Origin of the sequence: Pseudarthrobacter siccitolerans (assembly GCF_001046895.1) — a bacterium.
In the GTDB taxonomy this organism is placed as follows: domain Bacteria; phylum Actinomycetota; class Actinomycetes; order Actinomycetales; family Micrococcaceae; genus Arthrobacter; species Arthrobacter siccitolerans.
The window spans coordinates 1-91,214 of the sequence record NZ_CAQI01000030.1 but is presented as its reverse complement, the minus strand read 5'-3'; the positions used below and the strand labels follow the sequence as shown (position 1 = coordinate 91,214).

Annotated in this window: 102 protein-coding genes and 1 pseudogene; 52 read left to right on the top strand and 51 right to left on the bottom strand. The window is 65.9% G+C overall.

The window, feature by feature from the left end; genetic code table 11:
* Positions 1–335 (top strand): sugar phosphate nucleotidyltransferase (locus ARTSIC4J27_RS04560; protein ID WP_268794375.1); only part of this gene is annotated, 335 nt, incomplete at its 5' end.
* Positions 336–412: 77 nt separating this feature from the next.
* Here the strand turns inward: ARTSIC4J27_RS04560 and galU are convergent.
* From galU to paaA, 8 genes are all read right to left on the bottom strand, one after another.
* The gene (gene galU, locus ARTSIC4J27_RS04555) at positions 413–1,303 is read right to left on the bottom strand and encodes a UTP--glucose-1-phosphate uridylyltransferase GalU (RefSeq protein WP_050054033.1); all 891 of its coding nucleotides are present in this window, start codon (positions 1,301–1,303) and stop codon (positions 413–415) included.
* 96 nt (positions 1,304–1,399) lie between these two features.
* Positions 1,400–1,555, bottom strand: coding sequence for a hypothetical protein (locus tag ARTSIC4J27_RS22725; RefSeq protein WP_161799536.1), 156 nt, complete (start codon positions 1,553–1,555; stop codon positions 1,400–1,402).
* A gap of 260 nt (positions 1,556–1,815) precedes the next feature.
* Positions 1,816–2,595: an enoyl-CoA hydratase/isomerase family protein gene (locus ARTSIC4J27_RS04550; RefSeq protein WP_050054032.1), complete on the bottom strand. Its 780-nt coding sequence runs from the start codon at positions 2,593–2,595 to the stop codon at positions 1,816–1,818.
* A gap of 25 nt (positions 2,596–2,620) precedes the next feature.
* Positions 2,621–3,862, bottom strand: coding sequence for a 1,2-phenylacetyl-CoA epoxidase subunit PaaE (paaE, locus tag ARTSIC4J27_RS04545; RefSeq protein ID WP_050054031.1), 1,242 nt, complete (start codon positions 3,860–3,862; stop codon positions 2,621–2,623).
* A gap of 9 nt (positions 3,863–3,871) precedes the next feature.
* A complete protein-coding gene (gene paaD / locus ARTSIC4J27_RS04540) occupies positions 3,872–4,396 on the bottom strand; it encodes a 1,2-phenylacetyl-CoA epoxidase subunit PaaD (RefSeq protein WP_200900750.1) in 525 nt (174 codons plus the stop codon).
* Between the two features lie 8 nt (positions 4,397–4,404).
* Entirely contained in the window at positions 4,405–5,313 is a 909-nt protein-coding gene (gene paaC, locus ARTSIC4J27_RS04535; RefSeq protein WP_050054029.1) for a 1,2-phenylacetyl-CoA epoxidase subunit PaaC, read from the bottom strand.
* On the bottom strand, positions 5,310–5,777 hold the full coding sequence (gene paaB / locus ARTSIC4J27_RS04530; RefSeq protein ID WP_050054028.1) for a 1,2-phenylacetyl-CoA epoxidase subunit PaaB: 468 nt from the start codon (positions 5,775–5,777) through the stop codon (positions 5,310–5,312). Before paaB ends, paaC begins: the two co-directional genes overlap by 4 nt.
* On the bottom strand, positions 5,774–6,778 hold the full coding sequence (gene paaA, locus ARTSIC4J27_RS04525) for a 1,2-phenylacetyl-CoA epoxidase subunit PaaA (RefSeq protein WP_050054027.1): 1,005 nt from the start codon (positions 6,776–6,778) through the stop codon (positions 5,774–5,776). The genes paaB and paaA overlap by 4 nt, the downstream gene beginning before the upstream one ends.
* Positions 6,779–7,198: 420 nt before the next feature.
* Here paaA and ARTSIC4J27_RS04520 point away from each other — a divergent pair, with 420 nt between their 5' ends.
* The 6 genes from ARTSIC4J27_RS04520 (at position 7,199) to ARTSIC4J27_RS04495 (ending at position 10,994) form a co-directional block, all read left to right on the top strand.
* Positions 7,199–8,173, top strand: coding sequence for a type IV toxin-antitoxin system AbiEi family antitoxin domain-containing protein (locus tag ARTSIC4J27_RS04520; RefSeq protein WP_050054026.1), 975 nt, complete (start codon positions 7,199–7,201; stop codon positions 8,171–8,173).
* Positions 8,174–8,360: 187 nt separating this feature from the next.
* Positions 8,361–8,558: a DUF2795 domain-containing protein gene (locus ARTSIC4J27_RS04515; RefSeq protein ID WP_050054025.1), complete on the top strand. Its 198-nt coding sequence runs from the start codon at positions 8,361–8,363 to the stop codon at positions 8,556–8,558.
* Between the two features lie 166 nt (positions 8,559–8,724).
* Complete coding sequence (locus ARTSIC4J27_RS04510) at positions 8,725–9,072, top strand: PadR family transcriptional regulator (protein ID WP_050054024.1); 348 nt, start codon at positions 8,725–8,727, stop codon at positions 9,070–9,072.
* A 2-nt stretch (positions 9,073–9,074) separates the two neighbouring features.
* On the top strand, positions 9,075–9,461 hold the full coding sequence (locus ARTSIC4J27_RS04505) for a DUF1048 domain-containing protein (RefSeq protein ID WP_050054023.1): 387 nt from the start codon (positions 9,075–9,077) through the stop codon (positions 9,459–9,461).
* Positions 9,451–10,233, top strand: a complete 783-nt coding sequence (locus ARTSIC4J27_RS04500) for an ABC transporter ATP-binding protein (protein WP_050054022.1) — start codon at positions 9,451–9,453, stop codon at positions 10,231–10,233. Before ARTSIC4J27_RS04505 ends, ARTSIC4J27_RS04500 begins: the two co-directional genes overlap by 11 nt.
* The gene (locus ARTSIC4J27_RS04495) at positions 10,230–10,994 is read left to right on the top strand and encodes an ABC transporter permease (protein WP_050054021.1); all 765 of its coding nucleotides are present in this window, start codon (positions 10,230–10,232) and stop codon (positions 10,992–10,994) included. Before ARTSIC4J27_RS04500 ends, ARTSIC4J27_RS04495 begins: the two co-directional genes overlap by 4 nt.
* Here ARTSIC4J27_RS04495 and ARTSIC4J27_RS04490 read toward each other — a convergent pair.
* Positions 10,991–11,737, bottom strand: coding sequence for a response regulator transcription factor (locus ARTSIC4J27_RS04490; protein WP_050054020.1), 747 nt, complete (start codon positions 11,735–11,737; stop codon positions 10,991–10,993). The two genes, ARTSIC4J27_RS04495 and ARTSIC4J27_RS04490, sit on opposite strands and share 4 nt — an antisense overlap.
* 156 nt (positions 11,738–11,893) lie before the next feature.
* Between ARTSIC4J27_RS04490 and ARTSIC4J27_RS04485 the strand changes: the two genes are divergently transcribed.
* Positions 11,894–12,526, top strand: coding sequence for a cation transporter (locus ARTSIC4J27_RS04485; protein ID WP_050054019.1), 633 nt, complete (start codon positions 11,894–11,896; stop codon positions 12,524–12,526).
* Between the two features lie 15 nt (positions 12,527–12,541).
* Here ARTSIC4J27_RS04485 and ARTSIC4J27_RS04480 read toward each other — a convergent pair whose 3' ends face one another.
* Both ARTSIC4J27_RS04480 and ARTSIC4J27_RS04475 read right to left on the bottom strand, forming a co-directional pair.
* Positions 12,542–13,084, bottom strand: a complete 543-nt coding sequence (locus tag ARTSIC4J27_RS04480; protein ID WP_050054018.1) for a TOPRIM nucleotidyl transferase/hydrolase domain-containing protein — start codon at positions 13,082–13,084, stop codon at positions 12,542–12,544.
* An 84-nt stretch (positions 13,085–13,168) separates the two neighbouring features.
* The gene (locus ARTSIC4J27_RS04475) at positions 13,169–13,807 is read right to left on the bottom strand and encodes a cysteine hydrolase family protein (RefSeq protein WP_050054017.1); all 639 of its coding nucleotides are present in this window, start codon (positions 13,805–13,807) and stop codon (positions 13,169–13,171) included.
* 122 nt (positions 13,808–13,929) lie between these two features.
* On the opposite strand from ARTSIC4J27_RS04475, the gene ARTSIC4J27_RS04470 reads away from it, so the two are divergent.
* Together ARTSIC4J27_RS04470 and ARTSIC4J27_RS04465 are read left to right on the top strand one after the other, a co-directional pair.
* Positions 13,930–14,895, top strand: a complete 966-nt coding sequence (locus ARTSIC4J27_RS04470; RefSeq protein ID WP_050054016.1) for a GlxA family transcriptional regulator — start codon at positions 13,930–13,932, stop codon at positions 14,893–14,895.
* 176 nt (positions 14,896–15,071) lie between these two features.
* Positions 15,072–15,692: a hypothetical protein gene (locus ARTSIC4J27_RS04465; RefSeq protein ID WP_152683774.1), complete on the top strand. Its 621-nt coding sequence runs from the start codon at positions 15,072–15,074 to the stop codon at positions 15,690–15,692.
* A gap of 23 nt (positions 15,693–15,715) precedes the next feature.
* Here the strand turns inward: ARTSIC4J27_RS04465 and ARTSIC4J27_RS04460 are convergent, their stop codons facing one another.
* The 6 genes from ARTSIC4J27_RS04460 to ARTSIC4J27_RS04435 form a co-directional block, all read right to left on the bottom strand.
* On the bottom strand, positions 15,716–16,192 hold the full coding sequence (locus tag ARTSIC4J27_RS04460) for a universal stress protein (protein ID WP_050054014.1): 477 nt from the start codon (positions 16,190–16,192) through the stop codon (positions 15,716–15,718).
* Between the two features lie 44 nt (positions 16,193–16,236).
* Positions 16,237–16,656 carry an arsenate-mycothiol transferase ArsC gene (locus tag ARTSIC4J27_RS04455; protein WP_050054013.1) on the bottom strand — a complete coding sequence of 140 codons (420 nt, stop codon included), beginning with the start codon at positions 16,654–16,656 and terminating at the stop codon, positions 16,237–16,239.
* Positions 16,657–16,691: 35 nt separating this feature from the next.
* A complete protein-coding gene (locus tag ARTSIC4J27_RS04450; RefSeq protein ID WP_050054044.1) occupies positions 16,692–18,074 on the bottom strand; it encodes an NAD(P)-binding domain-containing protein in 1,383 nt (460 codons plus the stop codon).
* A 179-nt stretch (positions 18,075–18,253) separates the two neighbouring features.
* The gene (gene trxB, locus ARTSIC4J27_RS04445) at positions 18,254–19,231 is read right to left on the bottom strand and encodes a thioredoxin-disulfide reductase (protein WP_050054012.1); all 978 of its coding nucleotides are present in this window, start codon (positions 19,229–19,231) and stop codon (positions 18,254–18,256) included.
* Positions 19,232–19,253: 22 nt separating this feature from the next.
* Positions 19,254–19,676: an arsenate reductase ArsC gene (locus ARTSIC4J27_RS04440; RefSeq protein WP_050054011.1), complete on the bottom strand. Its 423-nt coding sequence runs from the start codon at positions 19,674–19,676 to the stop codon at positions 19,254–19,256.
* Between the two features lie 172 nt (positions 19,677–19,848).
* Entirely contained in the window at positions 19,849–20,520 is a 672-nt protein-coding gene (locus tag ARTSIC4J27_RS04435) for an arsenate reductase/protein-tyrosine-phosphatase family protein (protein WP_050054010.1), read from the bottom strand.
* Between the two features lie 46 nt (positions 20,521–20,566).
* Here ARTSIC4J27_RS04435 and ARTSIC4J27_RS04430 point away from each other — a divergent pair, with 46 nt between their 5' ends.
* From ARTSIC4J27_RS04430 to ARTSIC4J27_RS04415, 4 genes are all read left to right on the top strand, one after another.
* On the top strand, positions 20,567–21,307 hold the full coding sequence (locus ARTSIC4J27_RS04430; RefSeq protein ID WP_050054009.1) for an aquaporin: 741 nt from the start codon (positions 20,567–20,569) through the stop codon (positions 21,305–21,307).
* 61 nt (positions 21,308–21,368) lie between these two features.
* A complete protein-coding gene (locus ARTSIC4J27_RS04425) occupies positions 21,369–21,716 on the top strand; it encodes an ArsR/SmtB family transcription factor (RefSeq protein ID WP_050054008.1) in 348 nt (115 codons plus the stop codon).
* Positions 21,717–21,739: 23 nt separating this feature from the next.
* A complete protein-coding gene (locus ARTSIC4J27_RS04420; RefSeq protein ID WP_050054043.1) occupies positions 21,740–22,252 on the top strand; it encodes a GNAT family N-acetyltransferase in 513 nt (170 codons plus the stop codon).
* Between the two features lie 8 nt (positions 22,253–22,260).
* On the top strand, positions 22,261–22,599 hold the full coding sequence (locus ARTSIC4J27_RS04415; protein WP_050054007.1) for a YnfA family protein: 339 nt from the start codon (positions 22,261–22,263) through the stop codon (positions 22,597–22,599).
* 98 nt (positions 22,600–22,697) lie between these two features.
* On the opposite strand, the gene ARTSIC4J27_RS04410 is transcribed toward ARTSIC4J27_RS04415, so the two are convergent.
* The 3 genes and pseudogenes from ARTSIC4J27_RS04410 to ARTSIC4J27_RS04400 all read right to left on the bottom strand — a co-directional run bounded on the left by ARTSIC4J27_RS04410 (position 22,698) and on the right by ARTSIC4J27_RS04400 (position 24,224).
* A complete protein-coding gene (locus tag ARTSIC4J27_RS04410; protein ID WP_050054006.1) occupies positions 22,698–23,501 on the bottom strand; it encodes a GAF domain-containing protein in 804 nt (267 codons plus the stop codon).
* 268 nt (positions 23,502–23,769) lie between these two features.
* Positions 23,770–23,928 (bottom strand): annotated as a pseudogene (locus ARTSIC4J27_RS04405) (DUF302 domain-containing protein); the annotation flags it as partial.
* A gap of 41 nt (positions 23,929–23,969) precedes the next feature.
* Positions 23,970–24,224, bottom strand: coding sequence for a metal-sensitive transcriptional regulator (locus ARTSIC4J27_RS04400; protein ID WP_050054005.1), 255 nt, complete (start codon positions 24,222–24,224; stop codon positions 23,970–23,972).
* A gap of 123 nt (positions 24,225–24,347) precedes the next feature.
* On the opposite strand from ARTSIC4J27_RS04400, the gene ARTSIC4J27_RS04395 reads away from it, so the two are divergent.
* The 4 genes from ARTSIC4J27_RS04395 (at position 24,348) to ARTSIC4J27_RS04380 (ending at position 27,866) form a co-directional block, all read left to right on the top strand.
* Positions 24,348–24,962 (top strand): rhodanese-like domain-containing protein, encoded by a 615-nt coding sequence (locus tag ARTSIC4J27_RS04395; protein WP_050054004.1) that lies wholly within the window; start codon positions 24,348–24,350, stop codon positions 24,960–24,962.
* A complete protein-coding gene (locus ARTSIC4J27_RS04390; RefSeq protein ID WP_050054003.1) occupies positions 24,959–25,717 on the top strand; it encodes a sulfite exporter TauE/SafE family protein in 759 nt (252 codons plus the stop codon). Before ARTSIC4J27_RS04395 ends, ARTSIC4J27_RS04390 begins: the two co-directional genes overlap by 4 nt.
* A gap of 105 nt (positions 25,718–25,822) precedes the next feature.
* Positions 25,823–27,235 (top strand): MBL fold metallo-hydrolase, encoded by a 1,413-nt coding sequence (locus tag ARTSIC4J27_RS04385; RefSeq protein WP_050054002.1) that lies wholly within the window; start codon positions 25,823–25,825, stop codon positions 27,233–27,235.
* A gap of 352 nt (positions 27,236–27,587) precedes the next feature.
* The gene (locus ARTSIC4J27_RS04380) at positions 27,588–27,866 is read left to right on the top strand and encodes a hypothetical protein (RefSeq protein WP_050054001.1); all 279 of its coding nucleotides are present in this window, start codon (positions 27,588–27,590) and stop codon (positions 27,864–27,866) included.
* A 210-nt stretch (positions 27,867–28,076) separates the two neighbouring features.
* On the opposite strand, the gene ARTSIC4J27_RS04375 is transcribed toward ARTSIC4J27_RS04380, so the two are convergent.
* Complete coding sequence (locus ARTSIC4J27_RS04375; RefSeq protein ID WP_050054000.1) at positions 28,077–28,874, bottom strand: hypothetical protein; 798 nt, start codon at positions 28,872–28,874, stop codon at positions 28,077–28,079.
* 231 nt (positions 28,875–29,105) lie between these two features.
* Between ARTSIC4J27_RS04375 and ARTSIC4J27_RS22720 the strand changes: the two genes are divergently transcribed.
* Positions 29,106–29,336: a cation transporter dimerization domain-containing protein gene (locus tag ARTSIC4J27_RS22720; protein WP_050053999.1), complete on the top strand. Its 231-nt coding sequence runs from the start codon at positions 29,106–29,108 to the stop codon at positions 29,334–29,336.
* 192 nt (positions 29,337–29,528) lie between these two features.
* Here ARTSIC4J27_RS22720 and ARTSIC4J27_RS04365 read toward each other — a convergent pair whose 3' ends face one another.
* The 14 genes from ARTSIC4J27_RS04365 to ARTSIC4J27_RS04300 all read right to left on the bottom strand — a co-directional run bounded on the left by ARTSIC4J27_RS04365 (position 29,529) and on the right by ARTSIC4J27_RS04300 (position 41,368).
* Positions 29,529–29,984, bottom strand: coding sequence for a hypothetical protein (locus tag ARTSIC4J27_RS04365; protein WP_152683772.1), 456 nt, complete (start codon positions 29,982–29,984; stop codon positions 29,529–29,531).
* A 61-nt stretch (positions 29,985–30,045) separates the two neighbouring features.
* Entirely contained in the window at positions 30,046–30,369 is a 324-nt protein-coding gene (locus ARTSIC4J27_RS04360) for a hypothetical protein (protein ID WP_050053997.1), read from the bottom strand.
* Positions 30,353–31,780: a hypothetical protein gene (locus tag ARTSIC4J27_RS04355; protein WP_050053996.1), complete on the bottom strand. Its 1,428-nt coding sequence runs from the start codon at positions 31,778–31,780 to the stop codon at positions 30,353–30,355. Before ARTSIC4J27_RS04355 ends, ARTSIC4J27_RS04360 begins: the two co-directional genes overlap by 17 nt.
* Positions 31,777–32,496, bottom strand: a complete 720-nt coding sequence (locus tag ARTSIC4J27_RS04350; protein WP_050053995.1) for an ATP-binding cassette domain-containing protein — start codon at positions 32,494–32,496, stop codon at positions 31,777–31,779. The genes ARTSIC4J27_RS04355 and ARTSIC4J27_RS04350 overlap by 4 nt, the downstream gene beginning before the upstream one ends.
* 84 nt (positions 32,497–32,580) lie before the next feature.
* The gene (locus ARTSIC4J27_RS04345) at positions 32,581–32,820 is read right to left on the bottom strand and encodes a hypothetical protein (protein ID WP_050053994.1); all 240 of its coding nucleotides are present in this window, start codon (positions 32,818–32,820) and stop codon (positions 32,581–32,583) included.
* Between the two features lie 388 nt (positions 32,821–33,208).
* Positions 33,209–34,828 (bottom strand): ABC transporter permease, encoded by a 1,620-nt coding sequence (locus tag ARTSIC4J27_RS04340; RefSeq protein ID WP_050053993.1) that lies wholly within the window; start codon positions 34,826–34,828, stop codon positions 33,209–33,211.
* Positions 34,828–35,778: an ABC transporter ATP-binding protein gene (locus ARTSIC4J27_RS04335; RefSeq protein ID WP_050053992.1), complete on the bottom strand. Its 951-nt coding sequence runs from the start codon at positions 35,776–35,778 to the stop codon at positions 34,828–34,830. The genes ARTSIC4J27_RS04340 and ARTSIC4J27_RS04335 overlap by 1 nt, the downstream gene beginning before the upstream one ends.
* A 153-nt stretch (positions 35,779–35,931) precedes the next feature.
* The gene (locus tag ARTSIC4J27_RS04330) at positions 35,932–36,384 is read right to left on the bottom strand and encodes an SgcJ/EcaC family oxidoreductase (RefSeq protein ID WP_050053991.1); all 453 of its coding nucleotides are present in this window, start codon (positions 36,382–36,384) and stop codon (positions 35,932–35,934) included.
* Positions 36,377–37,390, bottom strand: coding sequence for an alpha/beta fold hydrolase (locus ARTSIC4J27_RS04325; protein ID WP_050053990.1), 1,014 nt, complete (start codon positions 37,388–37,390; stop codon positions 36,377–36,379). The genes ARTSIC4J27_RS04330 and ARTSIC4J27_RS04325 overlap by 8 nt, the downstream gene beginning before the upstream one ends.
* Before the next feature lie 62 nt (positions 37,391–37,452).
* Positions 37,453–37,824: a cupin domain-containing protein gene (locus tag ARTSIC4J27_RS04320; RefSeq protein WP_200900748.1), complete on the bottom strand. Its 372-nt coding sequence runs from the start codon at positions 37,822–37,824 to the stop codon at positions 37,453–37,455.
* 34 nt (positions 37,825–37,858) lie between these two features.
* Positions 37,859–38,233 (bottom strand): cupin domain-containing protein, encoded by a 375-nt coding sequence (locus tag ARTSIC4J27_RS04315; RefSeq protein ID WP_050053989.1) that lies wholly within the window; start codon positions 38,231–38,233, stop codon positions 37,859–37,861.
* A gap of 170 nt (positions 38,234–38,403) precedes the next feature.
* Positions 38,404–39,228, bottom strand: coding sequence for an ABC transporter ATP-binding protein (locus tag ARTSIC4J27_RS04310; protein ID WP_050053988.1), 825 nt, complete (start codon positions 39,226–39,228; stop codon positions 38,404–38,406).
* Complete coding sequence (locus ARTSIC4J27_RS04305; RefSeq protein WP_050053987.1) at positions 39,225–40,316, bottom strand: FecCD family ABC transporter permease; 1,092 nt, start codon at positions 40,314–40,316, stop codon at positions 39,225–39,227. The genes ARTSIC4J27_RS04310 and ARTSIC4J27_RS04305 overlap by 4 nt, the downstream gene beginning before the upstream one ends.
* Complete coding sequence (locus ARTSIC4J27_RS04300; RefSeq protein ID WP_083435309.1) at positions 40,313–41,368, bottom strand: FecCD family ABC transporter permease; 1,056 nt, start codon at positions 41,366–41,368, stop codon at positions 40,313–40,315. The genes ARTSIC4J27_RS04305 and ARTSIC4J27_RS04300 overlap by 4 nt, the downstream gene beginning before the upstream one ends.
* A gap of 136 nt (positions 41,369–41,504) precedes the next feature.
* Here ARTSIC4J27_RS04300 and ARTSIC4J27_RS04295 point away from each other — a divergent pair, with 136 nt between their 5' ends.
* From ARTSIC4J27_RS04295 to ARTSIC4J27_RS04285, 3 genes are all read left to right on the top strand, one after another.
* The gene (locus ARTSIC4J27_RS04295; RefSeq protein ID WP_235436532.1) at positions 41,505–42,506 is read left to right on the top strand and encodes an ABC transporter substrate-binding protein; all 1,002 of its coding nucleotides are present in this window, start codon (positions 41,505–41,507) and stop codon (positions 42,504–42,506) included.
* Positions 42,507–42,608: 102 nt separating this feature from the next.
* Entirely contained in the window at positions 42,609–43,577 is a 969-nt protein-coding gene (locus ARTSIC4J27_RS04290) for a siderophore-interacting protein (RefSeq protein WP_050053984.1), read from the top strand.
* Between the two features lie 141 nt (positions 43,578–43,718).
* Complete coding sequence (locus ARTSIC4J27_RS04285) at positions 43,719–44,003, top strand: DUF1540 domain-containing protein (RefSeq protein ID WP_050053983.1); 285 nt, start codon at positions 43,719–43,721, stop codon at positions 44,001–44,003.
* Between the two features lie 118 nt (positions 44,004–44,121).
* Here the strand turns inward: ARTSIC4J27_RS04285 and ARTSIC4J27_RS04280 are convergent, their stop codons facing one another.
* The 5 genes from ARTSIC4J27_RS04280 to ARTSIC4J27_RS04260 form a co-directional block, all read right to left on the bottom strand.
* Positions 44,122–45,294: a carboxylate-amine ligase gene (locus ARTSIC4J27_RS04280; RefSeq protein WP_083435304.1), complete on the bottom strand. Its 1,173-nt coding sequence runs from the start codon at positions 45,292–45,294 to the stop codon at positions 44,122–44,124.
* A 16-nt stretch (positions 45,295–45,310) separates the two neighbouring features.
* On the bottom strand, positions 45,311–46,855 hold the full coding sequence (locus ARTSIC4J27_RS04275; protein WP_050053982.1) for a M20/M25/M40 family metallo-hydrolase: 1,545 nt from the start codon (positions 46,853–46,855) through the stop codon (positions 45,311–45,313).
* Between the two features lie 3 nt (positions 46,856–46,858).
* Complete coding sequence (locus tag ARTSIC4J27_RS04270; RefSeq protein WP_050053981.1) at positions 46,859–47,212, bottom strand: hypothetical protein; 354 nt, start codon at positions 47,210–47,212, stop codon at positions 46,859–46,861.
* 65 nt (positions 47,213–47,277) lie between these two features.
* The gene (locus tag ARTSIC4J27_RS04265) at positions 47,278–47,685 is read right to left on the bottom strand and encodes a four-helix bundle copper-binding protein (RefSeq protein ID WP_050053980.1); all 408 of its coding nucleotides are present in this window, start codon (positions 47,683–47,685) and stop codon (positions 47,278–47,280) included.
* 235 nt (positions 47,686–47,920) lie between these two features.
* Positions 47,921–48,199, bottom strand: coding sequence for a hypothetical protein (locus tag ARTSIC4J27_RS04260; protein ID WP_050053979.1), 279 nt, complete (start codon positions 48,197–48,199; stop codon positions 47,921–47,923).
* 555 nt (positions 48,200–48,754) lie between these two features.
* Here ARTSIC4J27_RS04260 and ARTSIC4J27_RS04255 point away from each other — a divergent pair.
* From ARTSIC4J27_RS04255 to ARTSIC4J27_RS04235, 5 genes are all read left to right on the top strand, one after another.
* Positions 48,755–49,012 (top strand): hypothetical protein, encoded by a 258-nt coding sequence (locus ARTSIC4J27_RS04255; RefSeq protein ID WP_050054040.1) that lies wholly within the window; start codon positions 48,755–48,757, stop codon positions 49,010–49,012.
* A gap of 31 nt (positions 49,013–49,043) precedes the next feature.
* A complete protein-coding gene (locus ARTSIC4J27_RS04250) occupies positions 49,044–49,289 on the top strand; it encodes a hypothetical protein (RefSeq protein WP_235436531.1) in 246 nt (81 codons plus the stop codon).
* Between the two features lie 159 nt (positions 49,290–49,448).
* Entirely contained in the window at positions 49,449–50,330 is an 882-nt protein-coding gene (ctaC, locus tag ARTSIC4J27_RS04245; protein WP_407681115.1) for an aa3-type cytochrome oxidase subunit II, read from the top strand.
* Entirely contained in the window at positions 50,331–52,085 is a 1,755-nt protein-coding gene (ctaD, locus tag ARTSIC4J27_RS04240) for an aa3-type cytochrome oxidase subunit I (RefSeq protein WP_050053977.1), read from the top strand.
* Positions 52,086–52,233: 148 nt separating this feature from the next.
* Entirely contained in the window at positions 52,234–52,992 is a 759-nt protein-coding gene (locus ARTSIC4J27_RS04235; RefSeq protein ID WP_050053976.1) for an SDR family NAD(P)-dependent oxidoreductase, read from the top strand.
* Between the two features lie 124 nt (positions 52,993–53,116).
* Here the strand turns inward: ARTSIC4J27_RS04235 and ARTSIC4J27_RS04230 are convergent, their stop codons facing one another.
* Together ARTSIC4J27_RS04230 and ARTSIC4J27_RS04225 are read right to left on the bottom strand one after the other, a co-directional pair.
* Positions 53,117–54,067, bottom strand: coding sequence for a manganese catalase family protein (locus tag ARTSIC4J27_RS04230; protein ID WP_050053975.1), 951 nt, complete (start codon positions 54,065–54,067; stop codon positions 53,117–53,119).
* 96 nt (positions 54,068–54,163) lie between these two features.
* The gene (locus tag ARTSIC4J27_RS04225; protein ID WP_235436530.1) at positions 54,164–54,658 is read right to left on the bottom strand and encodes a DUF2243 domain-containing protein; all 495 of its coding nucleotides are present in this window, start codon (positions 54,656–54,658) and stop codon (positions 54,164–54,166) included.
* 274 nt (positions 54,659–54,932) lie between these two features.
* Between ARTSIC4J27_RS04225 and ARTSIC4J27_RS04220 the strand changes: the two genes are divergently transcribed.
* The 6 genes from ARTSIC4J27_RS04220 (at position 54,933) to ARTSIC4J27_RS04195 (ending at position 59,171) form a co-directional block, all read left to right on the top strand.
* Complete coding sequence (locus ARTSIC4J27_RS04220) at positions 54,933–56,081, top strand: zinc-dependent alcohol dehydrogenase (protein ID WP_050054038.1); 1,149 nt, start codon at positions 54,933–54,935, stop codon at positions 56,079–56,081.
* 13 nt (positions 56,082–56,094) lie between these two features.
* Positions 56,095–56,706 carry a hypothetical protein gene (locus ARTSIC4J27_RS04215; RefSeq protein WP_050053974.1) on the top strand — a complete coding sequence of 204 codons (612 nt, stop codon included), beginning with the start codon at positions 56,095–56,097 and terminating at the stop codon, positions 56,704–56,706.
* The gene (locus tag ARTSIC4J27_RS04210) at positions 56,703–57,473 is read left to right on the top strand and encodes an MBL fold metallo-hydrolase (RefSeq protein ID WP_050053973.1); all 771 of its coding nucleotides are present in this window, start codon (positions 56,703–56,705) and stop codon (positions 57,471–57,473) included. The genes ARTSIC4J27_RS04215 and ARTSIC4J27_RS04210 overlap by 4 nt, the downstream gene beginning before the upstream one ends.
* Before the next feature lie 261 nt (positions 57,474–57,734).
* Positions 57,735–57,959: a hypothetical protein gene (locus ARTSIC4J27_RS04205; protein WP_050053972.1), complete on the top strand. Its 225-nt coding sequence runs from the start codon at positions 57,735–57,737 to the stop codon at positions 57,957–57,959.
* Between the two features lie 71 nt (positions 57,960–58,030).
* Positions 58,031–58,777, top strand: coding sequence for a GAF and ANTAR domain-containing protein (locus tag ARTSIC4J27_RS04200; protein ID WP_235436528.1), 747 nt, complete (start codon positions 58,031–58,033; stop codon positions 58,775–58,777).
* 133 nt (positions 58,778–58,910) lie between these two features.
* Positions 58,911–59,171 carry a GlsB/YeaQ/YmgE family stress response membrane protein gene (locus ARTSIC4J27_RS04195; RefSeq protein WP_050053971.1) on the top strand — a complete coding sequence of 87 codons (261 nt, stop codon included), beginning with the start codon at positions 58,911–58,913 and terminating at the stop codon, positions 59,169–59,171.
* Positions 59,172–59,250: 79 nt separating this feature from the next.
* Here ARTSIC4J27_RS04195 and nhaA read toward each other — a convergent pair whose 3' ends face one another.
* Both nhaA and ARTSIC4J27_RS04185 read right to left on the bottom strand, forming a co-directional pair.
* Positions 59,251–60,591: a Na+/H+ antiporter NhaA gene (gene nhaA / locus ARTSIC4J27_RS04190; protein WP_050053970.1), complete on the bottom strand. Its 1,341-nt coding sequence runs from the start codon at positions 60,589–60,591 to the stop codon at positions 59,251–59,253.
* A gap of 81 nt (positions 60,592–60,672) precedes the next feature.
* The gene (locus ARTSIC4J27_RS04185) at positions 60,673–61,347 is read right to left on the bottom strand and encodes a PAS and ANTAR domain-containing protein (protein ID WP_235436527.1); all 675 of its coding nucleotides are present in this window, start codon (positions 61,345–61,347) and stop codon (positions 60,673–60,675) included.
* A gap of 525 nt (positions 61,348–61,872) precedes the next feature.
* Between ARTSIC4J27_RS04185 and ARTSIC4J27_RS04180 the strand changes: the two genes are divergently transcribed.
* Both ARTSIC4J27_RS04180 and ARTSIC4J27_RS04175 read left to right on the top strand, forming a co-directional pair.
* Positions 61,873–64,023: a heavy metal translocating P-type ATPase gene (locus tag ARTSIC4J27_RS04180; RefSeq protein ID WP_050053968.1), complete on the top strand. Its 2,151-nt coding sequence runs from the start codon at positions 61,873–61,875 to the stop codon at positions 64,021–64,023.
* A 117-nt stretch (positions 64,024–64,140) separates the two neighbouring features.
* Positions 64,141–64,752 (top strand): DUF305 domain-containing protein, encoded by a 612-nt coding sequence (locus tag ARTSIC4J27_RS04175; RefSeq protein ID WP_050053967.1) that lies wholly within the window; start codon positions 64,141–64,143, stop codon positions 64,750–64,752.
* Positions 64,753–64,889: 137 nt separating this feature from the next.
* On the opposite strand, the gene ARTSIC4J27_RS04170 is transcribed toward ARTSIC4J27_RS04175, so the two are convergent.
* Positions 64,890–66,107 (bottom strand): FAD-dependent oxidoreductase, encoded by a 1,218-nt coding sequence (locus tag ARTSIC4J27_RS04170; protein WP_050053966.1) that lies wholly within the window; start codon positions 66,105–66,107, stop codon positions 64,890–64,892.
* Positions 66,108–66,288: 181 nt separating this feature from the next.
* Here ARTSIC4J27_RS04170 and ARTSIC4J27_RS04165 point away from each other — a divergent pair, with 181 nt between their 5' ends.
* The 6 genes from ARTSIC4J27_RS04165 to ARTSIC4J27_RS04140 all read left to right on the top strand — a co-directional run bounded on the left by ARTSIC4J27_RS04165 (position 66,289) and on the right by ARTSIC4J27_RS04140 (position 73,202).
* The gene (locus ARTSIC4J27_RS04165) at positions 66,289–66,945 is read left to right on the top strand and encodes an arsenate reductase/protein-tyrosine-phosphatase family protein (protein ID WP_050053965.1); all 657 of its coding nucleotides are present in this window, start codon (positions 66,289–66,291) and stop codon (positions 66,943–66,945) included.
* Positions 66,946–67,131: 186 nt separating this feature from the next.
* Positions 67,132–68,262 (top strand): LCP family protein, encoded by a 1,131-nt coding sequence (locus tag ARTSIC4J27_RS04160; protein ID WP_050053964.1) that lies wholly within the window; start codon positions 67,132–67,134, stop codon positions 68,260–68,262.
* Between the two features lie 31 nt (positions 68,263–68,293).
* Positions 68,294–69,403 carry an LCP family protein gene (locus ARTSIC4J27_RS04155; RefSeq protein WP_050053963.1) on the top strand — a complete coding sequence of 370 codons (1,110 nt, stop codon included), beginning with the start codon at positions 68,294–68,296 and terminating at the stop codon, positions 69,401–69,403.
* 253 nt (positions 69,404–69,656) lie between these two features.
* The gene (locus tag ARTSIC4J27_RS04150; protein ID WP_050053962.1) at positions 69,657–71,357 is read left to right on the top strand and encodes an alkaline phosphatase D family protein; all 1,701 of its coding nucleotides are present in this window, start codon (positions 69,657–69,659) and stop codon (positions 71,355–71,357) included.
* A 116-nt stretch (positions 71,358–71,473) separates the two neighbouring features.
* On the top strand, positions 71,474–72,250 hold the full coding sequence (locus ARTSIC4J27_RS04145; protein ID WP_050053961.1) for a histidine phosphatase family protein: 777 nt from the start codon (positions 71,474–71,476) through the stop codon (positions 72,248–72,250).
* Positions 72,234–73,202, top strand: a complete 969-nt coding sequence (locus tag ARTSIC4J27_RS04140; RefSeq protein ID WP_235436525.1) for an NAD(P)H-hydrate dehydratase — start codon at positions 72,234–72,236, stop codon at positions 73,200–73,202. The genes ARTSIC4J27_RS04145 and ARTSIC4J27_RS04140 overlap by 17 nt, the downstream gene beginning before the upstream one ends.
* Before the next feature lie 178 nt (positions 73,203–73,380).
* Here ARTSIC4J27_RS04140 and ARTSIC4J27_RS04135 read toward each other — a convergent pair whose 3' ends face one another.
* Together ARTSIC4J27_RS04135 and ARTSIC4J27_RS04130 are read right to left on the bottom strand one after the other, a co-directional pair.
* Positions 73,381–73,803, bottom strand: coding sequence for an Hsp20/alpha crystallin family protein (locus ARTSIC4J27_RS04135; RefSeq protein WP_050053960.1), 423 nt, complete (start codon positions 73,801–73,803; stop codon positions 73,381–73,383).
* Between the two features lie 208 nt (positions 73,804–74,011).
* A complete protein-coding gene (locus ARTSIC4J27_RS04130) occupies positions 74,012–74,203 on the bottom strand; it encodes a hypothetical protein (protein ID WP_050053959.1) in 192 nt (63 codons plus the stop codon).
* A 448-nt stretch (positions 74,204–74,651) separates the two neighbouring features.
* Here ARTSIC4J27_RS04130 and ARTSIC4J27_RS04125 point away from each other — a divergent pair, with 448 nt between their 5' ends.
* On the top strand, positions 74,652–76,889 hold the full coding sequence (locus tag ARTSIC4J27_RS04125; protein WP_050053958.1) for a S9 family peptidase: 2,238 nt from the start codon (positions 74,652–74,654) through the stop codon (positions 76,887–76,889).
* Between the two features lie 70 nt (positions 76,890–76,959).
* Here the strand turns inward: ARTSIC4J27_RS04125 and ARTSIC4J27_RS04120 are convergent, their stop codons facing one another.
* The gene (locus ARTSIC4J27_RS04120; RefSeq protein WP_050053957.1) at positions 76,960–77,412 is read right to left on the bottom strand and encodes an SRPBCC family protein; all 453 of its coding nucleotides are present in this window, start codon (positions 77,410–77,412) and stop codon (positions 76,960–76,962) included.
* A 304-nt stretch (positions 77,413–77,716) separates the two neighbouring features.
* On the opposite strand from ARTSIC4J27_RS04120, the gene ARTSIC4J27_RS04115 reads away from it, so the two are divergent.
* From ARTSIC4J27_RS04115 to ARTSIC4J27_RS04100, 4 genes are read left to right on the top strand one after another with little or no spacing between them, the layout of a single operon-like run.
* Positions 77,717–78,484: a hypothetical protein gene (locus tag ARTSIC4J27_RS04115; RefSeq protein WP_050053956.1), complete on the top strand. Its 768-nt coding sequence runs from the start codon at positions 77,717–77,719 to the stop codon at positions 78,482–78,484.
* A 6-nt stretch (positions 78,485–78,490) separates the two neighbouring features.
* A complete protein-coding gene (locus ARTSIC4J27_RS04110) occupies positions 78,491–80,905 on the top strand; it encodes a zinc metalloprotease (RefSeq protein WP_050053955.1) in 2,415 nt (804 codons plus the stop codon).
* An 8-nt stretch (positions 80,906–80,913) separates the two neighbouring features.
* Entirely contained in the window at positions 80,914–81,120 is a 207-nt protein-coding gene (locus ARTSIC4J27_RS04105) for a hypervirulence associated TUDOR domain-containing protein (RefSeq protein ID WP_050053954.1), read from the top strand.
* A 4-nt stretch (positions 81,121–81,124) separates the two neighbouring features.
* On the top strand, positions 81,125–82,321 hold the full coding sequence (locus ARTSIC4J27_RS04100) for an NAD(P)/FAD-dependent oxidoreductase (RefSeq protein ID WP_050053953.1): 1,197 nt from the start codon (positions 81,125–81,127) through the stop codon (positions 82,319–82,321).
* Between the two features lie 79 nt (positions 82,322–82,400).
* Here the strand turns inward: ARTSIC4J27_RS04100 and ARTSIC4J27_RS04095 are convergent, their stop codons facing one another.
* Positions 82,401–82,976, bottom strand: coding sequence for a GNAT family N-acetyltransferase (locus ARTSIC4J27_RS04095; protein WP_050053952.1), 576 nt, complete (start codon positions 82,974–82,976; stop codon positions 82,401–82,403).
* A gap of 3 nt (positions 82,977–82,979) precedes the next feature.
* On the bottom strand, positions 82,980–84,146 hold the full coding sequence (locus ARTSIC4J27_RS04090) for an acetate kinase (protein ID WP_050053951.1): 1,167 nt from the start codon (positions 84,144–84,146) through the stop codon (positions 82,980–82,982).
* Between the two features lie 133 nt (positions 84,147–84,279).
* Between ARTSIC4J27_RS04090 and ARTSIC4J27_RS04085 the strand changes: the two genes are divergently transcribed.
* The gene (locus ARTSIC4J27_RS04085) at positions 84,280–84,561 is read left to right on the top strand and encodes a hypothetical protein (RefSeq protein WP_050053950.1); all 282 of its coding nucleotides are present in this window, start codon (positions 84,280–84,282) and stop codon (positions 84,559–84,561) included.
* A 58-nt stretch (positions 84,562–84,619) separates the two neighbouring features.
* Here ARTSIC4J27_RS04085 and pta read toward each other — a convergent pair whose 3' ends face one another.
* Positions 84,620–86,698 (bottom strand): phosphate acetyltransferase, encoded by a 2,079-nt coding sequence (pta, locus tag ARTSIC4J27_RS04080; RefSeq protein WP_050054035.1) that lies wholly within the window; start codon positions 86,696–86,698, stop codon positions 84,620–84,622.
* A gap of 304 nt (positions 86,699–87,002) precedes the next feature.
* Between pta and ARTSIC4J27_RS04075 the strand changes: the two genes are divergently transcribed.
* The 5 genes from ARTSIC4J27_RS04075 (at position 87,003) to ARTSIC4J27_RS04055 (ending at position 91,081) form a co-directional block, all read left to right on the top strand.
* The gene (locus tag ARTSIC4J27_RS04075; RefSeq protein WP_050053949.1) at positions 87,003–87,470 is read left to right on the top strand and encodes a hotdog fold thioesterase; all 468 of its coding nucleotides are present in this window, start codon (positions 87,003–87,005) and stop codon (positions 87,468–87,470) included.
* 7 nt (positions 87,471–87,477) lie between these two features.
* Complete coding sequence (paaK, locus tag ARTSIC4J27_RS04070; protein WP_050053948.1) at positions 87,478–88,845, top strand: phenylacetate--CoA ligase PaaK; 1,368 nt, start codon at positions 87,478–87,480, stop codon at positions 88,843–88,845.
* Between the two features lie 60 nt (positions 88,846–88,905).
* Positions 88,906–89,523, top strand: a complete 618-nt coding sequence (locus ARTSIC4J27_RS04065; RefSeq protein ID WP_050053947.1) for a TetR/AcrR family transcriptional regulator — start codon at positions 88,906–88,908, stop codon at positions 89,521–89,523.
* A gap of 106 nt (positions 89,524–89,629) precedes the next feature.
* Positions 89,630–90,763: a S1C family serine protease gene (locus ARTSIC4J27_RS04060; RefSeq protein WP_050053946.1), complete on the top strand. Its 1,134-nt coding sequence runs from the start codon at positions 89,630–89,632 to the stop codon at positions 90,761–90,763.
* A gap of 24 nt (positions 90,764–90,787) precedes the next feature.
* Positions 90,788–91,081 carry a hypothetical protein gene (locus ARTSIC4J27_RS04055; RefSeq protein WP_050053945.1) on the top strand — a complete coding sequence of 98 codons (294 nt, stop codon included), beginning with the start codon at positions 90,788–90,790 and terminating at the stop codon, positions 91,079–91,081.
* Positions 91,082–91,214: the final 133 nt, after the last annotated feature.

Below are 91,214 nucleotides of genomic sequence, written 5' to 3'. Positions count from 1 at the left end.
GGGGCGAGTTGGAAATAACAGATGTAAATCGCGTTTATCTGGAACGCGGCAAACTGCAGGTGGAAATTCTGCCGCGGGGCACCGCATGGCTGGACACCGGAACTTTCAACGACCTCAACGACGCGTCCGAGTTTGTCCGTACCGTGCAGCATCGTCAAGGCTTGTCTATCGGTTGCCCGGAAGAAATTGCCTGGCGGCAGGGTTTCCTGACGGATACTGAACTGCGCGACCGGGCAGAGCCCTTGGCGAAGAGTGGCTACGGCAAGTACCTTCTCGAACTGTTGGCCGAGAACGCGGATGCCGCCGCAAAGCGCCTCGAGCTGGTTGCCCCGTAGATTCAGAAAGAACCGTTTAAATGGCTAAGGCACTACGCCCGAATAGGAGTAGTGCCTTAGCTGTGTAGAACCAGGATCTAGTTCACAAAAGCCTTCATCCAAGTCTTCAGGTCCTCGCCGAACTCCACGCGTTCAGAGGCAAGTGTAATGACGGCTTTGAGGTAGCTCAGCTTGTCGCCGGTATCGAAGCGGCGGCCCTTGAAGACCACACCGTACACGCCGGAGCCTTCGCCCTCGTCGGCTGCCAGCGTCTGCAGCGCATCAGTCAGCTGGATCTCGTTGCCGCGGCCCGGCTCAGTGTTCTCCAAAACAGCGAAGACGGACGGGTGCAACACATACCGGCCGATAACGGCAAGGTTGGACGGTGCGTCGGCAACGGACGGCTTCTCCACCAGGCTGTTGACCCGGACGTAGTCCTCACCCTCAACAGCTGTGATGTCTGCACAGCCGTAGGCACTGATCTGGGAGGGATCAACCTCGATGAGTGCAATGACAGAGCCACCGGTCTTCTGCTGCACCTCGATCATGGTGCTCAGCAGGGACTCGGCCTCATCAATGAGGTCATCACCCAACAGGACTGCGAACGGCTCATTGCCGACGTGCTGCTTCGCGCACAGCACCGCATGGCCCAGGCCCTTGGCCTCGCCCTGGCGGACATAGTGAATGGGACCCAGCTCTGAGGCGTACTGCACAGAGTCTAGGCGGTCCTTGTCGCCTTTCAACTCCAGCGCACGCTCCAGGCCGGGCTCGCGGTCAAAGTGGTCCTCAAGGGAACGCTTGTTGCGCCCCGTGATCATCAGCAAGTCGGTGAGACCGGACTTCACGGCTTCCTCCACCACATACTGGATGGCCGGACGATCAACCACCGGCAACATTTCCTTCGGCATTGCCTTGGTGGCGGGCAGGAAGCGAGTTCCCAATCCGGCAGCAGGAATGACGGCTTTGGTAACAGCTTTCCCCGTAGTCATAGCTGAACCTTACAAATCAGCCATGGCGGATGGCAATTTATCGCCGGTGTGTAGCCGGTTTCTCTCGTCCAGGGACCGCCTATACGTGCCTAGGCTTCACTCCGGCGAGAAGGTAGTTCCGCCTTCGTCCGTGACCATCTGGTCCGATTCCCGCAGGCCTGCCGACGAGGAACAGTCGTCACACCGGCCAACAAACTGGTGGGGGCAGGTGGCAAGGTTGTAGTCGTCCCCCGTGGATAATCTGATGCGCATGGGATCCCGCCGTTCCTGGGTGCTCCCGGTCCGCCGGGAGACTCATTGTTTCAGCCGCCGCGATGATGGTGCCGGCGAATGATGCGGTGGGTGCCCTCGTCTTCGAAAGCTCTCTCCTCGCCGGCACTTCCCAGTGAACATCCAAACGGCACGGAAAACACGAGTAAGTGATACCCGTTTCCTGCAGGCAAACCGTACCTACCTAAGGCCGCGCCAGCCGAGTTTACCTAAGCCCCCAGCCGGTTGCATCACCCAGCAACTCAACCGCGGAACCGCGGTTCGCGCTTCTCCTGGAAAGCCCTGAAACCCTCGGCGTAATCGTCCGTTTTGCAGAGCCGGGCCTGCTCGGCGTTCTCCTCCGCCATGGCCTCCCACAGGCCCAGGCGCTGGTCCCGGATGTGGGCCACCAGCTCCTTGCTCGCGGTGAAGGCACCGGTGGCGCCCCTTGCCACCTTCGCGACGATCGCCCGGGTGTTCTCCAGCAGCTCGTCCGCCGGCATGGCCCGGCTGAACAGCCCCTGCGCCACGGCCTCGGTGCCGCTCATCAGCTCGGCCGTGTAGATCAGGTCCAGCGTCCGGTGCATGCCCAGCCGCTCCGTGAAGTACCAGTGCCCGCCCGAATCCAGCGTGGCGCCCAGCTTGGCGAACGGCGACCCGAACTTCGCGTTCTCCGCCACGTACACCACGTCCGTGGCCAGCAGCAGCCCCAGCCCCACGCCCAGGCAGGCCCCGTGGGCGGCCGCAAACGTGGGAGCCGGGAACTGACTCATCTTCTTCAGCAGCGGCTCCACCAGCCCGCCCAGGTACGCGGCGGCGTCGTCGCTCTCCGGTGTGACGTTCTGGATGTCCCGGCCCGCGCAGAAGGCTCGGCCCTCTCCCCTGAGCAGCAGCGCCCGCACCTCACCGCGCGAGGCGGCGGCAGCAGCGTCGTCGTACGCCTGGGACAGCTCCCCCAGCGCCTGCTCATCCAGCGAGTTCAGCTTGTGCGGTGCGTCCAGGACAACCTCGGCGACGTTGTTGCTGATGGAGAGGGAAATCATGGGGCTCCTTTGTTCGTTGGAAAAGTTACACGTCGAAGTCGACGGTGACTTCCTTGCTGGTGGGGTGGCTCTGGCAGGTGAGCACATAGCCCTTGTCCAGCTCATCCTGCTCCAGCGCGTAGTTTTCGTCCATGGTGACGCTGCCGGTGACCACCTTGGCCCGGCACGTGCCGCACACTCCCCCGGCGCACGCGAATGGCACATCCGGGCGGACCCGCAGCGCGGCGTTGAGGATGGACTCGCGGGCGTGGGTGGGGCTGGCCACCTCGCCCTGCAGGCCGTCCAGCTTGAACGTGATCTTGTACGTCTCCTTGGACTCGTCCACCACCACGGGCCGGCCCGCATGGCCCTCAGGCTTATCCGGCTTGCCGCTCGTAAACAGCTCGAACCGGATGTTCTCCGGCTTCACCCCGCGCTCGGCCAGGGTGTCCCGGCACAGCTGCACCAGCTCGAACGGCCCGCACAGGAACCACTCGTCCACATCGTCCGCGTGGATGGCCGTGCCCAGCAGCTGCTGGAGCTTCCCGGCGTCGATCCTTCCACTGAGCAGCGGCGCGATCCGCTGCTCGCGGGACAGCACGTGGTGGATGGCCAGCCGCTGCGGGTACTTGTCCTTCAGGTCCGCCAGCTCCTCCAAGAACATCACGTCCATGGCGGCCTTGTTGGCGTAGATGAGGTCGAACCGGCACTGCGGGTTGGCGGCCAGCAGCGTCCGGGCGATCGCGATCACCGGGGTGATCCCGCTGCCGGCGGCGATGGCCACAAAGCTCGCTTCCCCCTGCCCGGCGACGTCCCCGGCCAGCTCCTCCGGGTTGTTCATGGAGTTCATCCGGTTCTGCTCCACGGCCTTGCCGTCCCGGCCGTGCTTGGACACAAACGCGCCCATGGGGCTCATCACGTCCAGGGTGTCCCCGGCCTTCAGCTCGGCGTTGGCCCAGGTGGAGAACAGCCCGCCCAGGTCTTTCTTCACCGCCACCCGGATCTCGCTGCTGCCGTCCTCGAAGCTGCGCGGCTCTGCGCAGATGGAGTAGCTGCGGCGCACCTCTTTTGGAACCCCGGTCTCGTCCGGGAGCTTGGTGCGCAGGGCCACGTACTGGCCGGGCAGGTAGTCGAACTGGCCGGCGAGCTCCTGGGGCACGTGGAACGCCACCTCGATGGCGTCCTCGGTGAGCCGGCGCACCTCCTTCACGGCGAGAGTGTGGAAGGACGGACGACGGCGGCCGGTGGCCTGCGCCGATTCGGCGGCGGTCTGGCGGACAACAGGCATGGGGCTTCCTTACAGCACTTTGAAGTAGTCGAACGGTTCCTTGCAGTCCTGGCACACATACAGCGCCTTGCAGGAGGTGGAGCCGAAGCGGGTGAGCTCTTTGGTGTTCAGGCTGGCGCACTGCGGGCACTTGACGGCCATCTTCAGGCGGATGGGGCCGGCGTGCCGTGCTGCATCTGACATGCCCGACGGCGGGGCGATGCCGTACTCCTGCAGCTTCGCCTTGCCTGCCTCGGTCATCCAGTCCGTGGTCCAGGCCGGGGCGAGGACCAGGTCCACCTGGACGTCCTCGTAGCCCTCTTTTTTGAACGCGGCTTGGAGGTCGTCACGGATGGCGTCCATGGCCGGGCAGCCCGAGTACGTGGGGGTGATGGTGACTGTTACTTTTCCTGTTCCTGCCACCTCCACGTTCCGAAGGATGCCCAGGTCCTCGATAGTGAGCACGGGGATCTCGGGATCGCACACGGTGGCGGCGATGTCCCACACGTCTTGCTGCGGGGTGCGGGTGCGGGACTCGAAGTCGGAGATGTACATGGCCGCCGTCACCAGCTGGCTCCCGGATGCTCGCGGGCCAGCACCTGCATCTCGGCGAGGAGGTAGCCCAGGTGCTCCGAGTGCTTGCCCCTTCTGCCACCACCCGGCGCTGCGGGGACGTCCGGCACCTCGAGTCCGGCTTCGGTGAGGACTTCGCCGGTGAGCCGGTCAAAGTCCTCGCGCAGGCTGGAAGGCGCGACGGCGGCACCCGCCTCGGCGAGCCGCTGCGTCAGGTCGTCGTCCTGGAACAGTTCGTTGACGTACGGCCACATCAGGCGCAGGCCGTGGATCATCCTGGTGCGCGACTCCTCGGTGCCGCCGGCCAGGCGGAGGATCCACTGGGCGCTGTGGTCCCGGTGGTAGTCCACTTCCTTCACAGCTTTCGCGGCGATGGCGGCCAAGGTTTCATCGCTTGATTCCGTCAGCCGACGGTACAGCTCGAACTGGTAGTAGCTCACGATGAACTGGCGGGCGATGGTCACCGCGAAGTCGCCGTTGGGCTGCTCGAACAGCTGGACTGAGCGGAACTCGTGCTCGCGGCGGAAGTAGGCGAGGTCATCTTCGGACTTGTCCCAAGCGCCGCCGGCATAGCTGAGGAAGCTCCGGGCGTGGCCCAGCTGGTCCAGGGCGATGTTGCCCAGGGCCACGTCCTCCTCCAGCTCCGGTGCGCGGGAGATCCAGTGGCCCAGGCGCTGCGCGAGGATCAGGGCGTCGTCGCCGAGTCTCAGAGCGTATTCGGCCACGTCCTCGCTGGGTTTGGCGAGGCCGGTGCGGACCTCGAGTGCGATGTCCTCCGGGCGCAGGGCGTTGCCGGGGGTGATGCGGGTGGCGGAGGCGTTGGAGTCGCCACCAGCGACGCCGGTGGAGATATCGCCGTGGCCTGTTGTCTCGGTTGCTTCGGGGGCCTGGGGGCTCACAGGTGCTTTACCCCTTCGCTCTTGGTGTAGTACGTGGCATGCCGGTAGTCCTTGCCCTGGGGCGATTCGAAGAACGAGCCCTTGGCGTCCGGATCGCTGGCGGCGATGGCGTCGGCCGGGACAACCCAGATGGAGACGCCCTCGTTCCGGCGGGTGTAGAGATCGCGGGCGTTGCGCAGGGCCATGGCGGCATCCGGTGCGTGCAAGCTGCCGGCGTGGACGTGGCTCAAACCGCGGCTCGACCGGACAAAGACCTCCCACAGCCCCCAAGCGCCGCGGTCTGCGTGGTTGACGGCGGGCTGGATCGAGGGAACCTGGTTCTCCGAGGCCGGGGTTGTTGCGGCGGCCTTGGTCTCGGTGGCGGCTGCCTCCGGGGTGGGGGCGCCGGCCGGAACCTGCTCCGCGCTGCGGATCACTTCACTGGCCGAACTTGCGGGGACTTCCGGGTTGCCGTGCGGACTCATGCTGCGTATTCCTTCGTCTTCATTGACTGTTTTGCTGCGTAGGCGGCGGCTGCCTCGCGGACCCAGGCACCGTCGTCGTGCGCTTCCCTCCGGCGCTCCAGGCGCTGGGCGTTGCAGGGGCCGCGGCCGGCGAGCACTTCCTGGAACTCGTGCCAGTCCAGCGGGCCGTGCTCCCACTTCTTGGTGTCCTCGTTGTAGCGGACCTGGTCATCGGGGAGCGTGAGGCCCAGGACCCGGACCTGCTCCACCATCATGCCCACGAAGCGGCTGCGGAGTTCGTCGTTGCTGAAGCGCTTGATGTTCCAGGCCATGGACTGCTTGGAGTTGGGCGAATCGTCGTCCGGCGGGCCGAACATCATCAGGGCCGGGGCGTACCAGCGGTTCACGGCGTCCTGGGCCATCTGCTTCTGCTCGGGGGTGCCGTTGGAAAGTTCAAGGAGGATCTCGAAGCCCTGGCGCTGGTGGAACGACTCTTCCTTGCAGATGCGCACCATGGCACGACCGTAGGGGCCGTAGGAGGCACGGCACAGCGGGACCTGGTTGCAGATGGCGGCACCGTCCACCAGCCAGCCGATCGCACCCATGTCCGCCCAGGTCAGCGCCGGGTAGTTGAAGATGGACGAGTAGCGGGCCTTGCCGGCGATGAGGTCGTCCATCATCTTGTCCCGGGTCTGGCCCAGGGTCTCGGCGGCGCTGTAGAGGTAGAGCCCGTGGCCGGCCTCGTCCTGGACCTTGGCCATAAGGATGGCCTTGCGCTTCAGACTGGGGGCGCGGGAGATCCAGTTGGCCTCGGGCTGCATGCCGATGATCTCGGAGTGCGCGTGCTGGGAGATCTGGCGCAGCAGGGTCTTGCGGTAGGCCGCCGGCATCCAGTCCTTGGGCTCGATGCGCGAGTCCTCGGCCATAACGCGGTCGAAGTTGGCCTGGCCTGCGGCATCTGCTGTTTCGCTGGTTCCAGCCGTTCGCTCAGCCGGCACTGACTGCAAGTTCTGCGCTGCCATGGTTGCTCCTCTGCAAAGACCTTTTGGGACGTGCCGAATTATTTACCGACCGTTCGTTCAGGATATGCGGAAGCGCTCCGGACCGTCAAGCGCCCACCCCCTGCCCTCCCCCTTGCGACGCTCTCTCACTTGATGTCGGGTTTTCCCGGACGCTCTCTCACTCGATGTCGGGTTTTCCCGGATGCTCTCTCACTTGATGTCGGGTTTTCCCGGACGCCCCATCACCTTCCGACTGCCGCCTCCCCTCCCACCTGGCGACGCGCAAATCCGGTTTCGAGGCGGACATTCCTCTGCGCAGCCCAAATATCCGGTGCGCCATGGAACCTGCGCCTCGAGATGGAAGATGCGCGTCGCCAACAGTTCTCCACATAGCGGCACACACCCCTCCCGAAGCCACCCTGCACCGGGCACCGTGTCTTTATGACAGACCTTCCCCCGCTCTTGTTGTCCCGCGACCGCCTGATGCACGGGCTCTCCCCCAACGACCTCGCCAAAAGCGTCAAGGCCGGCCGGCTGGTGCGCGTCCGCCACGGCGTCTATACGGACGGACCGGCGTGGCGGGAGCTGAAGCCTTGGGAGCAATACCGGCTCCGCATCCAGGCCGCCGCGGAAATGTTCGAGAAGCCTACGGTTTTCGCCCGGCATTCTGCCGCCAGCGCTTGGGGAATTCCCACCATCGGGCTGCACCACCCGGTCCAGGCACTCACATTGAAGAACGACGGCGGCCGGTCCCGCGCCGGGGTCAGCCGCCACTTCACTGTCCGCGAGGGTCTGCAGGTGGTGCGGCGGGAGGGGCTCCTGGTCACCGACCGCATCCGGACCGTCCTGGATCTGGCGGCGTTCGTTCCGTTCGCCGAAGCGGTTGTACCCGTGGACCATGTGCTTCGCCCGGACAACGTCCAGCACCTGCCCGCCCTGACCAAGGCTGAACTGGAGGCGGGCATCGGACCGATGTATTCGGCTGCTGCCGGGCGGAGAATCCGGGCTGCCATCAAATTCGCGGATCCGGCTTCCGGTTCGGCCGGGGAGTCGTGGAGCCGCGGATTGCTGCACGTGGCGGGATTTGAGGTGCCGGTCCTTCAACAGAAGTTTTCGGACGCTGGCGGCGTGGTGGGCTACACCGACTTCTACTGGAAGGAGTCCAGGGCGGTGGGCGAATTTGATGGCGTGGAGAAGTACGTCAAGCCCGAACTCCTCAAGGGCCGGACGGCGTCCCAGGCCGTTGTGGCGGAGAAGACCCGTGAGAACCGGATCCGCGCCATGGGGATCAACGTCGTGCGGTGGGACTGGGCCGACCTTATGGAGCCGGGCAAGCTGGAACGCATGCTTACAGCGGGAGGGGTGGCCCGCCGTCGTACGCGTTCTGCAGTTTTCGACGCGCACAAGCGAAAGTGACACGCACATTCCCTGACGCGCCCGCTATTTCGGGGGCGCCCCGGAATATGCGCAGCGTAAACGCGACGCCGCCAGCACCCTTTCCCCGCCGAAACGTCCGTGCCTACGATGAACACCTGCGGCGGCTCGGCATGCAAAGAGATAAGCCGCGGACATCAGAGCTGACACCAGAAGGGAAACCGACATCATGGCTGAAACTCCGAACCCCATCCAGATCCAGAAGTTCCTCGGCGGCGTGGACTATCCCGCCAGCCGCGAAGCACTGCTGTCCAAGGCGAAGGACTCGGGCGCCGACAGCAACGTGATCCAGGCCCTCGAGGCCATCCCCGACAAGGAATACGACAGCCCCACGGCCGTGAGCTCTGCGGTTTCCGACAACTCTTAGGGTTTCCGCTCCTAAAAGATCTCCTACAACTCCTCGATAGTTCCCGCCGGGGACGGTACACGGGCCATCCGTGCACCGTCCCCGTTTGCGTTCCCTTGACCAACCGCTATTCAGCGTTACTATGTAGTGGTAGTCATCATCACTAAGTAGCAGGAGCGAAAGTCCCATGGGCAAGCAAATGACCGAGATGCTCAAGGGGACGCTGGAGGGCATCGTCCTGGCCATCCTCGCGGGCCAGCCGGCCTACGGCTACGAGATCACGGCCAGGCTGCGCGACCAGGGCTTTACCGACATCGCCGAGGGCACCATCTACGCCTTGTTGGTCAGGATCGAGCAGCGCGGCCTCGTCGACGTCGAAAAGGTCCCGTCAGAGAAGGGTCCGCCGCGCAAGGTCTACTCGCTGAACCCACAGGGCAGCGGATACCTCGACGAGTTCTGGAAGACGTGGAGCTTCCTCGCCGAACGCATCGAACAGCTCCACACCGGGCACCCGAAGGAACAAGGAGAGAAGTAACCATGGCCGCAAAATGGATCGAAGCAATCACCGGCTCCCTCGAGCAGAAGAAGCAGTTCAAGCAGTACAAGGCCCGGGTCGAGGCGCTCCCCGAGCCGCACCGAACCGCCGCCAAAGCCTTCGAGCGGTACTTCATGTACTACGGCGGAGTGACCGACGGCGACACCATGGTCCGGATGTTCGGCGACTTTGCCGACCTGTGGGAACGCGCCGCCGTCGACGGCACCCCGGTGGCCGACATCGTGGGCGACGACCCGGTGGAATTCGCCGAGACGTTCACCCAGGCCTACGGCGGCACGCGCTGGATCGACAAGGAACGCGCCCGCCTCACAAAAGCCATCGACGCCGCAACGGGCCGCAGTGCAAAGGAGACGGAGCATGGCCATTGACCAGGCCCTCGAACCCGCCATCCAGGTAAGGGGCATTGAGAAGTCGTTCAAGGACCTACACGTGCTGCGGGGCGTCGACTTCGAGGTGACAGCGGGCAGCATCTTCGCGCTGCTTGGCTCGAACGGCGCGGGCAAAACCACCTTGGTGCGGATCCTGTCCACGCTGCTGAAAGCCGACTCGGGCACCGCCACTGTCAGCGGCTTCGATGTTGCCGAAAGGCCCGACGACGTCCGCGAGTCGATCAGCCTGACCGGCCAGTTCGCCGCTGTGGATGAAGTACTCACCGGCCGGGAAAACCTCATCCTGATCGCCCGGCTGCGCCACCTGAAGAACCCGGCTGCCATCGCCGACGACCTCCTCGCGCGCTTCTCCCTCACCGAGGCGGGGAGCCGCAAGGCCGCCACCTACTCCGGCGGCATGCGACGCCGGCTGGACATCGCGATGAGCCTCATCGGCAACCCGCCGGTCATCTTCCTCGACGAACCCACCACCGGCCTCGATCCCCAGGGGCGCCTCGAGGTATGGCAGACGGTGAAGCAACTCGCCAGCGGCGGCACCACGGTGCTGCTCACCACGCAATACCTCGACGAGGCGGAGCATCTGGCCGACCGGATCGCGATCCTGCACGAGGGCACCATCATCCAGAACGGTACCCTCGCCGAACTCAAGCGGCTGCTCCCGCCCGCCAAAGTGGAGTACGTGGAGAAGCAGCCCTCCCTGGAGGACGTCTTCCTCGCCCTCACCGTCCCTGCAGGAAAGGAACTCCGATGACCGCGCACGCCCTCGGCGACACCCGGGTCCTCACCAGCCGCTCCCTGCGCCACATCCTGCGCAGCCCGGACACCATCATTACGACGGCGGTCACCCCCATCGCGCTGATGCTGCTGTTCGTTTACGTGTTCGGCGGCGCCATCAACACCGGATCCGATGAGTCGTACGTCAACTACATGCTTCCCGGCATCCTGCTCATCACCATCGCGTCCGGCGTCGCCTACACCGCCTACCGCCTGTTCCTGGACCTGCAGGGCGGCATCTTCGAACGCTTCCAGTCCATGCCCATCGCGAGGTCCAGCGTGCTCTGGGCGCATGTGCTCACGTCCCTGGCAGCGAATGTGGTGTCGGTGGCGGTGGTGATCGGCGTCGCCCTGCTGATGGGGTTCCGCACCGGCGCCTCCCCGGCCGCCTGGCTCGGGGTGGCCGGCCTCCTGGTCCTGTTTATCCTGGCGCTGACCTGGATCGCGGTGATCGCGGGGCTTTCCGCGAAGAGCGTCGACGGCGCCAGCGGCTTCAGCTATCCCCTGATCTTCCTGCCCTTCATCAGCTCCGCGTTTGTACCCACCGGCTCGATGCCCGGTCCCGTGGCCTGGTTCGCCGAGAACCAGCCCGTCACGTCCATCGTGAACACCATCCGGGCCCTGTTTGCCCAGGAGCCCGTGGGCAGCGACATCTGGGGCACCCTGGCCTGGCTCGCGGGGATCCTCGTCATCGCCTACGCCTTTGCGGCATCCATCTACCGCCGCAAAATCAGCTAGGGCGTCATCCGGTATCCAAGGCCGTGAACGGTTTCCAGCCAGCGGGGATTCCGCCAGCTGTCCCCAAGCCGTTTGCGGAGGTTGCTCACGTGCACCTCCACCGCCCGCAGTTCCCGGATAGTGACGGACGAGCCGGTGTTGTAGGGCTCGCTGCGCAGCCAGCGGACCAGGTCAGCCTTGGTTTGGATGGTCCGGCCGTTCTTCATCAGGCACAGGAGAACGTCGAACTGGGTCTGGGTGAGTTCCACCGCCGAGCCGTCCACCGCAACACGGCGCAGGCCCGCATGGAGCGTCAACCCCTTGTGATCGAAGTCAGGATGGGGAATGGGTTGCGCAGCTTCCTCCTCGGGAACCTCCCCCGCGGGCTGCAGCATAAGGGGCCGGCGGAGCAGGGCGGCGATCCGGGCCCGCAGCTCCCCGGGACGGAAGGGCTTGGGGATGTAGTCGTCGGCGCCGGCCGTCAGGCCCATTACGGCGTCGGCCTCGTCAGCGCCGGCGGCCAGGATGATGAGGTAGGCGTCGCTGAAGAGGCGGATCCGCCGGGAGGCTTCAACGCCGTCGAAATCGGCGAGCGCGAGGTCCACGATGACAAGGCGCGGCTGGTGTTCGCGGACCGCCTCAACGCCGTCCAGGCCTGAGGACCTGGCGTGCACGGCGAAGCCCGATTGATGCAGCAGTGCGGTCAGGCTGGTCCTGGTGTCGTCGTCGTCCTCAATTACTACGGCAACACCGCGCTCCCCCATCTGCCACTCAACCTTTCCGTGCCCTCAACGGCCCGCCAGATTGGCAGGCACAACCAGATGGCATTCGGAGGAGCGGGGCAGTTGGATGGGTTCAATCAGAGATGATGGATCCTAGTCTTCAAGGACCGAGCACCGACTTCCGCAGAAAGAGCCGCGATGAATACTGACCCGGGTGCCCATGGGCAGCTAAGCCGGCGGCTCAAGCGGGTGGTTCTGCTCGTGGCAGGGCTCAACCTGGTTTATTTCTTTGTCGAGTTCACGGTGGCCTTGGCCATTGGATCGGTATCCCTGTTCGCCGACAGCGTGGACTTCCTCGAAGACACGGCGATCAATCTGTTGATCTTCCTGGCGCTGGGCTGGTCGCTGCACCGCCAAGCGCTTGCCGGGAAGGCCATGGCCGTCTTCATCCTGGTTCCGGCATTGGCGGCGGCGTGGCAGGCCATCAGCAAATTCAGCAATCCGGAGCCTCCGGATCCCCTGTCGCTGGTGGTAACAGCCGGTGGTGCGGTGGCGGTGAACCTGGCCTGCTCGCTCGTCTTGGCCAGGTTCCGCCACCACGGCAGTTCCATGGCCAGGGCGGCATTCCTCTCGGCCCGCAATGACGTGCTGGTCAATCTCGCCATCATTGCCATGGGTGTCCTGACGCTCTGGACGGCCTCCGGATGGCCCGATCTAGTGCTTGGCACGATCATCGTTGTCCTCAATCTCCGCGCGGCAAAAGAGGTCTGGGAGGTAGCCGGGGAAGAATGGCTGGCCGCGAAGGCGTTGGCTGGGGAAGAAATCGACTGAAGGAGCGCAGGACTTTCAGAAGGAGGCGACAAGCCGGGCCAGCGGTAGGGGTGCCTGTCCCGGCGGCAAGGCGTCGACGAGCAGCCGGGCGTAGCGGATCTTGTTGCCGCTGCGTCCCGCGAAGAACCGCCGGAGCTGTGCTGAAACGGGCTGCTCCCGCTGGGATGGCTGCTGTTGAAGGACCCGGAACGACGCAAGCTCGCCTTGGCCGGCGATGACGTTGAGGACCGCATCGATGCCGAGGCAGCGAATGAGCTCGTCCTCCAGATCGGCCTCGCAAACGTGAAACCCCAGCTCATCCAGCGGACCCGATCCGATGCCTGCCCTCGCGAGCGCCCGGGCGATACCCGGCGATTCCCCCACATCGCACAGGCCGAGCAGCCGGTGGCGCTCGCCGTCGGGGCCGTAGCGGTGAAGGAAGTGGACAATGCTGGTTGCGCCGCCCATGGGCACCACGCTGACCCGCTTGGACGCGAGGTCATGGCCAGCGCGAAACGCCAGCGCCTCGACAGCAATCCTGTCGCTCTCGCCCTCCACCAGCACCGTCGTCGCCTGCATAGGACCAGTATGACGAACGCGGACGACGGCGGCACTGGGCCGGGTGCCACGGCTCGCCCCTTTCCGGGGAGCCGGGACAGTCCGCTAGACCCGTACCTGCTGCGCCGCTCCGGCTATTGCTGAGCTGCCAAGATCGCTCTTGGCGAGCGCCTCCCCGGCCTCAGCGGCTGCTGCCCATGTATCGGTGGTGCTGACGGCGGCCCAGTTAGAGTTCAGCAATGCCAGCAGGGTGCTGTGCACTATTTTCGCATCGGCGGACCCGGCATCGTTGGCGAGGTTGATGGCGCCAGTGGCGTCCGAGAGGACTTCGGTGTTGAAGCCGAGGAACTCCGCTTCAACCGCCGAGGCCAGGATGCAGTTGTTGGTCATGTACCCGGCCAGGGTCACGGTATCGATCTCGCGCTCGCGCAGCCACCCGGCCAGGTCCGTGCCCGCGTAGACGGAGCCATAGCTCTTCACGAGGCTCTTCCACTCATCGGTCCGGCGGCGTTCGATCTCCGGGTGCAGTTCGAATTCCGGCGTACCGGGGGCAAAGACCGGCGCGCCTTCGCCGGCGCTGTGCTGGACGGCCACAACGGGGAAGCCTGCAGCAGTGGCAGCGTCAATGGCCTTCGCGATCACCGGCAGGGACTCCTGGTGCGGCGGGTACTGGATCTCCAGGGGTCCGCCGAAGTACTGCTGCTGGACGTCAACGAGGATAAGGGCGCGGCGAGGGGTGCTCATGGGTGTTCTCCCGGATAGCGGTTGGTGGGTACCTTTCCATCCTTCGTGCTCTTGGCGGCCGCCACCAGTGGCACGTATGCCCATATACGATGGATTCAGGCCAGAATGAAAAGGAGGGCCTCATGCGGATCGCCGTGTACGCCTTCGACGACGTCACGATGTTCCACCTCGCGGTCCCCCAGATGGTCTTCGACGAAGTGGCCCGGCAGGGACTCGGTGACTGGAAAACCGTCCTGTTCTCTGACCAGGCCGGCCAGGTCCGGACCACAGAGGGGTACCAGCTGGGCGGCATCCAGGGCCCGGACGCTGCGGACCAGGCGGACGTCGTCGTTGTTCCTTCATGGTTCGACGACGGCCGCGCACCTACCGAGGCACTGCGCCGGGTGCTCCAGCGGGCGCACCAGCGGGAGGTGACCATCATGGGCCTTTGCCTGGGCGCGATCCCGGTGGCGGATGCCGGCCTGCTGTCCGGGCGCACGGCAGTCACGCACTGGCAGGCGTTCGATTCCCTCGCCGTCCGGCATCCCGATGTTGTCCTCGACCAGACAGTGCTCTACATCGACCACGGCGACGTGTTGACGTCGGCCGGCACGGCATCAGGGCTCGACGCCTGCCTCCATCTGGTCCGGACGCGCCTGGGAGCGGATGCCGCAAACCAGGTGGCCCGGAGCCTGGTCATTGCCCCGCACCGGGAAGGAGGCCAGGCCCAGTACATCGAGCATCCCCTGCCGCCGCGCTCCTCCGAGGACCCGATCGCGCGCTTGCTCGAATGGGCCCTGGGCCGCCTGGGCGAGCCCCTCGATGTTGACCGCCTGGCCGCTCAGGCGCACATGAGCCGCCGGACCTTCGTCCGGTCTTTCCGGGCGACTACCGGGACCACGCCGTCGGCCTGGATCCGGAGCCGACGGCTGGACGCCGCGCGCCGGCTGCTGGAGACCACCGACCTGTCCGTCGACCAGGTTGCCGCAGACTGCGGCTTCGGCAGCGCCGTGACCCTGCGGCAGAACTTCGCGGCGGCTTTTTCCACCACTCCGACGGACTACCGGCGCCACTTCGACGCACGGCTCACGCCGGACTCCTCCCGCTGATCCCCGAACCCGCCCTGTGCCTCTGGAAGGTGAGCGCCGCCGTCGTACTGACCGGCTTTCCACATAGGCAGGAAAATTAGCAGCCCGCTTACAGGTTAGGCAGGTATTCTCAGCAGCATCATGGGCGGGCGGCTGAGGCCCTCCGCCTGTACCGGGTGGCAGGCGAAGGAGGCCGTTTGCGTCAGAGACTCTTCCCGCTGGCCGGGGCGCTGGCGTTGATCCTGGCGGCTGGCGCTTGTTCGGCCCCGCCCTCTCCGCCGCCGTCAGAGACGGAAACTGCCAGCGCGACAACCAGCGGGCCTGGTACCAAGGTGTACCTGACGGCCTACACCTGGTTCGACAACACCCCTGCCGGATCGCCTGTCATCAGCCACCCCGTGATCCACCAGTCGGCCGGCGGAAGGGGAACCTACGACGATCCGGTGACCATCGCCGTCGGGCATTCACTGGCGACCGGCCAGCAGATCCTCGATTACCCGCCAGGCACCCGCATCTACGTGCCGGATCTGCGCCGCTACGTCATCGTGGAGGACACCTGCGGGGACGGCCCCACGCCCGAGGAGGGTCCGTGCCACACCGGCGCCGAAGAATTCGGGGATGCCTCCATCTGGCTGGACGTGTGGATTGGCGGCGAGGACCAAAGCGCGGAGTTTGCCCGCCGCTGCACGAGGCAAGTCACGGGCGTGCGGACGGTGGTGTTTGATCCCCCCGACAACTACGTGGTGGCTGACGGGAACGGCGTGATCCACGACGGCAAGTGCGATTCGGGCTACGGGGACGAACTGGTCACCAAGTGATGTTGTGGGGGTGCCGGGCGGTCCTACCGGCCTTCAGGGACGACGAGGACGGGCCGCTGTTGGCGGTGAGCAAGCGCCTCAGCCACCGGGCCTTCGAGGGTTCTGTCCAGCCAAGCCAGGGTTCCTTTCCGGCCTGCGCCAACAACGAGCAAAGCTGCATGGGTGTTTTCGGCCAAGCGGTTGAGGGCCTTGGGGACGTCACCGTTGAGGACACGGAAGGACCACCTGTCTCCCGGCTTCCCAAGAATGGCTTCAAGCTTTGCCTGCAGCTCCCCCGACGGAAATTCGGCTTCTTCGTTGATGCTTGGGTCCAGGGATAGAGCTACGCGTTGGTTCACGGGTTCCCATTCGATGAGGTAGCTGGCAGGGTCGACGAACGCGCAGACGAGATGGACCTTCAGGGCGGCCGCCAAGGCCTCAGCAGTCCTGATCAGGTGCTCCGAGAAGTTCCAGTCGACGCCGAGAATGATGGGACCGTCCGGCCATTCCTCACTGGGCATTGGCACCCCTCAATGGGGAGGCGCCGGCGCCGGGGCGGACATGATCAGTCCCCGCTGAGCTCCGTGTAGAGTGCCCGGACCCGTGCCTTGATGTCGTCCCGGACCAGGCGCATCCGCTCCATGCCTTCGATGCCGCGCTCCGAGGGTTCGTCCGTTTCCCAGATTTCGAACCGCTTGCGCTCGACCGGTTCAAGCTTGGCCTCGGTGCCCAGGACGATGACGGCGTCCACGCTGTCCAGGACCTCGCCGGTGACCGGTTTGGGGTATTCGCCGGCGACGTCGATGCCGAGTTCAATCAGCGACTCCACCGCCTGCGGGTTCAGGTCCTTGGCCGGTTTCGTGCCGGCCGAATAGACAGCAATTTTGTCTCCGGCGAGGTCACGCATGAGGCCGGCAGCGAGCTGGGATTTGCCGCCGTTCTTGCTGCAGACGAACAGCACGGACGGAGTCTTTTCCTGTGTCATAAGTAGTTTCTTTCCTTTGCAACTGGGACGGCGGGTTAGTTGTTGGTGCCGGAGCGGCCGTGGGCCAGTCCTGTCGGGAAGCCCACCAGCACCGGTTCGGGTGCCGCGCAGCATCCGGACTCCGTGTCCGCCGCCCGCGAAGCAGGTGCCGGAACGTCGCAGCTGGTCCCGGCGTCGGTGGAGCAGACGCCGGTTTCGGGGAGTTCGAGGTGGACGGTGTCCGCTGATTCCTGGTCCCCGGCGAGGGCGGCGGCGACGGAGCGGACCTGTTCGTAACCGGTGGCGAGCAGGAAGGTGGGGGCCCGGCCGTAGGACTTCATGCCCACGATGTAGAAGTCCTTGTCCGGGTGGGCCAGCAGCTTGGCGCCGTGCGGCGGGACGGTGCCGCAGGAGTGGAATTCGGGGTCGATCAGCGGGCCCAGCTCCGTGGGCGCTTCGACGGCGGGGTCCAGGTTGAGGCGCAGCTCGCGCAGGATGTCCAGGTCCGGGCGGAATCCGGTGCAGGGAACCACGACGTCGGCCTCGATGGTGCGGCCGTCCACCGCGCCGACGGTGACGGAGGAGTCCAGGGACTTGATCGAGCTGATCCCGAAGCCGGTGTGCAGTTCGATCTTTCCGGCCTCCACCAGCCGGCGGACCCGGCCGCCGAGCTGGCCGCGGGCAGGCAGCCCGTCAAGGTCGCCGCCCCCGTATACTTTCGCGGCTGAGTCACCCCGGACAGCCCACAGGATCCGCGTGTCCGGCTCTTCCCTGGCGAGGTCGGCGAGGTTGATCAGGGTGTTGGCCGCAGAGTGGCCGGCACCGACCACCAGGACGCGGCGGCCGGCAAAGGCGGCACGGTCACGGCCGGTGACGTCGGGCAGCGGCGCCGAGATCCGGTCCTGTGCTGCTTCTTCGCCGATGGCCCGCAGGCCCGAGGTGCCCAGGGGGTTGCGGGTGGACCAGGTGCCGGAGGCGTCAATGACTGCTGCCACGGTGTGGTCCCGGGTTTCACCGTCGGCATGTTCCACCCGGACGGTGAAGGGTGTGGTGTCGCGGTTCCTGATGTGCGTCTTGTCCATACCCTGCCGGGTGACGGCGGTGACGCGCGCACCGGTCTGCAGGCGGGACTGGATCTGTGGCAGCGCGGCCAGGGGTGCCAGGTAGTTGTCGATCAGCTCACCGCCGTAGGGAAGCGCGGTGGGCCGGGGCGCTTCCCAGCCGGCGGCTTCGAGGAGGCGGACGGCCGCGGGGTCGGTGTTGAACCGCCACGGTGAGAAGAGACGGATGTGGCGCCAGTGCTCGATGGCCGCGCCCGCCGTCGTGCCGGCTTCAAAGATCAGCGGCTCCAGGCCCCGTTCGAGCAGATGGGCCGCGGCGGCCAGGCCCACGGGGCCGGCGCCGATCACGGCGACCGGGAGGTTCTTCGCTGCATCCATGGTGTCCTCTTTCATCCGTAGTGGTGGTGCGGTTTGTTGTCCGGGGGGCGCCTGCAGGCTGGGGTGGGGCCGGCAGGCGCCCGGGGATAAGGGGTTAGCAGCAGTCCTCGTCGTCGCAGCAACCTGAGTCGCCGCAGCATCCGTTGGTCATGAGATTCACCCCCTTCCCTGTTCCCGGTTTAGGCGTGGCTGGGTTCTTCGACTAACGCGGTGGCGATGCTGTCCGCGTCGTCCAGGGCGGCGAGGTAGCGTTCGGCGTCCAGGGCCGCGGCGCACCCTGTGCCGGCCGCGGTGATCGCCTGCCGGTAGCGGTGGTCCACGGCATCACCGCAGGCGAAAACGCCGGAGATGTTGGTGACCGTGGTGGGTGAATCCACCTTGATGTAGCCGTCCTCGTCCAAATCCACCTGCCCGGTCAGCAGCTCGGTGCGCGGAACATGGCCGATGGCGACAAAAATGCCGGTGGCAGCCTGCTCACGGGTTGCCCCGGTGCGGGTGTCGGTGAGGGTTATGCCGGTGACCTTCGCGTCGCCGTGGATCGCGGTGACGGCGGAGTTCCAGGCGAAGCTGATCTTCGGATTGTCCTTGGCCCGCTGGGCCATGATCCGGGAGGCGCGGAGCTCCTCGCGGCGGACGACGACGGTGACGGACTTCGCGAAGCGGGTCAGGAACGTAGCTTCCTCCATGGCGGAGTCGCCGCCGCCCACCACGATGATGTCCTGCTCACGGAAGAAGAACCCGTCGCACGTGGCGCACCAGGAGACGCCGTGGCCGCTAAGCTTCTTTTCCTCCGGCAGTCCGAGTTCCTTGTACGCGGAACCGGTGGCCAGGATGACCGCCGGGGCCTGATGGGTTTCGCCGCCGCCGGTGACCACGGTCTTCAGGTGACCCTGGAGATCAACGGAAGTGACGTCGTCGAACACCACCTTGGCGCCGAACTTCTCGGCCTGCTCCTGCAGCCCGTCCATCAGCTCCGGACCTTGGATCCCGCCGGGGAAGCCGGGAAAGTTCTCCACCTCGGTGGTGTTCATCAGCGCGCCCCCGGCGGTGACCGATCCGGCCAGTACCAGGGGTTCCAGGCCGGCGCGGGCGGCGTAGATGGCGGCGGTGTAGCCGGCGGGGCCGGAGCCGATGATGATCAGCTGTTCGTTGCTCATAGCGTGTTCCTCAGGGTCAGGGCTACTTGGCGGCGGGGATCAGGGAGTCGATCAGGCCCTCGATGCGGGTCTTGATCTCGTCACGGATGGGGCGGACGGACTCGACGCCCTTGCCGGCCGGGTCCTCCAGCACCCAGTCCTCGTAGCGCTTGCCCGGGAAGTAGGGGCACTCGTCGCCGCAGCCCATGGTGATCACCACGTCGGACTCCTTCACGGCCTCGGTGGTGAGGACCTTCGGAACCTCCGCAGACATGTCGATCCCCACCTCGGCCATGGCTTCCACGGCGGAGGGGTTGATCTTCTCGGCGGGCTGGGACCCGGCGGAGCGGACCTCGATCTGGCCCTTGCCCAGCGTGGTGAGGAATGCGGCAGCCATCTGGGAACGGCCCGCGTTGTGGACGCAGACGAACAGGACGGAAGGCTTCTTGGCGGTTTCGGTGCTCACGGGGTTCTCCTGGATCAGTTGGGTGGATCGGTCTGGTGAAGCCGTCCCACACATCTGCAGCAATATTGATGTTGATCGATGTATGGAGTATCGGGCTATTCATTGATGGTTGTCAATATATGGCGGCAGTTCTTTCCCGCACGGCTTTACCGCCGAGGGTGCGAGCGGCGCCTCAGGCGGCGTGCAGCCGGGGCGCGAGATCGCTGATGCGGCGGGAAATGTCATTGAAGGCGTACTCGAAGGCCTCCTCCGTGTTGATCCGCAGGGGATCCGGCACCGACCAGTGGGTGGCACGGAGGGCCGGGAGTTCCTCGTGCGCGTTGTCGCAGACAGTGACCACAAAATCGCCGCCGGCAACAGCGCCTAGCCTGCGCGGCGGAACCTCCGGCAGGTCCACGCCGTGGCGGCGGGCGACGTCGATGGCTCCTTGCGCGATGCGCTCCGCCGGGCGCGTCCCGGCTGAGCTGGAAGGAATGTCGCTGACCTGCCCCCAGAGCGCGGCGGCGAGCTGTGAGCGGGCGCTGTTGTGCGTGCAGACGAACAGGACGCGGCTGGCCCCATGCTCGACTCCGGGAGCGAGGCCGTCCAGGGCGCCGGCGGCGAGCCGGATGTAGCTGCGGCGCTTGTCGGCTTCGGAGCGGTGCCGGGTTGCCAGGCCGGCTCCCTCGAGGGCGCGCAGGTGGTGGGACAGGAGGTTGGAGGGCATGCCCAGTTCAGCCTGGAGTTCGGTGGGAGAGAAATCCCCCAGGGTCAGCAGGTCCACGATGCGCAGCCGGGCGGGATCGGCGAGGGCGGCGTGCTTGGCCACCCTCGACTGGAATGCGTCTGCTGGCTCAGTTTTCATTGCCTCAATTTTGACTGAGGTAATTCCTTGCGTCAAGCTTGATGCCATGACTACAAACCAGCCGCCGCTGTGGCGCCGTGCCGTCGCCGAACTCCTGGGGACCAGCCTGCTGGTGATGATCGTCGTCGGGTCCGGGATCATGGCCCAGCAGCTCTCGCCCAACGACGTGGGCCTGCAGCTGCTGCAGAACAGCACGGCCACCGTGCTGGGCCTGACCGCCCTGATCCTCGTGTTCGGACCCGTCAGCGGGGCGCACTTCAACCCCGTGGTCTCGCTGGCGGACTGGATCCTGGGCCGGCGCAGCGGCACCGGCCTTGCCCTGCCCGAGCTGGGAGCCTACGTGGCCGCCCAGATCCTGGGTGCTGTCAGCGGCAGCGTGGTGGCGAACGCGATGTTTGAAGTGGGGACATCCATCTCCGGCAAGGACCGCGCCACCGGCGGGCACCTGCTCGGCGAAGTGGTGGCCACTGCAGGCCTGATCCTGCTGATCTTCGCCCTCGCCGCCACGAAGCGGGGCGTCCTGGCAGCGCCGGCCGTCGGCGCCTACATCGGAGCCGCCTACTGGTTCACGTCCTCCACGTCGTTCGCGAACCCCGCCGTGACCGTGGGCCGGATCTTCAGCGACACGTTCGCCGGCATCGCCCCAGGTTCGGTTCCCGCATTCGTCATCGCCCAGCTGGTGGGCGCGGCAGCAGGCCTGGTCCTCCTGCTCCTCCTCTTCCCCGCCGCAGGCCGTGCAGCGGACGACGTCGTGCTCCCGCACCCTGCTGGCAAGTCCGGTTCCTAGCCTGCCTCCTCTGGGCCCATCCATGCATTGATGATGATCGATATTGGCGCATAATGGGTAGATGACATTGCCTGTTCTGGATCCGGCCACCGACACCTCCTGCTGCCCGCCTGCAGGAGAGCCTGCCCTGGGCGCGAAGGAAGCGAAACAGCAGGCGCTGGTCTTCAAGGCCCTGGCCGACCCCAACCGGCTCCGGCTGCTCTCCATCATCAAGGCCTCCCCCTCCGGATCCACCTGCGTATGTGACCTCACCGATCCCCTGGACCTCAGCCAGCCCACGGTGTCCCACCACCTGAAAGTCCTGGTGGAAGCAGGGCTGCTGCTGCGCGAAAAACGCGGAACCTGGGCCTACTTCTCGGTTGCTCCCGGCGCCCTGGACCGCACCGCCAACCTCCTGGCAAACCTGTGACTTCTACCCTGACCGTCCGGGCGATGGAGCCCGGCGATTGGCCGCAGGTGCAAGGCATCTACCAGGAGGGCATCGACACCGGGTTCGCGACGTTCGAATCCTCCGCCCCGGACTGGGAGTACTTCGACCAGTCCAGGCTCCCCCAGCACCGCCTCATCGCCGCTTCAGCCGACGGCGGCGTGCTGGGCTGGGCGGCCGTTTCGCCGGTCTCCGCCCGGGCCGTCTATGCCGGAGTGGTGGAGCACTCGGTGTATGTTGCCGCGGCCGCCCGCGGTTTGGGTGCCGGCAAAGCCCTTCTCCAGGCGCTCATACGTTCCACCGAAAGCGAGGGCATCTGGACCATCCAGGCCAGCGTCTTCCCAGAGAATGAAGCCAGCCTCAAGCTGCACCTGGCCAACGGCTTCTCGATTGTGGGAAGGCGCCGGCGCATCGCCCGGATGACCCACGGGCCGCTCAGCGGCCAGTGGCGTGACACCCTCCTTATCGAACGCCGCTCCCCCCCATGTCTGAATAACGGCCGGCACGTCCTGCCATGATGGGACCTGTGACTATCGCGAAGACCATCCTGCTGTTCATATTTGCTGCCGCCGCTGAGATCGGCGGCGCATGGCTGGTGTGGCAGTCCGTCAGGGAAGGCAAGGACTGGTGGTGGGCGGGCCTGGGCGTTATTGCCCTGGGCATCTACGGATTCGCTGCCACGCTGCAGCCCGATGCCCACTTCGGCCGGATCCTTGCCGCTTACGGCGGGGTGTTTGTTGCCGGGTCGCTGCTCTGGGGCATCGCCTTTGACGGTTTCCGGCCCGACAGGTGGGATGTTGTGGGTTCAGCGATCTGCCTGCTCGGCGTCGCCGTCATCATGTTCGCGCCCCGCAACGCCGGGTGAATCGAAGCAGCCGGGAGACTCCTTAGGTGACTGGCCAGCGTCCCCTCTCCCTCCATTGTTTTGGCTGCCGGCGAAGCGAGCGGAGCTAAGGACTTCTGCTACCTTCCGGCGTCTATGCGGTTCTGAACGACGGCGGCCATCGCCCGGAGCACCTTTTGCTCGGAGTCGGGAAATGCCCGGGGTTCCTGATCGATGATGCAAAGACTTCCGATGTTCCAGCCGCGCGGTCCATGTAAAGGGTAGCCGGCGTAGAAGCGGATAAATGGCTCCCCGACTACGAGCGGATTAGCCGCGAACCGGTCATCGGCATGCGTGTCATTGATGACCAGCATCGAGTTGGCCTCCACCGTCCGCGCACAAAAAGCGATCTCCCGGGGCGTTTCCTCTCGCAGTGAACCCACCGCGGACTTCAGGAACTGGGCGTCTTCGGCGATAAGCGACATGGACGCCGTACTCACGCCAAAGTATTCCTTGGCGGCGACCACAACCTGGTCATAGACTTCCTCCGCCCCTGAGCCCAGCAGACCGGTCTCGTTTAGCGAGTGCAACCGTTCTGTCTCTGCCCGTTCAGGACTAAGCAGTGACCGGCCGGCGGCTCCCAGCGCCGCCAGACCATCTTCGTTGGCCACCTGCCGCCCGTCGTCGACAGAGTGCCCGACGCTCCCTGCACTCGGTTCCGTTGTAAATAGCGGGCCGCTGCCCTCGTCGATTCCTTCACTGACGGGGCCAACACTGATGTGATAATCAGCCTCCGGCAGGGCCAGGGCCCCATAAAGATATGCGGACAACTCAAACTCCGAACACCGGCGCCGCCCGAAATAAGCCGGCCATGCGATGGTCGGGTCCAATCCAGCAAGGACCACGGCAGCAAGTTCACGCCGCCGCTCAGTCTCTTCATCCACGCCATCCACCTCCTGTCGGGACATTCCCGCAGCGGAATCGACTAGCAGCTGTCCACAACATATTGCTAAGTTTACTTATCAATATGCTGTGTGTGAACGCGCTACCGAGCAGTAGTCAAAAGACCCATGAACTGCCCGCAGTATCCCCTTGGCCATCCCCGGCGGGATTTCCATGCCTGCTACAGCGCGTGCTGTTGCCGCAGGTGAGGATGTCCACGTGGAGTGCCCGGCGGAACCGCTGTTTGCACGAAAATCTCTACTTCGCCGCTTAACCCAGGGCTGCGAGGGCCTTCCGGAGGCGGGTGCCGGCGTCGTCGGCTACTTCCTTGACTGATGGGGCGGCGCTGAGCTGGTCCATTGCCTGAGGGTCGATGGCTTCAACCGTGGTCATCTCTGCATCCTTGTTCCGGCGCACCTCGACGTTGCAGATGTCAGGGTTCTCCTTAGGCTGCTCGACAGCTGGCCTGATTAGGCGAGGGAGAGGAAGAGCTTTTCGAGCTCTTTCTTGTCCATGATGGTGTCTTCGCGAATGCACTGCTCCAGGCCCGTGGCGATGATGGCAAACCCGGCCCGGTCCAGCGCCTTGGACACGGCTGCGAGCTGGGTTACGACATCCTTGCAGTCCCGGCCTTCTTCAAGCATGCGGGTGACAGCGGACAGCTGGCCCTGAGCGCGCTTGAGCCGGTTGATGACAGGGGTCAGTTCTGAAGGATTGAGTTCCACGGGTTTCTCCAAAGGTCGATTGCTCCCCTCCATGATATACCCCCCAGGGTGTTTGACATACCCCCGAGGGTATCTGCAATACTCGGTGGGGTATCCCCCCGACCCCTTCCGAGAGGCCAACCAATGACTTCCCCTTCCACGGCACCGGCCGTTACCGCACTCGCCCCTGAAACCCTCCAGTCCTGGTTCAAGGAGCACCAGGACCTGGTAGTGATCGATGTCCGCTCCGCCGCTGAGTTTGAGTCCCTGCATATCCGCGGCTCCTACAACGTGCCGCTGCCGCTTCTCTCAGAGCACACCGATGAGCTCGCCGCCCGGCTGGGTTCCCGCGTGGTCCTGGTCTGCCAGTCCGGCGTGCGCGCCGAGCAGGCCCGCCAGCGCCTTGCAAAGGCCGGAATCGACACTGCCTGCGTACTGACCGGTGGCGCACCCGGTTTCGCTGCCGCCGGTGGGGACGTCGTCAAGGGCAAAGACCGCTGGGACCTTGAGCGGCAGGTCCGCCTTGTGGCCGGGTCCCTCGTGGTTCTGGGCCTGGCAGGCGGCAAGTTCGTCTCTCCGAAGATCCGGACGCTTGCCGGGGTCATCGGGACCGGCCTGACGTTCTCGGCGGCGACCAACACCTGCGCCATGGGACAGGCCCTCTCGGCCATGCCGTGGAACAAGGCCGCCAAGGAGCCCACCCGCGAAAGCGCCATCCTGCAGCTTCCCCTGCAGACTGTTGAGGACGCCGCGGCATGATTCCGGCCCTGGCTCTGGGGCTCGTCGTCGGCATTGTCCTGGGTGTTGTGGGCGGCGGCGGGTCCATCATCGCCGTGCCGGCCCTGGTATACGGGGTGGGCATGACCCCGGCGCAGGCGATTCCGACGTCCCTGCTGGTAGTGGGCGTATCCTCGCTTGCCGCCCTGCTGCCCAGGGCCCGGGATGGCCTGAACTGGTCCGTAATCGCACTGGTCGGGGGTGCCGGGGTTCCGGCAGCCTGGGGCGGCGCGGCGGTGGGCAAACTGCTGGACCCGAACATCCTGATGCTCGCTTTCGCCGTGATCATGGTTGCAGCCGGCATCAGAATGCTCATGAGGACCCGTGAAACGGAGGGATCCTGCAGCACGGGGCCACGCCGGGCCTTCCGCTCCTGCGCCCCCAAGGCGGTCGGCATGGGGCTGCTCGTGGGGTTCCTCACCGGACTGCTCGGAGTAGGCGGCGGCTTCCTGATCACGCCTGCGCTGACCATCTTCCTTGGCCTGCGCATGAAACAGGCCGTCGGGACCTCGCTGGTGATCATCGTGATCAACTCCGCTGCAGGACTCAGCGCCCACGCCGCTGGCTACACCATCGAATGGGCCACCACCCTGGCATTCGCCGTCCCGGCCATCCTGGGATCCGTCGTCGCAGCCCGGCTGGCCCGCCGCCTGAAAGACAAGCACATCCGCATCTCATTCGCGGTACTCATCTTCGCCACCGCGGCCTGGGTCACCGCCGGCACTGTCACCGCCTGACCCAAGCGAACAGGAGAACGGCGCAGGCCCCTCCCTAAATACCCCGTTGGGTATTCCGATTGAATCAATCCCCCAAGACACCCACTCCCTGAAGGAGATCCCCAGATGCTTATCGAGCGCATTTACGATGAAGACCTCGCCCAGGCCAGCTACCTGATCGGCTGCCAGGCCAACGGCACCGCCATTGTGGTCGACGGCCGCCGCGACATCGCGGTCTACCAGGAACTGGCTGAGAAGAACGGCATGAAGATCGTCGCCGTCACCGAAACCCACATCCACGCCGACTACCTCTCCGGCACCCGGGAACTCGCCGCCGCCACCGGCGCGAAGATCTACGTCTCCGGTGAGGGCGGGCCGGACTGGCAGTACGAATTCGACGGCGAACGCCTCTACGACGGCGACAAGATCACCATCGGCAACATCAGCATCCAGGCCGTGCACACCCCGGGCCACACCCCCGAGCACCTGTCCTTCCTAATCACCGACGGTGCGTTCAGCGACCAGCCCGGCTACCTGCTCTCCGGTGACTTCGTCTTCTCGGGCGACCTGGGCCGTCCCGACCTGCTGGACGAGGCAGCCGGCGGCATCGACACCCGCTTCGAAGGCGCCAAGCAGCTCTTCGCCAGCCTGCGGGACAGGTTCCTCACCCTGCCGGACTACGTCCAGGTCCACCCCGCCCACGGCGCCGGCAGCGCCTGCGGCAAGGCACTGGGCGCCATCCCGTCCTCCACCGTGGGTTACGAGCGGCTCTACGCCTGGTGGGGCCCCTACCTCGCCGCCAACGACGAGCAGGGCTTCATCGACGAACTCCTGGACGGCCAGCCCGACGCCCACGCCTACTTCGGCCGGATGAAGCGCGAAAACCGTGAAGGCCCCGCCGTCATGGGCGAACGCGCTCCGCTCAAGGAACTGGACACCGCTGACGTCGCAAAGGACCTGGCGGCGGACAAAGTCACGTTCATCGACACCCGCCCCAACAGCGAAGTCCACGAAGGCACCGTGGCCCGTTCCCTGAACGTGCCGGCCGGGAAGTCGGTCGCCAGCTACGGCGCCTGGATCGTGAACCCCCAAACGGACAAGAACCCGTTGGTACTCCTCGCCCAGGACCAGGACGCTGCGCAGGACATGTGGGACCACCTGGTTCGGGTCGGCATCGACAACGTCGCCGGCTACGTCACCAGCATCGAAGGACTCCCCACCACCGCCCCGAAGCTGATCCAGCCCGAGGAGCTGGAGGGCTTTGACGCCGCGATGGTCGTGGACGTCCGCAATCGCAGCGAACACATCGGCGGGAACATCCCCGGCTCGTACCAGCTCAGCGGCGGCCGGATCATGTGGCACCTGGACAAGCTCCCCACCGACGGAACCATCGTCACCTACTGCCAGTCCGGCGTCCGGAACTCCGTCGCAGCCAGCGCCCTGCGCCGGGCCGGATACGACGTCGTCGAACTCGACGGCAGCTACGCCGCCTGGGACGCCTTCCAGCAAAGCCGACAGAACGCCGTCTCAGCAAAGTAAACCCCTAAGACCGCCCGGGCAGGACCCCCCTCCTGCCCGGGCCCGCCCGGCCGCGTCCCCCACGCGTCCGGGCACCTCATGTCCCCGGCACGAAAGCGAGCACCCAGGAATGGTCAGAACAAAGGCGGGGAGCACCGTGGGTTCCGCTCGCTTCCCAAACCTTCCACCTGGACCGATACACAAGCTGCACGATCCCCTGGCTGCGCCCTGAGCCGGATACCTGTGACGCATTTTTGCGTTTGGACCCATCCATCGTGGGTGCTGCTTCGAACCAGCCACAGCGCCGCGGGAATTAGTTGACGACGGCGGCGCATAGGCACATCCAGCAGGCTCTACTCCGAGGACCAAGACTATGACTGTCCCCAGCTACCGCCGCTTCCTGGCCGAGTGCATCATCAACGATCCCGCCAACCAGCCAGGACTTCGCGAAGACGAGATCTACGGGGTGTACCTGAGCTGGTGCTTCCTCAACCAGGAGCAGCCGGCCGCTGATGCTGCTTTCTGGGCCGCCATGAGGGACTCCGGATACAAGAAAACCCCCAACGGCGGCCGGCAGGTGTGCCCCGGCCTGGGCATGAAGGGCCCGGCGGCCGTGGACTACATCCTGTCCAGCCAGCCGAGTCTCATCTGAGGGCGTTCCGCGCCTGGCGCCGAACCGCCGTCGTGCGTTCCTGACCTAGAAGCGGCGGTTACGCGGCGGGCGGGCCTGGCCGGCGCGCATCTGCTTGGCTTTCCGGGCCTGCAGGACCCGGCTGATGATGATGGGAAGCAGGGCAAAGAGCAGTTTCTTCATGGGATTCGTCCTCTGGTTGATCGTGTTTTTTGGTTTTTCAGCTCTGGCTTACGGCTGGCGCTCCGCAGCCCGGACATCGCTGAACGGGTCGTCCGGATCCTTCAGGGGCACACCGCCCGATTCCGTGCCTGAGTAGGACGGACGGGCAGGCTCTCCGTAAATGGTTTCGCCGTAAGTGGGAGCTGCGGCCGCCTGGTCCTGGTAGACAGGTTCAGCGCCCCACGACGGAGCCTTTGCTCCGGCAGCCGGGGCCTGCTCAGGCCTTGGCCGGACTGTCCGTTGGGCGTGCGGGGTCTCGGCCTTCAGCCCTCGGGCCACCCGGCCGGCCAGGATCCCCGCCCCGGCTGCCAGGAGCAGGAAGGTGCCCGGCTTGCGGCGGGCAAAGGACTGGACGTCAGCCAGCATCGCGGACGGTTCCGTGCCCTCCACCCAGGACGCAACGGAGGACGCCCGGCCGGCAACCTCCCGGACCAGGTCACTGGCCATTCCCTGTTGTTCCGGGGAGTCAGCCATGGCGTGCAGCTGGCTGGACAAGCTGCGGATCCCGTCGGCGGCCTTCCGCTGCTGTTCGCCGGCCTGGCTGCTCACGCCCCGCTTCGCCTGCTGCAGCAGATCCTGGGCACTCGACTTGGCTTCGGTGGCGACGTTTCCGGCCTCGAGCCTGGCGGTCTGGGCCACATTGCGGGCCACACCGGCCGCCTCCCCGGCGATCTTCGACGTCTCCTCCTTTGCCGCATCCTTCTTGGTGACGTAGGTTTCCGGCTCCGCCGAAGCATGGGTCGGCGTGTTTCCGTACTGGTCGAGAGGGCTTCCGGCAGAAGCCTCAGGCCACTGGTTCTCCGTCATCGTCACTCGTTTCCACTGACTGCCGGTCGGGTCGTGGAAACCCGGCCGGGTCAATTAGTAAGTAGGGTTACTAATTAGATAGTAGGCACACTGACGGACTGTCGCGCAAGACGCAGAGTGGAGATTGGGTGGGCCGCCCGAGCGTCAGAACCTGCGCGAGATGCCACTTCGCGGCAGTGTCGGGGCCTGGGACTGCCGTCAAATGACATCTCGCGCAGCAGGCCGGACCTGGTGGAGGCGTCCCGGAAAGCGCTCGAGGGCACGCCGGGCGTCCTGGCTGTGCCGCGGTTCAAGCTGCGCTGGTCTGGCCACGGCCTGCAGTGCGCTGCCACTTTGGTCATGGACGACGGCCTCACGCTGGCTGACGCTGACCAGGTCACCCGGGAAGCACGGCACCGCCTCAAGCATGTGCTGCCCAAGGCGGATGACATGGTCCTCACGCCCCTGCCTGCCACCCGATAGCGCAAAGCAGGGGCCGCCGTCGTACGTTCAACGGCCGGTGGTTGGGCCTGTCGAAACCCGGCGCATTCCACCCCAGTTGCCCCCCAGTCCGGCACAGCGCCGCGCGGAAAAGGACGGCGTGCGGGCCACCTGTCCGGCTGCCGGGCGGAAGTAACTGGGCGGGAATGCACGGGTTTTAGGTCCACCTCCGACTTACCCGTTCACACTGAACAGTTGCCGGCGGGCGCGCAAACCGCGCAGCCCGATGAGGAGGCTTCTGCCATCGCCAAACAGGGGCGTCAGGAAAGCCAGATGCAGCCAGAACCAATAATGGAGGGACAACCCGGGAGCCGCGGCGAAAAGAAGGCACCCAGCCAGGGCGGCAGCCAGAGGACCGGTGATGGCTATCAGGGCGACCTGCCACCCGAAGAGGAAGCCAACGGGCTGAAGGGAAAACCGGAACATGGTGCTCTCCACCCTGAATGCGGCAATGCCCCGGCACATCCTGCCAGCATAGGCGTGCGCCGTTTCGTGAATGACAAACCCGGCCAGCAGGCATACGAAATGAGCCAATAGCCAGAGAGCGATTTCGGCGAGATACAGGTGGGCCAGAATGAGGCCCAGTAGACTGCAGGCGGCTGCCGCCAGAAGCACTGCGGCCAGGGGCAACCGGCAGGAGCGGATTATTGCCCGCAGCACGTACCCGAAGGTGAGGTCCCGGGCTGCGACCTCAGGCAGGGGTAGCGCCCTGCTGCTGGAGAGCCTTCTTGTACGCCTTCAGCCGGTCAAGCATCACGGTGGTGGCGATGGCGAAAACGGTCAGCACCAGGAAGATGATGAAAATGGGAAGTGCGTTGGACACGCCAAATTCCAAACCGGTTGCCCCGTTCTCAAGCTGGTGCGGCTCAAAAAACAGGGATCCGAACAGCCCGGATTTCCTCACGCCTACTTCGGAAGCGGAAAACATGGTCAGCATAAATGCCACCACAACAACAGCCATGGTGATGACGAAAGAAACCGTGAGTCCCATCAGGGATTTAAGCAGCCATTTCATTGCGGTTAATCTTCTCCATTCTTTTCATGCCCAAAATACTGTAAAAAACAACAACTGCATTCAGCAGTAAAAATATGAGTGCATTGAGCGTCATGCTGAGGTTGAAGATGTTCAATCCCAAGGCCACGGTCATCACAACAATCAATGTGAGGACTACTCCCATCAGCACGGTAAAGGGGTTTCCCTTTTCCGGCGGGAAGGCTATGCCGATCAATGTGGAAATCAGGATGTTGCCCAGGCAAAATCCCACAATCATCAGGCTGGTACCGAAGGCAATGCCCTGAAACTGTGCCGCGGCAACAGTGGGCAGGGCAATGGCCAGGAACAGGACCGCCTGCGATCCCACGAGGCAGAGGTAGTTCCGGAAGGGCCCCCCTGAATAGGCCGACAACCTCCGGAGCGGTTCCGAGTTGGAGTAGGCGTATATTCCCTGGAACGTGATCAGCACCAGGACAAAGGGCGGCAGCACGAGGTTCTGCAACACGGCGAACACCGTGTAGATGACCATAAACGCCACCGCAACGGTGGTCTCGAAGCTGCGGACTAGAACGAGCAGGTAGGCGCCGAACTTGGTGCCGGCCAGGGACGATGGCAGGACTTTGAAGAAGCGCCGCACCGCAACGTAACTGCGGGGCGCAGCAGCCACTATGAGAAGCAGCAATACAGCCGAAGCGGCTGCGAAGACAGCAGCTGCGGCCCCCAGCCCATACCGGTCCTGGACTGCCGCGTAGACCAGGGGCGGGGCGAAGAACGTCTGCCCGTAGAAGTAGCTTTCAACAATGCGGTTGCTCAGTTCGGTGGAATACGGGAAGGCGAGGGCCAGGCCAAGCGCGAGCACCATGGGGACCAGCAGGCCCCGCAGCCGGGCCAGGCCGGCCGCCAGCAGCAGGCGTTCCAGGAGGAAGTATCCAAGGCTCAGCACCAGGTAGGTGGTGATGGCCGGGAACCAGATGGAGGCCAGGACCATGGGGATGTACCGCTGACCCTCCAGAATCACCGTGGAGAGTGAGAAGGCGCCGAAGATGAAAACCGTGAGACACAGGACGATGGTGGACTCGAACAGGGTGAACGCGAGCGTGCGCTCCTTGTTCGTCACGGGAAGGCTGAACGAAAGGCGCAGCAGTTCATCGGCTTTGAGGAAAAGAACCCGTATCAGCGTATAGACGATCAGGACCCAAAAACCCACGGAGGCGTTGGCGACCTGGAGGATCGGATCCAGCAGTCCGGTTCCGCCCAGGTACTGCCGGATGATCACGTAGCTCATGAAGCAGAAGCCGGCGAAGGCCAGCACCACCAGGAGCAGGGCGGAGACTTGGACGCTTCGGCTCCTCAGGAGCCCCCTTCCCAGGACCCGCCGGACGATGAAGTGCCAGAACATTTTGGACAGCAGAAGAACACTCTTAATGCTCACTGAGGGGCGTCCATAGCCTGGACGAGTTCACGTGCGAGGCTGCTGAGCGATCCGTTGTCCGCAAGAATTTCGCTGGTGCTGGACTTCGAGACAAGGGCGCCCATGTTCAGCACCATCACCTCGTCCGCCACGTTTTCGAGCATCCCGAAATCATGGCTGCACAGCAGCACGGACCGCCCCTCGCTTGCGAGCTTCCGGACGTCCGCCTCGAAGGTGTAGACGGCGTCCAGGTCCACGCCGTTCAGGGTTTCGTCGATGACGGTGAGCGGACGTTTTAGCATCAGGGCGGCGATCAGCTGGACCTTTTTCCGCATCCCGTGCGAGTAGTCCTCAATCAGGTCCCGCTGCCGGCCGCGCATTGAATACCGTTCAAACTGCAGCGTCATTTCGTCCACGTCGAGCTCCTCGCCGTACAGCCCGTGCATGAACCTCAAGTACTCCTCGCCGCTCAGGAACTCCGGCAGGTAGTCATTGCTCGATAGATAAATCGACGCCATCTTCGCTTTGCGGTCCTGGTTGCTGCCGCCTGCGATGACAACAGCGCCCCGCTGCAGCTTCAGCAGATCAAGGATGACCTTGATCAGGGTGGATTTGCCGGATCCGTTAGGGCCGATAAGGCCGACGATCCGGCCGCCGGCAAGGTCGAAGGAGACGCCGTGAAGCACCTGGCTGCGGGAGTTGTACGAGTAGTCCAGATTTTTGACGCTGAGAAGCATTGATATTCCCCTTTCATGCTTCACCATGGTGGCGCGCCCTGCAGCTGCAGAACGCGTCACCATGACGTTCACGCTATGACAGATCTAGCGGCATTCGACCAGGACGGAGACGCCCCACTGGCTCCACTGCCAATTGCCAGTGAAGCGTCCCTTGCCCTGCGAAAGGCACCAGATAGCCATTGCTGCCAGCAGCGCGAAGGCCAATACCATCAGCACAGCAAGAAGCACGAGAAACCATCCGTCGTACCTGACAATCATGCCGTCCACTTTGTTACGGGCCATCACCATTGTGCTGCTTACATTGCCTGCAGTCGCTGCCAGCATATTTCCCCCATTATTTTTCCATGTAAGTCGCTGCACTGTTCGGCAGGACCTAGAGGAGCATAGCACCTTTAATAAAGTCGATAGACTTACTAAGTACGCTTCTTTTGCTATTGCTCATTCCGGTACAGCAATGCTGCCGTGCAGGTGAATTTGCCCGGCTTGAATCGGCGCTGGGTTCAGCAGCGGGTAAACATGTGGTAAACGGGAAACAGCCGTTACCAAAACTTCTGCCAAGGCGCAATGGACGCGAATGACCGGAACGGCTATCAGAGATAAGTACGCCACCGGCCACTGTTTGTGGCTGCCTGGATTTCCATTTGTCCCCCTCAAAGAAAATGCTTTCGCAATCTAACGGAGCGTCCAAAGGCAGTCAAGTCATATGCCATCTTCAGACGGCCAGATCCCTCTCCCGCACCAGGCGGCCGGCTGCTGCCGCCGCAGCCACAGCAAGGACCCCCATCAGCAGGGCGCCGTCAAGGTTGAAGGCTTCAACGGGCATCCCTGACGAATGCCGGAACGGGCTCAGGTCCTGGAGCCAGGCAGGCAGCCCCAGCAATCCGCCAAACTGTCCCAGGACCAGTGCTCCCGCCAGGGAATTCCAGCCAAAAGGTCCCGCCCACCGGGGCCGGACCGAGAACACGAGCACGGTCAGGGCAGGGAAAACGAGCGCTGCCGGGACGTGCGCCAGGGCGCCGGCCAGCACCATCCCGGGGCTGCTGCCGCCCGCCTGCACCAGGGCGAGCACGACGGCGGCCGAGACTCCCGCCGCAGCGGCGACTGCCGTCGTCGAGATTGCCGCGACGGCCAGCGATCCTCCTATCCAGCGCAGCCGCGACGCCGGAACCGCCAGCAGCAGTTCAGCCCGCCCTTCAGCCTCTTCCGTCCACAGCCGCAGCACGGCCTGGATGCCGGCCGCGGCAGCCATGATCCCCGCGAGGCCCAGCATGGCGGCGGTGAAGAGGTCCACCATGGCCGCTTCGCCCGGCACGAGCCGGCTCATCAATTCCGCCACGGACGGATTTCCCGCCAGGGCATCCCGGATCACCGGGCCCAGCCCGCCGGCCACCACGCCCAGCACTCCGGCTGTCACGCTCCATCCTGCCAGGGTTCCCCGCTGGAGACGCCATGCCAGCCCCAGCATCGAGACCAGGCCGGAGCGCGCCCGTTCCGCTCCTGATTCGTCTGCCGCAATGTAGCTCGCGCCCAGGTCCCTGCTGTTCTGCAGTGCTGCAGCTGCCACAGCCAGGATCACTGCCCCGGCGGTGAGTATCAGCAAGGGCACGGGATCACTGTCCGTGAAAGGCCGGATGCGCTGGCCCCAGCCGATGGGTGAGAGCACGGATGGCCAGGCCGCGGTGACGTGCAGCAGCGAGCTGTCGGCCGTGCCGAGGGCATCACCTGCGCCCCGTATCAGGTAGGCACCACCCACCACGGCGGCGGAAACTCCGTTCGCGCTGCGGCCCGAGGGCATAACCTGGGCCACCACCGCGGCGGCGGCCGCGAAGAACAGGCCCACGGCGCCCACGGCTGCGCCCGCGAGGAAGGATCCGGCAACTGGGAGCCCCGCGCCGATGAAGCCGGCGGCAACAGCCAAGGCCAGGATTCCGTTGGCGCAGACACTGAGCAGCAGGGCCGCCAGCAGGGACGCCGTCCTGGCCACCGGGGTGGATCCCACCAGTTCCAGGCGGCCTTGGTCCTCATCCGCGCGGGTGTGCCGGACCACCAGGAGCGTACTCATCAGCCCAGCCAGGACTGCGGTGAACGAAAAACCCTGGAAGAACGTCACCGCCCCTGTGCTGATGCCGTCCGGGAGCCCCCGGAGGAACAGGAAGGCGGGACTTGCCGCGGCCGTGGAAATCAGGGCCGCGCGCTCGTTGTCCGCACTGAACTGCGTGGTGATGGCGGTGGCAGCCGCATAGCCAATTCCGGTGATGCCCAGGATCCAGGCGGCCAGCACTCCGTGGTCCCGGCGGGCCTGGAGCAGGCCCAGCCTCAAAACGGCGCCCATCACAGGGCCTGGCCCTTTCCGCTTTTCAGGCTTACCCGGCTCTCCCGGCCGGCAGCTTGCTCGCCGTAATGGCGCATAAACAGCTCCTCCAGGGACGGAGGCGCCGCCGTGATGCCCGTGATTCCGGCCGCTGCCAGGTCCGCCAGGACAGAGCTGAGGTGGGCGGGGTCGGCGTCGAACACTGTGGAACCCCCGTCACTGCGGAGGTCATGGATGCCGGGCCGGGCCGCCAGCACCTCCGGCGCCAGCGTTGAAGTTATCCGGAAGCGGATCCGCGTCAGGTGCCGAAGTTCCGCCAGGGTCCCGGACTCCACCGCCGCACCGGACCGGATGATGGTTACCCTGTCACACAGCTGTTCCACCTCGGCCAGGATGTGGCTGGACAGCAGTACCGTTGCCCCGTCCGCAGTGACCCGGCGGACATGCCGCCGGAACACGGCATCCATCACCGGATCCAGGCCCGAGCTCGGTTCGTCCAGTAAATAGAGGCGGGCGGGCCTGGCAAACGCCGCGATCAGGGCCGCCTTCTGCCTGTTGCCTTTCGAATAGGTCCGCGCCTTTTTCCGCGGATCGAAGTCAAACTCGTCTATCAGCTGCCGGCGCAGGCCCTCGTCCGCGCCGCCGCGAAGCCCGGCGAGCAGGTCGATCACTTCGCCGCCGGTGAGGTTGGGCCACAGCGTCACGTCGCCGGGGACATACGCTATGTCCCGGTGTGCGCGCACCGGCTCGGCCCACGGGTCCATGCCGAACACCCGTGCCTTACCGGATGTGGGGCGGATCAGGCCCAGCAGGATGCGCAGCGTGGTGGATTTTCCAGCTCCGTTGGGACCGAGGAAGCCGTGGACTTCGCCAGGCCTGACGGAGAGGTCCAGACCGGCAAGCGCGGCAGTGCCGCCGAACCTTTTGACGAGGCCGGCGGTGTGGATGACGGGAGGTTGTGCTTGATGCATGGCCGTTCCTTGGGTCGCAGCAACCACACCCAAGGCGGATGCCAGGGGCGTGCCGCATGCCTTCCAGCACACGGGCCGACCAGGCTTCCCGGCTCTCCGGTCCACATCATACAAGTGCCCGATGGCCGGCGGAAGTAGTCTTGGCTGTTGGCTTCACTTTGGAAGCAGTTGATGCAGCTCTGCCGTCATCGCGTTGACCAGCTCGGGCCTGCCATGGAACTGAGCGGGCGTGTTCTGGAAGAGTTCGATGCCCCAGACCCCGTCCTCGCGCACGGCCACCAGCGTTTGATGGGCGTTGGTTGCCGGTGAAATGTCCACCCGGCCCGGGGGCACCAGTCCGGCGATGGCGGTCAGCAGCGCGGTATCGGGTGCGAGCCGGCGTACTTCGCGCACCTTGGTGACGTACGTGGCGGTGGCGTGACCCTTGAAGATGGGATCGAGGTGCCGGAAGATCTCATCCGGTCCGGTAGCGGTGCTGCCATCGAACCCGATCTGGAGCCCGCCTTTCCTGAAGCAGTCCGCCATTGCCCGGGCGTCCCGCCTGTTCCAGGCACCGATCAAGGCCTCATACAACCCGCGGACTTCAGTCAGTTCCGAATCACCCATTTCCGCCCCCCAGGAACGTCCGGATAGTCTCTGCCATTTTCGGCGACTGCGTCCAGTGCAGGTAGTGGTTGCCTTCGAGTTTGACGATCTCGTGGCGTTTTACGTTCTGCAGCAGGTTCTCCGCCGCGGCAGCTTTTTCCGCCGTGTGCTCGGTCTTTTCGTCGGCGACGAAAGCCAGGACGGGCAGGTCGTCCGGATACGTCACACCGCGAAGGGCAACGGAGTTGTTCCCGATCCGGGCCGTCTCATCCACCACGGCCGGGTTGCCGAAATTCCAGTTCATCATCATCCGCATGCGCCGCAGCTCGTCGTCGGTATAGGCCTTGCTGTCCGGGTCGATGAGGCCGGGCGCCACCGAGGTCACCGCGCGGAACACTCCCGAGACCACCAGGGCCCGCTGCCAGTTGAACTCCGGCTGCGGGTCCGGCACCGGTTCATTCCCGGGCTTCGGAATGGTGGCGTCGATGCCCACCACCGCAGCCACCTCCGAACGGTACCGGTTGGCGTAGTCAAGCATGTAGAAACCGGCGATCGAGTGCCCGGCCAGCACATACGGCTGCTTCACCTGAAGCTTGGCCAGCACTTCGTGCAGCTCGTTGCTGATGTTCTCGTTGGTCCGCGGGCCGGCTTCCGGGTCGCTGTAGCCATACCCGAAGCCCTCCACCACGATCGCGTCGAAGCCGTTGAGCTCACGGATCAAGGGCTGGAAATCGAGGGCAGGAGCCGGCGTTCCCAACCCGCTCAGGAGGACGATCGGCTGGCCCGCCTGGCCGTTCCGGGAGACGTTCAGAAAACCGCTTCCGACGGCGACTCGCTCACCGTAGGCAGGCGTGTTCGCCTTTTCCGTCCGCTCCAGGATCAGGTTGACCGCCATGGACAGAAGGATCAGCCCCAGGATGATGAGGGCGGCGATCCCGGCACGCCACAGCCCGCGCCGGGACTTCTTGCGGGGCGGGTGGGCGGTGGCGCCCTGCCGCTCGGAGGCTTGTTCAGGAAATGCATGCATGGAATGCCGCTCCTTACTGGACCCTTCGTACGGGACCCGGCCGCCCGCCGTCGGCCGCTGTTCTATTCCGCTTCCAGGTTCTTCGCCACTACCGCGAGGGTGCGCTGCAGTTCCTCCGTGGGGCTGAACTCTACCAACACCGTCCCGGGAGCAAGCTCGTCGGTATGCCCGGGCGGCGTGTAGTACGCCTCCCCTGCCTCCACCACCTCGTCGCCGTCCGGCATATGCATGATGAGCTGGCCCTTCACCACGTAGCCCCAGTGATGGCTTTGGCATCTGTCGTCGGGCAGTCCCTTGTAGTACGGTGTGAAGTCGCCGCCCTCTTCGAACTGCTCAAACGCGATGGTGTAACCGTCCGCCTCTTTGTAGCGGCCCTCGTAGCCCGGCATGCGCTCAACGCGCGCGGAACCGTCGTCGATCGTCAACTTTGCCATGATCCTGTTCCTTGTCCTTGTCTTGTTTCCGGGATCAGGCAGGCTTGGCAAAAGTGGCTGCACTCATGATCTCGTACGCCACGAACGGCTGGTCGCCTTCGACCCACGCGTCATGGCCCGCCGGAATGGTGTACGCGTGCCCGGGGACCACCGTGGTCCGCGTGCCGTCGTCCATTTGTACTGTCAGCGTTCCCGCCGCGCAGATCCCCACGTGATTGACCTGGCAGCTGTCCGTATGCACCACGGTCTTGATGGTCTCGGACCACCGCCAGCCCGGCTCGAAAGTGAACCTGCCCAGGGTGGTGTCTCCGACGTTGACCACATCCACGGCGGTCTTGGGCGGGCGGCGCCGTTCATCGGGTTCGTCGAATGACTTGGCTTCAAGGGCTCTGACTGTTTCTCCGGCCATTTCCTTCTCCTGATGGGAGTTAGTGGAACTATTCATCCGGAGCGCCCAGACCGCTCCCGGGCTTCGTTGGCCGGCCTAGGTGAGGTCTAATGCCGTGCCAACACTGGCACCCAGCGGTATCAGCGTGCGCCTGGGGGCGGGCCCTGTCAATAGATCCGCCGGTGAGCGGCTCACCCTCCCCCGGGCAGAGCCGGTGCCGCGTGCCCCAGAGGGATCACGTGGGGGCGCCCGTCCGTGGGTTCGTTGACCACGTGGGCGTCAAGGTCGAAGACCTCGCGGAGGAGTCCGGGGGTGACGACGTCGGCCGGGGCGCCCTGGGTGACAATCCGGCCGTCCTTCATGGCCACGATGTGGTCCGAGTACCGGGCGGCCAGCGAGATGTCGTGCAGCACCATCACCACCGTCCTGCCGCGTTCCCGGTTGAGCCGGCGGACGAGTTCCAGGACATCCACCTGATGGGCCAGGTCAAGGTAGGTAGTGGGCTCATCCAGGAGCAGTATGCCCGTTTCCTGCGCCAGCGTCATCGAGATCCACGCCCGTTGGCGCTGGCCGCCGGAAAGGTCCTCCAGCGGCATGTCCGCCAGTGCGCTGATGTCGGTGGCTTCGAGTGCATCCTCCACCACGCCCTGGTCCGCAACGGAAAACTGCTGGTACCACTTTTGCCTGGGGTGCCTGCCCCTGGACACCAGATCGGCCACTGTCAGGCCTGACGGTGCGGTGGGCGTCTGCGGCAGGACACTGATCCGGGTGGCTATGTGCCGGGTGGATTGTGCGCCCAGTGGTTTGCCGTCAAGGAGGACCTGCCCCGAGCGGGGGGTGAGCAGCCGGCCCAGGCCGCGCAGCAGTGTGGACTTGCCGCAGCCGTTGGGCCCGATGATGGAGGTGATCCGGGCATGCGGGACGCTCAGCGTGAGGTCCTGGATGATGGCGGGGCCGTCGTATCCAAGGCTGAGGTTCTCGGCAGTGAGCCCGGTGTGGCGGGTGGGGATGGTCAACTCAGCCTCCGCTGGTACTTGAGGAGCAGGTGGATCAGGAAGGGCGCGCCCAGGACAGCGGTGGCAACGCCCACCGGCAGGGGCACGCTGAGGGCGTTGGCTGAGACAGTGTCCGCCAGCAGGACGAAGACCGCGCCAACAAGCGCCGACACTCCCACGGGCGGGGTAACGCCGGCTGTCAATGACCGGGCGATCTGCGGGCTGGCCAGGGCAACAAAGGCCACCGGCCCGGCGGTGACCGTGGCAACGGAGGCCAGCAGCACGGCGATGGTCAGGACGATGATCCGTACCGTCCCGATCCGGACACCAAGCCCGATTGCGGTATCGTCACCGAGGCTGGTCAGCAGCAGCCACCGCCCGCTTGCCACCGCGGCAAGGATGAGGACGACGGCGGCAGCCGCCATGGGCTGGACGGTCGCCCAGTCCTTGCCGTTCAATGAGCCCGTCATCCACGTGAGCGCCTGCGCGGCGCTCGTGACATCGCCCAGGGTCAGGATCCAGGTGGTCAGGCTGGCGGCCAGGCCGGAAATGCCCAGGCCTGCCAGGACCAGCCGGTAGCTGTCCAGGCCCCGCCGGTAGGCAAGAAGATAAACAGCAATACCGCTGAGGATTCCGGCGGCGAAGGCTGCGGCCGGCATCCCCACGGTGGCTGCAATCCCGCTGAGGCCGGCATGCCCGCCTCCGGCTACCACCAGGACGGCCACGGCCCCCAACGATGCCCCGGCCGTCACTCCCAGCAGGTCAGGACTGGCCAAAGGGTTCCGGGCCACCGTCTGGGTGATGGCTCCCGCTGCGGCCAACGACGCGCCAACCACCACTGCCGCGACCATCCGCGGGGCCCGGAATTCGGTGACTGCCAGGTGGATGCGGGGCTTGCCGGCATCTCCGAGCAGGGCCGCCAGGACATCCGGATACGGCATGGGAGTTCCGCCGAAGGCAACGTGCAAAGCCATGGCTCCCACCAGGACAACGGCGAGCACAGCGGCAACGAGGAGCACCCGGAGGTTGAGTCGGACCGATGCGGGGCCGATCCGCAGCGCCCTGATCCGGATGTTGCCCGTATGGGGCCGGGTGCCGGTGATGGTCATAGTGTTGCCAGCCTGCGCCGGCGGGCCAGGTGGATGAAGAACGGCGCACCGATGACCGCCAGGACCACCCCCACCGAGAGCTCGCCCGGCCGCGCCACCACCCGTCCTGCAGTATCAGCCAGCAGCAGCAGGGTGGCCCCTGTCACTGCGGAGACCGGCATCAGGATGCGGTAGTCAGGTCCAGTAAGGGCGCGGGTAAGGTGCGGGACCAGAAGACCGGCGAAGGCGATGGGGCCGGCCATGGTGACGGCGGAACCGGCCAGGAGGGTGACGGCTGCGATGCCCACGGAGCGGGCCCTCAGGACCGAGATTCCCAGGGAGACGGCGGTGTCGGCTCCCAGCGCGAGGGCGTTCAGCGGGCGGATGTTCAGGATGGCCAGCACCGATCCGGCCAGGACAAAGGGCCAGATCATTGACACCACGCCGCTTTGACCGGCCAGGGAACCCACTTGCCAGAACCGCAGCGTGTCCAGGGCCTGATCGTTGAGCAGGACAATTCCCGCAACCAGCCCCGAACAGAGGGCAGTCACTGCCGCCCCTGCCAGCACCAGTGTGACGGGCGTGGACCCGTGGCGGGCGGCGGAGCCGATGGCAAAGACCAGCACGCTGGCTGCCAGCGCGCCGGCGAAGGCCAGGCCGGCCTGCGTCAGTGACGGCAATTGCCCGGCCAGCGCAGTGGCGGCAACGATGGCCAGCGCAGCTCCCTGGTTGATCCCCAGCAGACCGGGGTCCGCTACAGGGTTCCGGGTATGCCCTTGGACCAGGGTTCCCGCCAGGCCCAGGCAAATTCCGGCAACAATGGCCAGCACCGTGCGGGGCCAGCGCAGTTCCCGGATGGTGATATCCATAACGCTGCCGTCCGGGGTGAACAGGGCATGCCACGCGTCCTGAAGCGAGGAGGGCTGGCCGCCGATGCAAAGACTCAACATCACGGCCGCGGCGAATGCTGCCCCGGTAAGGGCGAGCCACCGGAGGCCGCGCCGTCGGGGTCCGGGGCCGGTCCGGGGAGCGGGTGGCCGCCCTGGGGCAGCCACCGCCCCGGCAGTCTCCATGGTCTTCACGTGGTCCTTCTATTACGTCACTGGTTTGTGAGCTAAATCCTCAAAGCCTGCTACAGTCTACGGCAGACATAGGTAAGCCTCCCCTAACATGTCCTATCCCCGTCACATCGTTTCGAAAGCGATCTCCGTGAAAACACGCATCCGCAAGCAGCTGACTGCTGTTACTGCCGCACTCGCACTGCTCGCCACCGCCGGCTGCAGCACTCCGGCAACGTCCACGCAGCCCAGCGCTGACGCCGCAGCAGCCGGTTACCCCCTGACCATGGAACACACCATGGGTTCGACCACCATCGACACCGTTCCCAAGCGCGTCGTCGCCCTGGACCCGAGCTACATCGACGCCGCCCTCCTCCTGGAAGCCGACCTGGTGGGGTACGTGCAGTACCGGCAGGACCCCAGCGCACCCTTCGCCCCGTACCTGGGAGACGTAGCTGACGCCACCAAGGACGCCGTCAATGTGGGGACCCTGGCCGAGCCCAACCTGGAAAAGATCCTTGAACTGCAGCCGGACCTGATTGTCTCCGCCAAGGTCCGCCACGAGGCGCTCTACCCGCAACTGTCCAAGATTGCGCCCACCATCTTCTCCGTCAGCACCGGGCCCACCTGGAAGCAGAATGTGGTGTTCCTCGGCGAAGCCCTGGGGAAGAAGGACAAAGCCGAAGAACTGGTGAAAGCCTACGAAGAGCGGGCCCAAAAGGTGGGTGCCGAGATCCTGGCGAAGAAGCCGGACGCCACCTACTCGCTGATCCGGTTCACCGGCGGAGACACCGCACGCCTCTACTCCTCCAAATCCTTTATCGGCGAGATCATGACGGACATGCAGATCCCCCGTCCCAAGGACGCTCCGGACAGCCAGTCCGAGATTTTCGTTCCCCTCTCCTCCGAGCAGATCCTGCAGGGCGACGCCGGCCTGGTAATGGTCAGCGCCTTCACCCCGGCCGGTGCCGAGGGGGACAAAACCCGCGCCCAGCAGGAGAAGTTCCAGTCCAACCCCCTGTGGCAGCGGCTCCAGGGTGAGGTCAAGCCTGTTGATGACGCAACGTTCCTGGCATCCGTCAGTGTCCAAGGTGCCCACGCGGTGATCACCGAACTGGCGGACCACTTCGGTGTGGACCCCCACCTGCCATAACCCCCACCGGAGGCGGCGGCAGGGACCAGTACAAGACGGTCCCCGCCGCCGTCTCCGTCCTCCACTCCCCCGCGACCGCCGGGCAAGGAAGGAACACTTGCCATGAACACCGCGCCACAGACGGCTCCCTACCCGGTGCGGGTTTTCGACGTGACCGTCAGCCGGGTGCAGGACATCTCTGCCACCTTCCGCCGGATCACCTTCACCGGCCCCTCTTTGGATCGGTTCGGCCTCCAGGGGCCCACGCTGGATTTGCGGATCAAACTGCTGCTGCCGGTACCGGGCTACCCGGTGTCCCGGCCGGGGACTCCGGATGGGACCCTGCATGAAGGCTGGTACCAGGACTGGCTGCGCCTCGAGCAGCCGGGGCGCGGCTTCATCCGCAGCTACACTGTCCGCACGGTCAGGGCTGTTGCGGGCTTCCGTGAAGTGGATGTTGATTTTGCCCTGCACCCCCGCAGTGAGGGCCGAACTGCGCCTGCCTCCGATTGGGCCCGCGGCGCAGCGCCCGGAGAGAGCGCACTGATCATTGGTCCGGAAGCGGCGGCGCATACCGCCCTGCCGTCCGAAACAGGGATCAGGTGGGCCCCCGGGGAAGCACGGCGCGTACTCCTTGCCGGCGATGAAACGGCAGTGCCCGCGATCAGTTCCATTCTCGAAACGCTCCCGGCCCGGTTCACAGGGCACGCCTTCCTCGAAGTGCCGGATGCCTCGGACATCCAGGACATCCGCACCGGCTCGGGCGTCCACGTGACGTGGCTGCCCCGGGACGCCGGCAAAGCGGGCCGTGGCGATCTTCTGGTCGACGCCGTCCGCAGCGCCGTCGTCGGACAGGGACAGCCCCACCCGGTACAGACCGGCCTGGAAGCACCTGCCAATCGGGACGCGGTAAACCTCTACGCCTGGATAGGCGCCGAAGCGGGCACCGTCAAGATGCTCCGCAGGTACCTGGTGGGCGAGTTGGGGCTGGACCCCAAAGTGTCCGAGTTCCGCGGCTACTGGAGCCTGGGGAAATCCGGATCGGGCGTCAACGGCATTCCGGTCCAAACCCTGGCGCCCTGCGACTCCTGAACAGCCCAAGACCGCCGTTCCGCCGCGGCCGGAACGGAATTAGGTCAAACAATTGGGTCTTTTTGATCCACCCCATCGGGCCTACCGTAGGAAAACACAGGACGGCCACACCGGGCTGCCGAAGTACGGAGGATCTTAGAGATGACATCGCACGTCGCAGACTGCAGCGTAACCAACTGTTCCTTTAACGACCACACCAACTGCAACGCCGCCGCCATTACGGTCAGCGGCGCCGAAAGCCACGCCCATTGCGCAACATTCATTGACACCGGCATGCACGGCGGCCTCCCCAAGGTACTGGCCGACGTCGGAGCCTGCCAGCGCAGCGAATGCGTCCACAACGATCACCTGATGTGCCAGGCCCCGGAAATCCATGTCGGTCCCGGCGCGGACAACGCCGACTGCCTCACCTACGCTCACCAATAACCTTCGGAAGCCCTGGTGCTTGAGCGGGACCGCGGTGGTTGAGCCTGTCGACACCTGATTTCGACAGGCTCAACCACCGGACCACAGGCTCAACCACCGGGGCTTTCCGCTGCCCGCGCTAATCCGCCGGTACCCACACCGTGCAGTTCGCGGCGTCCGCCACCACAGCCTCAAGCTCCCCGGCGCGGTGCAGCACTTCCAGTTGCCGCGAAGCACCGGTGCCCTCGTAGAGCAGGTTGTCGATCAGTTCCTCCACCCGCTGCAGGTCCCCGATGTCCTCCAGTGCCTCCCGGATGTGGTCCAGCAGCACATTCACCACGGTGATGGCGGGCGAGGGTTGTAACGTCAGCGGGTCCAGGAGTTCCCCACGCAGTCCCCAGCGGCTCGCTTTCCAAGCGGCCAGCCTCACCAGTTCCGTGGGGACGGCCACGGGCGGGACGCCGTTCCGCCATTCCCGGGCCGCCGTCTCCACCAGCCCGCGCGCGATCCCTGCCAGCAGCACGGCGTTCTGCGGCCGGAGGCATACGTCCGCGATCCGGATCTCGACGGTGGGATAGTGCCGGGACAGCCGCGCGTCGAAATACACCATCCCTTCATCCAGCAGGACGCCGGTGCTTACCATGTCATGCACCAGCTGGTGGTAAGCCTCGGGCGAGCCGAGGATATCCAGCGGCCCGGCGGACGGCCAACGGCTCCACACCTGCGCCCGGTAACTGGCGTATCCGCTGTCCTGCCCATGCCAGAATGGCGAGTTCGCGCTGAGCGCGGACAGCACCGGAAGCCAGGTGCGGACGCGGTCCAGCACCGCCACGCCCTCTTCGTCGGAGTCCACGGAAACGTGGATGTGGCAGCCGCACGTGAGCTGCTCCCTGGCCGTCAGCCCGTACTCCTCCGTCATGGCGATAAACCGGCGAAGCTGCACAGGATGGGGATCGGTGGGCAGGGGTGACGTTCCCAGGGCCGCAGCCCGCACCCCAACCCTGCGCGCTTCGGCGTCCGCCATGGCCCGCCCCAGGATGATGTCTGCCTCCAGCGACGCCATGGTGGAGTGCGGAGGAGTGACCACTTCAATCATCTCCTGCTGGAATTCGGCGGTGAGGACGGGACCGCCGCCGGGACCGGCCGGCCGTTTGTAGCCCTCCAGCAGCCCTGCGGCCAACGGCACCGGCTCCCCCGTGTCCGGGTTCACCAGGAGCAGCTCTTCCTCCATGCCAAACGTACGACGGCGGCGCGCGTCTCCGCCGCTGCCTTCAGTTGCCGCCGGGGTGCCTTCCGCTCCAGAGCCGTCCATCGCCGTCGTCCTTCTGTCATTCCATCCGGGCCAGTTCGTCCCAGAAACAGGCAAGCGTCACCGCGCCATTCACCAGGACCGCGAGGTTGGCGCTCTCGTCACTGTCGTGCCAGTGGTCCTCCACCAGCCCGGTGCCGAAGAACAGGACAGGGGCGTCGATTGCCCGGGCGAGCAGCTCGGCGGGTCCGCCCCCGGCGTTGCCCATCCTGCCCACGCTGGCAGATTGGAAGCCGGTGGCCATGGCCCGTTCCAGCGCGGAAACCGTTGGATGCTCCGGGGTCAGGTACGCTTCCTGCGCTGTCTCCAGGTCAACGCTGAGGGTGTGACCAAAACTGTCCCCCACCGTGGCCTCCACCCACTGCCGCAGCTGCTCCGCCACCTTTTCCACCCGCTGGCCCGGCACAGTCCGGAAGCTCAGGTCCGCCGAGGCCACGGCCGGGACGGCGGCACGCGAAACGCCGATGGGATCGCCGGCGATCAGGGAGGTGACTTCGACGGCGGGCCGGAGCCACAGCCGCTCCAGCACCGTATAACCCCGCTCGCCGGTGACCGCGCCGGATTCGGACCGTTTCAGCCAGTCCGCCTCGCTGAAGGGAAGCTCCGCGAGCGCCTGCCGAAGGTCCTCCGGGGGCGGCTCGACGTCGTCGTAAAAACCGGGAATGGCGATCCGGCCTTCCCCGTCGTGCAGGAGCGCCAACAGCCGGCCCAGCTCGAAGGCCGGGTTGGGGGCGTTGCCGGATACCGCGCCGCTGTGGACATCGCGCTCCGGGCCGAACACTTCCAGGCTGGCGGAGAGCATGCCGCGCAGGCTGACGCAGACGGCGGGGTGGTCCTCGCGCCACAGCAGGGTGTCGGAGAAAAGAACCACATCTGCCTTTAGCCGGTCCCCCTGTTCCTCCAGCAGCTTGGCCAGATGCGTCGACCCGCCTTCCTCCTCCCCCTCGACGAGGTACTTCAGGTTGACGGCCGGCGCGGCGGTTGGGGCCGCGCTCCCGGTGGTTGAGCCCCTCATTCCGGTGGTTGAGCCTGTCGAAACCCCGGTGGAGTGAGAGAGCGTTTGGGATTTGGCCGCATTAAGTGAGAGAGCGTCGGGGGTGTAGGGGTCATTCGTGAGCGAGCGTTGGTGCAGGTGCGCGCGGAGGGACCAGAGATGGGCCAGGACCTGCCCCTTGGCGTCCGAGCTGCCGCGGCCGTAAAGCCTGCCGTCACGGACCACGGGTTCGAACGGCGCCGTTTGTTCCCAGTTCTCCGCCTTGACGGCGCGGACGTCGTGGTGGCTGTACACCAGGACGGTGGGTGTCCCGGGCGCCTCGCACCATTCCGCGTACACAGCGCGGGCCTCTCCCGTGGGCAGCACTTCCACGGTGGGGAAGCCCACGTCGCGGAACGCTGCGGCCAGCCAGTTGGCCGAGCGGATCAGGTCCTGAGCGTGCTCCGGCACCCCCAGCACGCCGGGCACTCGCACCCACTCGGCCAACTGGCCCTCCAGCTCGCCCTGCCGGGAGCGGACGAAGGCACGAAGGTCAGTGCCGCCGTCGTTATCCCCGCCCTGGTCAGCCACTGCTCACCGCGGCTGGTGCGGGTTGGTGGGAACCCCTTGGGACGGCGGGTTGATGGGAGGGCCGGGCACGTTGACAGTCTGCGAAGTGTCCGGCTGGCCGGTGTTGACTTCGGGGGTGCTGGGCGCCCGCGGCCCCCGCGGCTCGGCGCCGCCCTGCAGGTCATGGAGCCTCTTTTCGAGGATCTGCAGGATGGGCAGCCGGTTTCCGTGGGCCTTCTCGTACGTGATCAGCTGGGCGACGTCCGCCTCCTCCAGGCCGGAGATGCGCGACGGCAACGTCCCCACCGGCAGGTGGTCATAGTCCGGCAGCGGCAGGTCGCTGTGCTGTGGACCATTGTTCCGGGGTGCGTCGTTCATGGGTTTTCAACTCCTTATTTCGGTGGGACCAACAGGGCTACGTCAGTGAGGCCAGCAGCGCGGCGCTATTTCAGTGAGGCCAGCAGCGCGGCGCATGCCTGTTCACAGCGCCGGCACGCTTCCGCGCAGATCTGGCAGTGGTCGTGCATGTCCGCGTGCTTTTCGCATTCCTCCGCGCAGGTCCTGCAGGCGGTCCGGCACGCTTCCACCAGTGCGCGTGTGGTGGCCGGGTCGTAACCGGTGAGCCGAGAGAGCACCTTTCCGGTGGTTGCGCAGATATCCGCACAGTCGAGGTCCGTGCGGATGCACTTGGCAAGGTCCGCCACCATGTCCTCGCCCAGGCAGGCGTCGGCGCAGCCGGTGCAGGTCTGGGCGCATTCGTAGCAGGCGCTGATGCATTCAGACAGCTTGGTGACGTCCATATCGCCGAGGTCCTTGGGATATGCGTCGATCATGGACCGTATGTGGGTCATGCTGTTCTCCTGTTCCCTGGATTCTCCGAGCCGCCAACGTTATTGATAAGCACACTTACTTGTTTTAAGTTACCGGGACAGGCGCCGTTGGTACAGGGAAAGCACTACCCTCCCTGTACCGGGCGGCATGGCCGGGCCTGTCAGGCACTGGCCTCGGCCCCCAGGTGCGGCACGTGAGGCGCAGCGATGCTCCACGGAAGTCGGTGTGCCCTTATTTATGGAGCAGTGAGCGGGCCTATTCCGGTATGCCATCCAGGGCGGGCCTGCCCAATGCGCCCGAGGGGTTCCACCGGGCCTCGCTGCTGCCATCCACATGGCTGTACACGAGGTTCAACAGCTCCGCGGCCTTGAGGTTCAGCCGGCGCGACTCCTCCAGGGCACGGTCCAGCCGGGCAACCTCTGCCCGTAGCTCTGCGATATCAGTAGCGGCTATGGCCAGGCGCAGATTGATCTCTTCCAACGGGTCACTCAGAGGCTCGTGGTCGTGAATGGCCTCAATCAGGGGATCATGCATGGCAGGGCCTCACTTTCAATGGGCTGGCAGCCTTTCCCGCCTGGCGTCCCATGCGGGAACTGGTGCCGCGGGCCACCAAAGGCCGCGGTCGCCGTCGGCCTGAACGGCATCCCGCCCCGCGACATTGCGGGCGAGGGCACCCCAGCGCTGGACTGCAAATGGTTGGGCTTGGAAAGCATTCAGACTGCAACAGTGCATAAAACCTCTCAGCTGGTTCCCTTCGGACGGAGCTCATAAAAATGCGCGCCCGACGGGCTCTGCTTGCCGCCGAATGAAAAACATCATAAGCATGCTTATAAAGCTTGGGAAGACTTGTCTTGCTAATGCCCGTTTGTGTCGCCGCACTGGTGTGCCGCTGAAACGGCGGTAGCCGCGTCTGGCGGTCCCGGTGCTGCCGGGCACACCCCGCTTCCATGTACATACCCGCCCGCCGCGAGTAAATTCGGAAGTGTGACGCGGATGGTTCCCGTCCCTCCGCAGCCTGCTGCATAGGCTGCCGGAGTAGCTGCTGGAGCAGGCCGGTGGCATATGGTGCAGAACCGGAGAGAGCGTGAAATGCCGTCCTCCCATTTCCAGCAGTTCCTTGATGAAGCCACTACTCCCGACCCTTCGGCGGACCACCCGCTGGGGCCCGATTGCCTCTACGGCCTTTACGTCAGCTGGGCCTCGCTGCACGGTTTCCGGGCGAAATCAGACCAGGCCTTCCGCGCCGGCATGCTCCGGTGCAGAGTGGATCCGGATAATTGCCAGCTGCACATGACCGGGCCCGCGGCCGCCGATTACATCCTTTACAGTTACCCCGCCGTAGCCTGATGGCAGGTCCCGCGGCCAGGAGGGGGCAGCCATGGGATTCGATGTACACGAGCCGGAGGAACGCAGCCAGCTGAACCGCACGCTCTTGGCCGCCGATATCACCGTTTCGGAGCTCTGGTTGCGGTACTTCAGCATGAGCGGCATGGCCGGCGAGTATGAGGTCCAGGCCTACCTGGAGGGACTGATCTCCCTGCCGGCCCTCCAGCGCGACCTGCTGGCCATGGCCGCTGAGGAACTGAGCAGCGAGTCCCCGGGAACCCTGGGTCCGCCGGCCTGAGCCCACGCTTTCAGGCTTCGGCACTGCTCAGAAACCCTTCCCCTGCGGCTCCTTTCCGCGCTACTGTGGGCACACAACCCACTGGCCACGTGCCATGGGTAATTGGGCTCATGCAGTTGGGCCTCTGGAGCATCTCCGGAGGAGAACCGCGCGGTGAGCATCCCTAGACGAAACACTCTCGGATGGCGGCGCTGGGCTGCCCTGTCCGTTGTCCCGGCCCTGATGGCGTTGACCTCGTGCTCGGCCGAAGTCCAGCGCGGGTGGCTTCCCGGCGAAAGGGACACTACCGATCACACTCCCCTGGTCACGGACCTGTGGGTGAACTCGTGGATCGCGGCCCTGATTATCGGCGTCATCACCTGGGCCCTCATCCTCTGGTGCGTCATCGCTTACCGCCGCAGAAAAAACACGGAGGGCTTCCCGCGGCAGATGAGCTACAACCTCCCGCTGGAAGTCTTCTACCTCTCCGTGCCGCTGATGATCATCATGGTCCTGTTCGTCTTTACCGACCGGGACCAGCGGGCCATGGACGACCGTTTCGAGGACCCGGACGTGGTGATCGACGTCCGCGGCAAGCAGTGGGCGTGGGACTTCAACTACGTCAAGGAAGATGTCCACGAAGACCCGGGTGTGCAGGCCCACCTCGACGGCAACTGGGGCACGCCGGACCGGCTTCCCACCCTCTACTTGCCGGTCAACAAAAAGGTTGAACTGCAGCTGAACTCCCGCGATGTCCAGCATTCGTTCTGGGTGGTGGAGTTCATGCAGAAACGCGACTTGTACCCCGGCGAAAACCAGTACAACAGGTACATCGACATCGTTCCCACCCGCACCGGCGAGTACACCGGCAAATGCGCCGAACTCTGCGGTGAATACCACTCCGAGATGCTCTTCAAGGTCCGGGTAGTCACCGAGCAGGAATACAACAACCGCATTTCCGAACTGCGGGCCAAAGGCAATACCGGAATCCGGGGCGACGAATACGACCGTAACCCCCAACGCCCGGCCCTGGAACAGGCACAGCAAAGGACGGAACCCTAAATGACCACCACCGGGCAGAACCTGGGCGCAACGTCGGCCACCGCCGCACCGGCGGCGGTCAAACGGCCAAAAGGCAGCATTGTTGTCAGCTGGATCACCTCCACCGACCACAAAACCATCGGGTTTATGTACCTGATCGCGTCGTTTGTGTTCTTCTGCCTGGCGGGCGTGATGGCGCTGCTCATCCGGGCGGAGCTCTTCGAACCCGGCATGCAGATCCTGCAGACCAAAGAGCAGTACAACCAGTTGTTCACCATGCACGGCACCGCCATGCTGCTGATGTTCGCCACCCCGCTTTTTGCCGGTTTCGCGAACGTGATCATGCCGCTGCAGATCGGCGCACCCGACGTCGCGTTCCCGCGCCTGAACGCGCTGGCCTTCTGGTTCTTCCTCTTCGGCTCCATCATCGCAACCGCCGGCTTCATTACCCCGCAGGGCGCCGCCTCCTTCGGCTGGTTCGCCTACGCGCCGCTGTCCAACACCACCTTCACCCCAGGGGTGGGCGGGGACCTGTGGGTCTTCGGCCTGGCACTGTCCGGATTCGGCACCATCCTGGGCGCGGTCAACTTCATCACCACCATCATCTGCATGCGCGCCCCCGGGCTCACCATGTGGCGGATGCCGATCTTCACCTGGAACACGCTGGTCACGGCCATCCTGGTGATCATGGCCTTCCCGCCGCTGGCCGCCGCACTGTTCGCATTGGGTGCGGACAGGAAGTTCGGCGCGCACATTTATGACCCGGCCAATGGCGGGGCCATCCTCTGGCAGCACCTGTTCTGGTTCTTCGGCCACCCCGAGGTGTACATCATCGCGCTGCCGTTCTTCGGCATCGTCTCGGAGATCTTCCCGGTCTTCAGCCGCAAGCCGATCTTCGGCTATAAGGGCCTGGTCTACGCAACGATCGCCATCGCCGCGCTGTCCGTGACGGTATGGGCGCACCACATGTACGTGACCGGCGCCGTGCTGCTGCCATTCTTTGCGTTTATGACCATGCTGATCGCGGTTCCCACCGGAGTGAAGTTCTTTAACTGGATTGGCACGTTGTGGGGCGGATCGCTGACGTTCGAGACGCCCATGCTCTGGAGCTTGGGCTTCCTGATCACTTTCCTCTTCGGCGGGCTCACCGGCATCATCCTGGCCTCCCCGCCACTGGATTTCCACGTCTCGGACACGTACTTCGTGGTGGCGCATTTCCACTACGTGGTATTCGGCACCGTGGTGTTCGCGATGTTCGCGGGCTTCTACTTCTGGTGGCCCAAGTTCACCGGCACCATGCTGAATGAGCGCCTGGGCAAGATCCACTTCTGGATGCTGTTCCTCGGCTTCCACGGCACGTTCCTGATCCAGCACTGGCTCGGCGTGCTGGGCATGCCCCGCCGTTACGCGGACTACATGCCCGAGGACCAGTTCACCTTCATGAACCAGTTCTCCACCATCAGCTCCTACCTGCTGGGGGCGTCCCTGATCCCGTTCTTCTGGAACGTCTACATCACCTGGCGCAGGGGCAGGAAGGTCACAGTGGACGATCCCTGGGGCTTCGGCGCCTCGCTTGAGTGGGCCACGTCCTGCCCGCCGCCACGGCACAACTTCACCTCGCTGCCCCGGATCCGCTCGGAGCGCCCGGCGCTGGATCTGCACCACCCGGAGTTGAGCGTCCGCGAGCACGCACCCGTCCACAGCCCGGCGGCGGACGTCCTCGGCGCGGCCGACATCGGCGAACGGGACGTCCGCAGCCCGGACCCCAACCAGTAACAAGCAACCACGCCCCTGCCGGCGGGTCTCTCCGGAGCCAGCCGGCAGGGGTGCGTATGCCCGCAATGACCCAGTCGCTTTGACCCACACACATATCAGCTACCAGCGAGCCGGACGGTACCGCCCGGCTCTGAATTGAGGGATCAGCATGGCGCAGTTCACGGATAAGGTAGCCCTGGTCACGGGCGGCGGCTCGGGGATCGGTGAGGCCACCAGCAAAGAATTGGCAGCCAAGGGCGCCAAGGTTGTTGTGGTGGACCTGAACCTGGAAGGCGCCCAGCGCGTTGCCGGCGAGATCGGTGACGCCGGCGGCTCCGCGGCCGCATTCCAGGCCAACACAGGCAGCAAGGAAGACAACGAAAAGGCCGTCCGGTTCGCGGTGGACACTTATGGCAAGCTCAACTACGCCGTGAACAACGCCGGGATCGGTGGCAAGCCTGCCCCCGCCGGAGACTTCGACCTGGACGAGTGGGACAAGGTCATCAGCATCAACCTCAACGGGGTCCTCTACGGCATGCGCTACCAGATTCCCGCCATGCTCGAGGCCGGGGCCCGGCAAAGCGCGATCGTCAACATGGCGTCCATCCACGGCGTGGTGGCCGCACCGTTCAGTGGTGCCTACACGGCCGCCAAGCACGGCGTTGTGGGACTGACCAAAAACGCGGCGGCTGAGTACGGTGCACAGGGGCTGCGTATCAACTGCGTGGGCCCCGGCTACATTGCCACGCCCCTGCTGGAGAACAACCTGGACGAAGATGCCCGGAATGGCCTGGCCGCCAAACACCCCCTGGGCCGCCTGGGTACGGCCGAGGAGGTTGCCCACATGGTGGCCTTCCTGCTTTCTGACGAGGCCTCCTTCTCCACCGGCGGCTACTACCTCGTGGACGGCGGCTACACCAGCCTCTGACGGGCCAGTCCACCGACACGCAAAAACGCCGGCGCTCCCCGGAATTTCGGGGGCGCCGGCGTTTCTGCGCGTTGGAGAACGCCGGGGGACGGCTGCCCGCTGCTGGACAGCCGCCGGTCTGTTCCTAGGCCTTCGGCACTGTGGGGTTGTCTGCTTCCTTGAGCTCGATCTCTGCCGTGGCCTGGATAAGTGCGAGCAACTCCGGGTCGAGTCCCGGAGCGAATTCCTCTTTACGCTCGGGGGACATCGTTGCGGGGACGCCCGTGGGCATGACCTCAGTGGTCAGCTCGGTGCCATCATTCGACGGCGATGCCCCCCGATACAGTTTTCCCGCCTGGCTGAGGTTGTCGGCGCTGAAGGTGTACTGGACACTCTGCAGCCCCAAATCGAGCAGCTTCTTGACCTCAGGGAACTGCTCGGCGTTGGTTTTGGGGATGGGCAGGACCTTGCCCCAGTTCACTCCGAGGCTTTCGAGCGCCTTGGCAAAGGCGTTCTCATGCGCCTGGTCCCGGACAATCAGGTAGGCAATGGTGGAGCGGGCCGTCTTGTTGTCCGTCATCTCGTAGATGCGACATTTCTGCAGGCGGCCCGTGGATTCCAGCATCAGGTTATAAAGCAGGTCCAGGACGAGGTTCCCGCTGTTGTAGACGTAGGATCCACTCCATGGGTTACCCGCCGCATCCACGGGCAGCGCGCCCTGGGCACCCACGAGGTAGTGGTGGATGTTGCTGGTGTCCAGCGCGATCTTGAGCGGGGTGGCACCTTTGGCCCCGGGCTCGTCCACGGGATCAGTCTTTTTCCCCTGGTACCGCGGGGAACCGTCCAAAAGCTGAGCGATGGTGGTACCGATCAGCTCAACGTGGCTGATCTCTTCAGTTCCCACACCCTGAAGAAGGTCCTTGTAGGGCTTTGAGGCCGGATCGCCGCGGAAGTTTATGCTCTGGAACAGGTACTGCATCATGGTGCGCATCTCACCAAACTGGCCGCCCAAGCCTTCCTGCAAGGCATTTGCCGCTGCCGGATCAGGTTCATCGGCAGCAATTTCGTTGATGAGAAGTTCAGTATGCAGATACATGGTGGTTCCCTTCTTGTCGGTGGATGCCGTGTCTTTCTGCAGTTCCGTGCCGGCCGGAACTGTTGGCTCCTGCAGCCGATTTAATCAGCATGCTTACTATCTTGACCCAGCCGGGGCGATATGGCCAGACGTTGGACTGCCCCGAAACAGCAGCCACCCCGCCACGGCAAGGACCACGCTGAGGCCCAGGAAACCCAGGTCCCACGCGATTGGTCCGCCGAGGTCGTCCCGGACGTGGTGGATCTGCAGCAGCTGGTGGTTGACCAGGCCCTCGACGATGTTGAAAACGCCCCAGCCGCACAGGACCAGTCCGGTGTGGAACCGCCAGCTGGCGGACAGGCGTCCCTGCCGGCGGGCACGGACGGTGAGGACCGCCGCGGCCACTACCAGGACCCACATGGCGCCGTGGAACAGGCCGTCCGCGAGGGTGTTCAATTCCAGGCCGGCCACGGTTTTGGTGTTGCCGCCCTCGGTGTGGCTGAGCATGTGGTGCCACTGCAGCAGCTGGTGCAGGACGATGCCGTCCACAAACCCGCCGATCCCCATGCCGAAAAGGAAGGCCGGCGCTTTGGTGGGTACCTTCGCTTGCACACCAGCGCCTGCGCCGGAGGCCGCCGCAGGCGCGCTTCGCTCATCCTGTGACACTCGTCGGTACCCCCTGTTCCGGTGCGCCTTCCACCTTGTCCCTACCCGCCGTCGGCCGCCCTATGCACTCTGGACTCCGCTATCGGTGACCTTTTGCAGAAGCCTTGACCGGCTCCGGCGTCAGGTGGAAACGTAGGGCACGCGGTGCGCCTCCAGCAGCGGGGTGGTTCCTGCAGGCGAGGGAACCGCACTGCGAGCCACGACATGCGAGGTGGCGCTCATGCGAGCAATGGTTTACCGCGGCCCGTACAAAATCCGGGTCGAAGAAAAAGACATTCCCAGGATCGAACACCCCAACGACGCGATCGTGCGGGTCAGCACAGGGGCGATCTGCGGCTCCGACCTTCACCTGTACCACGGCATGATGCCGGACACCCGGGTGGGCATGACGTTCGGGCATGAGTTCGTGGGGGTGGTGCATGAGGTTGGCCCCTCGGTGCAGAACCTGTCCATCGGGGACCGCGTGATGGTCCCCTTCAACGTGTACTGCGGCTCCTGCTACTTCTGCTCCCGCGGCCTGTACTCGAACTGCCACAACGTCAATCCGAACGCCACGGCGGTGGGCGGCATCTACGGCTACTCCCACACCTGCGGAGGGTACGACGGCGGCCAGGCTGAGTTTGTGCGCGTGCCGTTCGCGGACGTGGGGCCCGCCAAAATTCCGGACTGGATGGACGAAGAGGACGCGGTCCTGCTCACCGACGCCCTTCCCACCGGCTACTTCGGGGCCCAACTCGGCGACATCGTGGAAGGCGACACCGTGGTGGTGTTCGGCGCCGGACCCGTGGGCCTGTTCGCCGCGAAGTCCGCGTGGCTGATGGGCGCCGGCCGAGTGATCGTGATCGACCACCTGGAATACCGGCTGGAGAAGGCCCGTTCATTCGCGCACGCCGAAACATACAACTTCGCCGAGTACGACGACATTGTGGTGCACCTGAAAAAGGAAACCGACTACCTTGGCGCCGACGTCGTGATTGATGCTGTGGGCGCAGAGGCGGACGGCAACTTCCTCCAGCACGTCACCGCCGCGAAGCTGAAGCTGCAGGGCGGATCACCCATCGCCCTGAACTGGGCCATCGACTCGGTCCGCAAGGGCGGCACCGTGTCCGTGGTGGGCGCCTACGGGCCAATCTTCAGCGCCGTGAAGTTCGGCGACGCCATGAACAAGGGCCTGACGCTGCGGATGAACCAGTGCCCGGTGAAACGGCAATGGCCACGGCTGTTCGAACACATCCGCAACGGGTACCTCAAGCCCAGCGACATCGTCACCCACCGCATCCCGCTGGAACACATCGCCGAGGGATACCACATCTTCTCCGCGAAACTTGATAACTGCATCAAGCCCCTCATCGTTTCCAACCCGGCCTGAAAGGAAGAGCACCATGGCTGACATTCCAACGCCTTACATCGGCGGCAAGCCCGGGCCCAGGGAGTCCGCGTACCAGTTGCGCGCCCGGATTCCGGGCTGGGGCGCGGACCTCGACCCGGCGGACAGGCCCTCCTACCCCCGGGAACAGCCAGGCATCCAGACGGGCGCACATTGGGACTTCCCCGAGCGCCAGCCGGAGGAATGGCCCCGGGAACGGTCCATCGAGCACGCGTTCCTGACTCCGGTATTTGGCACCTCGACGCCGCCTGCCGGAGTCTCGGGCGCCATCCGGAAGTATGCCTATGCCAGGTTCAGCGAGGGACGGGCCGCCCACTGGCTGCTGCTGGTTGCCGCGGACCGGGTGGACGCGTGGGAACACCACCTGCGGTCGCTGGCCACCTTGCGGCCGGACAACCCCGTCACCGAAACGGGCGTGCTCAGCGAGTTTTCCCGCCACGGGGTCCGCTCGCGGCTCGGACAGAAACGCGCCGACGTCAACCACCAGTGGATGGATCCTTTGCTGGTGGGCGGGCCCTGGGTCCTGGCCGGGCTGGGCGCCGCTGCCGCTGTTCGGGCGGTGCGGCGGGCTACAGGAGTGCGGCGGATGTCAGGAGTACGGCGGTGACGCAGGCTGCCGCCGGGCGGGCGGCATTCACCACCGTGGCCGAGGGAGTGCACCGCATCTCCGAGGCGTTCGTCAACTTCTACCTGGTGGAAAGCGCCGACGGGCTCACCCTCGTGGACTCCGGGCTGCCGGCCATGTGGAAGTCCTTGGCGGAAGCTGTCCGGGGACTCGGGCATTCCATCGGCGATATCAAGGCCGTGGTCCTCACCCACGCGCACTTCGACCACCTGGGCCTGGCGCACCGGCTGCATACGGAGTTCAAGGTGCCGGTGTGGGTCCATGGCGGGGACTCCTTCATCGCCCGCCACCCGTACCGTTACCAGCACGAAAAGTCCCGCTTTGTGTTCGCGCTGGCCCACCCACGGGGCTTTCCTGTCCTCGCCAGCATGACCAAGGCGGGTGCACTGCGGGTCCGGGGTGTGGACGATTTGACCCTCTTCCCTGCCCATTCCGGCACCCTGCCGGTTCCGGGGCAGCCCGAGGTGGTGTTCTCGCCCGGACACACCGCGGGGCACTGCGGGCTTTACCTGCGGGACCGGGACGTTCTGTTCAGCGGGGATGCACTCGTGACGCTCGATCCCTATTCCGGCCGGACCGGTCCGCGCATCGTGGCCGGCGCGGCCACCATGGACAGCCGGCAGAACCTGGACACGCTCACCCAGCTTGCGCAGACGGGCGCTTCCCTCGTCCTGCCAGGCCACGGCGAGCCCTGGACCGGCGGCATCGAGGAGGCGGTAGCTGCAGCCCGGCGGGAGGCGGCCTCCTGAATTTCGCCCGAATTCGACACGCACGTGCGCATTCGACGCGCAGATTCACACGCGCACCGCTTATATCCAGCGCGCCAGGTAATCTGCGGGTCGACGGCGCTTCTGCGCGTCGCCCACGCTGCCCCGCCGCTGCCCCGCCGCGGCAGCCCGCCGTCGTACTCCCCTTGCTGGTCACAGAAAAAACACCCGGTTGAAACATTTCAGCAATCTCGGTTGGGCAAGCTGTGACTACGGGGATACAACAGCAGGAGGCACCGCATTATGGAGGCACAAGGAGTACGTACGGGCCAGCTTCGCATCGGCGACCAGATCGAGGCGTGGCACAACGGCAAGCTTTTCCACCGGGGGCGCGTCACCGACGTCGTTCCGGCCCTGGAACTGTTCTGGATCCTGGACGCCAGGACCGGCACGCGTAAGTTGCTGGATCCCGAGGCGCTGGAGATCCGCCATGTGGAGGCGCCGGCCAAGCCGCTCGCCACGGCCTGAACCACTTTCCTGCAGCGGCCGGAAGACAGTAACCTCTGAAACCGACGAAGTTTTCGGTGAAGGAGGCCGGCTTGAGCGAGGATAAGCCGCACGGCAGTCGGGAGGACGGCGGAGAGCCGTGGGTCTCCGCCGGGGAGCGCCACCTGCAGGAGCTGGTTCTGAACAGTGTGGACGTGGGCGCGTTCCTCGAGGAACTCGCCGTCCTCACTGCGTCCACCTTGTCCACCGCAGCGAAGCGGCTCCACTGCGGCGTGACGGTGGTCAGGAACCGGAAACCGAGCGTGGCGGCCAGCAGCGATAACCGTGCCCGCTCGCTGGACGAGCTTCAGAACGCGTTCGACGACGGGCCTTGCCTCACTGCGTTGCGGCGGCATGAGGTGGTGGTGGTACAGGACGTCCGCCGGGAGACGCGCTGGCCCGAGTACGTCGGGACGGCCCGGGAGCAGGGCATCGGCTTTATCCTGGCCATCCCGCTGGAGCTTGCCAGCGAGGCCGAAGCGGTGGTGAACCTTTACGTCGAGGAGCCGGCCAGCCTTTCTCCCCTGGACATCGACACCGCCCGCAATTTCGTGGCCAACGCGGCAAAGTCACTGCGGCTTGCGCTGAAGCTGGGCAACCTGCGCGATGCCGGCGATGACATGGCCGCTGCCATGAAGTCCCGGGCGACCATCGACATGGCGGTGGGCGTGATCATGGCGCAAAACCGGTGTACCCATGACGAGGCCATCTATGAGCTCGCGCGGTCCTCCGGTGCGAGGAACACCAGGCTTCGTGAGACCGCGGCGGTGGTGGTGGGCGCGGTCAGCGGCAGGGGTTAGGACGCGGCCCGGGACAGCATCCGGTCCCTTTTGGAGGACTGAAGCGCCGTCTTGGGGGTACCTAAACAGAAGCCCATGCGGAACCACCGCGGCAGTACGGGCGCCACAGCCCGCAAAACCGAAGGAGAACACCGTGATTGGATTTATCATTGCCGGCCTGGTCATCGGCGCGCTGGCCCGTCTCATCAAGCCGGGCAAGCAGAACCTGGGCCTGCTCGCCACCCTGCTGTTGGGCCTTGTGGGCTCGGTCATCGGCGGAGTGGTGGCGTCCCTGCTGGGCACAGGGGACATTTTTGAGCTGAACTTCCTGGGCTTCATCGTGGCCGTCATCGCCTCGGTGCTCCTGGTGGGCACGGCCGAGGCTATCGCCGGGCGCCGCTCAGTGCGCCGCTAAACATCCCCTGGGAGTTTTTGTCCACATATGCGGACTTCCGGGCAGCGGAACCCTGCGTAGCTGGACAAAAACTCCCGCTTTAGGGGCGTTCCTGGTAGACGTCCGGGATGCCGTCCCGGTCCGCGTCCAGTTTTTCGGCTTCTTCGGCCGCACGGTACTGGCGGTTCCTGGTCCGCAGAACGGCGGTGGCCAGCAGCGCCGCCAGCAGGGAAGCGGTGAGGATTCCCACCTTGGCGTGGTCATCATGCAGGCTCCCGTGCCCGAAGCTGAGTTCGGCCACCAGCAGGGACACGGTAAACCCGATCCCGGCGAGGAGGGCCACACCGAAGACGTCAATCCACTTGAAGGACTCGTCCAGCCGCGCCCTGCTCATTTTCGTGAGGAGCCAGGTGGTGCCCATGATGCCGACCGGCTTGCCCAGCACCAGCGCCACGATGATGCCCAGGGCCACCGGGTCGGCCAGCGCAGAGCCAAGCCCTTCCCAACCGCCCACGGCAACGCCGGCGGAGAAAAACGCGAAGATGGGTACCGCGATGCCGGCCGAGATGGGCCGGAACCGGTGCTCGAAGATCTCCGCCAGGCCCGGCCCCGCTTCCGGCCCGCCGGCAGCCTGTGAACGGATCACCGGAACGGCGAAGCCCAGCAGGACGCCGGCCACGGTGGCGTGGATGCCCGATGAATGGACCAACGCCCACGTCACCACCCCGAGCGGCAGCAGGATCAGCCACGCGGCTGCGGTGTGCCGCCCGAAGAAGTGACGGAACTTCTGCGCCAGGAATGCGTAGATGGCCAGCGGGATAAGAGCCAGGAGCAGCGGCATGACCTGCAGGTCGCTGGAGTAGAAGAACGCGATGATGCTGATGGCGATCAGGTCGTCCACCACGGCCAAGGTCAGCAGGAAGATCCGCAGGGCGCTGGGCAGGTGCGAGCCGATGATGGCCAACACCGCCACCGCGAAGGCGATGTCCGTGGCCGTGGGGATCGCCCAGCCGCGCAAAGTATCCGGGCTGGCAAGGTTGATCAAGGCGTAGATGGCTGCCGGTGCCACCACCCCGCCGAAAGCCGCAGCCACGGGAACAATGGACTTGTTGAGCTGGCGCAGGTCCCCCGCCACAAACTCCCGTTTGAGTTCGAGCCCCACCAGGAAAAAGAAAATGGCCAGCAGCCCGTCGGCCGCCCACGCGCCCAGGCTGAGCTCAAGATGCCAGGGCTCGTACCCGATTTTGAAATCCCGGAGGGCGAAGTAACTGTCCGACGCCGGCGAGTTGGCCCACACCAGGGCAATCAGCGCTGCGGCAACAAGCAGCGCGCCGCCCACGGTTTCCTTGCGAAGGATCTCCCCGATGCGCAGGGCTTCGGCATAACTGCCGCGGCCGAAGATGGTGGAATGGGTGGGGCCGGAACGGGGCGTTTGGCTCATGAAGCGTCCTCAAACTTGGCTCGACAAAATTATGCCGACCAGACTTCCCGGCGCACCTTCGATCCATCCTACAGGCGGTCCCTACCCTGCCCGACGCCGCCCGCTCTCCACCATCCGGCTGTCCTGGGCAATGGCGGCAACGGCGTCGTTCAAGTAACGGTGAGTCCCTGCGGAGTTGGCCAGCTTCACGAGTTCGGCGGCCACCACCACCAGCTTGACGTTGCGGTGGCTGCTGGTGCTGACCAGCACCTGGAAGGCATCGTCGGAGTTCATTTTCAGCTGGCCCATGAGGATTCCCCGTGCCTGGTCGATGACGCTGCGCGTGGATGTTGCCCCTGCCACCGCTTCCCTGGCCGTCTCCTCGGTTTCACGCCGGAGGGTTGAGGTGAGATCCACCATCACTCCGTCGATGGCAACGACTTTTCCGGTGGCATCCATTATCCCGTCGCCGGAGGTGAGCACGCGCCGGGTCCGCCCCCTGGAATCAATGATGCGGTGGTACATGCAGAAGTAGCCGCCGGTCCTGCAAACCTGCTCCACGATGTCCTGGCAGCGCGCCCTGTCCTCGGGATGCTTGTGCGAGAACAGCAGTTCCAGGGTGGGCACCACTTCGCCGCGCTCGTAACCATGCAACTGGAACATGCCGTCCGACCATTCAAACTTCCAGCCGTCCAGCTCCACATGGTAAGTACCAGCAACGCACTGGTCGTCCCCCAATGCACTGGAGTATATGTAGGGGCCGCTGAGTTCAGCCACAAAGCCACCTCCGGTTCTAATTCCCGGCATCCCACAGCCGGGGCAGGCGCCATTGCCTTGACTCAAGTATGGCCATGAAGACCCGCAAAGGCTAGGTGTGCTCGATCCTCACCCCCTTGACTCGGATACCCCCTAGGGGTATATTTCCGAGTGTTGTCAGTGAAGTGGTATGTCCCGGCCGGTGCACCGCACCCGCCTTCACAGCCGTTCAACCCCAGCGCCATTGATCCTTCGCCAAGGAATGGAAACTGACATGCTCACCATCGAAAACCGCACCCCGCTCCCCCTTGCTTCCTCTGCCGCCTGCAGCTGCTGCGCACCGGCAAGGCTCGGGCCCAAGGCGCCTCCCGCCGTCGTGATTTCCGACGCCCCATCCCCATCCCCATCCCCATCCCCAGGCGACGCTCTCTCACTTAACGCGTGAATTCCGGCAACGCTCTCTCACTCAACGCGGTGAATTCAGGCAACGCTCTCTCACTTTCCGCCCCTCAGTTAACGAGGGCGATGTCCTCCAAGGAGGAACCAATGCAGGACCATATGCACCATCACGACGACGACAGCCGGGCCAGCGGCACCCTCACCGAAGCCGGGGCTGCTGCAGCCCCTGCCGCGGCCGGTTCCGACCATAACCACGGGCATGGTCGTCACCACGCCCAGCACGACGACGACCACGCCGTCCACACCCACGGCCAGCACGCTGGACACAGCACGGCCATGTTCAAAAACAGGTTCTGGCTGACCCTGGCACTCTCCCTTCCCGTGGTCTACTTCAGCCCCATGGTGGGGCACATCCTGGGCTACATGGCCCCGATGTTTCCCGGTTCCATCTGGATCCCGCCGGTCCTGGGCACGGTGATTTTCCTCTACGGCGGCCAACCGTTCCTCAAAGGCGGGCTGCAGGAACTGAGGGACCGCAGGCCCGGCATGATGCTCCTGATCGGCATGGCCATCACGGTGGCGTTTGTCGCGTCCTGGATCACCAGCCTGGGCCTGGGCGGGTTCGACCTGGACTTCTGGTGGGAACTCGCGCTGCTGGTGGCCATCATGCTGCTGGGCCACTGGATCGAGATGCGCGCCCTGGGATCGGCACAGGGTGCCCTGGATGCGCTCGCCGCACTGCTGCCCGATGAAGCTGAACGCATCACGGACAGCGGCACCGAAACCGTGCCCGTCTCCGAACTCCGCCCGGCAGACCTCGTCCTGGTCCGCTCAGGCTCCCGGATGCCCGCCGACGGAACGGTGGTCGAGGGCCAGGCCGAGTTCGACGAATCCATGATCACCGGCGAATCCAAAACCGTGCCCCGGGGCCCCGGAGATGCCGTGGTGGCCGGGACCGTTGCCACGGACTCGAGCGTGCGCGTCCGGGTGGACGCCGTGGGCGAAGACACCGCCCTGGCCGGCATCCAGCGGCTGGTGGCCGAAGCACAGGCTTCGTCGTCCCGGGCGCAGGCGCTGGCGGACCGCGCCGCCGCGTTCCTTTTCTACTTCGCGGCGGGCGCCGGCGTTATCACGTTCATGGTGTGGACGCTGCTGGGCAGCATCCCCGAAGCCGTGACCCGGACCGTGACTGTGCTGGTGATCGCCTGCCCGCACGCCCTGGGCCTTGCCATTCCGCTGGTCATCGCCATCTCCACCGAGCAGGCTGCCCGGGCCGGCGTCCTGATCAAGAACCGGATGGCCCTGGAGCGGATGCGCACCATCGATGTTATCCTCTTCGACAAGACCGGCACCCTCACCACCGGCGAGCCGGAGCTGAAGGACGTGGCTGCTGCGCCGGGCGTCGACGCCGATGAGTTGCTTGCTCTGGCCGCCGCCGTCGAGTCCGACAGCGAGCACCCCGTGGCTCGGGCCATCGTCCGCGCAGCCCGGGAGCGGAACCTGGCCCTGCCTGCCGTTGCCGGCTTCGCGTCGCTGACCGGCCGCGGCGTCCGGGCCTCCGTGGACGGCCGCACGGTGCACGTAGGCGGGCCCGCGCTCCTGCGCGAGATAGGCGCCGTCGTGCCTTCTGCCCTGGAAGCCACGACGCGCGGCTGGATGGACCGCGGCGCTGCCGTCCTGCATGTGATTGACGACGGCGGGAGCGTCCTTGGGGCGGTCAGCCTTGAGGATGCGGTGCGGGCTGAGTCGCGGCAGGCGGTGGCGGCCCTGCAGCAGCGCGGCGTCAAGGTGGCGATGATCACCGGCGACGCGCGGCAGGTGGCCCAGGCCGTCGCGGTGGACCTGAACATCGACGAGGTGTTTGCCGAGGTGCTGCCCGCGGACAAGGACAAGAAGGTGGCCGAGCTGCAGTCGCGCGGCCTGAAGGTGGCCATGGTGGGCGACGGCGTCAACGATTCACCCGCGCTGGCCCGCGCCGAAGTGGGGATCGCGATCGGGGCGGGCACGGACGTGGCCATGGAATCGGCCGGCGTGGTGCTGGCCGGGAACGACCCCCGCGCCGTGCTGTCCATGGTGGACCTGTCCCGGGCGAGCTACCGCAAGATGTGGCAAAACCTGGTGTGGGCCACGGGCTACAACGTCCTGTCCGTGCCGCTGGCCGCGGGCGTCCTCGCCTTCGCCGGGGTGGTGCTGTCCCCCGCGGCCGGGGCGGTGCTGATGTCGGTTTCCACTATCGTGGTGGCCTTGAACGCCCAACTTCTCCGGCGCATCCGGCTCAACCCGTCCGAGGTGCGCTAGGAAGACGCCCGCCCACCCCAAACGCTCTCTCGCTTAATGCTGCTAATCGAGTGACGCTCTCTCACTTGATGCTGCTAATCGACTGACGCTCTCTCACTTTCAAAGGAAGGACCTGACATGAAGATCAGTACGTTCACCCTCGCCGCGGCGCTCGCCGCCTCGCTTGGCCTTGCCGGCTGCGCCGCCGACTCGGGAACCCCCGGCGGAGGCATGCACTCCAGCCACGGCAGCTCCAGCCCGATGTCCAGCATGATGCCGGACGCCAACGCCGACCATAACCAGGCAGACATTATGTTCGCCCAGATGATGATTCCGCATCATGCGCAGGCTGTGGAGATGAGCGACATCGTCCTCGCCAAGCCGGACCTGCCCGCGGATGTCAGGGCTCTGGCCACCAGGATCAAGGACGCCCAGGCGCCGGAAATCGAGACCATGACCGGGTGGCTCAAGAACTGGAATGTCCCCACTATGGCGGCTGACCACTCGGGGCACGGCATGTCCGGCATGGTAGACGCGGAAGGCCTCAGTAAACTCAAGGCCGCCCAGGGAACCGAGGCAGCCCGGCTTTTTATGGAGCAGATGACCGGTCACCACGAAGGTGCTGTCGAGATGGCCAATGACGAAATCGATGGGGGCAGGAACCCGGAGGCCGTCCAGCTGGCCCGCGACATCGTCACGGCCCAGGAATCGGAGATCGCCGAGATGAAGAAGCTCCTGGCAGCGCTCTGACCCAACCGGAACGCTCTCTCACTTAATGCCATAAATCGGCCAACGCTCTCTCACTTTCCTTACGAAAGTGAGAGAGCGTTGGCCCCAAAACCGCGTTAAGTGAGAGAGCGTCCCGTGGGAGCCACCGGCTTGGTGGGTCAGGCGCGGTGGTTGACGTGCTCGGGGCGGATTCCCAGCCCGATAAACCGTGCCGTGACCCGGCGCAGAAGCGGCGAGGCGGCACGAAGAACCAGTAGCAGCCAGCGGGGCGCGATCCGGTTCCCGGTGGCGGCCCTGAAGAGCACGCGGTGTCCGTTGCGCTGCAACTGCTGCATGATCTTCACTGGTAACTCCCGCCGCTTCTGCACGTCAGCCAGCTTCCCTGTTGGCACCGTTCCGGCCGCGAGGTCCGCCGCAATAGTGTTGGCCAGCGCCACGGCGTCCTGGATGGCGAAGTTCACGCCCACGCCGAACATCGGGGACATCGCGTGGGCGGCGTCGCCGATGGCAATGAACCCGGGACGGTACCAGCGCCGCAGCCGGTTGATCTGGACGGAGAGGAGTTTTACCTGGTCCCAGTCGGTGAGGTTCCCGACGACGGGGCGCAGGAATGGCGCGGCGCCAATAATCCGGGTTTGCAGGGCGCCCACCTCCCCCGCCCGAAGCTCGTCAAAACCGCCTTTGCGGATCACCATGCCCGACTGGTACCGGTCGCCGCGGTCGATCGTGAGGACCATCCCCTGCGCGGAAATGTAGCCAAGCGTTGGCGGCGGAGGGTCCGGCGGCTTGGGCAGGTTGAACCAGAGGACGTCGATGGGCACACCGAATGTATCGGGCGTCAGTCGGGCAGCGGCGCGCAAGGCCGACGCACGCCCGTCGGCAGCGACGGTGAGCGTCGCACGGATCTCCAGTCCGCCGTCGGACGTGAGGGCCCGGACTCCGCGCACCTGGCCCTCTTCGATGATGAGTCCGGTGGCCTCGGTGAGCATGCGCAGCTCGAAGTTGGGGAACGCGTGCGCCTCGCGGGCAAGGAAGTTCAGGAAGTCCCACTGCGGCGTGAAGACGATGAAGTTGTCCGGCGCGGGGAGGGTGCCGAAGTCCACGATGGTGACCCGCTGGCCATCAACCACCGCATCCAGCGTGGACAGCCTGGTCAGCGGAAGGTTCAGGAACTTTTCGCGCAGCCCAAGTTCTCCCAGCAGGGTGACCGTGGAGGGGTGGACAGTGTCCCCGCGGAAGTCGCGCAGGAAGTCGCCGTGCTTCTCCAGGACCGTCACCCGCAGGCCTTTCTTCGCGAGCAGGTATCCGAGCACCATGCCTCCGGGGCCGCCGCCGGCAATCACGCAGTCCCGTGTGATCTCGCTTTCCACAGTCATATCTTCGTGCTTCCCTGCCCTCAGGTGATAGAGCGTTGCCCGGAAACCTGCCAAAGGTGAGCGGGCGTCGGGTGGGAAGCGGCCAAAAGTGAGCGGGCGTGCGGGGTGGGGCGGCCGCCGTCGGGCCGATGCGTGTTAAGTTGAAAAGCACGGACGCACCGGCTGGAAAGAGAAATCTCCCTTGGACTCACCCGCACCAGTAAAAATCCTGACTGTCTGCACGGGCAACATCTGCCGCTCGCCCGTGGCCGAGCGGTTGCTGCAGGCGGGTCTGGACCAGGTGCTGCCGGGCGGTTTCGAGGTGCGCAGCGCAGGGACCCGGGCCATGGTGGGCGACCCCATCCAGCCCATCTCGGCCGACATCATCCGCACGTTCGGCGGCGACCCGGAGCAGTTCGCCGCCCGCCAGCTCACGCCCAAAATCCTGCGCGGCGTGGACCTGGTGCTGACCATGACCTCCGGGCACCGCGGCGAAGTCCTGCAGCTGGACGCCTCCTTCCTCAAGCGCACCTTCACCATCCGCGAGTTCGCCAGGATGCTCGATGTCCTGGACCAGCGAGCGGAGTCGGCCGGTAACGCATCGGAGGGAACGTACGACGACGGCGATCCCCTGGCTGCAAACCTCACCTTTTGGCGCGGCTTGCCTGCGCGGGCTGCGGCCGTGCGCCACCTGTCGCTGCCCGTGGACTCGGCCGAGAACGACATCATCGACCCATACCGGCGCGCGCCGGAGGTGTACCGGCAGATGGAGGACGAACTCGCGCCGGCCATTGTGTCCATCCTGCGCCACGCCCGCCTCAACGCCCCCGTTCGCTGGAACGGTGCCCCGACGCCGTAGCGTTCCGGCGAACGCGCACCGTTCCGGCGAACGCGCTGTCCGCCACCCAAAACTGCTGCCGCACGCACGGCTGACGTGCCCGCCCGACCCGGCCCGCCGCCGTCGTCATTACTGTGCGGACAAGTGTGCGGTTCTTCTGTGGATTCCCCTGATGTATCGCGTTTCCGCCGCTGCTAATTTTCGGCAATGGGCAGCCAGCGGAAGCATCCAGGCACGCAAACTCCCGGCTCCGAACCCCGGTCCGCGCGCCGCCGGCACCCCCTGCGCACCATCTTCCTGGTCCTGCTCGCCGTCGCAGTCCTGGTCCCGGTTTCAGCCGGAGCGTACCTCTACAACCTGGGACAGATCTACGAGTCCAAGACCAGCACCCTCGAAAGCCCCTTCCCCGCAGAGTCCCTCCGGCCCCAGCCGCGGACGCCCGGAGCAGCAGGCGGCATCCCCGGCGCCGGTCCCGCCGACGGACCAGCCGCGGGCGAACCCGATCCCTACGCGGACACGTCGCTGAACATCCTGGTGATGGGCAGCGACAGCCGGGGAGCAACGGCCGACGAGGCCCTCTCCGGCGCCAACTCCAACCAGCGCGCCGACACCCTGATGCTGGTCCATATCCCGGTTGACCGGTCCAAGATCTACTCCATCTCGCTGATGCGGGACCTGTGGATCAGCATCCCGGACCATGGCCAGGCCAAGATCAACGCGGCCCTTGCCTTCGGCGGTGTTCCGCTGATGCTCCAGACGGTCGAGTCACTGTTCCAGCAGCGGATAGACCACGTGGCCATGATCGATTTCGAGGGCTTCAAGGGAGTCACCGACGCCGTGGGCGGGGTGGAAGTCAACGTTCCCCAGCCCTTCGTTTCGCGCCACGACCACTACGCCTTCATCGCCGGAACCCAGACGCTGGACGGCGGGCACGCCCTTGAGTTTGTCCGCGAGCGCTACGCCTTTGCCGACGGCGACTACCAGCGGGTCCGCAACCAGCAGGCGTTTGTGCGCGCGCTGTTCGCGAAAAACCTCAGCCCGGAGACGCTCCTCAACCCGGTCAAGGTCCACAACGTACTCAGCGCCATGGCCCCGTTCATCAGTGTGGACAGCGGGCTGGACGCCGCAACCCTGGCCCGTCTGGCCCTTGAGCTCCGCGACGTCCGGGCCAACGACATGGTGATGTTCACCCTGCCCACGCTGGGCATCGACACCTCCGCGGACGGCCAGTCGATCGTGCTGCCGGACCCCTGGGCCGTCGAGCGTATTTCCGAGGCTTTGGCAGGTGACAGTTTGGACACGTATGTAGCCAGCGGAGCCTTGGCGGGCGGACACTGATCCCACCACACGCACAATGAGGTGAGGCACAATGAGCACGCCAGGCGGTTCTGACCCCTCCGGCACGGGCCCGTCCGGCTCCCATCCGCACGGCCTGGGCTGGGTGGCGCACGGACGGCGGCGCTGGATCGCTGCCCTGGTGGCGCTGGCGCTGGTGGCGGTGGCCGTCGTCGCGATCGTGAACCTCAACCGGGCCGGCACGGAAGCGCAGCCTGCGGCAACACAGAGCGCTTCGGAAACACCAACGCCCAGCGAGACCCCGACGGAAACCACCCCGGCACCCCCTCCTCCCCCGCCGCCGCCTCCCCCCATTCCGGAGCTCCCGGCCGTGCCCATGAACGTGCTGGTCATCGGCAGTGACATGCGCGGCAACGCCCGCGACGCCGCAGCCCACACGGCCGCTACGGGCCAGCCGATGGACCAGCGCGCGGACGTCCTGATTGTGGTCCACGTCCCGGCAGACCGGCGAAGCCTCTACATGATCTCCATCAACCGCGACCTGTGGGTGGATATCCCGGGGTTGGGCGGCGCCAAGGTCAACTCGGGCCTGCAGTACGGCGGCATCGACATGCAGACGGCCGCGGTCCAGTCGCTGCTGGGTATCACCATCGACCAGACCCTGATGCTGGACTTCGGCGGCCTCAAGGTCCTTGTTGACGGGCTGGGCGGGATCGACGTCAACGTGCCCGTCCCGTTCCAGTCGACCCACGACACCGGGCACGTCTTCACCCCCGGCGTGAACCACCTGGACGGGCAGGCGGCGCTTGAGTTTTCCCGCGAGCGCTACGCGTTTATCGACGGCGACTTCCAGCGCGTGCGCAACCAGCAGATCCTGCTCCGCGCCATCCTGGCCCGCCTCACTGCCAATGGTGCCCTGAACGATGTCAACGCGGTACGGGGGCTGGTGGACTTCGCGTCCTGCTGCCTGACCGTCAACAAGAGCTTTGACCTGGTGCAGGCGGCCATCCTCGCGTACAGCCTCCGCAACCTCGACGTGAACGCCATCGGCACGATGACGCTGCCCACGGCCGGTCCCGGATTTGTGGCGGGCCAGTCGGTGCTGTTTCCCGATTACGGCGGCGTCAACGCTGTAGGCGCAGCGCTGCGGGAGGGCCGGATCGCCGAGTTCGCGCTGCCGTAAGGCACCGCGTCTCGTTGTGCCAGCGCTTTGGGGGGCCGCTGGCGACGCGCACAATGACTGTCGACGCGGGTACTTTTTGGCGCGGCCGGTATTTGCGGCGCGTCCAGTATTATGCGCCGCGGGAATCAGTTAGCGCGTCGAATTCGCGCACGGCTCGGTGTCCTGGGGGCCTATCCGTGCTGTTCAACCCGGGCTTACCGTGCGTTCACCCGAGGGCAACAGTCCGTGCGCCCGGCGTGGGCAGGCTGGGCCCATGACTGATATTTCCCGCCGCACCATCGTTAAGGGTTCCGTCTTGGCCGCTGCACTGGCCGCCACTCCCGCCGCCGCACAAGCCAACCCTGCACAAGCCAACGCCGCGGGGCCGCGCCAGTCGCCGGCCGGCATCGCGCTGGTCCGGAACCGGCTCACCCTGCCCAGCGGCATCGCCACCGGCGACGTCACCTCCGATTCGGCCGTGCTGTGGTCCCGCGCATCGGGCGCCGGGCGGATGACGGCGGTGCTGCGCGCAGTGGACGACGGCGGCGAGGTCCTGCGCGGTCGCGGCGCCTTTGAGCGCACCCTCCGCGGTCCCCGCGCCACCCAGGCGTCCGACTTCACGGCCAAGATCCATGCCGGGAACCTGCCGTCCAACACCCGCTTTGCGCTGGAGATCAGCTTTGAGGACGACGGCGGCGCGGCAGGTGAGAGCGTCCGCGGCACCTTCCGGACGGCACCCGACGCGGGGACGTTCAACGGCAAGGGCCGCACCGGTGACACCAGCGCGGGAGGCAAGGTGCCGGCGTCGTCCGCGCAAAGCTTTGTGTGGACCGGTGACACCGCGGGCCAGGGCTGGGGCATCAACGAGGAGATCGGCGGGATGCGCGGCTACCGGGCGATGCACCAGACCCGGCCGGACTTTTTTATCCACTCGGGCGACACCGTGTACGCAGACGGACCCATCGCCGAAACCGTGGTGGAGAAGGACGGGCAGGTGTGGCGGAACCTGGTGACCGAGGAGGTGTCCAAGGTGGCCGAGACCCTCACCGAATACCGCGGCCGGCACCGGTACAACTCGATGGATGCCAACATGCGCGCCATGTTCGCGGACGTCCCGGTCATCGCCAACTGGGACGACCACGAAACCACCAACAACTGGTACCCCGGCGAGATCCTGGATGATCCGCGCTATACAGTCCGCGACGTAAACACCCTCGCCGCGCGCGGACGGCAGGCGTGGCAGGAGAACATGCCCATCGCCGATTCGGCAGCGCTGTGGCGGCCGGGGACATTCGACGATGCCGGCCAGTACCAGCCTGCGCGCATCTACCGGAAGATCAGCCGAGGCCCGCAACTGGATGTCTTCTGCCTGGACATGCGCACGTTCAAGTCGCCCAACACCGACGGCAAGGAAACCTACGCCACGAACATCCTGGGCCAGGAGCAGGTGGACTGGCTGATCAGGGAGGTGTCGGCGTCGAAGGCCACCTGGAAGGTGATCGCCGCGGACCTGCCGCTGGGGATTATCGTGCCCGACGGCGGGGTGAACCAGGAAAGCCTGTCCAACCGCGATCCCGGCGCTCCGTTGGGCCGCGAGCTCGAGATCGCCGGGGTGCTGAGCGCGTTGAAGCGCAACCGGGTTAAGAACGTGGTGTGGCTGACCGCCGACGTTCACTACTGCGCCGCCCACCACTACTCGCCCGAGCGCGCCGCGTTCACCGACTTCGACCCGTTCTGGGAGTTTGTGGCCGGGCCCATTGCGGCCGGGTCGTTCGGGCCCAACGCGATGGACGGGACGTTCGGACCGGAGGTGGTGTTCTCCAAGGCCGGGCGTTTCGCCGGGGAGTCACCGCGCGACGGCGAGAACCAGTTCTTCGGGCACGTCCAGCTGGGCCAGGACAATAGTTTCACGGCCAGCCTCCGCAATGCCAACGGTGCCACCGTGTTCTCCAAGGTGCTGATGCCGGAGCGGTAGATCCTGTTGTGTAATGGCCTGTGCCGTTGACTCTGGCGTTTACTGCCCGTGCCCCGTGGGTACGCCGCTGGTAGTGTTCCTGCATTCGGAAACCCAGGCGGACGGAGTGATTTCTTGTGAAAGAGGACGGGCTGACGGAGGCTGTGCAGGAGGCCGGGGCGGTGGAGCTGCTCCTGGTCCGCCACGGTGAAAGCGAAGGCAACGTGGCCGCCACGGACGCGCGGCTGGCCGGGGCCGAGATTATCGAGGTGCCGGCCCGGGATGCGGATGTGAACCTGTCCGGGACCGGCCAGGAGCAGGCCAAAGCCCTGGGGACGGCGCTGGCACGGATCGCCGAGGACCTCCGCCCCGATGCCGTGGTTTCCTCTCCTTATGCCCGGGCGCTGCAGACCGCTGAGATCGCGGTGGAAACCGCAGGCTGGCATGTGAAGGTCCGCACCGATGAGCGGCTGCGGGACCGGGAGCTCGGCATCCTGGACCGGCTGACGCGGCTGGGGGTGGAGAAGCGTTTCCCGGAGGAGGCCGAACGACGGGAGTGGCTGGGCAAGATGTACTACCGGCCGCCGGGCGGGGAATCCTGGGCGGACGTGGCCCTGCGGCTGCGCTCCGTCCTGGACGAGCTGAACAGCCTCGGCACGGGGCACCGGGTGATGCTGGTCTGCCACGACGCCGTGATCATGCTGTTCCGGTACGTGCTGGAGGGGATGAACGAGAAGGAACTCCTGGATCTGGCGGCCAGCACGTCCGTCCTGAATGCCTCCCTGACGCGGTATGTCCGGCCGTCCGGCGAAGGCCCCTGGACGCTGGAGAGCTTCAACGTGGCGGACCACCTCACGGAGCAGGGTGTCACTGTCACCGAGCATGCGGGAGACGTCAGTGTCCACCCGAAGTGAAGCCAATCCCCGTACCTTGGTGACGCCGTCGCTGCTGCGCGAGTGGCCGCTGCCGGCGCCGGGCGAGGACAAGTACTCCCGCGGCTCGGTCCTGGTGATCGGCGGCGCGCGGGCCACGCCGGGCGCCGCCCTGCTGGCAGGTACTGCTGCGCTGCGGGCCGGTGCGGGCAAACTCACGCTGGCCGTGGCGGAGTCCGTGGCGGTCCAGGTGGCAGTGGCGCTTCCTGAGTGCGGAGCCATGGGCCTGCCTGAAACTGCTGAGGGGTCGGTGACGGGTGAGGGGCTGGACCGGATCTCGTCCTATCTGGACCGCGCCGATGCGATCCTGGTGGGCCCGGGCCTGGACGATCCGGAGCTGGCGGAGGAGCTGTTGCGGGCGCTGCTGGAGCGGGAGGCCGGCACTGACTCGGGCTCTGGCGCGTCAGGCTCTGGCGGCGCAGGCTCCGGTGCGGGGAACGCGGGCGGGGGTCCCGCCGTCGTACTCGATGCTTACGCCCTGGGCGGCCTGCTGAAGCTGGGCGACCAGCTGGAACCGTGGAAGGGGCGGCTGATCCTCACACCGAATCCCAAGGAAGCGGCCGTCCTGCTGGAGCGCGAGGTGGAAGACCTGGCGGCGGACGTGGCCGAGATTGCAGATAAGTTCCAGGCAGTGGTGAGCTGCCAGGGCCTGATCGCAAGGCCCTCGGGCGGGGATGCGCCGGAGGAATCCGAGCTGTGGCAGATGACCACGGGCTATGGCGGACTGGGAACGTCGGGAAGCGGAGATGTCCTCGCCGGGGCGATTGCGGGCCTTCGGGCACGCGGCACCACCGGCGCGCAGGCTGCCTGCTGGGGCACGCACCTGCACGCCGCGGCAGCCGACCGGCTTGCCAGCCGGCGTGGTCCCCTCGGCTTCCTCGCCCGTGAGCTGGCGGACGAACTGCCCGCCCTGATGCTGGAGCTGAACACCTGACACGCGGCTGTTGGGGTCCAGGCATGGGATGACCCCCGGCTGAAGCTGGGGGCCACCGTATCGGGAGGTTCAGGCGTAGGCTGCCGGTGCGCTTCAAGCGCTGTGGCGTGCATACTAGCGATCCGCCCAAAAGGCAGTCAGCAATAAATGAATACCCGACGTCCCGATCCTGTTGAGACTAGGCGGAAATTTCCTGCTTTGCCCCCTTCGTTTCAATTTCGATCTTGCGCGGCTTGGCCTTTTCGGCGACAGGAATCCGCAGCGTCAGGACACCGGCCTCGTAGCTTGCCTTGACGTTATCGGTGTCCAGCGTGTCCCCGAGGATCAGCTGGCGGCTGAACACGCCGCGCGGCCGCTCGGAGGCGATCAACTCGGTGTCCTTGCCCGCGGGGTCCGGACGCTCGGCCCGCACCGTCAGGACATTCCGTTCCACATCCAGATCCACCGAATCCAGTGCGACGCCGGGCAGATCAAAGGCGACGACGAATTCCTGGTCCTCGCGCCAAGCGTCCATAGGCATCGCCGCCGGACGCGCTGCCGTGCCGAGGACCTGCTGGGCCAGCCTGTCCAGCTCGCGGAACGGATCGGTTCGCATCAACATGGCTTCCCTCCTCGTAAGAGACGGTCCAACATTGTTTTTAGTATCAGCCCGATCTGTATTGGCTGATATAGATTTTTTAGCACTGGAGAAGCAGGCCTGCAAGCGGTTCGGGGAGGAATTTTTCCTGATTTTTGGCGCCGGTTTCGGGAGCGGTGAAGGGGCCTTCCGCGGCGTGCGGAAGGCCCCTTCTGTTGGGTGTTTTGGCTGGTCAGCTCCGGGTGGGATCGGGGCGCAGCGGCGTGGGCCCCGGGTCCGGCACGGGCAGCGGCCCCGGGGGTTCCGGGGTCGGGAACGGATTGGGCGGCTGCGGGCCGGGATGGCCGGGCTGGGTGGGATCAGGCTGGTCCGGGCCTGGTTCCGGCGGGAACGGTTCGGGCTCGTGCACTGGCGGGATGGTCATATGCTTCCCCTCTCACGCTGGGCGGATGTGCCATAGCGTGAACAGGATACGCCAGCGGCCGGAACCCCACTAGGGCACCATTTCTCCGATGCCCGCTCACTTAATGCTGCGCTCCAGCAAACGCCCGCTCACTTATGGCCGCCATTTCCCCAACCCCCGCTCACTTATGGCCGCCATTTCCCCAACCCCCGCTCACCTATTGCCACCATTTCCCCAACCCCCGCTCACCTATTGCCACCACTTCCCCAACCCCCGCTCACTCAGGCGGCCACAAGTGCGCCCGGGTTTACAGACAGGCGGCCACAACTGCGCCCGGGTTTACAGACAGGCGGCCACAAGTGCGCCCGGGTTTACGGACAGGCGGCAACAAGTGCGCCCGGATCTGGGGCGTTATCGTCCGGTAGCGAACGGCCGGTGCATTGTCGGGGCGGGTCTATATATTGAAACCATGACCCAGACTCCGTTGCAGGATTCCGCCAGCACCGCGACTTCCACCCCCGTTCCCCCGGTTGCCAAGCAGATCCCCGCCGAACGTACGCATCACGGGGACACTTTCGTGGACAACTACGAGTGGCTGCGGGAGAAGGAATCCCCGGAAGTCGTGGAACACCTGAAGGCTGAGAACGCCTACCAGGAAGCCGTCACCGCGCACCAGGAGCCGCTGCGCGAGGCCATCTTCCAGGAGATCAAGGGCCGCACCCAGGAAACGGACCTTTCCGTCCCGCACCGCAAGGACGGCTGGTGGTACTTCAGCCGTTCCGTGGAGGGCAAGGAGTACGGAATCCAATGCCGGGTCAAGGCACAGGACACGGGCAATCCGGTACAGGACTGGACGCCGCCGAAGGTGGAGCCCGGCGTCGGAATTCCCGGCGAGGAAGTCCTGCTGGACGGAAACATCGAGGCGGAGGGCAAGCCCTTCTTCTCCGTGGGCGGAACCGCCGTGACCGTGGACGGCAACACCTACGCCTACGCCGTGGACAACAGCGGCGACGAACGCTTCACCCTGCGCATCAAGGACCTCCGCACGGGCGAACTCCTGCCGGATGTCATCGAGAACATCTTCTACGGCGTCGCCTTCTCCCCCGACGGCACCCGCATCTTCTACACCGTGGTGGACGAGTCCTGGCGCCCCTACCAGGTCAAGGCGCACACCCTGGGCACTCCCGTCGAGGAAGACGTGGTGATCTACCAGGAGGACGACGCCGCCATGTGGCTGGGCTTCGAACTCTCCGGGGACCGGCGCTACCTGGTGCTGGGCATCGGCTGCTCGGAATACAGCGAGACCCGCCTGCTCCGCTTCGATGACCCCGCCCAGGAACTCCTCACCGTGATTTCCCGCAATGAGCGGGTGCTGTACGAAGCAGAACCGTTCCTGCTGCCCGGCCCGGACGGCGGGAAGACGGAAAAGATCCTGCTCACCCACAACCGCGCCGCCGTTAACTCCATGGTCTCCCTCGCGGACCCGGCCGAGCTGCAGAAGCCGCTGGCCGGGCAGCAGTGGCAGACCGTCGTCGAACATTCCGACGACGTCCGGGTCAACGGCGCGGGCGTCACCTCCACGCACCTCGTGGTGTCCATCCGCAAGGACACCATCGAGCGCGTCCAGGTGATCGGGCTGGCCGGGCTCGGTACCGCCGCGCAGGAACCGCCAGTGGAGCCGGCGTTCGACGAGGAGCTGTACACGGCAGGGGTGGGCGGTTCGGACTACGAGGCCCCGGTGATCCGGCTGGGCTACACGTCCTACTTCACGCCGTCGCGGGTTTACGACTTCGTGCTGCCCACCCCGGAGCAGCCGGACGGCGAGCTGCTGCTGCGGAAGGAAAGCCCGGTGCTGGGCGGCTACGACGGCAGCGATTATGTGGCCACCCGCGAGTGGGCGCAGGCCCAGGACGGCACCCGGATCCCGCTTTCGGTGCTGCGGCACAAGGCCGTCAAGCAGGATTCGACGGCGGCCGGCCTGGTGTACGGGTACGGCTCCTATGAGATGAGCATGGACCCGGGCTTCGGCATCGCGCGGCTGTCCCTGCTGGACCGCGGAGTGGTGTTTGTGATCGCCCACATCCGCGGCGGCGGCGAGCTGGGCCGGCACTGGTACGAGAACGGCAAAAAGCTCACCAAGAAGAACACCTTCACCGACTTCATCGACGCCACCGACTGGCTTGCCGGCTCCGGCTGGGTGGATCCCTCCAGGATTGCTGCCCTGGGCGGCTCGGCCGGCGGGCTGCTGATGGGTGCCATCGCGAACATGGCACCGGAAAAGTACGCCGCGGTTGTGGCGCAGGTGCCGTTTGTGGACCCGCTGACCAGCATCCTGGATCCGGACCTGCCCTTGTCTGCGCTGGAGTGGGAAGAATGGGGCAACCCCATCACGGACCCCGAGGTCTACGCCTACATGAAGTCCTACTCCCCTTACGAGAATGTGCACCGGGCGGCCTACCCCAAGATCGCCGCCGTGACCTCGTTCAATGACACCCGGGTCCTCTACGTGGAACCCGCCAAGTGGGTGCAGGAGCTGCGGAACAAGACCACCGCGAGCCAGCCGATCGTGATGAAGATCGAGATGGACGGCGGCCACGGCGGCGCCTCCGGCCGCTACGTCCAGTGGCGCGAACGGGCCTGGGACTACGCCTTCATCGCCGATTCCCTCGGGGCCACGGAGCTGCTTCCGGGCGCGGGCCTGAAGTAGGGGCAAGCGTACGACGGCGGGCGCGTCCCGCCGTCGTACGCCCGCCTTTTGCGCCGCGCACCGCAGCTCCTTAGCCCTGCGGGTGCTCCACCAGCCACTCCGCCAGGGTTTCGAGGTTGGCCCGGACCGTCCTCCCCTGGGCCCGTGCCACCAGCGCGTCCGCCAGCTTGCCAAAGACCCCGCCCAGCCCCGATGCGGCATCGATCCTCTGGGTAACGCGCGTACCGCCGTCGGCCGGTTCGAGTTCGAACGTCACGGTGAAATCCAGCTTGCCCTCGACCGAACGCGACACCATACGCCGCGGCGGATCGAACTCGGCGACCTCCACAACCCAGTCGAACTGCTGTCCCATGATTTTGCTGGTCCCGCGCCCCCGGGAACCCACCCCGACAGGGCCATCCCCGACCTGCCCGGACGAGGTAACCGAGGAATCGTAAACAGCGATGTTTTCGAATCTGGACAGAAACTCGAAGACTTCCTGCGGCGGCCGGGCGATGACAACACTTTCTTCTACAACAGGCACTGCAATCTCCTTTGAAAGGCACCTGATGCCGGCCCGGCTTGGCCGGCGCAATGGCAGGCACAGCGCCAGAGTGGACCCGCCGGTCGTCCCTGTCAATGCCCTTGCGGGAAGGCGCTTAGCGTCCGCCACGTCGGGCCTCGCCCCGGGTCCGCCACCTTGCACCCCCGTCCCTGACCAGCAGCAACATCACGCGCGACGATCCTCCCGCAGTACCCAAAGAAGGTAATCATGCTTACTATTGTCTGGCGCCGGCTGCCCGCTGGGGGCAGGTTAACCGGCGCCGTATGTGGAGGTTTGAGCGAGCATGGAACAGGAAATGCGTCCCCTGACCGACGACGAACTGATCGCGGAACAGGCAACGGCTTTGCCGGACAAGGAAGTGGCCTCGGTCCTTGACCTGAATGCGGATCTGGACCTGGGCATCGATGCGGCAGCTCCCATCGACCTTGCCGTTGCAGCCAACGCCAACGTGGCGGCCCCGATCGATGCGGCCGCCTCGGCAAACATTCTTTCCTTCGGCTCGGAAGCCCAGGCGCTGGCAGACCAGGGCGTCGTAATCGAGCAGGGCATCGTGGCCGACGCGAACGCCGAGTCCACCCAGGACAGCGTCATCGACCAGGGCAACGACACCGTCGACGACGGCACTGCAGCCAGCGGAGCTACGGGCACCGAGGGCACGGCTACCGGCACGGAAGGTACCGGGACAGCGCCCGACGGCGGCACCCTCCTTCCGGACGGAACCGGCACCGACGGGCTCGTCCCCGAGGATGGCCTGGGCGAAGCACTGCCCGACGTGGGCGCGCTGCCGGTGGATCCCGCCGCCGCGCTGGACGGGGACCTGCTCAACGTCAACGTGGACCTTGCAGCCGACGCGGACATCGCCGCACCGATCAACGGTGCCGTGGCAGCAAACGCCAACGTGGCTGCCCCGATCGACGCCGCAGTGGCCGCGAACATCGGCTCCATCGACAGCCAGGCCTATGCTGTGGCGGACCAGGACGCGCTGATCACCCAGCACATCGAGGGCGAAGCCAATGCCTCGGCTGACCAGCAGTCCGACCTCGAACAGTAAGCCCAGATGACCCACACGAGCGGCGGGCCGCGCTCCCAGGCCGGCCCGCCGTCGTCCGCTGCGCCCCTGGCCGAGGCGCCGCTGCCTGTCCCTGCCCGGGCTGACGGCGTCCAACTCATCGGCAAGTCGGAGGGGTCCGGTTACCGGGAGCCGCCTGCGCTGGTCCGCCGCGCGGACGGCCAGACCCTCCAGCTGACGCCCCTGCTGTACGAGGTGCTGGAGGCAGTGGACGGCAGGCGCAGCGAAGAGGAGATCGCTGCGCACGCCGGCGCGGCGTCGGGAAGACTCATCAGCGCCGACAACGTGCGCACTTTGATGGACTCACAGCTGCTGCCGCTGGGCCTGCTGCGGCTGGCAGACGGATCGCAGCCCGAGGTGCGCAAGGCCGACCCCCTGCTGGGCATGCGCTTCCGCTACACCGTGACGGACCCGGAACGCACCCGCCGGATCACTGCCCCGTTCACGGTCCTGTTCAACCCCCTGATTGTGGTGGCGGTGACGGCGGCATTCCTGGCCTCGTGCTGGTGGGTGCTGATGGTGAAGGGGCTGGCGTCGGCCACGCACGAAGCGTTCGACAAGCCTGTCCTGCTCCTGCTGATTTTTGCCGTCACCATCCTGTCCGCGGGTTTCCACGAATTTGGGCATGCCGCCGCCGCACGGAAGGGCGGTTCCGCCCCCGGTGCCATGGGTGCGGGCCTGTACCTCGTCTGGCCCGCGTTCTTCACCGATGTCACGGACTCATACCGGCTGGGCCGCGCCGGCCGCCTCCGCACGGATTTCGGCGGCCTGTACTTCAACGCCATCGTGGCAGTGGCCATCATGGGGCTGTGGTGGGCCACCGGATTCGACGCGCTGCTGCTGGTGGTTGTCACGCAGATCCTGCAGATGGTCCGGCAACTGCTGCCCCTGGTCAGGTTTGACGGTTACCACATCCTGGCCGACGCCGCCGGGGTCCCGGACCTGTTCCAGCGCATCAAACCGACTCTGCTGGGCCTGCTGCCGTGGCACTGGGGCAATCCGGAAAGCAGGGTCCTCAAGCCCTGGGCCCGGGCAGTGGTAACGCTGTGGGTCCTGGTCACCGTGCCGTTGCTGCTGTTCAGCCTGGCCATGATGGTCATTTCCCTGCCGCGGTTGCTGGCCACCGCCTGGAGCAGTGCAGCCAAACAGCAGGCGCTACTCGCCGAAAGCCTGTCCGACGGCGACCTTGCGGGGGCGGCCGTGCGCGTCCTGGCCATCGCTGCCGTCGCCCTGCCCATGGTTGGCGTGCTCTACATCCTGCTGCGGCTCCTGCGTCAACTGGTCACCGGGCTCTGGCAAAAGACCCGCGGAAAGTTCCTGCAGCGGGCCGCTGCCATGGGTGCCGTGGCAGCTTTGCTGGCCGGGCTGGCTTGGGCATGGTGGCCCGACGGCGGGACGTACCGTCCGGTGCAGCCTTACGAACGCGGCACGCTGGCTGATGCGACCACCTCCATCCTGCCGTCCACGGGCACGGCCCTGCGTGAGGGCGGCAGCGGCAGGACCGTAGCGCTGTGGCCGGAAGGAACCGCGACGCCCACCCGTGAGAACCCGCAGCTGGCCATGGTGCTGGTGCCGCTGGACGACTCCGCCGCGGATTCATCCACCGGTTCCCCGGCCGGATCCGGCAGCCCAGCCGCCCCCTCATGGGTATTCCCGTTCGACCGGCCAGCCGCGCCCGAAGAGGACGGCAACCAGGCGCTTGCCGTGAACACCGCCGATGGTTCGGTGACGTACAGTGTGGCCTTCGCGCTCGTGTGGGCCGAAGACGGCGAACCGGTCGACACCCGGAACGAGGCTTATGCCTTTGCCAACTGCACCGGCTGCGCGGCAGTGGCCGTCGGTTTCCAGGTAGTGCTTGTTGTGGGCCAGACGGACGTTATTGTCCCGGAGAACCTGTCCGCTGCAGCCAATTACAACTGCCTGGACTGCCTCACCTACGCCCTGGCCAGCCAACTTGTCCTCACCCTGGACGGCCCGCCCGGCGAGGCCAGCCTGGCCCAGCTCAATGCCCTGTGGGCCGAGATCGCGGAGTACGGCCGGAACATCCAGAATGTGCCGCTCTCGGAGATCCAGGGCCGGCTCGCTGCCTACAAGGAGCAGATCACCGCGATCATCCAGGCCGATCCCGGTGCCACGAAGGGCCAGGCGGCGGGCAGCACAGCGTCGCCGACGACCCCGGCCGTTCCGGGTTCATCGCCCTCCGGTAACACCGCGCCCGGCTCCGGCACGGGAGGCGAAGCACCCGCTCCGGCAGGAACTGCCCCGGCCAACGCACCGGCCACGCAGCCCGCTCCCGGTGACGCGCCGCCGTCGTACGCTCCCGTTGAGACCGTGGCGCCGACGGCGGATACTGGGGGCACGGCCCCGGCCGTGGAACCTGTACCCACAGCAAACCCCAGCTAGGAGAGCAGATGTCGTTGAGCAAGGGAACGTCCGTGGAATGGAACACGCCGCAGGGCAAGACGCACGGGAAGATCGTGGAGAAGAAAACCAGCGACTTCGAACTGGACGGCCACACCCACCGCGCCAGCGAGGACGAACCGCAGTACGTGGTTGAGTCGGCGAAGACCGGAGCGCGTGCGGCCCACAAGGCCTCGGCCCTGACGGAAAAGAAGTAAGCCGATGGCGGCCCAGCACGAGGTTGTCATCATCGGCGGCGGCAACGCCGGCATCTCCCTCGCCGCCCGGCTGGAGCGCTACGGAGTCAAGGACGTGGCCCTGGTGGAACCCCGGGAACACCATCTCTACCAGCCGCTGTTCTCCCACATCGCCGGAGGCAGGGCCTCGGCCAAGGAGGCCATCCGGCCGCAGGAACCGCTGATACCGGACGGTGTCACCTGGATCCGGGACGCCGCTGCCGGGATCGACACCGATGCGAACACCGTGACCCTCGAGTCCGGCGCCACTGTGTCGTACGGGCAGTTGGTGGTATGTCCGGGCCTGCAGTATGACTGGGATGCCGTGCCCGGCCTTGCCGAGGCAGTGCATTCACCGCACGGTGCCTCGCATTACGAGTTCGAGCTGGCGCCCAAGGCATGGACCCTGCTGAGCGGGCTGAAATCCGGCACCGCCCTCTTCACCATGCCCGCCGGCCCGATCAAGTGCGGCGGCGCTGCGCAGAAGCCCATGTACCTCGCCTGTGACTACTGGAAAGGGCTGGGCGTGCTGGACCGGATCAGGGTGGTGATGGTCCAGCCCTATCCCACCGTGTTCGGGGTTCCTGAAGTGGACCGGGAGCTGGATCGCAAGATCGCCGAGTACGGCATCGAACTGTGGACCAACAGCGAACTGCTGTCCGTGGACGCGGCCGGCCAGCTGGCCACCATCCGGAACACCGCCACCGGCGCGGAGGAAAACCTGCATTACGACGTCCTCAACGGGGTTCCCCCGCAGTCGGCGCCGGACTGGCTCAAGGCAACCGACCTGCCCGCGGCCGGTGACGCCGGCGGTTTTGTCGAAGTGGACCGGCAAACCCTGCGGCACATCAGGTTCCCCAACGTCTGGTCCCTGGGCGACGCCGCCGGAACCACCAACTCCAAGTCCGGCGGCGCGCTGCGGAAGCAAACCATGGTGCTGGCCAAGAACCTGGTGGCCGCCCGGAAGGGGAAGCCGCTCCCCGCCAAGTACAACGGCTACTCCGTGTGCCCCTTCACGGTCTCCCGCAACACCGTGGTGTTCGCCGAGTTCGACGACCGGTACAGGCCCATGCCCACCGTCCCCCGGGTCCCCACCTGGAACGAGAGCAGGCTGTCCTGGGTGGTGGACCGCAACATCTTCCCGCAGGTGTACTGGAACATGATCCTCAAGGGCCGCGCCTAACCGCCCCATTGGAGTTTTTGTCCAGATATGCAGACTTTGTTGCGTCGGAAGCCTGCATATCTGGACAAAAACTCCCTGGTTAGTGCTCCGGGCGCGTGAGGGACCTGGCCACCCGCCATTCATCGGCCAGGATTGCGTAGATCAGCTCCGTGGCCCACTGGCCTTTGTAGTGCCACTTGTCCACCTGCCGTGCCTCCTGCCGCATGCCCAACCGGCGGCACAGCGCGGCAGATGATGTGTTGAGCTCGTCCAGCCGCGCCTCGATCCGGTGCATGCCCAGTTCCTCGAAGCCAAGCCGGAGCACCGCCCCCGCAGCTTCCGTGGCGTAGCCCTTGCCCCTGGCATCCGGCGCCAGGGTCCAGCCCACTTCCCCCTGGCCATGGCCAGGCAGCCACTTGAGCACCACCTCGCCCTGAAGCCGCGGCTCGCCGCAGGCATCAATGGCCAGGGCCACCCAGTCCCCCTCCTTCTCGAAGACGAAGTTCGCGTACCGGCCCACCCGCTCCATCGACTGTGTGTAGGTTTTGGCTGGCCCCGGCAGGAACCGGGCCGTTTCCGGCAGCGAATGGTAGGCGTGGAAAGCGTCCAGGTCATTGCCCTCAAAGCGGCGCAGGATGAGCCGCTCCGTACGGATCGGCAGGGTGATGTGCGGCATGGGCTACCCGGCGGACCCGGATCCCACGACGGCGGCCGTCGCCTCCGCGATGGCGCGTTCCTCATCAGTGGGAACCACCAGGACGGGGAGGCGGGACTGCGGCGTGGAAATGACGCGCGGTTCCTTGGACCTCTCAGCGTTCAGGCCGGCGTCGAGCTCCACACCCAGGGCTCCCAGCTTCTCCGCCACGAGGGTGCGGAACTGGTGCGAGTTCTCGCCGATGCCGGCGGTGAACACCAGGGCCTTGGCCCCGCCCACCGCCACGTGGTAGCCGCCGATGTACTTGGCCAGCCGGTACGAGGTGACCGCGAGCGCCGTAGCCGCCTTCTCGTCGCCGGCTTCGGCCGCCTCCACCACAGAGCGCATGTCGTTGTTGCCGGCCAGGCCCTTCAGCCCGGATTCCCGGTTGAGCATGGTGTCGATGTCTTCGGGGCTCCAGCCGGCTCTGCCGAGGAAGACCAGGATGGACGGGTCGAGATCGCCCGAGCGGGTGCCCATCACCAGGCCCTCCAGCGGGGTGAAGCCCATGGAGGTGTCCACGGAGTGCCCGCCCCGGATGGCGGTGACGGATGCGCCGTTGCCCAGGTGGGCGATGACGCCGTCGAACTCGTTGACCGGAAGGTCCAGGAGCGCGGCCGCGCGGCGGGTGACGTACTCGTGCGAAGTCCCGTGGAAGCCGTAGCGGCGGATGCCGTGGTTGGTGTACAGCTCGTCCGGGACGGCGTAGCGCCAGGCCTGCTCCGGAAGGGTGCGGTGGAAGGCGGTATCAAACACGGCCACCTGCGGCATCTTGGGCCACTTCTTGCTGATGGCCCGGATACCCAGCACGTTGGCGGGGTTGTGCAGGGGCGCCAGCGGGTTGAGCCGCTCGATGGCGCGGGTGATCTCGTTGTCGATCAGGACCGGCTCGGCGAAACGCTCGCCGCCGTGCACCACCCGGTGCCCCACGGCGGTCAGCTCCAGGTTTCCCAGCTCCTCGTGGATGGCCGTGTCCACCAGCTCAAGCGCCTCGGCATGGTCCCGCGGGCCCTCGATTTCACCGTCCCCGTCGCCGCCGTTGCCCATGCCGATCTTTTCGATCAGCCCCTCGGTGAGGACGCTCCCGGCCGCGACATCGCGCACCTGGTACTTGAGGGAGGACGAGCCGGAATTGATGACGAGCACGAGCATGCGGGCCTCCTGAGCCTGGCTTCTGCAGTTCAAACCCCACTATATGTGGGGCGGTTGGCGGTTTCCTTGCGGACGGGCGCGGGCTGTGCCTAAAGTCGGCGGACAGGCTGGACCACGGCGAGAGGACATTCTTATGACGAACGAGCCCACCCGGATCGACGAAGACGACCCCACCAACACGGGTTCCAGCAGCACTGCTCCGATGAATACAGGCTCCGGAACCAAGGATCCCACCGGCGTGGAGGGCGCCAACCCTGCCCTGGACGACACGGGCGGCCTCAAGGCGGCGGAGACAGGCGAGGCTCCGCAGGCGCCCGAGAATACCGAGGGCCTCGACCTCACGCCGCAGGGTCTCTCCGATGAACCCGCGAAGGAAGAGGACAAGGAGAGCCTGGCCAAGCCGGACAACAGCTAGGCAAGCAAAGGGCGACGGCGGCACCTGCCCGGGTGCCGCCGTCGCCCTTTGTATCGCTCTAGGACGCCGGCGCCTGCGCCTGGATGGCTGTGATGGCCACGGTGTTCACGATGTCCTCAACAGTGCAGCCGCGGGAGAGGTCATTCACCGGCTTCCGCAGTCCCTGGAGGACGGGTCCGACCGCCACAGCCCCCGAACTCTGCTGCACCGCCTTGTACGTGTTGTTGCCGGTGTTCAGGTCCGGGAAGATGAACACGGTGGCCTGCCCAGCCACGGAGGAACCCGGCATTTTGGACTCGGCGATGGAAGCGTCCACGGCGGCGTCGTACTGGATGGGGCCTTCGACGGCGAGGTCCGGCCGGCGCTCGCGCACCAGCCCGGTGGCCTGCCGCACCTGGTCCACCGCTTCGCCGGAACCGGAGCCGCCGGTGGAGTAGGACAGCATGGCCACCCGCGGCTCCACCCCGAACTGGGCCGCCGTCTCGGCCGAGGCCAGCGCGATGTCCGCCAGCTGCTCCACGTTGGGATCGGGGTTCACCGCGCAGTCGCCGTACACCAGCACCCGGTCCGGCATCAGCATGAGGAACACCGAGGACACGATCTTCACGCCCTCGCGGGTCTTCACGAACTCCAGCGCCGGCCGGATGGTGTGTGCGGTGGTGTGCGCAGCCCCGGACACCATGCCGTCCACCACCCCGAGCTGGACCATCATGGTGCCGAAGTAGCTGACGTCCTGCATGATCTCCAAGGCCTTGGGCAGGTCCACGCCCTTGTGCGCCCGCAGTTCCGAGTAGATCTCTGCGAACTTCTGCCGGAGGTCCGAGGTGGCCGGGTCCACGATGTTGATCCCGGACAGGTCGATGCCGCGGGCAGCCGCCAGCTCCCGGACATCCGATTCCGGACCGAGCACGGTGAGGTCGCAGACGTCGCGCCGGTGCAGGATTTCCGCCGCCCGCAGGATGCGAACGTCCGTCCCTTCGGGCAGGACAACGTGCCGGCGCTGTGCCCGGGCCCGCTCGATGAGGTCATGAAGGAAGCGCAGCGGTGTCATGCGTTCGGCCCGCGGCAGGTGCAGTCGCTCCACCAGCTCCGCCTCATCCACGGTGCGGGACCAGAGACCCAGGGCGGAGGCCACCTTGCGCCGGTGTCCGGACCAGATCTCGCTCCGGACCTCGGAGACGCGGCGGGCGGTGGTGTACGTATCATCACTGGCGGCGAAGACGGGGAACGGTGCCTGCGCCAGGAGCGGGTAGATGTTCGCGTCCGGGGCCAGCCCGCCGGTGAGGATCAGCGCCGAGGCCACCGGGAACTCCGGCGAGAAGGATGACGCCAGGCATGCCACCATCACGTCCGCGCGGTCGCCGGGCACAATCACCAGGGCGCCCTCATCCAGGACGTTCAGGAAGTTGCCCACGTTCATGGCCGCCACCTTGATGTCCCGGACGTCGCGTTCCATGTCCGCCCGGCCGGCAATCTGCCGCACGCCCAGTGCAGCGGCAACTTCTCCGGTGGTGGGCCGGGCAATCTCCTCCAGCTCCGGCAGCACATAGACCGGCCGCTTGGACGCGCCGGGCTTGACGGCGGCGGCGATCGCCTCCACGTCGTCCGGGTCGGCGCGGTTCACCATGATGGCCAGCAGGGCGCACTTCTCCGCGGACAGCTCCTTGCGGGCTACCTCGACGGCGGCCGCGGCCTCGGCCACGGTGCGCCCCTTTGCACCCACCACCGCCACCACCGGTGCTGCGAGGTTGTTGGCCAGGCGCGCGTTCAGGTCGAATTCGACGGCGGCATCCTGGCCGGTAAGGTCCGTCCCCTCGATGATCACCACGTCGCAGTGCCGGGAAATCTCGGCGAAGATTTCCACGCAGCGGGAGTCGATGTCCTCCCGCTTGCCTTCCGCCAGCAGGGACCTGACCTCCTCGTGCGTGAGGCCGCCGCGGCACCGCTCATCATCGAGCTCGAACCGCGACTTCATCAGGGCCACCATGGGATCGTCGCCGGCTGAAGGACCGTGAACCACCGGCTTGAAGAAGCCGATCCTGTCCGCGTGGCGGTACAGGGTATCCGCGAGCCCCAGGGCCACGAGCGACTTGCCCGATCCGGGAGTGGTTGCGCTGACGTAGATGCCTTTGGCCATGGTCCGCCCTTTGCTGGTGTGCTGCTGCCGGTACTCCATCCTTGCACCTGCACCGGGACTTGCGGCAGCGCTTGCCCCGCCGGGAGGTGTGGTGATGGGCACTGCAGTCCGCCGCTGCCGTGCATTCCCGCCCGGTTGCTTTTCTGGCGCTTCCCCGGCGCGCCGCAGACGACGGCGTGTCCCGGTTTGGGAGACCCTCACGCGGGAGTAACCGGGCTGGAGCGCACGCCCTCCCCTTGACACTGGACCCCCTCATGGGATTACCTAATGAACATTCGGTAAATAAAGCTGGAGGCAATGACGCATGGCTGAAACAACCCTTTCCGGGCCCCACCACCAGATCCTGGAGAACGATTACGCCTCCGAGTGGATGGGCATTGAGGTCCTCTCGCTGAGCGACGGCCACGCCACCATCCGGATGACCCTCCGGCAGGAAATGCTCAACGGTTTCGGCATGGCCCACGGCGGAATGATCTTCGCCTTCGGGGATACGGCGTTTGCGCTCGCCTGCAACCCGGCCGTCCCGGCGCCCGGGGAGGAAAACAACATCACCGTGGCCTCCGGCGTGGACATCAACTTCCTCAAGCCCGCCTTCCGCGGCCAGGTGCTGACCGCCGTCGCCGACCGGCGCTCCAGCGCAGGCCGCAGCGGCCTGTACGACATCCAGATCTTCGCCGCCGACTCCCCCCAGGCAGAAGCCCCCGCCTCCGACACCCCCGGCGAGCTCATTGCCGAGTTCCGCGGTCGCAGCCGGACCATCCCCAAGAAGTAGGACAACCATGACCCTCCACGCCCCCGAAACCCCCGCTTCCCCCGCCGTAAAGGACGCCGCAACAGACGCCCCGCTGGACCGCGAGGAAACCATTTCCCGCGACGAGCTCGAGGCGCTCCAGCTCAGCCGGTTGCAGCACACCGTCGCCTACGCCTACGACCGAGTCCCCCTGTACAAGCGCAAGTTCGACGACGCCGGCGTCCACCCCGGCGACCTGCGCGAACTGTCCGACCTGGGCAACTTTCCCTTCACCACCAAAGAAGACCTGCGCGCCGAATACCCCTTCGGTATGTTCGCGGTTCCGCAGAGCGAAGTAGCCCGCATCCACGCCAGCTCGGGCACCACCGGCCGGCCCACCGTCGTCGGCTACACAAAACAGGACCTGGCCGACTGGGCCAAACTCGTGGCCCGCAGCTTCCGCGCCTCCGGCGTCCGCCCCGGCATGAAGGTCCACAATGCCTACGGCTATGGCCTGTTCACCGGCGGGCTCGGCGCCCACGCCGGCGCTGAAGCACTGGGCTGCACCGTCATCCCGATGTCCGGCGGCCAGACCGAACGCCAGATCCAGCTGATCCAGGACTTCAAGCCGGATGCCATCCTGGCCACCCCCACCTACCTGCTGACCATCGCCGACGCCATGGCGCACATGGGCATCGACCCGGCTTCCACCTCACTGAAATTCGCAGTGCTGGGCGCCGAGCCGTGGACCCAGGAGATGCGGCACGAACTCGAAGTCACCATGAACATCAAGGCCTGCGACATCTACGGACTTTCCGAGGTGATGGGCCCGGGCGTCGCCGGCGAGGCCGTGGAAACGCAGGACGGCAGCCACATCTGGGAGGACCACTTCCGCCCCGAAATCATCGACGCCTTCAACCCCGTCGTGGGCAAGGAAAACGTGCTGCGCGACGGCGAACACGGCGAGCTGGTCTTCACTTCACTCACCAAGGAAGCCCTCCCGATCATCCGCTACCGCACCAAGGACCTCACCCGGCTCCTGCCCGGCACCGCGCGTCCGGCGCACCGGCGGATGGGCCGCATCACCGGCCGCAGCGACGACATGATCATCCTGCGCGGTGTGAACCTCTTCCCGTCCCAGATCGAGGAAATCGCGCTCCGCATCCCCGAGCTGAGCCCGCACTTCCAGCTCGAACTCACCCGCCCCGAGGGGCAGCGGATGGACCAGCTCACCGTCCGGATTGAGCGGCGGGACGCCGTCACCCCCGAGCAGAGCACGACGGCGGCACGCGCTTTGAAGGAGCAGATCAAGATCCACGTGGGTTCTTCGTGTGTGGTGGACGTGGTGGAGCCGGGCTCGCTTGAGCGGTCCAACGGCAAGCTGCGCCGCATCTACGACCTGCGGCCGAAGGGCTAAGGGGTCCTGTATCGACCGACGTGCGCCGACTGACCGACCGTTCGTGAGAAACTAGCCACTATGCCCAGCACCACTGACACCAGCACCGCCGGCACCAAGCGCGGCCGCCCTGGATACGACCAGCAATCGGTGCTGCGCATCGCCGTCGACGTCTTCAACCGGCACGGCTACGATGCGACATCCATGGGCATCCTGGCGGACAACCTGGGCATCTCGAAGTCGGCGATCTACCACCACGTGCCGTCCAAGGGTGATCTGCTCAAGCTCGCCCTGGACCACGCCCTGGGCGGACTGGAGGCGATCCTGGAGGAGCCGCAGGCCACGTCCGGCGCAGCGGATGCCCGGCTGGAGTTTGTCCTCCGGCAGACTGTGGCAGTCCTCGTGGAGCGGCTGCCGTTCGTCACCCTGCTGCTGCGGCTCCGCGGGAACACCGAGATTGAGCGGGATGCGCTGGAACGTCGCCGCACCTTCGACCACAAAGTGGCCGGGCTGATTTCCGCCGCTCGGGACGAGGGCTCGCTGCGCCAGGACATCGATCCCCGGACGGTCACCCGGCTCCTCTTCGGCATGATCAACTCGATCGTGGAGTGGTACAAACCGGGCGGCTCCCTCTCCCCCAAACGGCTTGCTGACGACGTCATCACCATGGCATTCGACGGGCTCCACTCCCAGCCCTAACCGTTTTCCAGGAGTCAGCATTCCAGGAATACTAAGGGTGCTTGGTATTTCTGTTGTTGCCCGGCTACGGTGGTAGGACAGCCAGCATCCGCAGGGAGGTCCGTCCATGAGCATCAGCACCAGCCGGGGATCACGCTGCTCCGCGCGCTTCGGCACGCTTGCCGGAGGCACCCTGCTGGCAGCTTCCCTCACCCTGACCGCCTGCACCTCCCAGGATCCCCCTGTGCCGAGCGAGACGTCCGGCGCCAACACAGCGCAGAGCAGCACCCCGCCGTCGGCCGGTACCTCCCCGGGCACCAACGCCTCAGCGGCCGCCAGCAATCCCGCTCCCGCACCTGACGCGGCCGGCGGCATTCCCGAACTGGTGGAGAATCTGGCGCCGTCGGTGGTGACCATCTTTACCGACGGCGGGGTGGGCAGCGGCGTGGTGTATTCGGAGGACGGGCTCATCATCACCAATGAGCACGTGATCAGCGGCAACACCAGGGTGGAGGTTGGTTTCGCTGACGGCCAGCGGGTTCAGGGGACGGTCAAGGCCAGTGATCCCGTCACCGATCTGGCCCTGGTCCAGGCGGACCGCAAAGGCCTGCCCAAGCCCGTCTACCAGAGCACACTGCCCAAGGTAGGCGAAGGCGCGCTGGTCCTCGGTTCCCCGCTGGGTTTCGAGAACACGGCCACGGCCGGAATCATTTCCGGGCTGCACCGGTCCATTCCGGGCTCGGCCTCCAACAGCCTGTCCCTGGTGGACCTGATCCAGACGGACGCTCCCATCAGCCCGGGTAACTCCGGCGGCGCCGTGATCAACATGCGCGGCGAGATCATCGGCATCAGCGAGGCATACATCCCGCCGTCGGCCGGCGCCGTCTCCCTGGGCTTTGCCATCCCTGCGGCCACTGCCGTGCAGGTGGCGGAGGAACTGCTGGCAGACGGCACTGCCGAACATGCCTACCTCGGCCTGACCCCGGGCGAACTCACACCGCAGATCGCGGACCGGCTGGGCATCGAGGCGAGTACCGGCGTCGTGGTTCTGGCCGTGGACGAGGACGGCCCGGCGGGACGTGCAGGAATCCGCCCCGGCGATGTCCTGGAGTCCATGGAAGGAGTGGAGCTGAACTCCCCCGAGAAGCTCCTGGCGGAACTGCGCAACCGCAACCCCGGCGACACCGTAGGTTTCAAGGTCAAGCGTGGAGACCAGGACCTTGACCTCAAAGCAGACCTGATCGACAGGCCCACCCAGTAGTACAACCGAGAGGAAGGTAGAACAATGAGCCACCCCAAGGAAGAACCGGACGCAGGATTCATCATCCCGGACCCGTCCAAAGTCCGCGAGGACATTCCCGGCGACGCCGGAGACGAAGCCAACGCGATCCGCTTCAGCGAAGAGCAGGCGCTGATCGAGGAACAAGCGCACGGCATCCGCCCGGACACCTACAGCGTCCCCTCCGGCGGCCCCACCATGGACGAGGCCCGCGGCAACATGGACCTGTCGGACCAGACGGGCGCAGCACCGTCGGATGACAGCAGCGACGACGGGCTGCACAGCGGCGCCGAATCCTGACGCATCCCGCCACCAACAACACGGTAGGCGCGTCCCGGTTTCCGGGGCGCGCCTACCGCTTTTTGTGGTTCAGACGCTCTCTCACTTAATGTGCCCCAACCGCCAACGCTCTCTCACTTAATGTGCCCCAACC

Excerpts from the sequence above, each read along its gene's own strand:
- ARTSIC4J27_RS04160 (WP_050053964.1), top strand. The coding sequence starts at position 67,132 with ATGGGCAGCCAGCGGAAGCATCCAGGCACGCAAACTCCCGGCTCCGAA.
- ARTSIC4J27_RS04060 (WP_050053946.1), top strand. The coding sequence starts at position 89,630 with ATGAGCATCAGCACCAGCCGGGGATCACGCTGCTCCGCGCGCTTCGGC.
- paaB (WP_050054028.1), bottom strand. The coding sequence starts at position 5,777 with ATGAGTCCGCACGGCAACCCGGAAGTCCCCGCAAGTTCGGCCAGTGAA.
- ARTSIC4J27_RS04230 (WP_050053975.1), bottom strand. The coding sequence starts at position 54,067 with ATGTATCTGCATACTGAACTTCTCATCAACGAAATTGCTGCCGATGAA.
- ARTSIC4J27_RS04500 (WP_050054022.1), top strand. The coding sequence starts at position 9,451 with ATGGCCATTGACCAGGCCCTCGAACCCGCCATCCAGGTAAGGGGCATT.
- ARTSIC4J27_RS04395 (WP_050054004.1), top strand. The coding sequence starts at position 24,348 with ATGACTTCCCCTTCCACGGCACCGGCCGTTACCGCACTCGCCCCTGAA.
- ARTSIC4J27_RS04480 (WP_050054018.1), bottom strand. The coding sequence starts at position 13,084 with ATGCAGGCGACGACGGTGCTGGTGGAGGGCGAGAGCGACAGGATTGCT.
- ARTSIC4J27_RS04510 (WP_050054024.1), top strand. The coding sequence starts at position 8,725 with ATGGGCAAGCAAATGACCGAGATGCTCAAGGGGACGCTGGAGGGCATC.
- paaK (WP_050053948.1), top strand. The coding sequence starts at position 87,478 with ATGACCCTCCACGCCCCCGAAACCCCCGCTTCCCCCGCCGTAAAGGAC.
- ctaD (WP_050053977.1), top strand. The coding sequence starts at position 50,331 with ATGACCACCACCGGGCAGAACCTGGGCGCAACGTCGGCCACCGCCGCA.
- ARTSIC4J27_RS04345 (WP_050053994.1), bottom strand. The coding sequence starts at position 32,820 with ATGCTGGCAGCGACTGCAGGCAATGTAAGCAGCACAATGGTGATGGCC.
- ARTSIC4J27_RS04270 (WP_050053981.1), bottom strand. The coding sequence starts at position 47,212 with ATGAACGACGCACCCCGGAACAATGGTCCACAGCACAGCGACCTGCCG.
- ARTSIC4J27_RS04215 (WP_050053974.1), top strand. The coding sequence starts at position 56,095 with ATGGCTGACATTCCAACGCCTTACATCGGCGGCAAGCCCGGGCCCAGG.
- ARTSIC4J27_RS04315 (WP_050053989.1), bottom strand. The coding sequence starts at position 38,233 with ATGGCCGGAGAAACAGTCAGAGCCCTTGAAGCCAAGTCATTCGACGAA.
- ARTSIC4J27_RS04135 (WP_050053960.1), bottom strand. The coding sequence starts at position 73,803 with ATGTTGATGCGAACCGATCCGTTCCGCGAGCTGGACAGGCTGGCCCAG.
- ARTSIC4J27_RS04455 (WP_050054013.1), bottom strand. The coding sequence starts at position 16,656 with ATGACACAGGAAAAGACTCCGTCCGTGCTGTTCGTCTGCAGCAAGAAC.
- ARTSIC4J27_RS04130 (WP_050053959.1), bottom strand. The coding sequence starts at position 74,203 with ATGACCATCCCGCCAGTGCACGAGCCCGAACCGTTCCCGCCGGAACCA.
- ARTSIC4J27_RS04055 (WP_050053945.1), top strand. The coding sequence starts at position 90,788 with ATGAGCCACCCCAAGGAAGAACCGGACGCAGGATTCATCATCCCGGAC.
- ARTSIC4J27_RS04470 (WP_050054016.1), top strand. The coding sequence starts at position 13,930 with ATGCGGATCGCCGTGTACGCCTTCGACGACGTCACGATGTTCCACCTC.
- pta (WP_050054035.1), bottom strand. The coding sequence starts at position 86,698 with ATGGCCAAAGGCATCTACGTCAGCGCAACCACTCCCGGATCGGGCAAG.
- ARTSIC4J27_RS04320 (WP_200900748.1), bottom strand. The coding sequence starts at position 37,824 with ATGGCAAAGTTGACGATCGACGACGGTTCCGCGCGCGTTGAGCGCATG.
- ARTSIC4J27_RS04085 (WP_050053950.1), top strand. The coding sequence starts at position 84,280 with ATGACGAACGAGCCCACCCGGATCGACGAAGACGACCCCACCAACACG.
- ARTSIC4J27_RS04305 (WP_050053987.1), bottom strand. The coding sequence starts at position 40,316 with ATGACCATCACCGGCACCCGGCCCCATACGGGCAACATCCGGATCAGG.
- paaD (WP_200900750.1), bottom strand. The coding sequence starts at position 4,396 with ATGTACATCTCCGACTTCGAGTCCCGCACCCGCACCCCGCAGCAAGAC.
- ARTSIC4J27_RS04205 (WP_050053972.1), top strand. The coding sequence starts at position 57,735 with ATGGAGGCACAAGGAGTACGTACGGGCCAGCTTCGCATCGGCGACCAG.
- ARTSIC4J27_RS04280 (WP_083435304.1), bottom strand. The coding sequence starts at position 45,294 with ATGGACGGCTCTGGAGCGGAAGGCACCCCGGCGGCAACTGAAGGCAGC.
- ARTSIC4J27_RS04235 (WP_050053976.1), top strand. The coding sequence starts at position 52,234 with ATGGCGCAGTTCACGGATAAGGTAGCCCTGGTCACGGGCGGCGGCTCG.
- ARTSIC4J27_RS04095 (WP_050053952.1), bottom strand. The coding sequence starts at position 82,976 with ATGCCGCACATCACCCTGCCGATCCGTACGGAGCGGCTCATCCTGCGC.
- ARTSIC4J27_RS04350 (WP_050053995.1), bottom strand. The coding sequence starts at position 32,496 with ATGCTTCTCAGCGTCAAAAATCTGGACTACTCGTACAACTCCCGCAGC.
- nhaA (WP_050053970.1), bottom strand. The coding sequence starts at position 60,591 with ATGAGCCAAACGCCCCGTTCCGGCCCCACCCATTCCACCATCTTCGGC.
- ARTSIC4J27_RS04255 (WP_050054040.1), top strand. The coding sequence starts at position 48,755 with ATGCCGTCCTCCCATTTCCAGCAGTTCCTTGATGAAGCCACTACTCCC.
- ARTSIC4J27_RS04425 (WP_050054008.1), top strand. The coding sequence starts at position 21,369 with ATGACATTGCCTGTTCTGGATCCGGCCACCGACACCTCCTGCTGCCCG.
- ARTSIC4J27_RS04475 (WP_050054017.1), bottom strand. The coding sequence starts at position 13,807 with ATGAGCACCCCTCGCCGCGCCCTTATCCTCGTTGACGTCCAGCAGCAG.
- ARTSIC4J27_RS04460 (WP_050054014.1), bottom strand. The coding sequence starts at position 16,192 with ATGCCCAGTGAGGAATGGCCGGACGGTCCCATCATTCTCGGCGTCGAC.
- ARTSIC4J27_RS04300 (WP_083435309.1), bottom strand. The coding sequence starts at position 41,368 with ATGGAGACTGCCGGGGCGGTGGCTGCCCCAGGGCGGCCACCCGCTCCC.
- ARTSIC4J27_RS04090 (WP_050053951.1), bottom strand. The coding sequence starts at position 84,146 with ATGCTCGTGCTCGTCATCAATTCCGGCTCGTCCTCCCTCAAGTACCAG.
- ARTSIC4J27_RS04360 (WP_050053997.1), bottom strand. The coding sequence starts at position 30,369 with ATGAAATGGCTGCTTAAATCCCTGATGGGACTCACGGTTTCTTTCGTC.
- ARTSIC4J27_RS04385 (WP_050054002.1), top strand. The coding sequence starts at position 25,823 with ATGCTTATCGAGCGCATTTACGATGAAGACCTCGCCCAGGCCAGCTAC.
- ARTSIC4J27_RS04380 (WP_050054001.1), top strand. The coding sequence starts at position 27,588 with ATGACTGTCCCCAGCTACCGCCGCTTCCTGGCCGAGTGCATCATCAAC.
- galU (WP_050054033.1), bottom strand. The coding sequence starts at position 1,303 with ATGACTACGGGGAAAGCTGTTACCAAAGCCGTCATTCCTGCTGCCGGA.
- ARTSIC4J27_RS04285 (WP_050053983.1), top strand. The coding sequence starts at position 43,719 with ATGACATCGCACGTCGCAGACTGCAGCGTAACCAACTGTTCCTTTAAC.
- ARTSIC4J27_RS04435 (WP_050054010.1), bottom strand. The coding sequence starts at position 20,520 with ATGAAAACTGAGCCAGCAGACGCATTCCAGTCGAGGGTGGCCAAGCAC.
- ARTSIC4J27_RS04495 (WP_050054021.1), top strand. The coding sequence starts at position 10,230 with ATGACCGCGCACGCCCTCGGCGACACCCGGGTCCTCACCAGCCGCTCC.
- ARTSIC4J27_RS04515 (WP_050054025.1), top strand. The coding sequence starts at position 8,361 with ATGGCTGAAACTCCGAACCCCATCCAGATCCAGAAGTTCCTCGGCGGC.
- ARTSIC4J27_RS04125 (WP_050053958.1), top strand. The coding sequence starts at position 74,652 with ATGACCCAGACTCCGTTGCAGGATTCCGCCAGCACCGCGACTTCCACC.
- ARTSIC4J27_RS04075 (WP_050053949.1), top strand. The coding sequence starts at position 87,003 with ATGGCTGAAACAACCCTTTCCGGGCCCCACCACCAGATCCTGGAGAAC.
- ARTSIC4J27_RS04265 (WP_050053980.1), bottom strand. The coding sequence starts at position 47,685 with ATGACCCACATACGGTCCATGATCGACGCATATCCCAAGGACCTCGGC.
- ARTSIC4J27_RS04550 (WP_050054032.1), bottom strand. The coding sequence starts at position 2,595 with ATGATTTCCCTCTCCATCAGCAACAACGTCGCCGAGGTTGTCCTGGAC.
- ARTSIC4J27_RS04220 (WP_050054038.1), top strand. The coding sequence starts at position 54,933 with ATGCGAGCAATGGTTTACCGCGGCCCGTACAAAATCCGGGTCGAAGAA.
- ARTSIC4J27_RS04150 (WP_050053962.1), top strand. The coding sequence starts at position 69,657 with ATGACTGATATTTCCCGCCGCACCATCGTTAAGGGTTCCGTCTTGGCC.
- ARTSIC4J27_RS04390 (WP_050054003.1), top strand. The coding sequence starts at position 24,959 with ATGATTCCGGCCCTGGCTCTGGGGCTCGTCGTCGGCATTGTCCTGGGT.
- trxB (WP_050054012.1), bottom strand. The coding sequence starts at position 19,231 with ATGAGCAACGAACAGCTGATCATCATCGGCTCCGGCCCCGCCGGCTAC.
- ARTSIC4J27_RS04100 (WP_050053953.1), top strand. The coding sequence starts at position 81,125 with ATGGCGGCCCAGCACGAGGTTGTCATCATCGGCGGCGGCAACGCCGGC.
- ARTSIC4J27_RS04420 (WP_050054043.1), top strand. The coding sequence starts at position 21,740 with ATGGAGCCCGGCGATTGGCCGCAGGTGCAAGGCATCTACCAGGAGGGC.
- ARTSIC4J27_RS04250 (WP_235436531.1), top strand. The coding sequence starts at position 49,044 with ATGGGATTCGATGTACACGAGCCGGAGGAACGCAGCCAGCTGAACCGC.
- ARTSIC4J27_RS04170 (WP_050053966.1), bottom strand. The coding sequence starts at position 66,107 with ATGACTGTGGAAAGCGAGATCACACGGGACTGCGTGATTGCCGGCGGC.
- ARTSIC4J27_RS04180 (WP_050053968.1), top strand. The coding sequence starts at position 61,873 with ATGCAGGACCATATGCACCATCACGACGACGACAGCCGGGCCAGCGGC.
- paaE (WP_050054031.1), bottom strand. The coding sequence starts at position 3,862 with ATGCCTGTTGTCCGCCAGACCGCCGCCGAATCGGCGCAGGCCACCGGC.
- ARTSIC4J27_RS04155 (WP_050053963.1), top strand. The coding sequence starts at position 68,294 with ATGAGCACGCCAGGCGGTTCTGACCCCTCCGGCACGGGCCCGTCCGGC.
- ARTSIC4J27_RS04505 (WP_050054023.1), top strand. The coding sequence starts at position 9,075 with ATGGCCGCAAAATGGATCGAAGCAATCACCGGCTCCCTCGAGCAGAAG.
- ARTSIC4J27_RS04520 (WP_050054026.1), top strand. The coding sequence starts at position 7,199 with ATGACAGACCTTCCCCCGCTCTTGTTGTCCCGCGACCGCCTGATGCAC.
- ARTSIC4J27_RS04340 (WP_050053993.1), bottom strand. The coding sequence starts at position 34,828 with ATGGGCGCCGTTTTGAGGCTGGGCCTGCTCCAGGCCCGCCGGGACCAC.
- ARTSIC4J27_RS04325 (WP_050053990.1), bottom strand. The coding sequence starts at position 37,390 with ATGCATGCATTTCCTGAACAAGCCTCCGAGCGGCAGGGCGCCACCGCC.
- ARTSIC4J27_RS04430 (WP_050054009.1), top strand. The coding sequence starts at position 20,567 with ATGACTACAAACCAGCCGCCGCTGTGGCGCCGTGCCGTCGCCGAACTC.
- paaA (WP_050054027.1), bottom strand. The coding sequence starts at position 6,778 with ATGGCAGCGCAGAACTTGCAGTCAGTGCCGGCTGAGCGAACGGCTGGA.
- ARTSIC4J27_RS04105 (WP_050053954.1), top strand. The coding sequence starts at position 80,914 with ATGTCGTTGAGCAAGGGAACGTCCGTGGAATGGAACACGCCGCAGGGC.
- ARTSIC4J27_RS04450 (WP_050054044.1), bottom strand. The coding sequence starts at position 18,074 with ATGGATGCAGCGAAGAACCTCCCGGTCGCCGTGATCGGCGCCGGCCCC.
- ARTSIC4J27_RS04490 (WP_050054020.1), bottom strand. The coding sequence starts at position 11,737 with ATGGGGGAGCGCGGTGTTGCCGTAGTAATTGAGGACGACGACGACACC.
- ARTSIC4J27_RS04330 (WP_050053991.1), bottom strand. The coding sequence starts at position 36,384 with ATGGGTGATTCGGAACTGACTGAAGTCCGCGGGTTGTATGAGGCCTTG.
- ARTSIC4J27_RS04175 (WP_050053967.1), top strand. The coding sequence starts at position 64,141 with ATGAAGATCAGTACGTTCACCCTCGCCGCGGCGCTCGCCGCCTCGCTT.
- ARTSIC4J27_RS04260 (WP_050053979.1), bottom strand. The coding sequence starts at position 48,199 with ATGCATGATCCCCTGATTGAGGCCATTCACGACCACGAGCCTCTGAGT.
- ARTSIC4J27_RS04115 (WP_050053956.1), top strand. The coding sequence starts at position 77,717 with ATGGAACAGGAAATGCGTCCCCTGACCGACGACGAACTGATCGCGGAA.
- ARTSIC4J27_RS04375 (WP_050054000.1), bottom strand. The coding sequence starts at position 28,874 with ATGACGGAGAACCAGTGGCCTGAGGCTTCTGCCGGAAGCCCTCTCGAC.
- ARTSIC4J27_RS04485 (WP_050054019.1), top strand. The coding sequence starts at position 11,894 with ATGAATACTGACCCGGGTGCCCATGGGCAGCTAAGCCGGCGGCTCAAG.
- ARTSIC4J27_RS04335 (WP_050053992.1), bottom strand. The coding sequence starts at position 35,778 with ATGCATCAAGCACAACCTCCCGTCATCCACACCGCCGGCCTCGTCAAA.
- ARTSIC4J27_RS22725 (WP_161799536.1), bottom strand. The coding sequence starts at position 1,555 with ATGCGCATCAGATTATCCACGGGGGACGACTACAACCTTGCCACCTGC.
- ARTSIC4J27_RS04065 (WP_050053947.1), top strand. The coding sequence starts at position 88,906 with ATGCCCAGCACCACTGACACCAGCACCGCCGGCACCAAGCGCGGCCGC.
- ARTSIC4J27_RS04110 (WP_050053955.1), top strand. The coding sequence starts at position 78,491 with ATGACCCACACGAGCGGCGGGCCGCGCTCCCAGGCCGGCCCGCCGTCG.
- ARTSIC4J27_RS04290 (WP_050053984.1), top strand. The coding sequence starts at position 42,609 with ATGAACACCGCGCCACAGACGGCTCCCTACCCGGTGCGGGTTTTCGAC.